Source organism: Vibrio sp. Vb1729 (genome assembly GCF_033338655.1).
GTDB lineage: Bacteria > Pseudomonadota > Gammaproteobacteria > Enterobacterales > Vibrionaceae > Vibrio > Vibrio alginolyticus.
Genome location: NZ_JAWOTB010000033.1, coordinates 10,441 through 125,783 on the forward strand (window position 1 = coordinate 10,441; position 115,343 = coordinate 125,783).

At 45.0% G+C, this 115,343-nt stretch carries 92 protein-coding genes and 2 tRNA genes (1 of these 94 running past the window's edge); 57 read left to right on the top strand and 37 right to left on the bottom strand.

From position 1 onward, the window contains the following. Nucleotides 1-628: 628 nt before the first annotated feature. The 9 genes from R7E29_RS14765 to luxS all read left to right on the top strand — a co-directional run bounded on the left by R7E29_RS14765 (nt 629) and on the right by luxS (nt 11,181). Nucleotides 629-886 carry an oxaloacetate decarboxylase subunit gamma gene (locus tag R7E29_RS14765; protein WP_005379932.1) on the top strand — a complete coding sequence of 86 codons (258 nt, stop codon included), beginning with the start codon at nt 629-631 and terminating at the stop codon, nt 884-886. 31 nt (nt 887-917) lie between these two features. Beyond that, nucleotides 918-2,702: a sodium-extruding oxaloacetate decarboxylase subunit alpha gene (gene oadA, locus R7E29_RS14770; protein WP_017635927.1), complete on the top strand. Its 1,785-nt coding sequence runs from the start codon at nt 918-920 to the stop codon at nt 2,700-2,702. A 9-nt stretch (nt 2,703-2,711) separates the two neighbouring features. Then, nucleotides 2,712-3,842 (top strand): sodium ion-translocating decarboxylase subunit beta, encoded by a 1,131-nt coding sequence (locus tag R7E29_RS14775; protein WP_054576335.1) that lies wholly within the window; start codon nt 2,712-2,714, stop codon nt 3,840-3,842. Between the two features lie 123 nt (nt 3,843-3,965). Beyond that, nucleotides 3,966-4,916 carry an NADP-dependent oxidoreductase gene (locus R7E29_RS14780; protein WP_005385434.1) on the top strand — a complete coding sequence of 317 codons (951 nt, stop codon included), beginning with the start codon at nt 3,966-3,968 and terminating at the stop codon, nt 4,914-4,916. Beyond that, nucleotides 4,910-5,371: a YqaA family protein gene (locus R7E29_RS14785; protein WP_005379938.1), complete on the top strand. Its 462-nt coding sequence runs from the start codon at nt 4,910-4,912 to the stop codon at nt 5,369-5,371. Before R7E29_RS14780 ends, R7E29_RS14785 begins: the two co-directional genes overlap by 7 nt. Nucleotides 5,372-5,380: 9 nt before the next feature. Beyond that, on the top strand, nt 5,381-8,224 hold the full coding sequence (locus R7E29_RS14790; RefSeq protein WP_017635925.1) for a M16 family metallopeptidase: 2,844 nt from the start codon (nt 5,381-5,383) through the stop codon (nt 8,222-8,224). A 156-nt stretch (nt 8,225-8,380) separates the two neighbouring features. Then, complete coding sequence (gene gshA, locus R7E29_RS14795; protein WP_054576334.1) at nt 8,381-9,949, top strand: glutamate--cysteine ligase; 1,569 nt, start codon at nt 8,381-8,383, stop codon at nt 9,947-9,949. Between the two features lie 23 nt (nt 9,950-9,972). Next, on the top strand, nt 9,973-10,578 hold the full coding sequence (locus R7E29_RS14800; protein ID WP_005379943.1) for a hypothetical protein: 606 nt from the start codon (nt 9,973-9,975) through the stop codon (nt 10,576-10,578). Nucleotides 10,579-10,662: 84 nt separating this feature from the next. Then, entirely contained in the window at nt 10,663-11,181 is a 519-nt protein-coding gene (luxS, locus tag R7E29_RS14805) for an S-ribosylhomocysteine lyase (protein WP_005379945.1), read from the top strand. A 67-nt stretch (nt 11,182-11,248) separates the two neighbouring features. Here the strand turns inward: luxS and R7E29_RS14810 are convergent, their stop codons facing one another. Together R7E29_RS14810 and R7E29_RS14815 are read right to left on the bottom strand one after the other, a co-directional pair. Beyond that, a complete protein-coding gene (locus R7E29_RS14810; protein ID WP_005379948.1) occupies nt 11,249-12,529 on the bottom strand; it encodes an HlyC/CorC family transporter in 1,281 nt (426 codons plus the stop codon). Between the two features lie 124 nt (nt 12,530-12,653). Next, entirely contained in the window at nt 12,654-13,448 is a 795-nt protein-coding gene (locus R7E29_RS14815) for an inner membrane protein YpjD (protein WP_005379950.1), read from the bottom strand. Nucleotides 13,449-13,672: 224 nt separating this feature from the next. On the opposite strand from R7E29_RS14815, the gene ffh reads away from it, so the two are divergent. The 5 genes from ffh to rplS all read left to right on the top strand — a co-directional run bounded on the left by ffh (nt 13,673) and on the right by rplS (nt 17,275). Continuing rightward, the gene (ffh, locus tag R7E29_RS14820) at nt 13,673-15,055 is read left to right on the top strand and encodes a signal recognition particle protein (RefSeq protein ID WP_005385423.1); all 1,383 of its coding nucleotides are present in this window, start codon (nt 13,673-13,675) and stop codon (nt 15,053-15,055) included. A 209-nt stretch (nt 15,056-15,264) separates the two neighbouring features. Beyond that, the gene (rpsP, locus tag R7E29_RS14825) at nt 15,265-15,513 is read left to right on the top strand and encodes a 30S ribosomal protein S16 (RefSeq protein WP_005379962.1); all 249 of its coding nucleotides are present in this window, start codon (nt 15,265-15,267) and stop codon (nt 15,511-15,513) included. 29 nt (nt 15,514-15,542) lie between these two features. Then, nucleotides 15,543-16,091, top strand: a complete 549-nt coding sequence (gene rimM / locus R7E29_RS14830) for a ribosome maturation factor RimM (protein WP_005379964.1) — start codon at nt 15,543-15,545, stop codon at nt 16,089-16,091. A gap of 27 nt (nt 16,092-16,118) precedes the next feature. Further along, nucleotides 16,119-16,880 (top strand): tRNA (guanosine(37)-N1)-methyltransferase TrmD, encoded by a 762-nt coding sequence (trmD, locus tag R7E29_RS14835; RefSeq protein ID WP_017635923.1) that lies wholly within the window; start codon nt 16,119-16,121, stop codon nt 16,878-16,880. Nucleotides 16,881-16,921: 41 nt separating this feature from the next. Beyond that, a complete protein-coding gene (rplS, locus tag R7E29_RS14840) occupies nt 16,922-17,275 on the top strand; it encodes a 50S ribosomal protein L19 (protein WP_005379971.1) in 354 nt (117 codons plus the stop codon). Between the two features lie 312 nt (nt 17,276-17,587). Here rplS and yacG read toward each other — a convergent pair whose 3' ends face one another. From yacG to nadC, 8 genes are all read right to left on the bottom strand, one after another. After that, entirely contained in the window at nt 17,588-17,782 is a 195-nt protein-coding gene (yacG, locus tag R7E29_RS14845; protein ID WP_017635922.1) for a DNA gyrase inhibitor YacG, read from the bottom strand. A gap of 158 nt (nt 17,783-17,940) precedes the next feature. Next, a complete protein-coding gene (zapD, locus tag R7E29_RS14850) occupies nt 17,941-18,681 on the bottom strand; it encodes a cell division protein ZapD (protein WP_054576333.1) in 741 nt (246 codons plus the stop codon). Between the two features lie 27 nt (nt 18,682-18,708). Further along, nucleotides 18,709-19,323, bottom strand: coding sequence for a dephospho-CoA kinase (coaE, locus tag R7E29_RS14855; protein WP_054576332.1), 615 nt, complete (start codon nt 19,321-19,323; stop codon nt 18,709-18,711). After that, nucleotides 19,324-20,193, bottom strand: a complete 870-nt coding sequence (locus R7E29_RS14860) for a prepilin peptidase (protein ID WP_054576331.1) — start codon at nt 20,191-20,193, stop codon at nt 19,324-19,326. It abuts the gene before it with no gap. Between the two features lie 64 nt (nt 20,194-20,257). Continuing rightward, nucleotides 20,258-21,481 carry a type II secretion system F family protein gene (locus tag R7E29_RS14865; RefSeq protein ID WP_017635918.1) on the bottom strand — a complete coding sequence of 408 codons (1,224 nt, stop codon included), beginning with the start codon at nt 21,479-21,481 and terminating at the stop codon, nt 20,258-20,260. Between the two features lie 23 nt (nt 21,482-21,504). Beyond that, the gene (gene pilB / locus R7E29_RS14870; protein ID WP_054576330.1) at nt 21,505-23,190 is read right to left on the bottom strand and encodes a type IV-A pilus assembly ATPase PilB; all 1,686 of its coding nucleotides are present in this window, start codon (nt 23,188-23,190) and stop codon (nt 21,505-21,507) included. Between the two features lie 5 nt (nt 23,191-23,195). After that, a complete protein-coding gene (locus R7E29_RS14875) occupies nt 23,196-23,654 on the bottom strand; it encodes a pilin (protein WP_047008977.1) in 459 nt (152 codons plus the stop codon). Between the two features lie 261 nt (nt 23,655-23,915). Next, a complete protein-coding gene (gene nadC, locus R7E29_RS14880; RefSeq protein ID WP_054576329.1) occupies nt 23,916-24,803 on the bottom strand; it encodes a carboxylating nicotinate-nucleotide diphosphorylase in 888 nt (295 codons plus the stop codon). Between the two features lie 92 nt (nt 24,804-24,895). Between nadC and ampD the strand changes: the two genes are divergently transcribed. The 5 genes from ampD to lpdA all read left to right on the top strand — a co-directional run bounded on the left by ampD (nt 24,896) and on the right by lpdA (nt 32,930). Further along, nucleotides 24,896-25,447, top strand: a complete 552-nt coding sequence (gene ampD, locus R7E29_RS14885) for a 1,6-anhydro-N-acetylmuramyl-L-alanine amidase AmpD (RefSeq protein WP_042521337.1) — start codon at nt 24,896-24,898, stop codon at nt 25,445-25,447. 405 nt (nt 25,448-25,852) lie between these two features. After that, a complete protein-coding gene (gene pdhR, locus R7E29_RS14890) occupies nt 25,853-26,620 on the top strand; it encodes a pyruvate dehydrogenase complex transcriptional repressor PdhR (RefSeq protein WP_005379989.1) in 768 nt (255 codons plus the stop codon). A 48-nt stretch (nt 26,621-26,668) separates the two neighbouring features. Beyond that, nucleotides 26,669-29,332: a pyruvate dehydrogenase (acetyl-transferring), homodimeric type gene (aceE, locus tag R7E29_RS14895; protein ID WP_005386612.1), complete on the top strand. Its 2,664-nt coding sequence runs from the start codon at nt 26,669-26,671 to the stop codon at nt 29,330-29,332. 19 nt (nt 29,333-29,351) lie between these two features. Next, nucleotides 29,352-31,235, top strand: a complete 1,884-nt coding sequence (aceF, locus tag R7E29_RS14900) for a pyruvate dehydrogenase complex dihydrolipoyllysine-residue acetyltransferase (RefSeq protein ID WP_054576328.1) — start codon at nt 29,352-29,354, stop codon at nt 31,233-31,235. A 267-nt stretch (nt 31,236-31,502) separates the two neighbouring features. Further along, the gene (lpdA, locus tag R7E29_RS14905; RefSeq protein ID WP_005379993.1) at nt 31,503-32,930 is read left to right on the top strand and encodes a dihydrolipoyl dehydrogenase; all 1,428 of its coding nucleotides are present in this window, start codon (nt 31,503-31,505) and stop codon (nt 32,928-32,930) included. 145 nt (nt 32,931-33,075) lie between these two features. On the opposite strand, the gene opaR is transcribed toward lpdA, so the two are convergent. Further along, complete coding sequence (opaR, locus tag R7E29_RS14910; protein ID WP_005379994.1) at nt 33,076-33,690, bottom strand: transcriptional regulator OpaR; 615 nt, start codon at nt 33,688-33,690, stop codon at nt 33,076-33,078. A 319-nt stretch (nt 33,691-34,009) separates the two neighbouring features. Between opaR and hpt the strand changes: the two genes are divergently transcribed. Continuing rightward, a complete protein-coding gene (hpt, locus tag R7E29_RS14915; RefSeq protein ID WP_005379995.1) occupies nt 34,010-34,540 on the top strand; it encodes a hypoxanthine phosphoribosyltransferase in 531 nt (176 codons plus the stop codon). Between the two features lie 76 nt (nt 34,541-34,616). On the opposite strand, the gene can is transcribed toward hpt, so the two are convergent. Further along, entirely contained in the window at nt 34,617-35,285 is a 669-nt protein-coding gene (gene can, locus R7E29_RS14920; RefSeq protein WP_005379996.1) for a carbonate dehydratase, read from the bottom strand. 281 nt (nt 35,286-35,566) lie between these two features. Here can and R7E29_RS14925 point away from each other — a divergent pair, with 281 nt between their 5' ends. From R7E29_RS14925 to R7E29_RS14940, 4 genes are all read left to right on the top strand, one after another. Then, entirely contained in the window at nt 35,567-37,237 is a 1,671-nt protein-coding gene (locus tag R7E29_RS14925) for a SulP family inorganic anion transporter (protein ID WP_005379997.1), read from the top strand. A gap of 250 nt (nt 37,238-37,487) precedes the next feature. Further along, nucleotides 37,488-38,405, top strand: coding sequence for an ABC transporter ATP-binding protein (locus tag R7E29_RS14930; RefSeq protein WP_005380000.1), 918 nt, complete (start codon nt 37,488-37,490; stop codon nt 38,403-38,405). Beyond that, a complete protein-coding gene (locus tag R7E29_RS14935; protein WP_005380002.1) occupies nt 38,406-39,176 on the top strand; it encodes an ABC transporter permease in 771 nt (256 codons plus the stop codon). Between the two features lie 127 nt (nt 39,177-39,303). After that, complete coding sequence (locus R7E29_RS14940) at nt 39,304-40,233, top strand: Kdo(2)-lipid IV(A) acyltransferase (RefSeq protein WP_054576327.1); 930 nt, start codon at nt 39,304-39,306, stop codon at nt 40,231-40,233. Between the two features lie 53 nt (nt 40,234-40,286). Here the strand turns inward: R7E29_RS14940 and panC are convergent, their stop codons facing one another. The 7 genes from panC to sfsA form a co-directional block, all read right to left on the bottom strand. After that, nucleotides 40,287-41,192 (bottom strand): pantoate--beta-alanine ligase, encoded by a 906-nt coding sequence (gene panC / locus R7E29_RS14945; protein WP_005380005.1) that lies wholly within the window; start codon nt 41,190-41,192, stop codon nt 40,287-40,289. A gap of 11 nt (nt 41,193-41,203) precedes the next feature. Next, nucleotides 41,204-41,998, bottom strand: coding sequence for a 3-methyl-2-oxobutanoate hydroxymethyltransferase (gene panB / locus R7E29_RS14950; protein ID WP_005386592.1), 795 nt, complete (start codon nt 41,996-41,998; stop codon nt 41,204-41,206). A 24-nt stretch (nt 41,999-42,022) separates the two neighbouring features. Beyond that, on the bottom strand, nt 42,023-42,508 hold the full coding sequence (gene folK / locus R7E29_RS14955) for a 2-amino-4-hydroxy-6-hydroxymethyldihydropteridine diphosphokinase (RefSeq protein ID WP_017635910.1): 486 nt from the start codon (nt 42,506-42,508) through the stop codon (nt 42,023-42,025). Continuing rightward, complete coding sequence (gene pcnB, locus R7E29_RS14960; protein ID WP_005386589.1) at nt 42,505-43,872, bottom strand: polynucleotide adenylyltransferase PcnB; 1,368 nt, start codon at nt 43,870-43,872, stop codon at nt 42,505-42,507. The genes folK and pcnB overlap by 4 nt, the downstream gene beginning before the upstream one ends. A gap of 102 nt (nt 43,873-43,974) precedes the next feature. Then, nucleotides 43,975-44,838, bottom strand: coding sequence for a tRNA glutamyl-Q(34) synthetase GluQRS (gene gluQRS / locus R7E29_RS14965; RefSeq protein ID WP_054576325.1), 864 nt, complete (start codon nt 44,836-44,838; stop codon nt 43,975-43,977). A gap of 95 nt (nt 44,839-44,933) precedes the next feature. Further along, nucleotides 44,934-45,380 carry an RNA polymerase-binding protein DksA gene (dksA, locus tag R7E29_RS14970; protein ID WP_005386584.1) on the bottom strand — a complete coding sequence of 149 codons (447 nt, stop codon included), beginning with the start codon at nt 45,378-45,380 and terminating at the stop codon, nt 44,934-44,936. 136 nt (nt 45,381-45,516) lie between these two features. Further along, nucleotides 45,517-46,233, bottom strand: coding sequence for a DNA/RNA nuclease SfsA (gene sfsA, locus R7E29_RS14975; protein ID WP_017635909.1), 717 nt, complete (start codon nt 46,231-46,233; stop codon nt 45,517-45,519). Nucleotides 46,234-46,299: 66 nt separating this feature from the next. On the opposite strand from sfsA, the gene hrpB reads away from it, so the two are divergent. From hrpB to R7E29_RS15025, 10 genes are all read left to right on the top strand, one after another. After that, nucleotides 46,300-48,768, top strand: coding sequence for an ATP-dependent helicase HrpB (gene hrpB / locus R7E29_RS14980; protein ID WP_054576324.1), 2,469 nt, complete (start codon nt 46,300-46,302; stop codon nt 48,766-48,768). Further along, the gene (gene mrcB / locus R7E29_RS14985) at nt 48,761-51,133 is read left to right on the top strand and encodes a penicillin-binding protein 1B (RefSeq protein WP_005380020.1); all 2,373 of its coding nucleotides are present in this window, start codon (nt 48,761-48,763) and stop codon (nt 51,131-51,133) included. The genes hrpB and mrcB overlap by 8 nt, the downstream gene beginning before the upstream one ends. 122 nt (nt 51,134-51,255) lie before the next feature. After that, on the top strand, nt 51,256-53,586 hold the full coding sequence (locus R7E29_RS14990) for a patatin-like phospholipase family protein (protein ID WP_033905586.1): 2,331 nt from the start codon (nt 51,256-51,258) through the stop codon (nt 53,584-53,586). A 268-nt stretch (nt 53,587-53,854) separates the two neighbouring features. Further along, the gene (acnB, locus tag R7E29_RS14995) at nt 53,855-56,452 is read left to right on the top strand and encodes a bifunctional aconitate hydratase 2/2-methylisocitrate dehydratase (protein ID WP_086047030.1); all 2,598 of its coding nucleotides are present in this window, start codon (nt 53,855-53,857) and stop codon (nt 56,450-56,452) included. Nucleotides 56,453-56,551: 99 nt separating this feature from the next. Continuing rightward, nucleotides 56,552-56,920 (top strand): YacL family protein, encoded by a 369-nt coding sequence (locus R7E29_RS15000; RefSeq protein ID WP_017635908.1) that lies wholly within the window; start codon nt 56,552-56,554, stop codon nt 56,918-56,920. Nucleotides 56,921-57,108: 188 nt separating this feature from the next. Then, on the top strand, nt 57,109-57,447 hold the full coding sequence (locus tag R7E29_RS15005) for a P-II family nitrogen regulator (RefSeq protein WP_005386570.1): 339 nt from the start codon (nt 57,109-57,111) through the stop codon (nt 57,445-57,447). 27 nt (nt 57,448-57,474) lie between these two features. After that, a complete protein-coding gene (locus tag R7E29_RS15010; RefSeq protein ID WP_005386568.1) occupies nt 57,475-58,704 on the top strand; it encodes an ammonium transporter in 1,230 nt (409 codons plus the stop codon). A gap of 152 nt (nt 58,705-58,856) precedes the next feature. Further along, nucleotides 58,857-59,870, top strand: coding sequence for a Fe(3+) ABC transporter substrate-binding protein (locus R7E29_RS15015; RefSeq protein ID WP_005386566.1), 1,014 nt, complete (start codon nt 58,857-58,859; stop codon nt 59,868-59,870). Between the two features lie 99 nt (nt 59,871-59,969). After that, a complete protein-coding gene (locus R7E29_RS15020; protein WP_054576323.1) occupies nt 59,970-61,595 on the top strand; it encodes an ABC transporter permease in 1,626 nt (541 codons plus the stop codon). Continuing rightward, the gene (locus R7E29_RS15025; RefSeq protein ID WP_005380055.1) at nt 61,595-62,626 is read left to right on the top strand and encodes an ABC transporter ATP-binding protein; all 1,032 of its coding nucleotides are present in this window, start codon (nt 61,595-61,597) and stop codon (nt 62,624-62,626) included. The genes R7E29_RS15020 and R7E29_RS15025 overlap by 1 nt, the downstream gene beginning before the upstream one ends. A gap of 157 nt (nt 62,627-62,783) precedes the next feature. On the opposite strand, the gene R7E29_RS15030 is transcribed toward R7E29_RS15025, so the two are convergent. From R7E29_RS15030 to hemL, 14 genes are all read right to left on the bottom strand, one after another. Next, nucleotides 62,784-64,196: a phosphoglucomutase/phosphomannomutase family protein gene (locus R7E29_RS15030; protein ID WP_054576322.1), complete on the bottom strand. Its 1,413-nt coding sequence runs from the start codon at nt 64,194-64,196 to the stop codon at nt 62,784-62,786. Nucleotides 64,197-64,302: 106 nt separating this feature from the next. Continuing rightward, a complete protein-coding gene (locus R7E29_RS15035; protein WP_054576321.1) occupies nt 64,303-66,711 on the bottom strand; it encodes a GH36-type glycosyl hydrolase domain-containing protein in 2,409 nt (802 codons plus the stop codon). A gap of 84 nt (nt 66,712-66,795) precedes the next feature. Beyond that, on the bottom strand, nt 66,796-68,715 hold the full coding sequence (locus R7E29_RS15040; RefSeq protein ID WP_005380048.1) for a beta-N-acetylhexosaminidase: 1,920 nt from the start codon (nt 68,713-68,715) through the stop codon (nt 66,796-66,798). Nucleotides 68,716-68,723: 8 nt separating this feature from the next. Then, complete coding sequence (locus tag R7E29_RS15045) at nt 68,724-69,614, bottom strand: N-acetylglucosamine kinase (RefSeq protein ID WP_054576320.1); 891 nt, start codon at nt 69,612-69,614, stop codon at nt 68,724-68,726. A gap of 2 nt (nt 69,615-69,616) precedes the next feature. Further along, complete coding sequence (locus R7E29_RS15050) at nt 69,617-71,356, bottom strand: glycoside hydrolase family 9 protein (RefSeq protein WP_054576319.1); 1,740 nt, start codon at nt 71,354-71,356, stop codon at nt 69,617-69,619. A gap of 63 nt (nt 71,357-71,419) precedes the next feature. Further along, nucleotides 71,420-72,415: an ABC transporter ATP-binding protein gene (locus tag R7E29_RS15055; RefSeq protein ID WP_005380041.1), complete on the bottom strand. Its 996-nt coding sequence runs from the start codon at nt 72,413-72,415 to the stop codon at nt 71,420-71,422. Between the two features lie 47 nt (nt 72,416-72,462). Further along, entirely contained in the window at nt 72,463-73,446 is a 984-nt protein-coding gene (locus R7E29_RS15060; RefSeq protein ID WP_005380040.1) for an ABC transporter ATP-binding protein, read from the bottom strand. Between the two features lie 2 nt (nt 73,447-73,448). Continuing rightward, the gene (locus R7E29_RS15065; protein WP_025768199.1) at nt 73,449-74,474 is read right to left on the bottom strand and encodes an ABC transporter permease; all 1,026 of its coding nucleotides are present in this window, start codon (nt 74,472-74,474) and stop codon (nt 73,449-73,451) included. A gap of 2 nt (nt 74,475-74,476) precedes the next feature. Further along, a complete protein-coding gene (locus tag R7E29_RS15070; protein WP_005380038.1) occupies nt 74,477-75,463 on the bottom strand; it encodes an ABC transporter permease in 987 nt (328 codons plus the stop codon). Nucleotides 75,464-75,633: 170 nt separating this feature from the next. Then, nucleotides 75,634-77,316 carry an ABC transporter substrate-binding protein gene (locus R7E29_RS15075; protein ID WP_005380037.1) on the bottom strand — a complete coding sequence of 561 codons (1,683 nt, stop codon included), beginning with the start codon at nt 77,314-77,316 and terminating at the stop codon, nt 75,634-75,636. Nucleotides 77,317-78,096: 780 nt separating this feature from the next. Next, nucleotides 78,097-81,483: a response regulator gene (locus R7E29_RS15080; RefSeq protein WP_005380036.1), complete on the bottom strand. Its 3,387-nt coding sequence runs from the start codon at nt 81,481-81,483 to the stop codon at nt 78,097-78,099. A gap of 226 nt (nt 81,484-81,709) precedes the next feature. Continuing rightward, nucleotides 81,710-82,735: a 16S rRNA (guanine(1207)-N(2))-methyltransferase RsmC gene (rsmC, locus tag R7E29_RS15085; protein WP_033905578.1), complete on the bottom strand. Its 1,026-nt coding sequence runs from the start codon at nt 82,733-82,735 to the stop codon at nt 81,710-81,712. A 76-nt stretch (nt 82,736-82,811) separates the two neighbouring features. Then, nucleotides 82,812-83,897 carry an AI-2E family transporter gene (locus tag R7E29_RS15090; protein WP_031779035.1) on the bottom strand — a complete coding sequence of 362 codons (1,086 nt, stop codon included), beginning with the start codon at nt 83,895-83,897 and terminating at the stop codon, nt 82,812-82,814. 345 nt (nt 83,898-84,242) lie between these two features. After that, nucleotides 84,243-85,538 carry a glutamate-1-semialdehyde 2,1-aminomutase gene (gene hemL / locus R7E29_RS15095; protein ID WP_054576317.1) on the bottom strand — a complete coding sequence of 432 codons (1,296 nt, stop codon included), beginning with the start codon at nt 85,536-85,538 and terminating at the stop codon, nt 84,243-84,245. 246 nt (nt 85,539-85,784) lie between these two features. Between hemL and erpA the strand changes: the two genes are divergently transcribed. The 3 genes from erpA (at nt 85,785) to vmeK (ending at nt 90,461) form a co-directional block, all read left to right on the top strand. Next, nucleotides 85,785-86,126 carry an iron-sulfur cluster insertion protein ErpA gene (gene erpA, locus R7E29_RS15100; protein WP_005380031.1) on the top strand — a complete coding sequence of 114 codons (342 nt, stop codon included), beginning with the start codon at nt 85,785-85,787 and terminating at the stop codon, nt 86,124-86,126. A 105-nt stretch (nt 86,127-86,231) separates the two neighbouring features. Then, nucleotides 86,232-87,347 carry an efflux RND transporter periplasmic adaptor subunit gene (locus R7E29_RS15105; protein WP_005380030.1) on the top strand — a complete coding sequence of 372 codons (1,116 nt, stop codon included), beginning with the start codon at nt 86,232-86,234 and terminating at the stop codon, nt 87,345-87,347. Between the two features lie 9 nt (nt 87,348-87,356). Continuing rightward, a complete protein-coding gene (gene vmeK / locus R7E29_RS15110; protein ID WP_054576316.1) occupies nt 87,357-90,461 on the top strand; it encodes a multidrug efflux RND transporter permease subunit VmeK in 3,105 nt (1,034 codons plus the stop codon). A 64-nt stretch (nt 90,462-90,525) separates the two neighbouring features. On the opposite strand, the gene R7E29_RS15115 is transcribed toward vmeK, so the two are convergent. Then, a complete protein-coding gene (locus tag R7E29_RS15115; RefSeq protein WP_005386530.1) occupies nt 90,526-91,818 on the bottom strand; it encodes a peptidoglycan DD-metalloendopeptidase family protein in 1,293 nt (430 codons plus the stop codon). A gap of 130 nt (nt 91,819-91,948) precedes the next feature. Between R7E29_RS15115 and tyrS the strand changes: the two genes are divergently transcribed. Further along, entirely contained in the window at nt 91,949-93,136 is a 1,188-nt protein-coding gene (gene tyrS, locus R7E29_RS15120) for a tyrosine--tRNA ligase (protein WP_017820416.1), read from the top strand. Nucleotides 93,137-93,554: 418 nt separating this feature from the next. After that, entirely contained in the window at nt 93,555-94,400 is an 846-nt protein-coding gene (locus R7E29_RS15125) for a magnesium transporter (RefSeq protein WP_213906510.1), read from the top strand. Here R7E29_RS15125 and dacB read toward each other — a convergent pair. Beyond that, nucleotides 94,379-95,800: a serine-type D-Ala-D-Ala carboxypeptidase gene (gene dacB, locus R7E29_RS15130; protein ID WP_005380063.1), complete on the bottom strand. Its 1,422-nt coding sequence runs from the start codon at nt 95,798-95,800 to the stop codon at nt 94,379-94,381. The genes R7E29_RS15125 and dacB overlap by 22 nt on opposite strands. Nucleotides 95,801-95,986: 186 nt before the next feature. Further along, nucleotides 95,987-97,009 carry a porin gene (locus R7E29_RS15135; protein ID WP_005380064.1) on the bottom strand — a complete coding sequence of 341 codons (1,023 nt, stop codon included), beginning with the start codon at nt 97,007-97,009 and terminating at the stop codon, nt 95,987-95,989. 545 nt (nt 97,010-97,554) lie between these two features. On the opposite strand from R7E29_RS15135, the gene greA reads away from it, so the two are divergent. After that, on the top strand, nt 97,555-98,028 hold the full coding sequence (gene greA, locus R7E29_RS15140; RefSeq protein WP_005380065.1) for a transcription elongation factor GreA: 474 nt from the start codon (nt 97,555-97,557) through the stop codon (nt 98,026-98,028). A gap of 84 nt (nt 98,029-98,112) precedes the next feature. Here the strand turns inward: greA and yhbY are convergent, their stop codons facing one another. Then, nucleotides 98,113-98,409 (bottom strand): ribosome assembly RNA-binding protein YhbY, encoded by a 297-nt coding sequence (gene yhbY / locus R7E29_RS15145; protein WP_005380066.1) that lies wholly within the window; start codon nt 98,407-98,409, stop codon nt 98,113-98,115. 138 nt (nt 98,410-98,547) lie between these two features. On the opposite strand from yhbY, the gene rlmE reads away from it, so the two are divergent. The 17 genes from rlmE to R7E29_RS15230 form a co-directional block, all read left to right on the top strand. Beyond that, nucleotides 98,548-99,177 carry a 23S rRNA (uridine(2552)-2'-O)-methyltransferase RlmE gene (gene rlmE, locus R7E29_RS15150; protein WP_005388985.1) on the top strand — a complete coding sequence of 210 codons (630 nt, stop codon included), beginning with the start codon at nt 98,548-98,550 and terminating at the stop codon, nt 99,175-99,177. Between the two features lie 108 nt (nt 99,178-99,285). After that, on the top strand, nt 99,286-101,259 hold the full coding sequence (gene ftsH, locus R7E29_RS15155) for an ATP-dependent zinc metalloprotease FtsH (protein WP_017635895.1): 1,974 nt from the start codon (nt 99,286-99,288) through the stop codon (nt 101,257-101,259). 52 nt (nt 101,260-101,311) lie between these two features. Continuing rightward, nucleotides 101,312-102,142 (top strand): dihydropteroate synthase, encoded by an 831-nt coding sequence (gene folP / locus R7E29_RS15160; protein WP_017820419.1) that lies wholly within the window; start codon nt 101,312-101,314, stop codon nt 102,140-102,142. Between the two features lie 19 nt (nt 102,143-102,161). Continuing rightward, nucleotides 102,162-103,502 (top strand): phosphoglucosamine mutase, encoded by a 1,341-nt coding sequence (gene glmM / locus R7E29_RS15165; protein WP_005388992.1) that lies wholly within the window; start codon nt 102,162-102,164, stop codon nt 103,500-103,502. A gap of 220 nt (nt 103,503-103,722) precedes the next feature. Beyond that, nucleotides 103,723-104,061 (top strand): preprotein translocase subunit SecG, encoded by a 339-nt coding sequence (gene secG / locus R7E29_RS15170; RefSeq protein WP_005380080.1) that lies wholly within the window; start codon nt 103,723-103,725, stop codon nt 104,059-104,061. A gap of 16 nt (nt 104,062-104,077) precedes the next feature. Next, a tRNA-Leu gene (locus tag R7E29_RS15175) sits at nt 104,078-104,161 on the top strand. 56 nt (nt 104,162-104,217) lie between these two features. Further along, nucleotides 104,218-104,294 (top strand) — tRNA-Met (locus R7E29_RS15180). A gap of 225 nt (nt 104,295-104,519) precedes the next feature. Next, nucleotides 104,520-104,975, top strand: coding sequence for a ribosome maturation factor RimP (rimP, locus tag R7E29_RS15185; RefSeq protein WP_005386424.1), 456 nt, complete (start codon nt 104,520-104,522; stop codon nt 104,973-104,975). 36 nt (nt 104,976-105,011) lie between these two features. Beyond that, entirely contained in the window at nt 105,012-106,499 is a 1,488-nt protein-coding gene (gene nusA / locus R7E29_RS15190) for a transcription termination factor NusA (protein WP_005380084.1), read from the top strand. A gap of 22 nt (nt 106,500-106,521) precedes the next feature. Continuing rightward, complete coding sequence (infB, locus tag R7E29_RS15195) at nt 106,522-109,233, top strand: translation initiation factor IF-2 (protein WP_005380086.1); 2,712 nt, start codon at nt 106,522-106,524, stop codon at nt 109,231-109,233. 114 nt (nt 109,234-109,347) lie between these two features. Continuing rightward, complete coding sequence (rbfA, locus tag R7E29_RS15200) at nt 109,348-109,743, top strand: 30S ribosome-binding factor RbfA (protein ID WP_005380087.1); 396 nt, start codon at nt 109,348-109,350, stop codon at nt 109,741-109,743. Continuing rightward, nucleotides 109,743-110,696, top strand: a complete 954-nt coding sequence (truB, locus tag R7E29_RS15205; RefSeq protein ID WP_005380088.1) for a tRNA pseudouridine(55) synthase TruB — start codon at nt 109,743-109,745, stop codon at nt 110,694-110,696. Before rbfA ends, truB begins: the two co-directional genes overlap by 1 nt. Before the next feature lie 141 nt (nt 110,697-110,837). Then, complete coding sequence (gene rpsO / locus R7E29_RS15210; RefSeq protein WP_005380094.1) at nt 110,838-111,107, top strand: 30S ribosomal protein S15; 270 nt, start codon at nt 110,838-110,840, stop codon at nt 111,105-111,107. Between the two features lie 292 nt (nt 111,108-111,399). Continuing rightward, nucleotides 111,400-113,535 (top strand): polyribonucleotide nucleotidyltransferase, encoded by a 2,136-nt coding sequence (gene pnp, locus R7E29_RS15215; protein ID WP_054576315.1) that lies wholly within the window; start codon nt 111,400-111,402, stop codon nt 113,533-113,535. Between the two features lie 178 nt (nt 113,536-113,713). Beyond that, entirely contained in the window at nt 113,714-114,634 is a 921-nt protein-coding gene (nlpI, locus tag R7E29_RS15220) for a lipoprotein NlpI (protein WP_005380101.1), read from the top strand. A gap of 99 nt (nt 114,635-114,733) precedes the next feature. Then, nucleotides 114,734-115,156, top strand: a complete 423-nt coding sequence (locus R7E29_RS15225) for a MarR family winged helix-turn-helix transcriptional regulator (protein WP_005380103.1) — start codon at nt 114,734-114,736, stop codon at nt 115,154-115,156. A gap of 124 nt (nt 115,157-115,280) precedes the next feature. After that, nucleotides 115,281-115,343, top strand: the start of a protein-coding gene (locus R7E29_RS15230; RefSeq protein ID WP_054576314.1) for an MATE family efflux transporter. It continues 1,284 nt past the right edge of the window; only the first 63 of its 1,347 coding nucleotides appear in the window; its start codon is at nt 115,281-115,283; its stop codon lies off the right edge, out of view.

Sequence of the window (115,343 nt, forward strand, 5' to 3'; positions counted from 1 at the left end):
GTCCTTAGCTCAGCTGGATAGAGTACCTGGCTACGAACCAGGCGGTCGGAGGTTCGAATCCTCCAGGACGCGCCACTCATTGAAACAGCCTCGCAATTGCGAGGCTTTTTTGTATCTAGACATCTGGAATATGGCGTAGGATCACTAGAGCCTATGTTCCTCTTTTTTAAAAGCGAATATGTGCGTATCTAAGCAATTTGCTATCAAGCTTCTGTCGCATCGTGTGAAATCATCCTGATTATCCCTCCTATACACTGACTTCCATTTTTCATTTCAATTACTCTCATGTAGTCACTTTGTTTGTTATTTGTTTATTTATTGTTAATCTTGTTCATCTTTTTGTTTTTGTTGGTTTTTACTGCGTGAGTCCCGATTTGATTTTGAAATCTAAATCGCAGTTTTTATTTATGTCCTCCTTTACTCTGTTCGTAAGGTGATAGCGATTTGAAGTGATTATTTTGTCATGAACTGTGATCTGGGTAGTGAATAAATAATCATTTATCAGGATTACTACAAACCTTCCTTAAACAAAATTGACAAAATTTAACCAATCGAGATAATCCATGGGTCGGGATTTGACACTATTAAAGTCCTGCACGTTGTCAGGATGACAAAGAAAGGAAGCAACATGACTAATATAGGAAGCCTGCTAGTAGATGCGGCCACCCTGATGCTAACGGGGATGGCGGTCGTATTTATTTTCCTCACTATTCTTGTTTATCTCGTTCGGTTAATGTCGAAATTGGTACCAGAAGAAGTACCAGAGCCGATCGCAGCACCAAAAACAAACACTAATATTCAATCAACCTCTTCAGCTGTTAGTCCACAAGTAGTGGCGGCGATCTCGGCTGCGATTCATAAACATCGCGCCTCATTCGCGAAGTAGCCGAACTAGGATTAAAAAGGAGTTTAAGAGCATGTCTAAACCACTAGCTATTACTGATGTGGTCCTTCGTGATGCCCATCAATCACTATTTGCTACGCGTATGCGTATTGAGGATATGCTGCCTATCGCAGCTGAGTTGGATAAGGTTGGTTACTGGTCTCTAGAGACTTGGGGCGGTGCAACATTTGATTCTTGTATTCGATTCTTAGGAGAAGACCCTTGGGAGCGTTTACGTGAACTAAAAAAAGCGATGCCTAATACACCAATGCAAATGCTACTGCGTGGTCAAAACCTTTTAGGATACCGCCATTATGCCGACGACGTAGTAGAGAAGTTTGTTGAACGCGCGCATGCTAACGGCATGGATGTATTCCGTATTTTTGATGCAATGAATGACGTGCGAAACTTCCAGAAAGCCGTTAAAGCAACGGTTGATGTTGGTGCGCATGCTCAAGGTACGTTGTCTTACACTACGAGCCCAGTGCATAACGCAGACACTTGGGTTGACTTGGCAAAACGCCTAGAGGATTTAGGTTGTCACTCGCTGTGTATTAAAGATATGTCTGGCTTACTTAAGCCTTATGAAGCGGAAGAGCTTATCACGCGTATCAAAGCGTCTTGTGATGTGCCATTGGCACTTCATTGTCATGCAACAACGGGGCTGTCTACAGCAACAGCGGTAAAAGCAGTAGAAGCCGGTATTGATATTCTCGATACTGCGATTTCTTCAATGAGTTGTACTTACGGTCATACACCGACTGAAACGGTAGTCGCTATGCTAGAAGGCACCGAGCGAGATACCAATTTGAAACTCGAGCAACTGGAATCTATCGCCGCATATTTCCGTGAGGTACGTAAGAAGTATGCGAAGTGGGAAGGCCAGTTAAAAGGAGTCGATTCACGCATCCTGATTGCTCAAGTGCCTGGTGGTATGCTGACCAATATGGAAGGCCAGTTGAAAGAGCAGGGTGCTGCGGATCGCATTGATGAAGTATTAGAAGAGATCCCTCGTGTACGTGAAGATCTTGGTTTCATTCCATTGGTGACTCCAACTTCACAGATCGTCGGTACGCAAGCGGTGATTAACGTTCTTACTGGCGAGCGCTATAAGAGTATTACCAAGGAAACCGCTGGCCTATTGAAAGGTGAGTACGGTCAAGCGCCAGCCGAGTTAAATGCAGAACTGCAAGCGAAAGTGCTTGATGGTAAAGAGCCAATTACCTGTCGTCCTGCCGATTTACTTGAGCCTGAAATGGAGACGCTTACGGTTGATCTGATGGAGAAAGCGAAATCAGAAGGCATTAAGCTAGCAAGTGAGCGTGTTGATGACGTACTCACTTATGCACTTTTCCCTCAAGTTGGGCTTAAGTTCCTTAAGAATCGTGAAAACCCAGAAGCATTTGAGCCTGCACCAACGCTAGAAGCTGAGAAGCCTGCTGTACCTGTAGCTCAACCAGCAACTGGTGGTGTAGAAACTTATAGTGTACGTGTTGACGGGCAGGTGTATGAGGTGGAAGTTGGCCCTCAAGGTGAACTGACATCTGTTGCTCCTTCTAATGCACTGGCAAAATCGGCTACACCTAGCGCACCTTCTAATGCTTCAGCAGAAGCGGTACCTGCTCCTCTTGCAGGTAACATCTTCAAAGTGAATGTTCAGCCTGGTGCTGAGGTAGCTGAAGGCGATGTATTGCTCATCCTTGAAGCGATGAAAATGGAAACTGAAGTACGAGCGGCGCGTGGTGGTGTGGTTCAAGAGCTGAACGTTAAAGAAGGCGATGCTGTCACAGTAGGTGCGCCTCTGTTGAGCCTGGCGTAAGGGAGTATCATGGACGGATTGTTAACCCTTTGGGCAGAAACAGGGATCGCTAACTTCGAGTTCGGCCAAATCTGTATGATGCTGGTTGGTTGTAACTTGCTGTTTTTGGCAATTAAAAAAGGATTTGAACCTTTACTGTTATTGCCGATTGGTTTCGGTGCTATTTTGGCGAATATTCCAAATGCTGGCTTTACTGAGCCTGGTGGCTTGCTCTACTACGTTTACTACATTGGGATTGAATCGGGTGTGTTCCCGCTATTGATCTTCATGGGTGTGGGCGCGATGACTGACTTTGGTGCTTTGATCGCAAACCCAAAAACGTTGTGGTTAGGTGCGGCTGCGCAGTTTGGTATTTTTGCAACACTGTTTGGCGCTATTTTGCTCAACTATGTACCTGGCATGGAGTTCTCCATGGCAGATGCTTCGTCTATCGCGATCATCGGTGGTGCTGATGGGCCAACAGCGATTTTCTTAGCGAGTAAGCTCTCTCCAGATCTGCTAGGTGCGATTGCAGTCGCGGCATACAGCTATATGGCATTGGTGCCGATCATCCAGCCACCAATCATGAAAGCACTGACAACCAAGGAAGAGCGTCAAATCAAGATGGCTCAGCTTCGTCATGTTGGTAAATGGGAGAAAGTCATCTTCCCGCTTGCTGTATTACTGATGACGATTCTGTTCTTACCTTCAGCTACGCCATTGGTTGGTATGTTCTGTTTGGGTAACTTGATGCGTGAAGCTGGTGTGGTCGATCGTTTATCGAAAACTGCTCAAAATGAATTGATCAACATAGTGACTATCTTTTTAGGTCTTGGTGTTGGTTCTAAGCTGCAAGCTGAGCAGTTCTTGAACCTAGAAACGTTAGGTATCTTGGGGTTAGGCGCAGTTGCATTTAGTATCGGTACTGGTGCGGGCGTCCTGATGGCGAAACTGCTTAACAAGTTCTCGAAAGAAGACATCAACCCACTTATTGGTGCGGCTGGCGTTTCTGCGGTACCAATGGCCGCGCGAGTCGTAAACAAAGTTGGTTTACAAGCTAACCCGCAAAACTTTTTGTTAATGCATGCGATGGGACCAAACGTTGCTGGTGTGCTGGGTTCAGCCGTTGCGGCTGGTATATTGTTAGCACTTGTTGGTTAGACATTATTGAAAATGGAATGATCAACCAATTTACAAAATCACGATTAACTTAGGTTAACAAAATGGTTTATAGTCAAAGGGATGCTTTCGCATCCCTTTTTGTTTTCTTGCAGGGAATGGTTTATGGAACACAAACAGATCGTTATCACTGAGTTTGGTGATGCCAACGTACTCGCGATTCAACATGCTTCTACACCATCACCACAGCCTGGTGAAGTCTTAGTAAAAGTCGCTTTTTCAGGCGTAAATCCTATTGATGTCAAAACTCGAGCTGGGCTCGGTTGGGCAGCAGCGCAGAATAAGGATAATTTACCTTGGGTGCCAGGTTACGACATCTCAGGAAAAGTGATGTCTTGTGGAGAGGGGGCATCACGTTTTAATGAAGGTGATGAGGTGGCTGGATTTATTGGTTTCCCAGTTCGAGGCGGTGGTTACAGTCAATACATATGTGTTCCAGAAACTGAGTTAAGTCATGTTCCTAGCTCCGTAACTTTGGAGGCAGCTGCTGCATTACCGTTGGCGGGACAAACTGCGGCACAAGCTCTCAGTAAGGCTAATGTGACGGAAAACGATCGCGTACTTATCCTCGCTGGAGCCGGTGGTGTTGGACACCTCGCGGTACAAATTGCGATCGCGACGAAAGCGGAAGTCTTTACAACCTGCAGTGAACGAAATTTAGACTACCTTGCGACGCTCGGTGCTCATGCAGTGAACTATCAATTTGCACCAGTGTCAGAACGTGTTGAAGATGTTGATGTTTTGATTGATTTAGTAGGCGGAGATGCTGCGTTAGATGCGCTTAAATGCCTGAAAGATAATGCGAGAGTCATCACCGTTCCAACCATAACTGCTGAGCTGATTTGTGAAAAAGCCAAACTCCTAGGCTTTGAGGCTAGTGGCATGTTGGTTGAACCAGACCCTGCGCAGTTAGATACCTTGTTGTACATGGTCGGCGTTGGCTTACTGAAGACTGAAATTCAACAGGTTTATCCTATGAGTGATGTCATTGGTGCTCACCAGCAGGTCGAATCAGGAAGAACCAGAGGCAAGGTGTTGCTTGATATGACATGCTAGAAGCATTTAACACGAGTTTTGAAAGTTTAGCGCTTTGGTTTTCAGATTCAGCATTATGGGTGCTTTTCATGACCGGTTTTCTCAGTGCCACGTTGTTGCCTGGTGGTTCTGAAGCGGGCTTAGTTGCCACTCTCTCATTAAATCAATACTCCGTTTCTTCAATTGTTATGGTCGCTACTATCGGTAATACGCTTGGTGGCTTAACAAATTATTGGCTTGGCTTGTGGATTCCCAACAAAGCACAAGAGGAAAAGCACGGTCATACCGCATTAAAGTGGCTCTCTAAGTATGGCTATTGGGGGTTATTTTTTAGCTGGTTACCTGTAATAGGAGACCCGCTGTGTTTAGCCGCAGGGTGGCTAAGAATGAAGTTTCTGCCTTGCGTGATTTTAATATTTTTAGGAAAGGCTGCTAGGTATAGCTTACTTGCGGCCATCTATCTCGGATTATTTTAAGGAAAGTACATGAAGATGTTTTGGGTTGGCGCGTGTTCACTGTTGGTGATCACGGGCTGTGCATCAAATACGCCAGTTTCATCACTGCCGAAAGGGGTAACTTTCGTTGAGTCATCGAAAGCTGAAGAAGGCAAAGTTAAGATTCCATACCAAAAGTATAAACTCGATAATGGTTTAACGGTGATCTTAGCTCCTGAAGATTCTGACCCATTGGTCCATGTGGATGTGACTTACCATGTTGGTTCAGCTCGTGAAGAAGTGGGTAAGTCTGGTTTTGCGCATTTCTTTGAGCACATGATGTTCCAAGGTTCAGAGAACGTTGGTGACCAAGAGCACTTCAAAATCATCACGGAGGCTGGCGGCACATTAAATGGTACTACAAACCGCGATCGTACTAACTACTTTGAAACTGTCCCTGCTAACCAGCTCGAGAAAATGCTGTGGTTAGAGTCTGACCGTATGGGCTTTTTGTTGGATGCGGTTTCTCAACGCAAATTTGAAATTCAGCGTTCGACTGTAAAAAATGAGCGAGCTCAGCGTTACGATAATCGTCCTTATGGCTTAATTTGGGAGCGCATGTCCGAAGCGCTATATCCTGAAGGTCATCCGTATTCGTGGCAAACCATTGGTTATGTTGAAGATCTTGATCGTGTTGATGTGAACGACCTCAAAGCGTTTTTCTTGCGTTGGTATGGCCCAAACAATGCGACTATCACGATCGGTGGTGACTTAGACGTTGAACAAACTCTAGAGTGGGTAAATAAGTACTTCGGTTCGATTCCTCGTGGTCCTGAGGTTGAAAATGCGCCGAAACAACCTGCAAAACTGCAAGAAGATAAATACATCACTCTAGAAGATCGTATTCAACAACCTATGGTGATGATCGCGTGGCCAACAACCTACAATGGCGAAGAAAGCCAAGCGTCTCTCGATACATTATCAGAAGTATTGGGTGGCGGTACCAACAGCGTGCTCTATCAAGACCTAGTGAAGACTCAAAAAGCGGTCGATGCTGGTTCATTCCATGATTGTGCTGAACTGGCGTGTAACTTTTACGTTTACGCAATGGGTGATTCTGGAGACAAAGGCGACCTATCAAAACTGTACGACGAGCTTTTACAATCACTAAATCAGTTTGCGGAAAAAGGCGTGACAGAGGATCGCCTTGAGCAGTTGAAGGGTAAAGCGGAAGCGGATGCTATTTTTGCGCTAGAAAGCGTTAAAGGTAAAGTGACTCAGTTGGCTTCCAACGAGACATTTTTCGGCGATCCTGATCGTCTTGAGCAACAGCTTGAGCAAATCCGTGCAGTTACGCCGACTTCGGTAGAAAAAGCGTATACGGACTTTATTCAAGGTAAGAACAAAGTGACCCTAAGCGTGGTCCCAAAAGGAAAAACAGACCTTGTCGTAAAACCTGCGACCTTTGTGACGCCAAAGCGTACGCTGCCAGAATATGAGAAGATTTCCGATGACCAATTGGCGTATCGTCGTGCGACCGATAACTTCGATCGCTCAGTGCAACCGCCAGTAGGAGAACCAGTGAAAGCGACGATGCCAGAGCTGTACGAGTTACATTTCAAGAATGGCTCAGAGCTGCTTGGTGCAGTTAGCGATGAAACGCCGACGGTGATGATGCAATTTAGTCTACCTGCCGGGACACGTTTTGTTGAAAAGGGTAAAGAAGGTCTTGCCCAATTGACCGCTGCGATGTTGCAAGAAGGCACAACGAAACGCAGTGTCGAAGAGATTCAAGCTGAGCTTGATAAACTGGGTAGTGTTATCTCTGTTAATGCCACAGGTTATACAACAAACATCAGTGTTTCTGCTCTAGAAAAGAACTTAGAGCCGACGTTAAAAATTGTCGAAGAGATGTTGCTGTCTCCTGCATTTAATCAAGATGATTTCGAGCGTGTAAAAATGCAAGCGCTAGAAGGCCTGGTATATGAGCACCAAAATCCAAGTTGGATGGCGTCACAAGCGAGTCGCCAGGTGCTCTATGGGGATTCGGTTTTTGCTCGACCAAAAGACGGCACGCAAGCAGGTGTCAGTGCATTAACGTTGGATGATGTCCGTGAATTCTACTCGAAGCATTACACGCCACAAAGTGCGCAAATCGTCGTTGTTGGTGACATCAATAAACAGGAAATTGAGCAGCAACTGACGTTCTGGAAAAACTGGCAAGATGAAGCTGCGCCATTGTATGCACCGCAAAGCATTGCTGCATTAGGTGAGCAAAAGATCCATCTTGTTGATAAACCAGGAGCGCCGCAAAGTGTGGTCATGATGGTTCGTCAAGGTATGCCTTACGACGCAACGGGCGATTTTTACCTAAGCCAACTGACAAACTTCAACTTAGCTGGGAACTTCAATAGCCGCATTAACCAAAATCTACGTGAAGACAAGGGTTACACATACGGTGCTTACGGCTATTTCTCTGGTAATCCAGAAACAGGCTCGGTGGTTTTCACCGCGCAAGTACGAGCGGATGCAACGGTTGCTTCGATCATTGAGATGGAAAATGAGCTAAATGAATACTCGCAGTCAGGTATTACTGATGAAGAGATGAAATTTATGCGTCAAGCGGTCGGTCAAAAAGATGCACTGAAATATGAAACGCCAACACAAAAAGCGGAGCTCATCAGTGATATTCTTAAGTACAACCTCGATCATGATTACTTGCAGCAAAGAAACGCTATCGTAGAAAAAGTTGATAAGCAGACGTTGAATGCGCTGGCTCAGAAATGGTTTGATCCAAATGACTATCAAATTATCGTCGTTGGTGATGCTAAATCGTTGCGTCCTCAATTAGAAAAGTTGGGGAAAGACGTAGAAGAGCTTGAAATCATTCGATAGAGTACACATTTAATAGCGGAGAAACGTTTCTCCGCTATTCATCTAGATAAGCAACTTTTCGTGGGTTATTTATCTAGATGCATTAACTATCAATAACTTAGCTTACACTTGTGTTATGTAACAAGTGTCCTGCTCCCAATATAAGCGAACCTCATTTTGACTGATTTTGCTGCGCGACTAAAAAAAGTTGCATCAAACCCCGAAGTATTTAAGCAGTTTGGACGCGGTGTTGAGCGAGAAACTTTGCGCTATCGTCAGGATGGACATCTAGCTACAACTCCTCATCCTGAAGGGTTAGGCTCTGCGTTCACAAATCAATGGATCACAACGGATTTTTCGGAATCATTGTTAGAGTTCATTACGCCTGTGTCACATGCAATTCCAGAACTGATGGCACAGCTGAAAGATATCCATCATTTCACTCAAACCAAAATGGGTGAAGAGAAAATGTGGCCACTATCAATGCCTTGCTACGTAGGCTCAGAGGATGATATTCAGTTAGCCCAGTATGGCTCTTCGAATGCAGCGAAAATGAAAACGCTGTACCGAGAAGGCCTAAAGCGTCGCTATGGCAGCCTGATGCAAATTATTTCAGGTGTCCATTTTAACTTCTCGTTTCCTGAAACATTTTGGGATGCGCTCTATGGCGAGCAAGATGAACAAGCCCGCCAAGATGCTAAGTCTGATGCGTACTTTGCGTTGATCCGTAATTACTACCGCTTTGGCTGGATGATTCCCTACTTCTTTGGTGCATCACCAGCGTTATGTGGCTCTTTTATTCAAGGTCGTGAAACCGATCTGCCATTCGAGAAGATTGGCGGGACATTATATTTGCCGAAGTCGACGTCTTTGCGTTTGAGCGATCTTGGCTATACCAATAGTGCTCAAAGTGTGCTGAAAATTGGTTTTAACAGCATTGACCAATACCTCGATGGTTTGAGTGATGCGATTCGCCACCCATCAGAAGAGTTTGCGAAAATTGGGGTAAAAGTGGATGGTGAATACCGCCAGCTTAATTCCAATATCTTACAAATTGAGAATGAACTGTACGCTCCGATTCGTCCAAAACGTGTATCGAAAAGTGGTGAGAAGCCTTCAGATGCGTTACGACGCGGTGGTGTCGAATACATTGAAGTTCGTTCTCTAGATGTTAACCCATTCAGCGCAGTGGGCTTAAATGAAGAGCAAGTACGATTCTTGGATCTCTTCCTTACCTGGGCGGCCTTGTCAGACTCAGACCCTATGGATAACTGTGAATTAGAGTGTTGGCGCGATAACTGGAATAAAGTCATTGTTTCTGGCCGTGAAAAAGGTCTAATGCTGCAAATTGGTTGTCAAGGTGAACGTCTATCTCTACAAGATTGGGCACACCGAGTTTTCGTCGAGTTACGTCAAATAGCACAGCAAATGGATATGACCGCTGGTGGCAGTGCATACCAAGATGTGTGTAATCAACTCGAGACATGGATTGATAACCCAGAACTAACGATCTCTGGTCAACTATTAGAGCTAACGAAAGAGCTGGGTGGGCTAGGTAAAGTTGGTTGTACTCTTGGTATGAAGTACCGTGATGAAAACCTAGCTCACGGTTATCAGTACTACTCACAAGATACGATGGAAACGGAAGTAGCGTCGTCCGTGGAAAAACAAAAGCAAGCAGAGCAGAGTGACACGCTTTCTTTTGATGATTTTTTGGAAGATTACTTTGCTTACCTGAAGCAGTAATGACTAACTAAGGATTGGTGCGGTTGAACATTAAGTCGTCAGTAGTAGCGGTACTTGGAAGCGTGTTACTTGCAGGTTGTGCTACGGCACCGCCAAAGCAGCAGAATAACTTATGCGAGATATTCCGAGAGAAATCCGGTTGGTACGATGATGCCAAAGATATGGAAGATGAATGGGGGACCCCTATTCATGTCGCTATGGCCATCATTAAACAAGAAAGCAGCTTTCGGCACGATGCAAAACCACCTAAAGATTATTTGCTAGGGTTTATTCCTTGGGGACGAGTCAGCAGTGCGTATGGTTACGCTCAAGCTCAAGACCCTGCTTGGGAAGACTTCCAAGATGCCACAGGTCAGGGTGGCTCTCGTACCAACTTCGATGATTCTATGATGTTTGTCGGTTGGTATACTCATGAAACACGGCGTCAGCTAGGGATTTCATTATGGGATCCCTATAACCAGTATCTGGCTTATCATGAAGGGCGAGGTGGGTATAAGCGAGGTACTTATAATCGAAAGCCTAGTTTAATCAAAGTCGCTCGACGTGTTGAACAAACAGCGAAAACTTATGGCTGGCAGCTGAAGCAATGTCGTCAGGAATTAGAAGACAACAGCAGCTGGTTCTTTTAGCCCACAGTCAGTTCATGTGCTGTAGGGATGAATGACATTTATCCATTACCGAAAGGTACTGGAGTTACAATCAGGAGAGATGTAATGCCTTTACTCGATAGTTTTACCGTGGACCACACTCGTATGAATGCACCCGCTGTACGAGTGGCGAAAACCATGCAGACCCCAAAAGGGGATACGATTACTGTTTTCGACTTACGCTTTACTGCGCCAAACAAAGACATTCTTTCTGAAAAAGGTATTCACACCCTAGAGCACCTTTATGCAGGCTTTATGCGTAATCACCTAAACGATGATTCTGTTGAGATCATCGATATTTCGCCTATGGGTTGCCGCACAGGTTTTTACATGAGCCTGATTGGCACACCATCAGAGCAGCAAGTCGCAGATGCTTGGATTGCAGCAATGGAAGATGTGCTGAAGGTAGAAAGTCAGAATAAGATCCCTGAACTTAACGAATACCAATGCGGCACGGCAGCAATGCACTCTTTAAAAGAAGCACAACAGATCGCAAAGAACATTTTGGATGCTGGTGTTTCGGTGAACAAAAATGATGAACTTGCTTTGCCTGAGTCGATGTTAAAAGAGTTGCGCATCGACTAGGTGCTCATTAAGAAGCATATTGCCCAATAAGTAAAAAAGCCTGACATGAGTCAGGCTTTTCTTTTGGTTATTTGGATGTCGATTTTTTCTTCTTCGGATAAACACGAACGAGCTTGATTCGGTTCTCTTCAATCTCAACAAGTTCCATTGGGTGACCCGCTACTCTCACGCTTAAATGGCTCTCTGGAATATCTTCCAGGTGCTCCAAAATAAGACCGTTTAACGTTCTTGGGCCATCCGTTGGTAAATCCCATTTCAGGCCTTTGTTAATATCTCGAATATTGGTGCTGCCTTCAATAAGAAAGCTTCCGTCACCTTGAGGACTGATTTCATCAGAGAGGCTTGGAGAAATTGACGTCGTGAACTCACCAATGATCTCTTCCAGAATATCTTCAAGAGTGATTAGACCGATGATATCACCGTACTCATCCACGATCAGACCGATACGTTGCTTGTTGCGTTGGAATTTCAACATTTGCACGTTCAGTGGTGTGCCTTCTGGGATGTAATAGACCTCATCAGCAGCACGTAATAGCGTTTCTTTGTTGAATTCGTTCTTTTCCAACATCAGACGATAAGCTTCACGCAAGCGCAGCATACCAACCACTTCATCAATTTGGTCACGATAGAAAACTATGCGCCCATGTGGTGAGTGTGTTAGCTGGCGAACAATGGATTTCCAGTCGTCGTTAATATCAATACCGGTAATTTCATTGCGTGGGACCATAATGTCGTTCACGGTGACGTGCTCAAGATCTAAAATAGACACTAGCATGTCTTGGTGTCGGCGAGGGATCAAACCGCCAGCTTCATTTACCACCGTACGCAGCTCATCGGAGCTAAGATGATCTTCTGCTGAGTGATCCGCTCTTACACCAAGTAAGCGGATAAAGCCATTCGTAATAAAGTTAACAAGCATCACTAAAGGCGACAGTAACTTCATCAGTATGGTCAATAATATACTGCTCGCGTAGGACACACGTTCAGGGTAAAGCGCTGCAATTGTTTTAGGGGTAACCTCGGCAAAAACCAATACAACCATAGTTAGTGCACCGGTTGCGATAGCGACACCTAAATCACCATACAAACGCATACCAATAATGGTCGCGATAGCAGACGCGAGAATATTAACGAGGTTGTTGCCGATAAGAATAAGACCAATCAAACGATCTGGACGGTCTAATAGTCTTTCGACTCGCTTAGCACCCTTATGCCCGTTTTTGGCTAAGTGTTTTAAGCGATAACGATTCAGAGACATCATCCCTGTTTCTGAACCGGAAAAGTAACCTGATATGACGATAAGACACGCGAGTAGCGCAAACAAGATACCCGTAGAGATGTCGTCCAAAACGTTGCTGTTCCTTGTAAGTATTGGGTTATATAACGGTTGAGTAAGTCCGTTAAGTCAAAGAGTTAAGGCGTACTGTATTTTATCTAGCCTAAAATATAAAGGATAGGAGCCCTAGAGCTCCTTAATTCAAGATGATTTCTTTTACAAAGCGACTGCCAAAATATGCCAGAGTCAACAGTGTTGCTCCTGCAACAGCGAACCATGTGACTTTTCTACCACGCCAGCCTTTTTGATAGTGACCCCAAAGTAGTATTGAGTACACCACCCAAGCGATGAAAGAAAGAATGCCCTTATGTGCCTTACCTTGGGCAAACATATCCTGCACAAAGACAAAGCCAGTAATGAGCGTGGCAGTTAACAATAAGTTACCGATCAAAATAATTTTGAAGAGTTGACGCTCCACCATTAATAGAGGCGGCAGGTTTGGGTTAATCGCCAAAGATTTTTTTGCTTTCAGTTTGTGATCCAGCCAAGCCAACTGAAGCGCATAGAGTGCCCCGATAGTTAAAGTCGCGTATGAGAAGAGCGCAAATGAAATATGAATGAGTAGCTTAGGGTCATTCTCTAGGTGCTTTATAAACGTGCTTGGCAAAAATGTGGCAGCAGATAAATTGATGGCAGCAAAGCTATAAACGACAGGCAATAAAAACCACAGTCGGTTTTTCAACATAGCAAGGCTCATGACCAGAGAAATAATAAAACTGATCAAAGAAGCCACGTTGAGAATACTCAGGTTTTGACCTGAACCATCAAAGATCAGATCACTCAAAATCCACGCATGAAAAACAAGCGCACAGGCAGCACTAGCAAACACTGTTTTTGCTTTGATTCCTGACTGTTGTGAGAGTCCGGGTATGATGGTCGCAATCGCCAAGACATAAAGTATGGCGGCCGCGATGGCTATTAAGCTATCCATGAATCCTAAATATTATTGTGCACGATGGAGAAATTATACCTTGCATTACACTTTGGGGCTACGTTATATCCGACATCAATCGTGAGAGATGAGATATTGAAATTAATAAGTTACCGCACCATATATAAATAGAGACAAGAATAGGACAGCGGTACGGGTATGACTCAGACCTTGGCTAATGTATACTCACACTAATTAATCGCCATTTTAGCGAAGAGACAAAGATGTTTGAGAATTTAACGGATCGATTATCCAAAACGCTGAAAAATATCAGTGGTAAAGGTCGTCTGACCGAAGACAACATTAAAGAAACCCTACGTGAAGTCCGAATGGCTCTACTTGAAGCTGACGTTGCGCTTCCGGTCGTTCGTGAATTTGTGAACCGCGTTAAAGAAAAAGCGGTGGGCGTAGAAGTTTCTAAATCTCTGACTCCAGGTCAGGAATTTATCAAGATCGTTCAAACAGAACTTGAAGCCGTAATGGGTGAGTCGAATGAGGCGCTAAACCTTGCTGCTCAACCACCTGCTGTGCTTCTTATGGCTGGTCTACAAGGTGCGGGTAAAACCACATCGGTAGGTAAGTTATCTAAGCTTCTAAAAGAACGTGACAAGAAGAAAGTCTTGGTTGTGTCTGCCGACGTTTACCGTCCTGCGGCAATCAAGCAGCTTGAAACACTGGCATCAGACATCGGTGTTGACTTCTTCCCATCATCACCAGACCAAAAGCCTATTGATATCGCCAATGCAGCGATTGACCATGCGAAGAAAAAATTCTACGACGTATTGATTGTCGATACCGCAGGTCGTTTGGCAATTGATGAAGAGATGATGGGGGAGATCAAAGATCTTCACGCAGCTATCAACCCAGTAGAAACGCTATTTGTTGTTGACGCCATGACGGGTCAAGACGCAGCAAATACAGCAAAAGCCTTTGGCGATGCGCTACCTCTTACCGGTGTAGTTCTAACTAAGGTTGATGGTGATGCTCGTGGTGGTGCGGCACTTTCAGTACGCCATGTCACGGGCAAACCAATCAAATTCTTGGGTGTCGGTGAAAAAACTGACGCGCTAGAACCGTTCCACCCAGATCGTGTTGCTTCACGTATTCTTGGCATGGGTGACGTTCTGTCTTTGATTGAAGACCTACAACGCAACGTTGACCAAGAAAAGGCAGAAAAGTTAGCGAAGAAGTTCAAAGAGAAGAAAGGTTTCGACCTTGAAGATTTCCGTGAACAGCTAGGCCAGATGCAAAACATGGGCGGCATGATGGGGATGATGGATAAGCTTCCAGGAATGTCCCAGCTACCAGACAATGTGAAAGACAAAGTCGATGACAAGATGTTCAAACAGATGGAAGCGATCATCAGCTCCATGACAATGAAAGAACGTCAACGCCCAGAAATTATCAAGGGCTCGCGCAAGAAGCGTATCGCGGCTGGTTCTGGTGTGCAGGTTCAAGATGTAAACCGCTTACTAAAACAGTTCACCCAAATGCAGAAAATGATGAAAAAGATGCAAAAAGGTGGCATGAAAGGCATGATGCGCAACATGCAAGGCATGATGGGCGGCATGGGTGGCGGCGGTGGCTTCAACCCATTTGGTCGTTAATTAATCGATCACGCATAGATTCAGGGTGTTAGGTTCGTCACAAACTTTAAATTCAATTTATGTTGGTGAAAAAGTAACTAAACTCCTTGCATTGCTCCGGGAGAAGAGTAAAATTCCGGAGCTTTATTTTGGCACGAGACCCCAAACTGTTTAATTTCTTGAATGGTTTTTGGGGTTAATTTTATTTTTGAGAAAGCAAAGAGGACGACATGGTAACCATTCGTTTGGCACGTCACGGCGCTAAAAAGCGTCCATTTTATCAAATCGTAGTAGCGGACAGCCGCAACGCTGCAACTGGCCGTTTCATCGAGAAAGTTGGTTTCTTCAACCCAACTGCTAAAGGTCAAGAAGAAGGTCTACGTCTAGACCTAGACCGCGTTAACCACTGGGTTGGTCAAGGCGCGTCAGTATCTGACCGTGTTGCTAAGCTAGTTAAAGACGCTCAAAAAGCGGCTTAATTTTTTACTTGAAAAGTAGAAACTAGTTTATGTCGATGAAAGGTAAAGAAACAATGAGCAACGAAAAGATTGTTGTAGGCAAGTTTGGTGCTACTTACGGCATTCGTGGTTGGCTTAAGGTTTTTTCCTACACAGACAATGCTGAAAGCATTTTCGATTACAGCCCTTGGTACATTAACCAAAAGGGCAAGTGGGTTGAGTACAAAGTAGAAAGCTGGAAGCGCCATAACAAAGGTATGGTGGCTAAGCTGGAAGGCATGGATGTTCGTGAAGACGCGCATCTAATGACGAACTTTGAAATTGCTATTGACCCTGCGGTACTTCCTGAATTGTCAGAAGATGAGTTCTACTGGCGCGAATTGTTTGGGATGCAAGTTGTAACTACTAAAGGTTACGATCTAGGTGTTGTTACTGACATGCTAGAAACTGGCTCAAACGATGTTCTGGTTGTTAAAGCAAATCTTAAAGATGCTTTCGGGCAGAAGGAACGATTAATCCCGTTCCTTGAAGAGCAAGTGATCATTAATGTTGATCGCGAAGCTCAACGGATCGAAGTTGACTGGGATCCTGGATTCTAATCTCCAAAATTACAGAGCGAGATAAACATGTGGGTTGGCGTTATTAGCCTTTTTCCAGAAATGTTCCGTTCTGTTACTGATTTTGGAGTAACAGGTCAAGCGGTTAAAAAAGGTCTTTTGTCGATTGAAACTTGGAATCCTAGAGATTTCACTCACGACAAACATCGCACAGTCGATGACCGACCTTACGGTGGTGGCCCTGGTATGTTAATGATGGTTCAGCCTTTGCGCGATGCCATTCATACCGCGAAAGCAGCCTCACCGGGCAAGACGAAAGTCATCTACCTTTCTCCTCAAGGTCGCAAGCTCGACCAGAAAGGAGTGGAAGAACTGGCAACGAATGAGAACTTGCTTCTGATTTGTGGTCGTTATGAAGGGGTAGATGAGCGCATCATTCAATCTGAAGTCGACGAAGAATGGTCGATTGGTGATTTTGTGATGACGGGTGGTGAGATACCAGCCATGACGTTAATCGACGCTGTCTCTCGGTTTGTTCCGGGTGTACTAGGGGATTTCGCGTCAGCAGAAGAAGACTCTTTTGCAAATGGCTTGTTAGATTGCCCTCACTATACGCGTCCAGAAGTATTGGATGACAAAGAGGTACCAGCGGTACTGATGTCAGGCAATCACAAGGATATTCGTCAATGGCGACTCAAGCAGTCGTTGGGCCGTACTTGGCTAAGAAGACCAGAGCTCCTGGAAAACCTAGCTCTGACTGACGAACAGGAACAATTACTTGCTGAGTTTGTTAATGAGCATAAAGCCATTAAAGAACATAACGCAAAGTAACCTAATTTATTTAGTATCAGTTTATTCTAGGAATTTAAAAAATGAGTAACATCATCAAAGCTCTTGAAGAAGAGCAAATGAAATCAGACCTACCTAAATTTGCACCAGGTGACACTGTTGTAGTTCAAGTTAAGGTAAAAGAAGGTGACCGTGAGCGTCTACAGGCTTTCGAAGGCGTTGTAATCGCAATCCGTAACCGTGGTCTACACTCTGCTTTCACTGTACGTAAGATCTCTAACGGTGAAGGTGTTGAGCGTACGTTCCAAACACACTCTCCAATCGTTGATAGCATCGAAGTTAAACGCCGTGGTGCAGTACGTCGTGCCAAGTTGTACTACCTACGTGAGCGTTCTGGTAAGTCTGCTCGTATCAAAGAGAAACTTGCTAAGAAGTAATGCTATAACTAGCGTTCTCATCTTAAACGGAGTCCTTTTAGGGCTCCGTTTTTTTATTTGTGTAATTAGCTTGCTCGTTTCTTTTCTCCCGACCTGCACTGTCGATGCTCATGCACTGACGTACACTCCACGCCTCTACCTTGCTGTGAATAGATTCCTGATGCCGCTATGGCTCCTCGGAATGACAGGAAATGATGGTCAAAGATTATATAGCACTGAGGTTAAAATTCGTCATTCTGGACAGCGACGAAGGAGCGTGATTCAGATTCCCCAAGAAGGAACCTAGGGTATTCCTTTACCCTAGGTCTTAATTTAATACTGGTCTTCAGACCAGCCATCACTGTCGGACATATCGGGTGCGCCTGGGATGGTGTTTTCTTCATCTGCCCATTCACCAAAATCAATCATTTGGCATTGTTTACTGCAGAAAGGGCGATGAGGACTTTGTTCTCCCCATTCTACGTCGGCGCCACATTGTGGGCATTGAACGATGGTAACTTTAGACATAGTTGAGCGTCCCATTACTAATTGGTGTTAAAGGGTAGTATACCTAAACGAATTAAAGATGGCTTATTCAACGCGCTATTGCTGCTACGAAATTTTATCAAATATAAGCGCAATAAAGCGTTGAATTTTAGATTATGGAGGCGAGGCGTAGTGTCGTCTTAGCTGCAAACAGCAAGTTCAAATTCAATATCTTGTGTGCATGCTTGACCGTTTTCAAACGACATGAACTTGATCGCAAAGCGGTTTTTATGGCCTGAAATCATAGGATACACGCCATATTCCATTGGGATGTGAAGTCTTAGAATGTTGGCTTCATCAGCGTCACTTTGGAAGAAACCTGCACGACCGATTTGAGCTTTGAAATGTCCGGTCTCTCTAGTGAGCTTTAACCATAACGAAAGCGCATCAGATAAGGGCTTTAAGCTTGCTTGCCACTGTTGTGCATCACGCTTTTTACGTTCAATAGGTAGATGAAGCCAGTAGTGTAATGCTGGCAGATCAAAACAGCATGAACCACCCGGTAGATTAAAGCGTTGACGGATAGAGCTTAGGAAGCGATCTTCTTTTAATGCTTGGCCAAAACGTTCAGCACCCATTAGTTGGCTATGAACGACATCTATCTCTTGTAGCAAGGTATTTAATGCGTCTTGATCGACACCATTAACATTGAGCCAATGGCGGTACGACAGCCGTTGCTTCTCAAGATCTTTAGCCAGTTCACTTTTCAGTTGGATCTGTTCGAAGATTTCAACCATATCGAATAACGCACGAAAAAACAGTTGGTACTGGTGATTTTCGCTAAACCCAGAGGCCAAGTGAGCCTGACGCAGCAGAGACTCCACTCTTAGATAAATACGAGTTTTCTCATTTAACGGATGTTCAAATTTGTGCGTGGTCATCGACATAAGCCTTTGTGAGTTTCGTTCCTATTTTCGCAGATTTTTCTTACACATGGCTAGGTACTTTTCGTGCAAATCTGTGATTTGAAGCAAAAGATCTGGGTCACTTGGATTATTCTTAACCACATCGTCTGCAAGCGTGAGTCTTTGCTCTCTTGATGCTTGAGAGGCAAGGATAGCGCGAGCTTGTTCTTCATTCACATTGTCTCGTTTCATCGTGCGAGATATCTGTGTATTCGGTTCTACATCGACGACAAGAACTCGATCACACAAACTGTCTAGCTTGTTTTCTACGAGCAACGGCACCACAAGTAACGCATACTCTGAGGTGACTTGCTGCAAATCTTCGATCATCTTTTCACGAATTATCGGGTGCAACAGTGCGTTGAGCCATGCTTTTTCATCTGAGTTTGAAAAGATTTTCTCTCTCAGCTTTGCGCGATCTAAAGTTTGGTCTTCACGAACGATATCGTAACCAAAATGTTCAATAATCGCGTTTAGGCCGGGAGTGCCTGGCTCGACAACTTCTCTTGCTACAATGTCGGCATCGACGATATCGATTTTAAATTGTTGTTTGAACAGATTCGCGACGGTTGTTTTACCGCTAGCGATACCACCTGTTAAACCAATAACCAAAGCCATTTACACTCCTAGAACTGAAGTAAAGTACCAGTTTAAAATCTGGTCGCCCCAAATTAAGCTTATCCAACCAGCAATTGCTAAGTAAGGACCGAAAGGAAAAGCTTTTTCAATTCCCTGTTTTTGCAAGCGTAGTTGAATGATGCCAAATACGATGCCAACCACAGAAGAAAGTAGAATGATCATCGGCAGTGACTGCCAGCCCAGCCAAGCCCCTAGTGCTGCGAGTAGTTTAAAATCACCATATCCCATTCCCTCTTTACCAGTAAGTAGCTTAAAGCCCCAGTAAACGGACCAGAGACATAGGTAACCAGCAATAGCACCAATGACAGAATCTTGTAGAGTAACAGGACTTATTTCGACTAATGCTAAGGCAATGCCAGCCCAAGTTAATGGTAATGTTAATTGGTCAGGTAACAACATCGTATCGAGATCGATAAATGTTGCTGCGATTAAGATAAAAGTGAAAAAGAGTAGGGCAACGGTAAAGTAACTAAAACCAAAGTGGTAAGCGACAAAGCCTGAGCAGAACGCAGTGAGCAGTTCAATCAGTGGATAGCGTGCGCTAATGGCTGTCTGACAGTTGTGGCATTTGCCTTTTAAAAGTAGCCAGCTAATCACAGGGATGTTGTCTCGAATACGTATCGGCGTTGCGCACTTCTGACAGGAGGAGCGTGGGACGCTCAAGGTCAGCACTTCTTTAGGAGGTTCTATTTTGTATTCAGGAAATGACTCGGCACATTCGCGTCGCCATTCTAGTTCCATGATTTTAGGTAGTCGATAAATAACCACATTGAGGAAGCTACCCACGATCAGACCGAAGATGGTGGCAAACAGAACGAATAGCCAAGGGTAGTACTGGAATACTTCCATATTTGTCTCTTGAGCGATGAGTGAAATCAGCAAGATGCTGTTTTAAAGGAGTTAACAGCTCATTCTAGCCCAATACACTCATTAAGTTAAAGATTGGCAAGTACATTGCTGTCACTAATCCGCCAACAACGATACCTAAAAATACGATAATTAGTGGCTCTAGAATTTTACTAAGGTTGTCGACGGTGTTGTCGACTTCAAACTCGTAGATCGTTGCAACTTTATTGAGCATATCGTCAAGTCGACCAGACTCTTCACCGATCATGACCATTTGTAACACTAATTCAGGGAACACATTACAGTTACGCATGGCAACATACATTGGCATACCTGCGGCGGTATCACGGTAAACTTCTTCTATGGCGAGTTGATAGTGTAAGTTTCCTGAGGTTTTTGATGTGGTTTTTAAACTGGTTAGAATTGGAATACCCGCTGTAAAGCTTGTGGCGAGTGTTCGACTAAATTTGGCGATAGCGGCTTTTGATAATACAGGCCCAAGGACCGGAAATTTAAGCACAGAGCGGTTGAGCATTAAGCGAAAAGAATCTGAACGCTTAGAGAGGATTCTCGCCGAAATGAATAAACTAATGGAGCCTAGTGCGATAAACGGACTCCAGTTTTGTGTCCAGGCGGAAAGATCTAATACTTGCCTGGTAAACCACGGTAAGTCAGCACCAAAACCAACAAACATTTTTTCAAACTCGGGAATGACTTTGGTGAGCATGATAAACGACACGCCTAACGCTACTAGAACTACCATGGCTGGGTAGATCAGTGCTTTGATCACTTTCGCACGGAGTTGTTCATTTTTTTCTCGGTAGGTGGCTAAGCGCTCGAACACTTCTGCTAAGTTACCGGATTGCTCACCTGTGGCGATAAGATCGGTATAGAGTGGGTCAAAGTGTTCACTTGCAGTGCGCATGGCTTTTGACATGGGCGTCCCCGCTTCAACGGCGCGTGTCACGCTCATCAAAATGGATTTCATCTCTGCTTTTTTATGATTTTCTGAGACCAATTTTAAAGCCTGAACTAAGGGTACACCGGTTATCAACATCGTCGAAATCTGACGGGTAAACACCGTGATGTCTCTGCCTTTCACGCGATGGCTGAGTTTAGTGAGAAACGAAATACTGCTTTTCTTTAACTTCTTGATCTTGATGTGCTGTGCGTCTAGACGCTCGCGTACTTCAATTTCCGTCATCGCGAGGGTTTGTCCAGACGTCTTTTTGCCTGAACTGTTGATGCCTTTCCAGCGGAAGTTTTTAAGTTGTGGTGTAGTGCTTTTCATGGAGGTGACTGCTGATTAAAGGATTAAAAATAAAGTACGCGCTGTAGTTCACTAAAACTTGTGATCCCTTGTTTGAGTTTTTCTATGCCCGACATTTGTAACGTGCTCATACCATTTGCGATGGCGAGCTTTTCTAGTTCATGTACCGAGGCACCTTTAATAAGCGCTTCGGAAAGAAATTCATCAAAGCGCATCACTTCATAAATCCCCGTTCGGCCGGAATAACCATGGGTACACTCATTGCATCCATCGGGATTGGCTTTAAAAATGTTGTCGCTTGCTTGAATTCCAAGATGTTGTAGCTGAACGGTAAGCTCTTGTGATTGTTTACAGTGCGAGCACAGTTTACGGGCTAAGCGCTGGGCAATAATCAAACTAAGAGATGAGGCCAAGTTAAAGCTTTCTACGCCCATGTTTGATAAACGAATAACCGTTTCAGCCGCAGAATTGGTATGTAAGGTTGAAAGTACTAAGTGACCAGTTTGCGAGGCTTTGATCGCGATTTCTGCAGTGTCTAAGTCACGAATCTCACCGACCATTACCACATCGGGGTCTTGACGTAAGAAAGAGCGTAGTGCTTCGGCAAAACCAAAACCAATCTTAGGCTGGACTTGAACTTGGTTAATGCCCGATAAGTTAATTTCTACTGGGTCTTCTGCCGTAGAAATGTTGATTTCTGGTTTATTGAGGATACTCAGCCCGGTGTACAAAGAAACGGTTTTTCCGCTCCCGGTTGGACCTGTCATCAGAATCATGCCTTGTGGGCGACGCAGCGCATCCAAGTACAATTGTTTTTGTTGTTCGCTATAACCAAGCTTGTCGATATCCAATGACGCAGAGCTGCTGTCGAGCAGTCGTAGTACAATTTTCTCTCCAAATAGAGTAGGCAGCGTGGATACACGCATATCAATTGCGGTGTCTTGATTCAACTTGAGCTTAATACGCCCATCTTGTGGTAAGCGCCTTTCGGCAATATCAAGCTTAGAGAGGATTTTGATACGAGCGGATAAGCGGCGACTCAAGTGGCTTGGTGGCTGCTGTGTTTCAATTAAGATGCCATCACAGCGCAGGCGCACGCGGTACATCTTTTCATAAGGCTCAAAGTGGATATCGGATGCGCCTTTGCGCACAGCGTCCAATAGAATTTGGTTGATGTAACGGCTAACAGGAGACTCATCTTGGCTCAAGTCTTCAATGTTGTCGATTTCATCTGCGCCCACGTCAACCAGATTGGCTAACTCTTCTTGGTTGATCTCTTTTAACCCGGACTTCTCATGACTCAATGAACGACCATACAAGCGTCGAATTGCCGCGCTGAGTTGACTAAATTCCCCCAAGACCAATTCAACCTGTAAACCAGTGGCAAAGCGAAAATCATCTTCTGCTTGTTGGTTGGTGGGGTCGGCAACGGCGAGTAATAACGTTGAAGACGTACGCTGGAGTGGGAGTGCGTTATGCCGCGTGATTAATTCCCTAAGGCCAAGTTGCTGACAAAGCGAAGCATACTCGTACTGAGATAACTCGGGCTGATTTAAACCAAAGAGAGAACTTAAGTGCTCAGCGAGTTCGCTTGATGTAAATAATCCAGAACTGAGTAAAGCCTCTGGCATCGAAATGCCAGAAGCTTTGACTTGCTCTATTAACGATTCTTCTTGGGAAAACGTCAGTAACCCTTTTTGGCGAAGAATGGTTGAGAGGTTGGTTAGCATCTATACTATCGACAGTTTTTTGGTAACAAATCGTCTGTAACAGGGCTAGCTGAGGAGCCTTGACATGTCCAAGTACCATCAGAAGCACGAACCAACTCAAAGTTTTTGCTAGTGATAAGGTTACTTACGCCTGAGGCATTGAACGTGAACTTGATAGTGCCACCAGCTGAACTAGCAGTTGAAAATGCGATAACACCTGAAGGGATTGTGCTCGGTACACCTAGATCTGCTTCTGTTTGGTTAGCTGTTGAACCATCCGGAAAAGCACCATTTTCTACAGCGTAAGCTTCAACGTTAGTTTTTACACCAGTTAATGTAGCTAATGCGGATGCGACTTCTGATTTCGCTACATATTTTTGATATTGAGGAATTGCAATCGCTGCTAAAACACCGATAACTGCTACCACGATCATCAATTCGATCAGAGTAAAACCCTGTTGTTTTTTTTGTTTACTGTTTTTCATTTTAACCCTTTCCTAAAAATTAATAATGCTCTTGCATTGGCGAAAGATTATGGAGAGTTAAGGTGGGTTGAAAATGGGGAAGGGATGGGCTCTCGAGTGAGATAAAACTCTTTGGTGAAAAGTTGCATATCGCATGCAGAGTTTTGCGAGTAGTACTATTTTTTTAGTGGATAAAAAGAAAGGGCCAATTGGCCCTTTTAAATGATGAATTACTCACAAATCACTGAGTTAGTTGAAGTAATTTCAGATTTGTTGCTTTTATTATTTGAAGCGCATCGAAAGATCCATCGCTTTTAAATGCTTAGTCAACGCGCCTACCGAAATGTAATCGACACCGGTTTCTGCGTATTCTGCGATGGTCTCTAGCGTAATGTTGCCGGAGTTCTCTAAAGCGGCACGACCTGCGTTAATCGCTACGGCTTCACGCATCATTTCTTTTGTGAAGTTATCGAGCATGATGATGTCGGCACCAGCCTCTATCGCTTGTTTCAACTCTTCTAAGCTTTCCGTTTCTACTTCTACCGGTTTGCCTGGGTTAAGCTCTTTCGCTTTTTGGATGGCTTGAGTGATGCCACCACAAGCAATAATGTGGTTTTCTTTAATGAGGTAAGCGTCGAACACGCCGATGCGATGGTTAAAGCCACCACCACACGTCACGGCGTATTTTAGTGCGCTACGCAGACCAGGAATGGTTTTGCGTGTGTCTAGTAGACGACACTCAGTATGCGCGATTTTTTCAGCGTACTCTGCGGTAACTGTTGCGCAGCCAGACAACGTTTGGATGAAGTTCATTGCGTTACGCTCACCAGTCAACAAGTCACGAGCAGGGCCTGTCAGCGTGCAAAGGGTTTGGTTAGGTTCGACTTTATCGCCGTCCTTTACGTGCCATTCAATACTGACCTTGCCACCGAGCTGCTTAAAAACTTCATCTGCCCATGCTTGACCACAGAACACACCATACTCACGAGTAATAATCGTTGCGGTATTGACCGCATCGGCAGGGATCAAAGATGCAGTAATGTCATTATCTGCGTCGACACTGCCACCTAGATCTTCTTTTAAGGTATCAGCGACAGAGCGAGTGATCTCTAAAGGGAGTTGTTGTTTAAGGTATTCTAGGCGTTCTTGAATGTTGTGTGTGTTCTTCATCGCAAATCTTGTCTTGAAAGGGAGATGGCAACGAATGATACTCTCCGGTGTCAATAATTTCAGCAGTTAATTTGCAAAGTAGAGAGGTTGATATGCGCCCAATTATCGAGAATGGCTGGCTGACACAGGCAAAGCATGTTCCGTCACCATTTTTTGATGCCCGCTCTGATATAAACGACATCTCTCTGCTGGTGGTACACAACATCAGTTTGCCTCCTGGGCAGTTTGGTGGACCATATATAGAGGACTTCTTCACTGGCAAGCTAGACCCAAATGAACATCCATTTTTTGAAGTTATTCACAAAATGGGCGTTTCTGCACATTGCTTGATTAAAAGAAACGGCGAGGTTGTTCAATTTGTTTCTTTTCTTGATAGAGCATGGCATGCCGGTCAATCCAGTTTCGCGGGCAGGGAGCGTTGTAATGACTATTCCATTGGTATCGAGCTTGAAGGGACAGAATTTACTGCCTACACAGAAGCGCAATATCAATCACTTGCAGAGATCACTGAGGTGATTATGCAGTCTTATCCTCAAATCACCCCGCCACGAATTACCGGTCATCAATATATTGCGCCCTTGAGAAAAAGCGATCCTGGTCTAAGCTTTGATTGGGTGAAATATAGACTGCTTATACAGCGTTGATTTGTAGCGAAAGTGTAAATTCAAAAAAGCGAAATAAATAAGGCATACGATCAGGTATGCCTTTTTTTGATACCAGAAATATTAATGATTGTTAAAAGTTAACTACATTTTTAAGCTCGCATATGCCGTTTTGGTGAATAAATAGACTGATAATTTTGTCATTTTCTGTATTTCTTTTCCAAAACTGCTAGCACGTCGACTTCCCATTTGTATGCTTTATGTAATTGGTCATACCAATTCTATTGCTGTTTTAACAGTCGATTGTTATCAGAGTGTTGGAAGTAAGCTCGTTCTATGATTTAGGTCAATTTTCGGCTGGACAGTGGCGTTTTAATTATGTTAATTTCTGCACCAACTTAAAATTGGTATTACCAATTACCTGCAAGAGTAGAAGAACAATAAATTATGGCTTATCAAAGGATTCGTCAGCCAAAACTCTCTGATGTTATAGAACAAGAGTTAGAAAGGTTGATAGTGGAAGGAACATTGTCTCCGGGGCAACAACTGCCTCCAGAGCGTGAACTGGCAAAACAGTTCGATGTGTCTCGTCCTTCAGTCCGAGAAGCCATTCAACGCTTGGAAGCGAAGCGTTTGTTGACTCGTCGCCAAGGTGGCGGAACATTCGTAAGTGAGAATATCTGGAAGAGCTTTTCAGATCCCTTGTTGAATTTGTTGTCTAGTCATTCTGAAACCCAGCTTGATGTGCTTGAGTCTCGTCATGCGATGGAAGGAATTTCAGCCTACTTTGCAGCTTTACGTGGTACCGAAGAAGATTTTGCGCGTATTCAAGGTTGCCTTGAGCGCATTAGCCAAGAGCAAGCAAACAACGATATCGAAGCTGAATCTGCGGAAGTAATGCAATTTTTGATCGCTTTGACAGAAGCCGCGCACAACGTGGTTTTGTTGCACATTGTTCGAAGCTTAGCACCTTTGCTTGAGCAAAATATTCTACAAAATTTTAAATTACTACGTCGCCGCCCAGAAGCGGTCGAGAAAGTCAGTAAACACCGAGCCAATATCGTGGATGCGATTGTTTCTGGTCAGCCTGAAAAGGCGCGAGAAATGTCCCACTCGCACTTGGCTTACATCGAAGAAACATTGTTGGATTTGACTCGAGAAGAGTCTCGACGAGAGCGTTCTCTACGTCGAATTCAGCAGGGTAATGACTCGTAAGAGCGTTACTTAAATAAGTAGATCCAACCAACAGAAGGATAGATCGCCATGTCTGATATGAAGCATGACGTAGATGCACTGGAAACTCAAGAATGGCTACAAGCGCTTGAGTCAGTTGTACGTGAAGAAGGTCTAGAGCGTGCTCAATTCCTATTAGAGCAAGTTCTAGATAAAGCACGTCTAGACGGTGTTGATATGCCAACAGGTATCACAACTAACTACATCAACACGATTCCTGCAGACCAAGAACCAGCATACCCAGGTGACACAACACTTGAGCGTCGTATTCGCTCAATTATTCGTTGGAACGCTATCATGATCGTTCTACGTGCATCTAAGAAAGACCTAGAGCTAGGCGGCCACATGGCGTCTTTCCAGTCTTCTGCTGCGTTCTACGAGACATGTTTCAACCACTTCTTCCGTGCACCAAACGAGAAGGATGGTGGCGACCTAGTTTACTACCAAGGTCACATTTCACCAGGTATCTACTCACGTGCATTCGTTGAAGGTCGTCTAACTGAAGAGCAGCTAGACAACTTCCGTCAAGAAGTAGACGGCAAAGGTATTCCTTCATACCCGCACCCTAAACTGATGCCTGAATTCTGGCAGTTCCCGACAGTATCGATGGGCCTAGGTCCAATCGCTTCTATCTACCAAGCTCGTTTCCTTAAGTACCTAGAAGGCCGTGGTCTTAAAGATACTTCAGAACAGCGCGTTTACGCGTTCCTAGGTGACGGTGAGATGGATGAGCCAGAATCACGTGGTGCTATCTCTTTCGCTGCGCGTGAGAAACTAGACAACCTATGCTTCCTAATCAACTGTAACCTACAGCGTCTAGATGGCCCTGTAATGGGTAACGGTAAGATCATTCAAGAACTTGAAGGTCTGTTCAAAGGTGCTGGTTGGAACGTAGTGAAGGTAATCTGGGGTAACAACTGGGATTCACTACTAGCTAAAGATACGACTGGTAAGCTTCTACAGCTTATGAATGAAACGATCGACGGCGACTACCAAACATTCAAATCAAAAGATGGCGCGTACGTACGTGAGCACTTCTTTGGTAAGTACCCAGAGACAGCTGCACTTGTTGCTGACATGACTGATGACGAAATCTTCGCACTTAAGCGTGGTGGTCACGAGTCTTCTAAGCTATACGCGGCATACAAAAACGCGGCAGAAACTAAAGGTCGTCCAACAGTAATCCTAGCTAAGACTGTTAAAGGTTACGGCATGGGTGAAGCGGCTGAAGGTAAGAACATCGCGCACCAAGTTAAGAAGATGGATATGACTCACGTACTACACCTACGTGATCGTCTAGGCCTTCAAGACATCCTAACTGACGAAGCAGTGAAAGAACTTCCGTACCTGAAACTTGAAGAAGGTTCAAAAGAGTACGAATACCTACACGCTCGTCGTAAAGCGCTACACGGCTACACGCCACAGCGTCTACCAAAATTCACTCAAGAATTCATCGTTCCTGAGCTAGAAGAATTCAAGCCACTACTAGAAGAACAGAAGCGTGATATCTCTTCTACTATGGCATTCGTACGTGCGCTAAACGTTCTACTTAAGAACAAGAACATTGGTAAGAACATCGTTCCTATCATTGCTGACGAAGCACGTACATTCGGTATGGAAGGTCTGTTCCGTCAAATCGGTATCTACAACCCGCACGGCCAAACTTACACACCAGAAGACCGTGGCGTTGTTTCTTACTACAAAGAAGCGACTTCAGGTCAGGTTCTACAAGAAGGTATCAACGAGCTAGGTGCTATGTCTTCATGGGTTGCTGCTGCGACTTCATACTCGACAAACGACCTACCAATGATCCCGTTCTACATCTACTACTCAATGTTCGGCTTCCAACGTGTTGGCGACATGGCGTGGATGGCTGGTGACCAACAAGCACGTGGTTTCCTACTAGGTGCAACTGCGGGTCGTACAACGTTGAACGGTGAAGGTCTACAGCACGAAGACGGCCACTCGCACATTTTGGCGGGTACGGTTCCTAACTGTATTTCTTACGACCCAACATTCGCGTACGAAGTAGCAGTAATCATGCAAGACGGTATCCGTCGCATGTACGGTCCAGAACAAGAAAACGTGTTCTACTACCTAACGCTAATGAACGAAAACTACGCAATGCCAGCAATGCCAGAAGGCGCTGAAGAAGGCATCCGTAAAGGTATCTACAAGCTAGAAACTTACACGGGCGACAAAGCGAAAGTTCAGCTAATGAGCTCTGGTACTATCATGAATGAAGTACGTAAAGCAGCTCAAATCCTAAGCGAAGATTACGGTGTTGCTTCTGATGTTTACTCTGTAACGTCATTCAACGAACTAACTCGCGATGGCCAAGATGCAGAGCGTTTCAACATGCTTCACCCAGAAGCGGAAGCGAAAGTACCTTACATCCAAACAGTAATGGGTACTGAACCTGCTATCGCAGCAACTGACTACATGAAGAACTACGCAGAGCAGGTTCGTGCATACATTCCTGCTGAGTCTTTCAAAGTTCTTGGTACTGATGGCTTCGGTCGTTCAGACAGCCGTGAAAACCTACGTCGTCACTTCGAAGTGAACGCAGGTTACGTAGTAGTAGCAGCGCTAACTGAACTAGCGAAACGTGGCGAAGTTGAGAAATCTGTAGTTGCAGAAGCAATTAAGAAATTCGACATCGACACAGAGAAAACAAACCCGCTATACGCTTAATTAAGAAGGTAGATAAGAAATGGCAATCGAAATTAATGTACCAGACATCGGTGCGGATGAGGTTGAAGTTACTGAGATTCTTGTAAGCGTTGGCGACAAGGTTGAAGAAGAGCAGTCTCTGATCACAGTTGAAGGCGATAAAGCTTCTATGGAAGTTCCTGCTTCTCAAGCGGGTATCGTTAAAGAAATCAAAGTTGCAGAAGGCGACAAGGTTTCTACTGGTTCTCTAATCATGATTTTCGAAGCCGAGGGTGCAGCTGACGCTGCACCTGCTCCTGCGGCAGAAGCAGCTCCAGCAGCAGCTCCAGCTCCAGCAGCAGCGGCAGAACTAAAAGAAGTTCACGTACCAGACATCGGTGGTGATGAAGTAGAAGTTACTGAAATCATGGTTGCCGTTGGCGACAGCATCGAAGAAGAGCAATCTCTTCTAACTGTTGAAGGCGACAAAGCTTCTATGGAAGTTCCAGCGCCATTCGCAGGTACTCTAAAAGAGATCAAAGTTGCAGCAGGCGATAAAGTATCGACTGGCTCACTTATCATGGTGTTCGAAACAGCAGGTTCAGGCGCTCCAGCAGCTGCTGAAGCTCCTGCGGCAGCAGCTCCAGCAGCGTCTGCGGCAAAAGAAGTGAACGTTCCAGATATCGGCGGCGACGAAGTTGAAGTTACTGAGATCATGGTTGCTGTTGGCGACACAGTGGAAGAAGAGCAATCTCTAATCACTGTTGAAGGTGACAAAGCTTCTATGGAAGTTCCTGCACCATTCGCTGGCACAGTTAAAGAAATCAAGATTGCAGCTGGCGACAAAGTGTCTACTGGCTCACTAATCATGGTATTCGAAGTGGCGGGTGCAGCACCTGCTCCTGCAGCAGCTCCAGCTCAAGCGGCAGCACCTGCAGCTCCGGCTCCTAAAGCAGAAGCTCCAGCGGCAGCAGCTCCAGCAGCGACTGGCGATTTCAAAGAAAACGATGAGTACGCTCACGCGTCTCCAGTTGTTCGTCGTCTAGCGCGTGAATTTGGCGTTAATCTTTCTAAGGTTAAAGGTTCTGGTCGTAAGAGCCGTATCCTAAAAGAAGACGTTCAAGCTTACGTGAAAGATGCACTTAAGCGTCTTGAGTCTGGCGCAGGTGCAGCAGCATCTGGCAAAGGCGACGGCGCGGCTCTTGGTCTACTACCATGGCCAAAAGTGGACTTCAGCAAGTTTGGTGAGACAGAAGTTCAACCGCTATCTCGCATTAAGAAGATCTCTGGCGCAAACCTACACCGTAACTGGGTAATGATCCCGCACGTTACACAGTGGGATAACGCAGACATCACGGCTCTTGAAGCATTCCGTAAAGAGCAAAACGCGATTGAAGCGAAGAAAGACACTGGCATGAAGATCACACCACTTGTGTTCATCATGAAAGCGGTAGCTAAAGCGCTTGAAGCGTTCCCAGCGTTCAACTCTTCTCTATCAGAAGACGGTGAGAGCCTAATTCTGAAGAAATACGTGAATGTTGGTATCGCGGTAGATACACCAAACGGTCTAGTTGTTCCTGTATTTAAAGACGTGAACAAGAAAGGCATCTACGAGCTATCTGAAGAGCTAATGGCGGTTTCTAAGAAAGCACGTGCTGGTAAGCTAACTGCGGCTGACATGCAAGGTGGCTGTTTCACTATCTCTAGCCTAGGCGGTATCGGCGGTACAGCGTTTACTCCAATCGTAAACGCACCAGAAGTTGGTATCCTAGGTGTGTCTAAGTCAGAAATGAAACCGGTATGGAACGGTAAAGAGTTCGAACCGCGTCTACAACTTCCACTGTCTCTATCATACGACCACCGTGTGATCGATGGTGCTGAAGGTGCGCGCTTCATCACTTACCTAAACTCATGTCTATCTGACATTCGTCGTCTAGTTCTGTAATAGAAATTAGATGAATGAGAGGCGGCAACTTAGCCGCCTCTGCTAATCATAATTACCGACAATTTGGTTATCAGCCTTGCTTCGTTCAGGGTTTTCACAATCGAATTGTTGTCTAGCTCACAGGCTAAATTGATTTACTTTTCACACCATTAACATCTCTGTAAACTGTTAGCGGTCTGAAAATAACTGTTTAAAACAAATCTCTCTTAAACATAAAAAATCGATACCCACTCAGCCTGTTAGGGATAATGACTACAAGAGGTCAAAATGAGCAAAGAAATTAAAGCCCAAGTTGTTGTACTTGGTTCTGGTCCTGCTGGTTACTCCGCTGCATTCCGTTGTGCGGACTTAGGTCTTGAAACTGTACTAGTTGAACGTTACAGCACGCTTGGCGGTGTATGTCTGAACGTGGGTTGTATCCCATCTAAAGCACTGCTTCACGTTTCTAAAGTAATTGAAGAAGCGAAAGCGATGGCTGACCACGGCGTTGTGTTCGGTGAGCCTCAAACAGACATCAGCAAAATCCGCATCTGGAAAGAAAAAGTTGTTAACCAACTAACTGGCGGCCTAAGCGGTATGGCTAAGATGCGTAACGTAACAGTAGTTAACGGTTACGGTAAGTTCACTGGCCCTAACTCTATCCTTGTAGAAGGCGAAGGTGAGCCAACAGTTGTTAACTTTGACAACGCAATCGTTGCGGCTGGTTCTCGTCCAATCAAACTGCCATTTATCCCGCATGAAGACCCACGTATTTGGGACTCTACTGACGCTCTTGAACTAAAAGAAGTGCCAGAAAAACTGCTTATCATGGGCGGTGGTATCATCGGTCTAGAAATGGGTACGGTTTACCACTCTCTAGGTTCTAAAGTTGAAGTTGTTGAAATGTTTGACCAGGTAATTCCTGCAGCAGACAAAGATATCGTGAAAGTATTTACTAAGCGTATCAAAGACAAGTTCAAGCTAATGCTAGAAACGAAAGTAACAGCAGTTGAAGCAAAAGAAGACGGTATCTACGTTTCAATGGAAGGCAAGAAAGCGCCAGCTGAAGCTGAGCGTTACGATGCGGTTCTAGTTGCTATCGGTCGTGTACCAAATGGTAAGCTAATCGACGGTGAAAAAGCGGGTCTAGAAATTGACGAGCGCGGCTTCATCAACGTTGATAAGCAAATGCGTACTAACGTTCCTCACATCTTCGCGATCGGTGATATCGTTGGTCAACCAATGCTTGCTCACAAAGGTGTGCATGAAGGTCACGTAGCTGCTGAAGTTATCTCTGGTAAGAAGCACTACTTCGACCCTAAAGTTATCCCTTCAATTGCGTACACTGAGCCAGAAGTGGCTTGGGTTGGTAAGACTGAAAAAGAAGCGAAAGAAGAAGGCATCAAGTACGAAGTAGCAACATTCCCATGGGCAGCATCAGGTCGTGCAATCGCATCTGACTGTGCAGACGGTATGACTAAGCTAATCTTCGACAAAGAAACTCACCGCGTAATCGGTGGTGCTATCGTTGGTACTAACGGTGGTGAACTACTTGGTGAAATCGGCCTTGCAATTGAGATGGGCTGTGATGCAGAAGATATCGCTCTGACTATCCACGCTCACCCAACTCTACACGAGTCTGTAGGTCTGGCTGCTGAAGTATTTGAAGGTTCAATCACTGACCTGCCAAACAAAAAAGCAGTTAAGAAGAAGTAAGCTTTTTCTGACTGAATGATAGAAGCCGCTGCATTGCAGCGGTTTTTTTATGCTTGTTATATAGAAATATAAATGTGTGCTTAGCTGACAGCAGACAATAAAAAGCCCACCAAACGGTGGGCTGACATATATTACGAGCTAAGCTTTAGTGTTCACGGTTGTAAATGCAAAGCATATCTAAGTATGAATTCACTAGATGTTTCAGCTCCGCTTCACCTTTAGCGCGGTTCGCTTGGACAAACAGTGAGTAACAAATACCGTGGAACAGGTTTGCCAAGTGTTCTGAATCGTGCTGGTCACACACTTCGCCACGTTCAATTGCTTTAATGAACATGTTTTGTACCAGCAACTGGTTAGTACGGTTAGTTGAAACAAACAATGGCCATACTTCGTCACGTGTTGAAGCACTCCACTCGAACCATACTTTTAGCCAGTGACAATCTTGGCTGACAAGCTCGATCATCGCATTAGTAATATTGGCGATGTTTTCACGTGCATGTAAGTCTAGGTCTATGTTATCCGATAGGAAGTTTGAGAACTGACGTACGACGTGATTGAGAACTTCATCCACCAAGTCTTCGCGTGTAGGGAAGTAGTTAAAAACAGTCGCTACAGAAACTTGAGCAATTTCTGCGATATCTGCGTGACCACCACGACCGATGCCGCGGCGCGCAAATACTTCCAATGCGATTTCCATTAACTGTTGCTTACGCTTAATTGGAGAAAGCCTAGTTCTAGGTCTCTTTGCAATTGAGTCCATATCCATTTTCCTTGCCATTTGAGTTGATATTGGGGGTAACCCCCTAATTGATTATTTTAATAGTTGCTTAAAGCAGTGATGAGTGTAATGGTGCATATGCACAAGGTCAACATCTGTAGAACAATTTATATACAGTAATGTCATTATTATTGATAAATTTAGCTATGAACTTTATAAAACTAAGACCTTCTTCCAAGATTTTTTGGCAACAGGATGCGACTTTCAACCCAATGAACGTGGTGATACACTACACGCCGTAAGATTAGGTGATCGTTTGCGTGCGACTTACCTCAACCCACAAATTTAGATTGAGCACAGTATGAAACATACAATAGAAGTCATGATTTCTGAGCAAGAAGTTCAGGAGCGAGTTCGTGAATTAGGCAAACAAATTACAGAGCGTTATCAAGGTAGTGAAGATCTTGTGTTGGTAGGCTTATTGCGTGGCTCATTTGTATTTATGGCAGACTTGGCACGTGCTATCGAACTGACTCACCAAGTTGATTTTATGACTGCGTCAAGCTACGGCAATACGATGGAAAGCTCACGTGACGTTCGTATCTTGAAAGATTTGGATGATGACATCAAAGGTAAAGACATTCTGCTTGTTGAAGACATCATTGACACTGGTAACACACTAAATAAAATCCGTGAGATTCTTTCGCTACGTGAGCCGAAGTCTATCGCTATTTGTACGCTCCTAGATAAGCCATCTCGTCGTGAAGTGAATGTTCCTGTGGATTGGATTGGTTTCGAAATTCCAGATGAATTTGTCGTTGGGGTGGGTATTGATTACGCGCAGAAATACCGCCACTTACCATACATCGGTAAAGTTGTACCTCAAGAATAATCATTGAGTTCAGCATTAAAAATATAAAAAACGCCCATCTAAGATGGGCGTTTTTCGTTCAACTTTTAGATATGACTTAGCGACAAAGGAGCTTGTTGTCTGTATTTAGAATCGTCGAAAGAGCTTTCTGGTAAGACGCTTCTACGGTTTCCTTAGAGTTAGAACGAATGCCTAAGTACTCTAAGCGACCATCTTCAATTCCGTATACCACACCATGAATTTCAACATCTTGTCCACGCTCCCAAGCGTTTTGCAGGATGGTTGAGTTACCCAAGTTGTACACTTGCTCTGCAACATTAAGCTCGCCTAGTTTATCCGCTCGATCTTGTTGCGGCATTTGATCTAGGTAAGTGCGGTGTTTGAAATAGATATCTCTGATATGTAACAGCCAATTATTAATAAGACCTAGCTTAGGGTTATCAATGGCTGCATTTACGCCACCACATCCATAGTGTCCACAGACAATGATGTGTTTAACCTTAAGAACGTCTACGGCGTACTGGACGACGGATAGACAGTTGAGATCAGTATGGATAACTTGGTTTGCAACATTCCGATGAACAAAGAGTTCACCTGAGTATAGTCCGGTTAGTCGCTCGGCAGGGACGCGGCTATCAGAGCAGCCAATCCAAAGAAAATCAGGCTTTTGCCCCTCAGCGAGTTTTGCGAAGTATTCAGGTCGATCAGATTTGATCTCTTGAGACCATTTCGAATTGTTTTCAAATAACTGTTTTATTTCCGGCATTTTGCAAACTACTTCCCTTAAAAGACAAAATCGCTGCCGCTGTTTGTGTGCACATGCAAGCGATCAGTGTTGTAACTATACACAATGTTACAATTTCGATCTCGTTAAATATTCGTCAGATAGGACTCATCTGACTAGTTTTCATTAAGAAAAAAGTAAAATCTGGTGAAACTATTTGTGGTGTGAATTTAGCCTTAATCTATTTATGGTTTAAATTTTCGCCTAGCTCGTTAAAGTAGTGATATTTTACTTTTTAAAATTGAATGCAGGGAAAATCAGCAGTGTTCGGTAGTCGTTTTGAAGATATCAATTTCAAAGGGGATGTATTTGGCGGGGTAACCACGGCGATTATCTCTCTCCCTCTGGCGTTAGCGTTTGGTGTTGCATCCGGAGCCGGTGCTGAGGCCGGCCTTTGGGGGGCAATAATGGTCGGTTTGTTTGCCTCGTTATTTGGTGGTTCTAATACGTTAATATCAGAACCGACAGGGCCAATGACGGTAATCATGACCGCAGTATTAACCAGTATGATGGCGAAATACCCAGAAACGGGCATGGCTATGACTTTCACGGTTGTCATGATGGCTGGCGCGTTCCAAATCCTATTGGGGACGTTAAAACTGGGTAAATACGTTACCTTAATGCCTTATAGCGTTATTTCCGGGTTTATGTCTGGCATTGGTGTGATTCTTATCATTCTGCAGTTATCGCCTTTGATGGGGCATGCTGCGCCTTCAGGGGGAGTACTCGGAACGTTATCTGCTTTGCCGGAGACCATTTCTAACCTTAAGTTCAGTGAGTTGTTTTTGGGACTACTGACTTTGGGGATTCTTTTTTTCTTCCCTAAGCAATATCGTAAATACGTTCCTGCACAGCTCGTGGCATTGGTCGCGGTGACTTTATTGTCTGTGATTCTCTTTGATACAGAAGATATTCGTCGTATCGGTGAAATTCCTGCTGGGTTACCTTCTCTCGTCGCCCCTTATATTGACACAGATATGTTTGTCGAGATGGTCATTGATGCATTAGTGCTCGGCACATTAGGTTGTATTGATACTTTGTTAACGGCGGTTATCGGTGACTCATTAACTCGTAAAGAACACGACTCAGATAAAGAGCTGCGAGGTCAAGGGTTAGCTAACATGATCTCAGGCTTGTTTGGTGCGCTGCCGGGGGCGGGGGCTACCATGGGGACGGTAACGAATATCCAAGTTGGGGCTCGTTCGCCATTATCTGGTGTGATTCGTGCACTAATGTTGGCGTTGGTTGTACTGGTTGCTGGCGGATTAACAGAGCCAATCCCGATGGCTGTGTTAGCAGGCATTGCGGTGTATGTTGGCTTTAACATCCTAGACTGGAGCTTTATTCAGAGGGCACATAAGGTAAGCTTTTCCGGAATGGCGGTGATGTATGGCGTTATGTTGCTTACAGTATTCGTTGATCTTATCGTTGCGGTGGGTTTAGGCGTCTTTATCTCGAACATTATCATCATCGAGCGTTTGAGCCGAGAGCAGGCGCGACAAGTAAAAGCGATCAGCGACGCGGATGAAGATGATGTGCCGCTGACTGACAGCGAGCGTGGTTTGTTGGATCGTGCTAATGGTAAAGTGCTGTTCTTTTATCTTTCCGGTCCGATGATCTTTAGTGTTTCTAAAGCCATTTCACGTCAGCACTCTAGTATTTCGGACTATGACGTGATGATTCTCGATCTTACGGATGTACCAATGATTGATGTGACCGTCGGTTTGGCGTTAGAGAATGCGATTAAGGATGCTCTCGATGCCAATTGTGCCGTGTATTTATTATGCCCGAATGAGCGAACACGAGAACAGCTAGAGAAATTCCATGTGATTGACCTTGTGCCTGATGAAAATATGTACCAATTCCGTTACGAAGCATTGAATGCGGCGGTGGCACATGTTGAGGCAGACCAGTATCAGCGCATAACGGCGTAATCATTCTGACAGTTAAAAACGCAACAGTGTCCTGTTGCGTTTTTTTATGCTCTATTTTGTCTTACTCAGAGATAACCTTTACGAGGTAAGGGTTATATTTCCAATATTATCGAAAGGTTTATTTGTAATCATCGTTATTCAACGATAAACTGATGGACCTCCAATACGATACCCAAGGCGATTTTGTAGTAAACCGCTGCTAAATATGAGTCGGTATTAGTAATCACAAACAAACGGCAATCAAGACCTTATGTACGCATTAGAAATTGAACAACTGCGCAAGACGTATGCAGGTGGCTTTGAGGCGTTAAAAGGTATAAGTCTCCAAGTGAAAAAGGGTGACTTCTACGCGCTTCTGGGTCCCAATGGTGCAGGAAAATCGACCACGATTGGCATCATTTCCTCCTTAGTGAATAAAACCTCCGGAACGACGAAAGTTTTCGGTTATGACATTGATACCGACCTCGAATTGGCCAAGCAGAATTTAGGCTTGGTGCCACAAGAGTTCAACTTCAACCAGTTTGAAACCGTTGAGCAAATTGTGATGCAGCAAGCTGGCTATTACGGTGTGTCTAAAGTGTTAGCCAAAGAAAGAGCAGAAAAATACCTGAAAAAATTGGATTTATGGGAAAAACGCCAAGAGCGTGCTCGTAACCTATCCGGTGGGATGAAGCGTCGTTTAATGATCGCAAGAGCTTTGATGCACGAGCCGCAATTACTCATTTTAGATGAACCAACGGCTGGAGTGGATATTGAACTACGCCGCTCAATGTGGGGGTTTCTGAAAGAGATCAACCAAGAGCAAGGAATTACGATTATTTTAACGACACACTACCTAGAAGAAGCGGAGATGCTGTGTCGAAATATCGGCATTATTAATCGTGGTGAGCTGATTGAAAATACCACCATGAAGGCGTTACTAGGTAAGCTAAGCGTCGAGACATTTATCTTGGATATTGAGTCAGAAGTCGAGGTGCCTGAGCTTGAAGGTGTTAATCGACAAAGTATTGTTGATGGCTCTTTAGAGATAGAACTAGATAAAAGCCAAGGATTGAATTCGGTATTCAGTCAGTTAACAGAGCATGGCATTAAAGTTCTCTCAATGCGTAACAAAGCCAACCGACTTGAAGAGTTGTTTGTCAGCATTGTAAGAGAGGGGAGTAATTAAATGTACGGTTTATATTGGACGGCATTTCGCAGCTTGCTGAGCAAAGAAGTCACTCGTTTTACACGTATTTGGGTGCAAACCTTAGTGCCGCCAGCCATTACGATGACGTTGTACTTCATCATTTTCGGCAATCTTATTGGCTCTCGAATTGGTGAGATGAGCGGCTTTAGTTACATGGAGTACATTGTTCCAGGTTTGATCATGATGTCGGTGATCACCAACTCATACTCGAATGTTGCGTCTTCATTCTTTAGTGCAAAGCTACAGAAGAATATTGAAGAACTGCTGGTGGCACCGGTACCAAACTATGTGATTATTGCTGGCTATGTGATGGGCGGCGTGACTCGAGGTTTGTTGGTCGGTGCAATTGTTACTTGTGTGTCACTTTTGTTCGTTGATTTGCAAGTGGAGCACTGGGGCATTATTGTCGCGACTGTCTTCATGACGTCGGTGGTATTTGCTCTCGGTGGCTTGATCAATGCGGTTTACGCAAAAACATTTGATGATATTTCGATCATCCCTACGTTTGTATTGACTCCTCTAACTTACTTGGGAGGTGTCTTTTATTCGATTAGTCTTCTGCCTGAATTTTGGCAAGGCGTTTCTAAGATCAACCCAATCGTCTACATGGTGAATGCGTTCCGTTACGGCTTTTTAGGTGTCTCGGATGTAGGCATTATCACTTCATTTAGTGTACTTGCAGTGTTTGTTGTTGCACTGTATGCCATTGCGCATTATCTAGTAACCAAAGGGATTGGGCTAAGAAGCTAAGCCATTCTCATAAAGCAAAGAGCGGCGATTCACGCTGCTCTTTCGCATGCATAACAATACATACCCATACAATTTTTCGGTTTTTATCATGGTAGGTTTCAATCATTTGTAATTAATGAGTGATCCTATGAATATTGTCCCGCCGCCGCCTTTCTCCTATCAGTTACTTAAGCCCAAATATTGGTCTGTATGGCTGGCATTTGGATCTTTAGCGATTCTTGTTAATGTACTGCCATACGTAGTATTGCGAATCTTAGGTAGAAGCATCGGCTGTATTGCGATGCATGTAATGAAGCGCCGATACAAGATCGCTCTGCGTAATCTCCAGCTGTGTTTCCCTGATTTTACGGATTGGCAATGTAAGGACGTAGTACGAAAAAACTTTCAATATACTGGAATGGCGATCATCGAAACCGGTATCGCTTGGTTTTGGCCAGATTGGCGGATACGTCGGATAACCTCTATTGTTGGAAAAGATCGTTTACTCGCTGAGGAAAAGAATGGACGTGGTGTGTTGGTGGTGTGCAGTCACCATTTAAACTTGGAGATAACCGCTCGTATTTTTAGCCAGTTTGCCCAAGGTTATGGCGTTTATCGCCCAAATTCGAATCCTGCTTATGAGTTTATTCAACATCGAGGTCGAACTCGTTTTGGACATCAAATGATTGATCGAAAAGACGTGAAATCAATGCTCAAAGTTCTGAAAAAGGGTCATCGACTTTGGTATTTGCCCGACCATGATTATGGCGTTAGCCATTCTGTTTTTGCGCCGTTTTTTGCTGTTGAACAAGCGGCGAGTACCGTTGGGTCTAGTGTTCTCATTGATGCAACAAAGTGCGCGGTTATATCTGGCGTTACAGTGAGTAAAAATCACCATTACACGCTGTACATTGGAAAAGACATTAGCGAGCGTTTCGAGAGACGTAATGCGGTTAAAGCGGCAAGCATCTTGAACCAAGAGCTTGAGAAAATGATAAAACGTGATATTCCAGCGTGGATGTGGCTGCACAAGCGGTTTAAAACTCGCCCTGAAGGGTTAGATTGCGTCTATACGTAGAGTATAAAAAAGGTCGACTAAGAGTCGACCTTTTTACTTTTATGACTCAGAGCTTACTCTGCGCTCTCTGAGTTTGTATTGTTAGATTCAGCTTCTTCCTTCGCTTCGACAACCATATCTACCGTTTGGTTATCGATAAGACGAGCTTTGCCTAGGAACGCAGACATCAGAATGACAGCTTGTGTCGTTTCTGGTGTGATCACTTGTAATGTACGAGCATCACGAATGAAGATCTCATCAGGGTGCAGACCTGCAGCTCGAAGTTGGTCGCTTGCATCTTCGATGATCGATGCGTAGTCATCGCGGCCACCGCGAATGGCACTGCTGATCCAACGCATTGTACGAGCAAGTACAGGCGCACGTTGACGCTCGTCCAGCGTAAGCAAGCCATTGCGTGAACTCATTGCTAAACCGTCCATTTCACGTACGGTTGGTACACCGATGATTTCAATGTCCATTGCTAGGTCATCAACCATCTTGCGGATAACAGCAAGTTGTTGGAAGTCCTTCTCGCCGAAGCACGCGACATCCGGTTGTACGATGTTAAACAGCTTATTCACTATCGTCGTCACGCCACGGAAATGACCTGGTCGAGACGCGCCTTCGAGAATTGTTGATAGGCCAGGGACATCGACGAAGGTTTGCTTATCCAGACCTTCAGGGTAGATAACTTCTGGTGTTGGCGTAAATACCACATCGACCCCTTCAGAGGTTAACTTGCTTAAGTCTTCCTCTAGCGTGCGTGGGTAATTATTTAAATCGTCTGCACGATCAAACTGCATCGGATTAACAAAGATGCTTACGACAACGATATCAGCGTATTCGCGTGCTTTACGCACTAAAGTTAAGTGGCCTTCGTGAAGGTTGCCCATGGTAGGGACAAACGCCACTTTACGACCTTCACGTTTAAAGGTTTTAAGGTGTTCACGAACTGCTGAGATTTCCGCAAAAGTTTGCATGCATTTATCCTCTAGGCAATGGTATGAGCGTCGTCTGGGAATACACCGTTGGCTACATCTTCAATGTATTTAGTAACGGCTTTGCGCATATCACCTGTTTCAGCAAGAAAGTTTTTGGAGAATTTCGGCATGTAGTTGGCAGAAATACCAAACATATCATGCATTACGAGAATTTGACCATCTGTTACGTTACCTGCACCAATACCGATAACAGGAACGTCAAGCACTTGCGTAATACGTTCAGCAAGCTCAGCTGGTACGCATTCTAGTAAGACGATTTGAGCGCCTGCTTCTTGCAGCGCTAATGCGTCTTTTACCATGCGGTCTGCTTTTTCTTGATCGCGACCTTGGATTTTGTAACCACCAAAAATATTAACAGCTTGAGGAGTTAAACCAAGATGAGCACAAACTGGAACTGATCGTTCAGTGAGCATTTTCACCGTGTCGACAAGCCAGTCACCACCTTCAATTTTTACCATATTGGCACCAGCACGCATCAGTTTAGCCGCATTTTCGCAAGCTTGCTCTGGCGTGGTGTAGCTCATGAATGGCATGTCTGCCATCAACAAACAATTTGGGCTACCAGCACGTACGCAACGAGTATGGTAAGCGATATCATCGACCGTTACTGGCAGAGTATCGTTGTGACCTTGCAAAACCATACCTAGAGAATCACCAACAAGAAGTACTGGCATTTCTTGGCTTTCAAACAGTTGGGCAAAGCTCGCATCATAAGCGGTTGAAGTAGCAAATTTACGACCTTCTTGCTTCCACTTGATTAGGTCGTTGATGGTCATTTTTTTCATGGTTTTATCCTTACTAGGAGTTGGCTATGACTGCCAGATACTGAGGCCGTTTCTATCTACTTGTTCCAGTAGTTCAGAGACCTCGGTCCCATCAGGGAGTTGTAAACTTGGTGCAATTTCCGCAAGAGGGTAGAGTACGAATTCACGCTCTTTCATTCCATAATGAGGAACGATCAGCCTCTCGGAATTAATCACCTCATTGCCATAAAGCACAATGTCGAGGTCCAAGGTTCTTGGTCCCCAGCGTTCGTCTTTACGGACACGCCCTTGTTCTTGCTCTATAGCTTGTGTGCAATTGAGCAATTCAATAGGCGTCAAACTGGTGTTAATAGACACAACCGCATTGATGTAATCCGGTTGGTTTTGTGGCCCCATTGGCGTGCTGCTGTATAGCGAAGAAGCTTGAACAAACTCTGATTTAGGCAGCGTTTTTAATGCTTCAATCGCTTGCTTCGCTTGGCTGACAGGATCCGCCAAGTTACTGCCTACCGCAATGTACGCTGTAATCATGATTTGGGCTTACTCTTTTTCTTGCGATAAGTTTTACGGCGGCGCTGGCCTGTTTTCGGTGATTGACCGTCTAAGTCGGCAGCCATTGCTTGACGCATTTCTCGGCCTGCATTTTGAAAAGTTTCCCACCACTTGGCAAGCTTCTGAGTGTCACCACCTTCAATTTCACCGCGCATTTCAAGAAAATCAAAGCCAGCTCTAAATTTATTGAGCTCCATAAGACGGAATGCACGTTTACCGTTACGTCGTGGAAGACGAAGCTGTAACTGCCAAATCTCGCGAATGGTTGCGGTGTGGCGTCTTGGAATGGCAATTGTGCGAACTTGCTCGTCAAGAATGATGTTGCTCGCTTCCATAATGGCGTCGTAATGGCCTAAGTTGCGCTCTTCCATCAGTTCATCGGCTTTCGCACACAGTGGGTACCACAGCATTGCAGCAAACATAAATGCTGGATTGATGCGTTTCCCATCTTCGATGCGCATGTCGGTAGAATCTAGGACAAGATCCAACATCTGCTCAGTGTGAGAGGAGTAATCTTCTGTAAAGTGCGCTGCAATCGTCGGGAATAGTTGCTGGAATAGGTTGTACTCACGCAGTAGGTGGTAGGTTTCTAAGCCATGACCGGATTGCAATAATTTGAGTGACTCTTCAAAAAGACGCGCTGACGGAATGTCACCGAGCAACGGTGCCATGTGTTCGATTGGCGCTGCGGTGTCTTCTTCAATATCAAAGTCTAGTTTTACCGCGAAACGAACCGCACGCAGCATGCGCACAGGGTCTTCACGGTAGCGTGTTTCTGGATCACCAATCAGTCGAATTAGGCGATCTTCTAAATCTTCAATACCACGTGCGTAGTCGTGAATCGAGTAATCTGCGATGTTGTAGTACATCGAGTTAATCGTGAAATCACGGCGCTCAGCATCTTCATCGATGGTGCCGTAGACGTTGTCACGCAGCAGCATACCCTCTTTTGATTGCTGAGAAATGCTCTTATTCTTTTGCTCTTGGTGGTGACCACGGAATGTCGCAACCTCAATGATGTCTCGGCCAAACATAATATGAGCCAAGCGGAAGCGGCGACCAATCAAACGGCAGTTACGAAATAGCTGTTTGATCTGTTCCGGCGTTGCGTTGGTCGCAATGTCAAAATCTTTTGGTTTTTGTCCAAGCAGTAAGTCTCGAACCCCGCCACCCACAAGAAAAGCATCGAAACCAGCACCATTTAGGCGGTACAGTACCTTCAGCGCATTATCACTGATCTGCTTACGCGAAATGTTGTGCTCTTCACGAGTTATTACATTGAGAGCGAGCTCTGGAATTGTGGCAGGTTCGCTTGGTGTATAGTCGTTTGTATTCATGTGCATCTGGCAATAACTGGGTTTAATCCAATCTTGCTTTGGTTAGTTTTATACGCCTCTAGGGCCTAATTTGCGGCTAATGATAGCCTACACAATGCCATTTGAGAATCACGGTGTGATCTCGATCTCTGCTGGAAGCTGTTCCAACCGCCAGTTTTCGCAGCCCCAACGAAGAATATCTTCTATGTTGGTCGCCCTTACGGTTTCAGGTATCTCGAAACCTAAAAATGTCATGGCGCGCAATAGAGTAGGTTTTGGTGTATCTATATCAATAGCCGTCGCGTGATTTTGTTTCGACAATTTATTGCCGTTGTTGTCCATCGCCAATGGTAAATGCAAGTAGCTAACTTCAGGCTGACCAAGTATTTGGTACAGGCTAATTTGACGCCCTGTCGGCTCGATTAAGTCTGCACCTCGCACGACTTCTGTGACGCCTTGGTCGATGTCGTCCAATACTACCGCAAGATTATAAGCAAATAATCCATCTCGACGTTTAATAATGAAATCTTCATTAACGAGTTGCTCTGGAATAGTAATGGTTCCCCGCTTTTGGTCGAGGAAATGAGCGACAGGCTTGGTCATTTTTAGGCGAATCGCGCCGTCTTTCAAGTTTTTATCGCGGCAAGTGCCAGGATAAAAACCGCCATGCTCTTTAATTTGCTTACGAGTACATTGGCAATAATAGGCTTCTCCATTTTCGAGCCATTTGTTTATTTGAGCTTGGTAAAGGTCGTGACGTTCGCTCTGGTATACTACTTTCCCATCCCAATGCAGCTGATAGGCCTTGAGTGCCTCTAGGATAAGTTGCGCTGCACCTGGCATTTCTCTTGGTGGGTCTAAGTCCTCAATACGTACTAACCAAGCTCCGTTTTGTGCTTTCGCTTGAAAATAACTGCCAAGAGCGGCAATCAGTGAACCAAAATGCAGTGGACCAGAAGGAGATGGGGCGAATCGACCTACATAGCGTGTCATGCGTGTATCTCGAATTTAGTAAACAAATAGGGTGCGAAGGTAGCCAAAACAAAAAGGGAGCCTGAGCTCCCTTCAACAATCATAATGCTGGGTGATTAACCTTGCATTTGCTTCTCTTTGATTTCTGCAAGTGTTTTACAGTCAATACAAAGGTCAGCGGTTGGACGTGCTTCAAGACGGCGAACGCCAATCTCTACGCCACAAGACTCACAGAAGCCAAAATCGTCTTCTTTGATTTTATCCAAAGTCTTTTCAATCTTCTTGATCAAACGGCGTTCGCGGTCACGGTTACGCAGTTCTAGGCTGAACTCTTCCTCTTGAGAGGCGCGGTCAACTGGATCTGGGAAGTTTGCTGCTTCGTCCTGCATGTGGTGAACAGTACGATCCACTTCAGCTCTTAGCTGGTCGCGCCAAGCTGTTAAGATTTTCGTAAAGTGTTCAACCTGCTCTGGTGACATGTACTCTTCACCAGGTTTTTCCTGATATGGCTCCACGCCGGCAATGGCTAGGATGCCTATCGTTTTCTTCTTTGATTCTGGCATACAGCATCTCCTACTTACACCTAGTCAACTGCTACGCAGTCAATTTAAGGCGGGTATCTATAGCAAAAAGAGGCGGTGCAAGCAAATACTGAATCGCAAAGTTATCGTCAATGTGAAGACGACATCATTTTTTCTCTTAATTGATAAAATCAATAGCGGAAATCAGCTTCATTCCAGTATCGCTCAGTTCAGCTTTGTAGCAGAGAACTTCCACTCCAGCGTCTTGTGCTTGTTTGAGTAATAGTGAATATTTCGCGTCTATATGGTGCGCCGCGGATACTTTTTCAATACCTGAATGTAAAACAGTGAATAAAAGTATGGCTCTACTTCCATTTTGTGCCATTTCTGTGAGCTCTCTCAGGTGTTTTTGTCCCCGAGTCGTGACCGCATCTGGGAAGTATCCTTGTCCAGTAGAGTCGGTCTCATCAAGAAGAGTGACGCTTTTCACTTCTATATAGCACTTTGGCTTGTCGTCTGCGCTGAGCAAGATATCAATTCGGCTATTTTCATTGCCGTATTTCACCTCAGTTTGAAGTGTGTCATAACCACAAAGCTCTGAAATGACATTATTTTCAATAGCCTCTACGGCTAATTGATTGGCGCGCGCGGTATTGATACAAATACGGTGGCCTTGTTCGGTTTCACTCAACTCCCAACTATTGGGGTATTTTCGTTTCGGGTTGTCGGAAGTAGAAAACCAAACCTTGTTTCCGGGCGTAGCACAACCCGTCATTGCACCTGTATTTGCGCAGTGGATTGTACGGATTTCACCAGTATCGAGCTCGATATCGGCAAGAAAGCGTTTATAACGTTTGAGTAGAGTGGCGGACTCTAAAGCGGGTGTGAAATGCATTTGCTTATTTAGACAAAAAATTTTTTATGTACAATGTTGCCACCATTACACCATAAGGTATTTTCTTTGTCACAATTGCCGATTGAAGCCGTGATGCCTGAGTTGCTGACGGCGGTCAAAAATCAACATCAAGTGATCTTAAAAGCGGCGCCTGGTGCCGGTAAGTCGACTTACTTCCCTTTGCAGTTACTCTTAAATCATTCGGTTGCTGGAAAAATCATCATGCTTGAGCCAAGACGACTCGCGGCGCGTAACATTGCCCGTTATCTTGCTGAGCAATTGGGAGAACAAGTTGGTCAACGCGTGGGTTATCGAGTTCGTGGCGAGGCAAAGGTAAGTTCTGCAACGCAGCTGGAGATCGTGACCGAAGGGATCATGACCAGGATGATCCAAACTGACCCTGAACTGGATGGGGTTGATCTACTGATCTTTGATGAGTTTCATGAACGCAGCATTCATGCCGATACCGCTTTGGCATTCAGTTTAGAAGTTCAAGAGGCATTGCGAGACGATCTCAAGCTGGTGGTAATGTCGGCAACGCTTGACCAACAAGCATTACAATCGTTGTTGCCGGAAGCCAGTTACATTGAATCTGAAGGGCGCAGCTTTGATGTGGCAATGCGCTACCAGCCGTTAGGTGTGAACGAGCATTTACCTACGAGTATGGCAAAAACAATAGAAAGTCTTATGAACAAAGAGTCCGGATCTTTGTTGGCTTTCCTGCCGGGTGTTGGTGCCATAAAACAAGTTGAAGAGCGGTTGTCTCATTTAGCGGATGATATCGACATATGCCCACTTTATGGTCAACTGAGTTTTGCAGATCAACAAAAAGCGATTACGCCAGCAGAACAAGGTAAGCGTAAAGTCGTTCTAGCGACCAACATTGCAGAAACTTCACTAACGATTGAAGGCATTCGCCTCGTGGTTGATTCTGGGTTAGAGCGTATTGCCCGCTTTGATTTGAAAAACGGTTTAACACGCTTAGAGCAAACACGCATTGCACAGTCTTCAGCGATTCAGCGTGCAGGACGAGCGGGACGAATAGAAGAGGGCATTTGTGTTCGTCTTTATTCTGAAAGCCAGTTCAAGCAGCAACCGCTGGTTCCCCTACCCGAAATTTTGCATTCCGATTTGGCTAGTTTAGTTATGGAGCTTGCCTTTTGGGGAACGGGTGATATCCACGATCTAAAGTGGCTTGATGTTCCCGCTAATGCGTCATTGGAACAAGCGAAGCAGCTATTGGTGTCATTGGGACTACTGACGGAAAAAGGGCAATTAACGTCCGAAGGAAAACAGGCGCATGAACTAGGCGTTGAGCCTCGTGCGGCTGCGATGCTAATTAAAGCGCTATCTTACAGTGATAAGATGTTAAATGCTGCTTTGGCGGCGGTCGCACTGATTGAAGAGCCAGAGAGAAATGTTACCAATATCGCTCATAGCTTGCATCGTTGGCTTGTTGGTACTCATCCAAAAAAGTCGATGTTGTTCAAGCGTGCTCAATCTCTGGCGTACAAATTGGATACGGTATTTGACCTGAAAGGCGTGGATGAAGATGCATTACCGCTGGTGTTAAGTTTGGCATTTCCAGATCGCATTGCGCAGCAGCGCACAAATCAATTTGGGCGATTTACTTTGGCTAATGGTCATGGTGCAGAATGTCATCAGGAAGACATGCTAGGTGGCTGTGAGTATTTGGTTGCCGTTGACTTAATGCGTTCTCATTCTAATTCAAGTCAAATTCATTCGGCATGTGAATTGGATGTCAATATATTGCGAACGACCTTTGATACGCTATTTTCGTCTGAAGAAGTAGTGGACTGGGATGAAAAAAGAGGCCGTCTAATAGCTGAGCGACAAACAAAACTCGGTCTGCTGGTCGTTGAACGCGAGCCGTTGCCAAGCCCGGGCAAAGAAAAAATGACACAAGCTTTACTCACGTATGTCCGCCGCCAGGGCTTACAGAGTCTAAACTGGACACCGGCAGCGGAGAGCTTGTTGGCTCGGATTCGTTGTGCGGTGGAATGGTTACCTGAGCAGTCATGGCCAGTGTTTGATGAAGCCAGTTTGCTGGATTCATTAGAGGAGTGGTTAGAACCATACATGACGTCTGTCAGCTCGGTTAAAGACCTGAGCAAGATAAACTTGGTCGAAGCGCTTAATGCTCTATTAGGTTGGCCACTCAATCAACAACTGGATGAATGGTTACCTGAGCATTACCAACTACCCACAGGTTCAAAGAAGCGTATCCGTTACCAATATGGCCACGAGCCGATATTATCGGTGCGTATGCAAGAAGTATTTGGGGAGAGTGGTTCCCCAACGGTAGCTCTTGGCCGCAAGCGTTTGGTGCTTGAACTGCTTTCACCGGCACAACGTCCATTGCAAGTAACGTCGGACTTGGCGGCTTTCTGGAACGGAAGCTACAAAGACGTTCAAAAAGAGATGAAAGGGCGCTACCCAAAACACGTTTGGCCAGATGATCCTGCCAATCATGTAGCAACAACGAAAACAAAAAGACAATTGAATAATGACTGACAGCAAGAAGCCTAGCGCGAAAAAAGCGCCAGCGAAGAAAAGTACAACCAATAAAGGAACCGCAAAACAGACTCGACGTACGCCGAGTAAAAAGCCGACTAACGAGAAACGTTCGTGGTTGAAAGTTCTGTGGTCGTTTAGCTGGAAAGCTGGCGTTGCACTTGCCGCTGTTTTGCTGTTTGTTGGGATTTACTTAGATAGTGTGGTGAAAGAACGCTTTGAAGGTCAGCTGTTTGAGCTGCCAACGGTGGTTTATGCCCGTATCTTGAATCTAAGCCCTGGTGAGAATATCACCATCCAAGAACTGCGCAACGAGCTAGATGTGTTGAATTACCGTAAAGTGAGTCAACCTCGTTACCCAGGCGAATATTCCTCTTCTTCCACTCGGATTGAATTGATTCGTCGTCCATTCGAGTTTGCCGATGGTCCCGAGCCGGATCGTCACATTATGCTGCATTTCTCTGATTCCGGCTTGCAACGTATTCAGTCTTTAGAATCTCGAGGAGACCTTGGTTACTTGCGCCTAGAACCGAAGATGTTGGGCATGCTGGAGAAAGACCGTGATGAACAGCGCCTTTTCTTACGTCGTGATCAGTTCCCTGAAATTTTGGTGGATGCACTGCTTGCGACCGAAGACCGGGATTTTTATCAACATGACGGGGTGTCACCGCTCGCGATTGCACGTGCATTGGTTGCGAACATTAAGGCGGGTCGTACTGTTCAAGGTGGTAGTACGCTGACTCAGCAATTGGCAAAAAACCTGTTTTTGACTCGTGATAAAACACTGTGGCGTAAAGTTCGAGAAGCGTATATCGCGCTAATTTTGGATTACCGTTACAGCAAAGATCGTATCTTAGAAGCCTACCTAAACGAAGTGTACCTAGGTCAAAGTGGAGGTGAAGCGATCCACGGGTTTGGCTTGGCGTCGCGTTATTATTTTGGGCAGCCAATTCAGGAGTTGCGAATCGATCAATTGGCGATGTTAGTTGGGATGGTAAAAGGACCGTCTTACTACAACCCAATTCGTTACCCTGAGAGAACGAAAGAGCGTCGTGATCTCGTTCTGCGCCTGTTAATGCAGCAAAACATGTTGACTTCAGAGCAGTATGAACAAGCTGTAAGTCGTCCACTCGATACGCAAAGCAAGCCACGTATTGCGAGCCGTCAGCCAGCTTATTTCCAACAATTGAGCATTGAATTAAAAGAAAAAGTTGGGGAGCGATTTAAAGCAGAGACCGGACTGCGCGTGTTTACGTCTCTGGACCCAGTATCGCAAAGCAAAATGGAACAAGCTATCGCGAAAAAGATCCCAGAACTAGCTAAACGGGGTGGTAAAGAGTTAGAAGCCGCTGCTGTGGCCGTTGATCGCCATAGTGGTGAAATCCGTGCGATGGTTGGTGGTAAACGTGTCGGTTATGAAGGCTTTAACCGCGCGCTCAATGCCAGTCGTCCAATTGGTTCTTTAGTGAAACCAGCGATTTACTTAACGGCTCTAGAACAACCGGATAAATACAACCTAGGCACGACGCTACACGACACGCCGTTAAGTCTGAAGAGCAGTAAAGGTAACGTGTGGACGCCGCGCAACTACGATAGAAAATATCGTGGTGATGTGCCACTTTACATTGCTTTAGCGAAATCACTTAACGTACCAACCGTGCGCTTAGGTATGGCACTTGGCATTCCTGAAGTCTCCAATACTTTAGAGCGTTTGGGCGTGAACAAAGACGAAATTCGCCCAGTGCCTTCGATGTTTTTGGGTTCGTTTTCTTTGACGCCATTCGAAGTCGCACAGATGTATCAGACTCTGACGAATTCAGGTAAGCGTGCAAAACTGACCGCTCTGCGCTCAGTCATGGATATGGAAGGTAATGTGCTGTATCAATCCTTGCCTCGTTCATCAAGAGCCGTGGATGAACAAGCTGCATGGCTAACGACCTACGCGATGAAACAAGGGGTTGCTCAAGGCACTGGCCGCTTCTTACAAAGCCAGTTTGGTTGGGCTGCATTGGCAGGAAAAACGGGTACCAGTAATGACAACCGCGATAGTTGGTTTGTCGGTGTTGATGGTCGTGAGGTGACGACAATTTGGCTAGGCCGCGACGATAATAAACCCGTGAATCTAACGGGGTCGAGTGGTGCATTACGAGTGTACGCAGAGTACTTGAAGCAGCGTATTCCTGAGCGCTTAGAGCTCCCATGGCCAAGAGAAATCACCACATTAGGGTTCAAGCCTACATCTGATGGAGGTTTAGAAATGAACTGCCGTAGTGATTACAAACTGCCGGTTTGGGATAAAACCGGTCAGATAAAGCAACAGTGTGAGAAGAAATCAAACTGGTTAAATAGCATATTTGATTGGTAGCATCGCCAAATCAACAACATTAGCTTGTTTATCTGATTAATTCTTAGTACATATTAGGGCGTGTTAGTACAGTACTGCTAGCACGCCCTACTTGATCAGATATTCAATAAAGGAAGAAGTGAATGTTCAAAAAGCTGTTATCAAGCCCATCGGTTCGCAACTTTGCGCTTTGGGTTAGTACCTTTTTGATGATCACTCCTTCTGTTTCCCTCGCAAACTCTCTAACAAAAACGGATGACTTGGAACCTCGACCAAAGGTGGCGGTTGTGCTCGCTGGTGGCGGAGCGAAAGGGGCGGCACACATTGGGGTTTTAAAAGCATTGGAAGAAATGCAGATCCCTGTCGATATTGTGACCGGTACCAGTATGGGCGCCTATGTGGGTGGGCTCTATGCCACGGGGATGAGTGCTGATGAAATTGAGAGTTTTATCTACACCGTCGATTGGGGCAGCGGTTATCGAGATCGTGTTGACCGTAGCCAACGTCGAGTTCGTGACAAAGAGTATGAAGACCGCTATCAAATTAATACCGACCTCGGCTTAAGGTTCGGTGAGGTACGAGCACCAACGGGTGTGGTGCAAGGCCAGAACATGTTGCGAGTATTGCGTGAGACTACAGGGAACTTAGGGCGATTCGATTCTTTTGATGAGCTTGCCATTCCTTATCGTTCTGTTGCGACTGATATTCTTGCCCTAGAAGAAGTCGTACTGGGTAATGGTTACCTTGTGGATGCCATGATGGCTAGCATGTCTGTACCAGGAGCACTTCCTCCCTATAAGCTCAATGGTCATATGCTTGTCGATGGCGGCGTCGTCAATAACATGCCTGTCGATGTGGCTCGCGCCATGGGGGCTGATGTCGTTATTGCCGTCGATATTAGCACCGACTACAAAACCGAAGATGAATTTACGGGGCTGTTTACTGTCGCGGACCAACTCTCTAACTATCTCGTTCGTCGTAGTACACAACAGCAAGTGGACGAGCTTGAACCTCAAGATATCTATATTCGTCCCAATGTGGGCACCATGGAAACCGTCGAGTTCGACAAAATGCCTTGGGCTTTTCAAGCTGGGTACGATATTACCAAGCAATTAAAAGACAAGCTGAAAGAGTTACGCTTGTCCAACGCGGACTATCAAAAATACATCGACCGCAAACAAGAAGTTCGTAAAACTTTGATTTATGGCGATCAGCGTGTGGTTGATGACATTGTGATTGTAAATAACACGCACTACAGCGATGTGTTGTTGACGAATCGTATTGAATTAGAAACCGGACGTCGTATTTCAACGGCCGAAATTGAGAAAGCCGTTGAAAACCTCTACGCGTTAGATCGGTTCGAGCTCATCACTTATCACTTTGAAGAGGTTGATGGTGAGACATTGTTGGTTTTTGATGTTAACGAGAAGTCGTGGGGGCCTAATTATCTCAACTTCCGATTTTTTCTTGAAGATGACTTCGATACAGATAGCCAGTACGGCATAGGGATATCAACCAACTTTACCAACTTGAACTCTCATGGCGCGGAGTTGGCGTTCAACGTAGAAATGGGCACGGATAAGCTGATTGAAGCTGAGTTGTATTCCCCTGTTTTATCTAGCCAAGAACTTTTTGTATCGGGGCGTATTTCCTATGGCAGTGAGAGCCGAAACTTACCTTTAACAGAGCCTCAAGCACCAGATTTAGAGTCAGTAAATGACTTTTTTCCGGTCACTTACGATGATTTTACAACAGAGTTAGCGATAGGTATCCAACCCACATTGTGGCAAGAACTTCGATTTGGCGCTCGCTACTCAACCGGAGATATTGAGCTTTCTACTTTGGCTTCTGCTGGTAAATTGGATTTTGAACGTCGTGGCCTGTTTGCCAATTATCGCCTAGATACACTTGATGATTTCGCATTTCCGACTCGTGGGCTTTTAGTCGATCTCGAATATTTAGTGTCTCATGATCAAAGTCCTCAAGGCGTTAGCCTTTTAGAAACTGACAAAATTATTGAAGATACCGTTTATGAAATCTCTGCACGATTTAAAGGTGCAGTGAGTCATCAGCGTCATACTTTAGTCGGACATGCTGAATATAGTTTTGTAGAGAGTAAAAACTCATCTTTACCGCTTGATCCCAGAGAGTTGGGCGGCTTCTTAAGCCTATCGGGAATCCCAAGAAATAGCCTGATCGGACAGAACTTATTTTTCAGCAGTTTGGTGTACCGATATAAGTGGTTTGATAATGATTTCGGATTGTTTGAAGCTCCAGTCTACCTGGGCGCATCGGTCGAATATGGCGGTGTTTGGTCTGATAATGATCTGAAACTAAACGAAGCGCCGCTTTACAATGCTGGCTCCATCTTCTTTGGTGTTGACTCACCAATAGGACCAATAATGTTGGCATACGGTCGTACCGAGCAAGATTTGGATGCTGTGTATTTGATCGTAGGAACATCGTTTAATTAATCGGGTATGAGAAAGCAAAAACTTGGCATATTTGGTCAAAATTAGCAGAACTTTAGTCGTAAGTTGCTATGTTGGTCAAAATGATAAGATTTTAATTTAAGGTTAAATTTGCTATTATTTTGCCCACAGTTTGGCCTCTACGGCGCTGTTTCTCAATCATAATTGAATGAAAACAAGGGCAATGGAGAGCCAAGTTTCCAAGGATGTTCACTCCTTTACTTTAACAATAGTAATAATAGAGGAGGAACCGCAATGAGAGGAAAAAGTCGTGCTTGAAGCCTACCGTAAACACGTCGAAGAGCGTGCTGCTGAAGGAGTTGTTCCTAAACCGCTAGACGCAGAACAAGTTGCTGGACTTGTAGAACTTCTGAAAAATCCCCCGCAAGGTGAAGAAAAAGTCATTCTTGACCTACTTGAAAACCGTATCCCTCCAGGTGTTGATGAAGCTGCTTATGTAAAAGCGGGTTTCCTAACAGCAGTAGCAAAAGGTGAAGTTAAATCACCATTAGTGAGTCGTGAAAAAGCGGCTGAACTGCTAGGCACTATGCAAGGTGGTTACAACATCGAACCGCTAGTTGAGCTATTGGATGATGAAGCACTGGCAGAGATCGCAGTAAAAGCGCTGTCTCATACGCTGCTGATGTTTGATGCTTTCTATGACGTAGAAGAGAAAGCGAAAGCAGGCAATGCGCATGCACAGAAAGTACTTCAATCATGGGCTGATGCTGAGTGGTTCCTTTCTAAGCCTAAGCTTGAAGAAAAAGTCACTCTAACCGTATTTAAAGTAACAGGTGAAACGAACACGGATGACCTTTCACCTGCACCTGACGCTTGGTCTCGCCCTGATATCCCAGTACACGCACTGGCGATGCTTAAAAACGAGCGTGAAGGAATAAACCCTGATCGACCGGGTACTATTGGCCCGATCAAGCAAATTGAAGAGTTAAAAGACAAAGGCCATCAATTGGTTTACGTTGGTGATGTTGTTGGTACTGGCTCTTCACGTAAATCTGCAACCAACTCAGTGCTTTGGTTTATGGGTGATGATATCCCTTACGTTCCAAACAAACGAGCTGGTGGGTATGTGCTTGGTGGCAAAATTGCCCCTATCTTCTTTAACACAATGGAAGATGCTGGCGCACTACCAATCGAAGTTGACGTAACTAAGCTCAACATGGGCGATGTTATCGATGTTTACCCATATGAAGGTAAAGTTTGCAACCACGAAACTGGTGAGGTTCTAGCTGAGTTCTCGCTAAAAACAGAAGTACTGATTGATGAAGTTCGTGCTGGTGGTCGTATCCCATTGATCATCGGTCGTGGTTTGACAGACAAAGCGCGTCAATCGCTAGGTCTTGAGCCTTCGGACGTATTCCGCAAACCAGGTGAAATCGCAGATTCTGGCAAGGGTTACACGCTTGCACAGAAAATGGTTGGTAAAGCATGTGGCGTAGAAGGCATCCGTCCTGGAACCTACTGTGAGCCGAAAATGACGACAGTAGGTTCGCAAGATACTACTGGCCCTATGACTCGTGATGAACTTAAAGACTTGGCGTGTCTCGGCTTCTCTGCTGATCTTGTCATGCAGTCTTTCTGTCACACATCGGCTTATCCAAAACCAGTAGACGTTAACACTCACCATACACTTCCGGACTTTATTATGAACCGCGGTGGTGTATCTCTTCGTCCTGGTGACGGTATTATCCACTCATGGCTAAACCGTATGCTACTACCGGATACTGTCGGTACGGGTGGTGACTCACATACTCGTTTCCCTCTGGGTATTTCATTCCCAGCCGGCTCGGGCTTGGTTGCCTTTGCAGCTGCGACAGGCGTTATGCCGCTAGACATGCCAGAGTCAATCTTGGTTCGTTTTAAAGGTGAGATGCAACCGGGTATTACACTGCGTGATCTTGTTCATGCCATCCCTTACTACGCGATTCAGCAAGGTCTACTAACGGTAGAAAAAGCGGGCAAGATCAACGAATTTTCTGGCCGTATCCTTGAGATTGAAGGCTTAGAAACGCTAACGGTTGAGCAAGCATTTGAGCTTTCTGATGCATCTGCAGAGCGTTCGGCGGCAGGTTGTACTGTGAAATTGTCTCAAGAGTCGATCGAAGAGTACTTAAACTCTAACATCGTGATGCTGAAGTGGATGATCTCTGAAGGCTACGGTGATCGCCGTACTATCGAGCGCCGCATTACAGCAATGCAAGAGTGGCTAGCAAACCCTGAGCTGATGCAAGCAGATAAAGACGCTGAATACGCACATGTGATTGAAATCGATATGGCTGAAATCAATGAGCCAGTACTATGTGCACCGAATGACCCAGATGACGCTCGTTTGTTGTCTGAAGTACAAGGCACAGCGATTGATGAAGTGTTCATCGGTTCTTGTATGACGAACATCGGTCACTTCCGCGCAGCAGGTAAATTGCTTGATAAGTTCAATGGCCAGTTAGCAACGCGCCTTTGGGTAGCGCCACCAACAAAGATGGATAAAGACCAACTGATTGAAGAAGGCTACTACGGTATCTTCGGACGTGCAGGGGTTCGTATTGAAACGCCAGGGTGTTCACTTTGTATGGGTAACCAAGCACGTGTTGCAGATAAATCAACAGTAATGTCGACTTCAACGCGTAACTTCCCGAACCGTCTGGGTACTGGGGCGAATGTTTACCTATCGTCAGCTGAGCTAGCTGCAGTAGGTGCAATTCTAGGTAAGATTCCAACCAAAGAAGAATACCTAGAATACGCGAAGCAAATCGACGCTACGGCAACGGATACATACCGCTACTTGAACTTCCATAAAATGGATCAATACACCAAGAAAGCGGACGAAGTGATCTTCCAAGAACCGGCATAATCAGAAATGCACAATTCAAAAGCACCTCATATGAGGTGCTTTTTTTATGGGAGCAATTCGCTATACTCGCACCAAATTGATACGAAATAGGCAATCTCGGTGGAATTTGAATTCATTCGTAACACGTTGATGGGCGAGTACTACGTAAAATGTAGCATGGGACATGAGATTGTAGGGCGCTGGTTGCAAGAAGAAATTGGCAAAGATCCGATGAAGATTGCACAGGTTGAAAAGCTAATTGAGCGGTCATTTTCAGCGCCTTCTCAGGAGCATAACCTAACAGGCACGGAAATTAGCTTGATGATTCAGGGCGACGAAGTTCTTGTACAAGAAAACGCATTAGCCCATGAATATGATGTCGAGATGGAAAGTGAGTTCGACTTCTACAATGCAGAAAGTACAGCAAGTTGTGGGATAGAGGATTTCATGGCACTTATCGAACAGTGGAAAGACTTTTTGAACATTTAATGCACAGTTTTGGGTAACTTCTCTGCCGTTGCTTTAAATTTGTGAAAAGGGCGCACCGATATGGTGCGCTCTTTTTGTTTATAGATATGTAAATTGAGGTTAGTTTTTATTATTCAATAACTTAAAAACTTGGCACGTAGATTGGATTATAAGAAGTGTTTCAGGATGAAAGCTTCGGAGATAACTCAATGAAAATAATCAATGCCATTATTAAGCCGTTTAAATTAGACGATGTACGAGAAGCATTGGCTGATGTCGGTATCGAAGGGATGACAGTATCAGAAGTTAAAGGGTTCGGTCGTCAAAAAGGTCACACGGAATTGTATCGCGGTGCAGAGTATCAAGTCGATTTTCTACCAAAGGTGAAAATTGAAATCGCGACTCACGCAGACAATGTAGATCGCGTTGTTGAAGCAATTACAAAAGCTGCGCAAACCGGAAAAATCGGCGACGGTAAAATTTTTGTTTACGATCTGAACCAAGCGGTGCGTATCCGAACTGGCGAAATGGACGCAGAAGCACTTTAAGAATTCAAAGGATTGGAGATACTTATTATGGAATTAACAACAACAGTAACCGAGTTACGTTACGCACTTGACACCTTTTTCTTCCTCATTTCCGGTGCGTTGGTAATGTGGATGGCAGCAGGCTTTGCGATGCTAGAGGCTGGCCTTGTGCGCTCTAAAAACACAACAGAAATTCTTACGAAGAACATCTGTTTGTACGCCATCGCATGTACGATGTTTCTGATTGTCGGTTATAACATCATGTATGTCGATAATGGAGAAGGAGGCTGGTTACCTTCATTTGGTACGTTAATTGGTACTCAAGGTGAAGGGGCCGACCACTCTTTAGAGTCTGACTTCTTCTTCCAAGTTGTCTTCGTTGCAACTGCCATGTCCGTCGTTTCTGGTGCGGTAGCTGAGCGCATGAAGCTTTGGTCTTTCTTGATTTTCTCAGCGATTTTAACTGCGTTTATCTATCCAATGGAAGGTTACTGGACATGGGGTGGAGGCTTCCTAGCAGAAGCTGGATTTAGTGACTTTGCGGGTTCTGGTATCGTACATATGGCAGGTGCTTCTGCTGCTCTTGCTGGTGTGTTACTGCTTGGCGCGCGTAAGGGTAAGTACGGTAAAAATGGTGAAATTTATCCGATTCCAGGTTCTAACATGCCTTTGGCAACGTTGGGTACTTTTATCCTTTGGTTTGGCTGGTTTGGATTTAACGGTGGCTCTCAGTTGATGGTTTCAGATTTTGAGAATGCTACAGCGGTAGGTCAGATCTTTCTAAACACTAACGCAGCAGCGGCTGCCGGTGCAATTGCGGCGCTATTCGTTTGTAAAACTACTTGGGGTAAAGCCGATTTAACGATGATTCTCAATGGCGCGCTAGCTGGCTTGGTTGCCATCACTGCAGACCCTCTATCGCCATCACCACTGTACGCGGTTGCGATTGGTGCGGTGTCGGGTGCACTAGTTGTATTCAGTATCATTGCTCTAGATAAACTTAAAATTGACGATCCAGTAGGTGCTATCTCAGTTCACGGTGTGTGTGGTTTCTTCGGCCTAATGGTAGTGCCACTGAGCAACGGTGATGCAACGTTTGGTGCACAGCTTTTAGGTGCCGTAGTTATCTTTGCTTGGGTATTTGGTGCCAGCCTAGTTGTGTGGGCAATCTTGAAAGCAACCGTTGGGATTCGCGTTACAGAAGATGAAGAAATGGAAGGTATGGACATGCATGATTGTGGTGTTGGTGCTTACCCAGAGTTTGTTACGGTGAAATAATCATTAGCTTGTAATAAATGGTTACACACTTAACACAATAAAACCTGCTCCGATGAGCAGGTTTTTTAATATTCGTCATTGTCTTCTTATTGAACATACATATAATAACGCAACTGATAAACGTTATCATTAGCATGGTAAAGGATTAAACAATGAAAAAACTGCTAACTCTTTCAGCACTAACTTGCGCTACTCTAGCTCCAACAGCAATGGCTGCTGAAGAAGTGAACGTCTACTCTTACCGTCAACCTTTCCTAGTTGAACCTATGTTCAATGAGTTCACTAAAGAAACTGGTATCAAAGTAAACGTAAAATTTGCTAAAAAAGGCTTAGCAGAAAAGCTAGCTCAAGAAGGTGAGTACAGCCCTGCTGACGTTATTCTTACGACAGACATCAGCCGTCTAGCTGAACTGACAAACAAAGGTTTAGTTCAGAAAGTCGATAGCAAAATCATTGAAGAAAACGTACCTGCTCAATACCAAGATAAAGAGAATGAGTGGTTTGCTCTAACTCTACGTTCTCGTAGCGTTTATTCATCACGTGATCGCGTAGGTAAACTAGGCGCAGATTTCAACTACGCAGACTTAGCTAAGCCAGAGTTCAAAGGTAAAATTTGTACTCGTAGCGGTAAGCACCCGTACAACGTTTCTCTAGTTTCAGCAATGATTGCTCACAATGGCGAAGCAGAAACCAAAGAGTGGTTGGAAGGCGTGAAAGCAAACCTTGCTCGCAAACCACAAGGCAACGATCGTGCACAAGTTAAAGCGATCAAAGAAGGCCTATGTGATGTTTCTCTGGGTAACAGCTACTACCTAGGTAAAATGGTTAACGACAAAGAGCAAAAGGCTTGGGCTGATGCAGTTTACATCAACTTCCCTAACCAAGAGACTACAGGCACTCACGTGAATATCTCTGGTATGGCGATGGCGAAGTACTCTCCAAACAAAGACAATGCTGTGAAGCTAATGGAATTCCTAACGGGTGACAAAGCGCAGCAAATGTACGCAGAAGTTAACTATGAGTACCCAGTTAAAGAAGGCGTGAAGCGTTCTGAGCTTGTGGAATCTTGGGGTGACTTTAAAGCAGACAAGCTTTCTCTAGACGATATTGCAGCCAACCACGAAGCGGCAATTAAGCTATTAGACGAAGTGAAATTTGACCTTTAATTCCTTGTGGGGGTATAACAGTCCCCCCATTTGATTAAAGGATATGAGATGTATTTGCAACAGCATTTGTATTTCATACAGCCTTGCAGTAATTAGGCGATGAAAGATAAACACTCTTTATGGAAAACCAGTAGTGGGGTAATAACTCTGCTACTGGTTTTGCCGATCTTAGCGATCTTCTACACCGCGATTGGTGAAACGGATGATTTGTTTGCTCATTTAATGGCAACAGTCATGCCGACTTATATTTTTAACACGGTTGCGCTAACTGTTGGCGTAATGGTGCTGTCCTTAATTCTTGGTATTCCAAGCGCTTGGATAATGGCCATGTGTAAACTGCCGACCGAAAAATGGTTGCAGTGGGCATTGGTGCTACCTCTTGCAATGCCAGGTTATATCATTGGTTATATTTTTACTGATTGGTTTGATTTTGCAGGCCCGATTCAGATCTTTTTGCGTGATGTAACCGGATGGGGACCTGGCGAGTATTGGTTCCCTGACATTCGTACGTTGCCTGGTGCGACCTTTGTGTTGGCTTTGGTGTTGTATCCTTACGTGTATTTATTGTGCCGGGCTGCGTTTATGGAGCAAAATGTCTCTTTATTGCAAAGCGCGCGTTTGCTCAAGTGCTCTCCATGGGAAAGCTTTTGGCGCATCTCGTTGCCGTTAGTAAGACCCTCTATCGCAGTGGGTTTATCATTGGTCGCAATGGAGACCATCGGTGACTTTGGTACGGTAAGTTACTTCGCGGTGAATACGTTAACCACAGCGGTCTACGATACTTGGTTGGGGTACTCTAATCTTAATGCGGCAGCCAAGATCTCTGCCATGATGCTTGTCATCGTGGTATTGCTTCTTAGTGCAGAACGATACAGCCGCCGTAAACAAAAGCTTTTTCAAAGCCAATTTAACAGTCACGAAGATTTTCGTTACGAGTTGACGGGCTGGAAAAAGTGGACCGCACTAGTTTGGTGCTGGGGCTTGGTTTCGGTCGCGTTTATTTTGCCGCTACTACAGCTGATTGATTATGCGATCACTTATTTTGCGCAGAGTTGGACCTCAGAGTTTCGTGAATACGCATGGAACAGCTTAGTTGTGTCTGTTATTGCTGCGATTATTGGTGTTGCTGTCGCACTGATCGTTAACTTTACCCATCGAGTCAGTGGTAAACGAGAAAGCTTGGCATTTATGCGTCTTTCTTCTATGGGCTATGCAGTACCAGGAACGGTACTAGCCATCGGTGTGATGGTCGCTGTGCTGTTTATGGATCATCGTGTCAACGACGTTGCTAAAGCCATGGAGTGGGGAAGACCGGGACTTATTTTTTCTGGCTCCATGTTCGCCCTGGTTTTTGCCATGGTTGTGCGCTTTTCAGCGGTGGCGATTGGTAGTATCGAAAGTAATTTAAATAAAATTTCTCCGTCATTAGATATGGCATCGCGCACTATGGGTTGTAAGCCCAATGTCATGCTGTGGCGCGTGCACTTTCCGCTGGTTAAGCGCGGTGCACTGATTGCGGCTTTATTAGTGTTTATCGAGTCGATGAAAGAGCTTAATGCGGCTTTGTTACTTCGTCCGTTTAACTTTGAAACACTAGCCACATACGTTTATAACTTCGCCTCGGATGAGCATTTAGAATTGGCCGCTTTGCCAGCGGTTCTGTTGGTTCTTGTTGGGTTGATCCCGCTTGTTGTTGTTAACCGTTCACTGGAGCAAAATCACTGATGAGCTGTGCATTATCAATTAAAAACCTAACGTGCCAATATGATGATCAAACCGTACTCGAATCATTGTCTCTTGAGGTAGAACAAGGGCAGATTGTCTGTTTGCTAGGAGCCAGTGGCTGTGGGAAAACAACACTATTAAAGGCCGTTGCGGGATTATTGCCGTTAACGTCAGGCGAAATGAGTCTAAATTGCGTCACAATTGATGATGGGGAAAACTGGTTGCCGCCAGAACAGCGTAACATAGGGATGATTTTCCAAGATTACGCACTTTTTCCTCACTTGACGGTGGAGCAAAACATTGCCTTTGGCTTAAAGCAGTGCTCGACAAAAGAGAAAAATGCCAAAGTTCAAGAAATGTTAGAACTCGTGCACCTTCAAGGTTATGGCGATCGTTATCCTCATCAATTGTCTGGTGGACAGCAGCAGCGTGTTGCGATTGCTCGCTCATTAGCTTACAGCCCAGACTTATTGTTACTTGATGAACCGTTTTCTAATATTGATACGCAAGTTCGCCATGAGTTGATAAGTGAGATCCGTAAGATTTTTAAGGCCCAAGGTGTGACTGCCATTTTTGTTACGCATAGCCGTGAAGAGGCTTTTGCTTTCGCCGATAAAATGGCAGTGATGAACAATGGAGTCATCGAGCAATATGGCACAGCATCTGAGCTTTACTACCAGCCTTCAAGTAAATTTGTCGCTGATTTCTTAGGTGGTGGCAGTTACCTTGCTGCTAAACGGGTTTCGAATTCAGAATATGAAACCCACTTGGGCGTGGTTGAAGCCACGGCTCAACAAGATATTCCAGTACAGGCGGAGTGCTCTTTACTGCTAAGACCGCAGCATGTGCAAATTCAATCCGATGAAGATAGTTCGGTAACCGTATTGGAACAGCATTTTATGGGTGATCACTGCCGTTATGTGATTAACGCGAATGGTGACCGTTTGTTAGCTACAGCTTCGCAAGCATTAAATATAGGTGAGTCCGTCGCGGTGAAAATTGAAACGCAAGGCGTCCTGGCATTTGCTTAACGCTCCTGAGTATCTTTGCTATCTCGTTTACGACTTTCCAACATACAATAAAAAAGCCCGGCAGTGGAGCCGGGCAAGTGCTCTTCTCCTGTTGATGAGCGCCTTTTCAGACAGCGTTGACTCTCATCATAGTGCTCGAAGCGGGCACAAGGTTCAGTTATAAAGACAAGAAGTCTTTAAACTGTTGAAGAACACGTTCCGCAGTGTCCTTATCTTGCATCTCTGCAAAAATTCGTAGCAGTGGCTCAGTGCCAGAGAAGCGAGCGATGATCCAACCGCCGTTTTTGAAGTAGACTTTCGCACCATCTTCATAGCTGACTTTTTCGATTTCAAACTCAAACTCAGGCAACTGCTTTTCAACATAAATCTTGTTGAACAGTACGCCTTTTTGCGCTGGTTTGAACTTGCAATCGCCTTCTGCCATGTAGGCATAGCCGTACTTGCCGTAGATTTCATCCAGCAACTCAGACAGCTTCTTGCCGGTTACTGAAATCATTTCTACCAATAGGCTTGATGCGAATACGCCGTCTTTACCTTTGATGTGGCCGCGAATGGTTAGGCCACCAGAGCTTTCCCCGCCAATCAGTGAGTCATCCGCTTCCATTTGGGAGCTGATGTGCTTAAAGCCTACAGGAACCTCAAAGCATTTCTCGCCATGATCTTCGGCGACTTTATCGAGAAGGTGGGTGGTTGCGATGTTACGTACCACGGAGCCTTTCCAGCCTTTGTATTCAAGTAGGTAGTAGTAAAGCAGCAGTAGCACTTCATTTGGATGAATGAAGTTACCTTTTTCGTCGATAATACCAAGACGGTCCGCATCGCCATCAGTACCGATGCCGATATCGTAACCTTGCTCTTTCACTAGGTGCATCAAACGGTAGAGTGTTGCAGCGCTTGGCGAAGGCATTAACCCACCGAAGTCTGGGTTTTTGCCATCGTTAATCACATCAACGTCACAGCGGCCGTTGATTAATACGGTTTGCAGTGCGTTTTTCGCGACACCAAACATTGGGTCGATCAAAACACGTAAATTCGCCTTCTTGATCGCTCCGATGTCGATAAAGTCGATGATTGAGTCAACGAATTCGTTCATTGGATTGATGATTTCAATCAGCTTATCTTCAACCGCTTGTTCAAAATCGACGCTTTTTACATCTTGTGTTGTGAGCGTAGCGATTTGTGACTCGATCTTTTCCGTGATGATTTCATCTGCGTCACGACCGCCTTCAACGAAGACTTTAATGCCGTTGTAATCGGCAGGGTTGTGTGATGCGGTAATACATGCCGAGTATGCGCAGCCCATTTCTTTCGCTTTAAACATTACGATAGGTGTTGGGACAAATTTGTCGATAAAGCTAACCATAATGCCGTTTGCTGCCAGAACTTCAGCGAACCAACGACCTGCTTTATCGGAAAGAAAACGACGGTCATAGCCAATCACAAAACCGCGATCAGCAACCGATTCGTTATTCGTGATGTTTGCAACTGCTTGGGCAACCAAGCGTACGTTATCTTTGGTGAACTCCTCACCAATAAATGCACGCCAACCGCCTGTACCAAATTTGATCATGATTCGAACCTCAATAAGGGCGGCAATACACCGCGCCTTAAAATTTTGCTAGCGAACCCAATGCACAAGCTAAAGAGCAAAAGTGCATTGGGGCATTTTTAAGCGATTAACCTAGTGTTACGATCACTTCGTTCACGGAGCCTTCCGCTTGAACTGGTACTGATGCGCCAGTGATAGCTTCGCCGTTCAGAGTGATAGATTTCACGCCTTTGCTGACTGAATCAGGGTTAACAACTTTGATGTTGTAAGTCGCGCCTAGCCACTGACGAGTGACTTCAAATCCAGGCCAGTTAGTTGGAATACATGGATCGATAGTGAGACCATCAAAACCTGTGCGCACACCAAGGATAAAGTTGGTCACTGCGAAGTAAGCCCAACCAGATGTGCCAGTTAGCCATGGGTGGTTTGCACGACCGTGATCTTGGTGGTCTCGACCCATAATGAACTGCACGTAGGAGTACGGTTCTGCGATACGTTTTTCGATGATGTCGTTTTGGTTGTATGGGTTGAGTGCATCGTAGAACTTCATCGCACGGTCACCGCGCCCCAATTTTGCTTCAGCAACCCAAGCCCATGGGTTTGGATGTGAGAAGATCGCACCGTTTTCTTTTACGCCTTGGTAAACACGCGTTACAAAGCCGATATCATCATTTGGTGTTGCGAATGATGGTGAGTTCAGATGTAGGCCGTATTCAGAGAATAGATTCTCGTCGACTGCGTCCATTGCCTTTTCACCGCGCTCTTGAGATACCGCACCAGACAGCACCGCAAGAGAGTTTGACTCAAGGTGCACACGACCTTCTTTTTGTTGCGCTGTACCAATCTTGTCGCCGTTTTTCGTTAGACCACGGATATACCAGCCGCCTTCTTCGTCCCAAAGGTGTGTTTCACACGCTTCACGCACGTTTGCTGCCATCTCGGTGTATTTCTCAACGTCAGCTTCTTTGCCTAGGTATTTTGCAAGGTCGATGAACTCTTGTAGCGCCCAGAAGTGTAGGAAAGACACCATTGAAGACTCGCCGCCACCTAGGTTTAGACAGTCGTTCCAGTCGGCACGTAGACCTTTACAGATGCCCGTTTGACCCACGTATTCAGCTGAGAAGTCTAGCGCAGCTTTCATGTGGTCATACACGGTTGCATCACCGCCATCCGCGTAAGGAATCACTTCGTCGAAGAAGCTGTGCTCACCGGTTTCCATCACGTATTTACAGATGGTTGGTACTAGCCATAGGTGATCATCAGAGCAAGTGTCTTCAATACCGTGGATCTTATCTTCATCGGACGGAGTAGGAACAACCGTTGGAGACTTAGATGGTTTAACATCTGCTTTTTCAGGATCGAACCAATCAGGATCGAATAGGTGTAGGCCGTAACCCGCTTTTACTTGACCACGCAGTAGATCAACGATGCGCTTACGAGTCATTTTCGGGTTCGCGTGAGGAACGGAAATTGCGTCTTGCGCCGTATCGCGGTAACCAAGACCAGTACGACCACCCACTTCGATGAACGAAGCAAAGCGAGACCAAACCACACATGTTTCTGCTTGGTATAGCGTCCAAGCATTGATCATGGTGTCTAGGCCTTCGTTTGGCGATTTCACTTGGAACTTGCCACAACGCTCATCCCAGTGTGCTTTGATGCCAGCAAATGCATTGTCGACTTCTGCAAGGTCTTGGTACTTAGCACGTAGACGCTCACCGTTGCCTTTACCGATACCTAGAATGTAAGCAAAGCGAACTTCTTCTCCTGGTTGGATAGTAAATTGCTTATGCAGAGAGCCACAGTGGTTGTAACACGTTTGTGCGGTGTTAAAACACTTACCTTGTTCTACTGCTAGTGGGTTTGCTTCGTCGCGGTATAGACCTAGGAAGCTATCACGTTGACCGTCGTATGAATCTGGATCAAACGTTGACGCTAGGTAGTAGAAGCCTTCGAAATCGTTAGTGTTGTAGTACAGGTCGTATTCAATCACGCCTTCGTTGTATGACGTACCAGCAGAGTAGAGAGACATCTGGTGGTTTTGGTTATCTGATTGAATGTGGCTGAACGAGAACTCAACAAATGAGAATGCACTGATCGTACGCGGTTTGTCAGAGGTGTTCTTGATGACCACATCCCAAATTTCTGCATCTTCGCCTTTTGGTACAAAGAGCGTTTTGGTTGCGCTAATGCCGCTGTATTCACACTTGAATTTAGAGTACGACAAACCATGACGAACTTCGTAGTTCGCTTCGTCTAGGCTTTTGGCAACTGGTTGCCAAGAGATTGACCAGTAATCTCCCGTCTCATCATCACGTAGGTAAACGTAGTGTCCTGGGCGATCGAATGTCGCATTTGGACGGAACTTAGTAACACGGTTGTATTCTGGAGAGTTGTAGAACGAGTAGCCACCCGCGTTGTGCGAGATAACCGTACAGAACTTCTCAGTACCTAGGTAGTTGGTCCATGGTGCTGGTACGTCAGGGCGAGTGATGACGTATTCGCGATTCTCGTTATCGAAATAGCCGTATTTCATTTGTGTCTTTCCTTTTTACGAAGCTGCATCAGCAGCCAAAATTTAAAAACTCTTCAAGCGTGATGTTTCGACATCAGTTTTGTATTACTTCCACGGTTTACGGTAATTCACTCCCTGCAAATCAAGCAGAGGTAGATGGCCTTTCAAGCGTGATAAATAGTCGGTCCAATCTCGGTGTTGTTTGTCTGTCCAACATGCTTCTGCCATTGCAGTTAAACGAGGGAAGATCATGTAGTCCATGCGAGGTTGGTTATTGATAATTTCGCACCATAATGCTGTTTGAATGCCCCAAATGCGCTTACGTATTGGGTCGTCGGCAGGCACTTCAGCGAGCGGCTCGTAGTTGTAAGCTTTTTCTAGTGGCAGTGGGTTTGCCCAGTCCACGCCCGGTTCTTCAGGTGCGTAGTCTTGGGTCATATCTAGGTAAGTGGTTTGTGCTGGTTGCAGCACCACATCAAAGCCTTGGCGAGCACAGTTCAAGGCCGCTTCTTCGCTTAGCCATGAGTAGATCACCGTATCTTTACTGACTTTGTCGCCGTGTTGAGCTTCTTCCCAGCCCAGCATGCGTTTGCCCAATTTACGAAGTTTGTCTTCGGCATAACGTAAGAAGTGTCCTTGCAAATCTTTGTAGTCGCTGTAACCCAGTTGTTCCATTAGTGCTTGGCATGCTGGGCTTTTTGACCATACGCCGTTAGGTACTTCGTCGGCACCAATATGAACGTAAGGCGCAGGAAAAAGCGCAGAGACTTCTTCTAGCACTTTGTCGATAAATTCATAACTCCCCGGCAGAGCAGGGTTAATGACGTTGTCGTTGTAATGCTGAATACTGCGGTATTCGGTGGTATCTTCCGCTTCTACCAATAGGTGTGGTAACGACTTGATGGCGGCTCGGCAATGACCAGGTACATCAATTTCAGGAATGATGGTGATGCCGCGTTGCGATGCAAATTCGATAACGTCTTTGATGTCTTCTTGTGTGTAGAAGCCGCCGTAACGTTCATCAAAGTGCGTGTACTGTGGTTCATTGATCTCATCCAATCCGCGCCAAGCACCAATATCGGTCAGTTGAGGCAGTGATTTGATTTCAATTCGCCAACCCTCATCGTCGGTAAGATGCCAATGGAACGTATTGAACTTGTAATGAGCCAGTTGGTTGATCAAGCGTTTGACTTGCTTAACGGAGTGAAAATGACGAGCACAATCGAGCATCATACCGCGGTAACGAAAACGTGGCCTGTCCTTGATTGAACAGCAAACTACTTCCATTGAGTTAGGTTGATCGCCAACTTTGATTAGTTGTAATAACGTTGCACAAGCATGGGTAAAACCAGACGAAGATCCTGCTTCAATTTTGATTGACTCTTCGGCTACTTTCAGTTTGTAAGCGCCTTCATCCAAGGTTGGGTTGCCTTTGAAGATGATCTGACTGCCATTGTCTGATGCGAACTCAAATTGGTGAATGCGCTTAAGCTCATCAAGTAGCCATTCTTTAGCTGAATTGGCCAGGCTTGAATAAACCGCGACGCCAGCATGATGATCAAAGCTAAAATAGTGATCGCTGACCTCAATATGGTTTGGTTTTGGCAGCAAGGGCTGTGCATGGGTTAAACTTGCCGGAATCTCACTGCGTTCACGGTATGGTGAAGCTAATACGATAGGCGTGACATCCACTTGTGCGCGCTGTGGGTTTCCATCAACGACAAAGTTGATCATCGCTTCGTTAAAGCCATCCGAGTAATAACGGAATGGGTTCGAACCAATACTGAATTCACAGTAATAGTGATGGTTGGCAGCCAGTACCACCCCTTCTGGCTTAAGTGTGCAAAAACTACCAATTTGAGTCAGTTGACCATTTGAAACGCTGTCTGGAAGAATGTAACGATCGAAAGCGAAAGTTAAGCTCCAGCTGTTTAGGTCTTGGTCGCTCAAGTTATGAAAGGTGAGGCCAAAGCGGCAGTTTTGTTTCTGCTCAGAAAGGACTACGAGATCAACACGATATTCCATATCTACTCCTACGCCGCACTGAGCGAGTAAAGGTTATGTTCTGGTTTGCCAGCAAACATAATTGCGCCTTCAATCGCGTCAAACTGTGGCTCAACAATCCATTGCTGAACTGGTGGTGAAAGCCAACGTACAATGCGTTCAGCTATGCTGCCCATTAGACAAATACGTGTTGCGCCGCGCTTGTTTAATGCCACGAGAAACATTTCTATATCCGCTGCGGTTTGCTTCAGCATTTCAATGGCCAGTGCATCGCCTTGTTCCGCATGTTGGAAAATAGCCGGAGAAAACTGCCCATAATCACGAGGAAGCGCCTGTTTTGACCACGCCACCACGTTGTCGACCTCATTTTTGAAATGCGTCATAACATGTTGTGCTAGGGGCGTTTTTTCTCTGATGCCATCTTCAGCTAACAAAACTTGCTGAACTAGGCGTAGCCCCATCACTGCGCCGCCACCTTGATCCGAAATAGGGAACTCACGACCACCGACAACGTGTTGCTCCAATCCTTTAAGGTAGATGCCACAAGAACCGGTTCCCGCAATCATGATTGCGCCATCTTCGCCATTGTGCGCACCAACGCACGCACCGTAAGCATCGGTATTCAGAGTTATACTGGCAAATGGATGAGGAAGAGACATGAAGGCTTGCCAAGATGCTTTGTGCTCTGCGCCAGCAAGGGCTAAGCCGACGTGCATCGACGCGAAATCTTGTTGTGTCAGACCGCCTTGCTCGGTAGCCGAAGTGATGGATTCAAGAATCGAAGCCATTGCTATTTCAGCACCTAGCATGATGTTGGCACTGCCGCTTTTGGCCTCGCCAAGAAAATTACCTTGTGAATCTTTAATCCTGGCTCGACATGACGTGCCGCCACCATCGATACCGACAAAATACATTCCCATGATTATTCTTCCTTCATATTTTTAGAGGTCGCCAACTGAGAAACATGCTGAGCTTGACTCATTATCGCGAGTAAGTACCAAGCGCCATGCGGGATCCATTGTTCGCCCCAGCGCCAGTTTTGTAACACGTCTTCTTTTTGTGCTGGTGGGTTAAATGCAATGTCTTCCTCGTCTTCAAAGCCGCCAGTGATTCCGTTACACACGCCACCTTTTGCGTTGAAGAAACCATATTGAGGGAGGTAATCAGGGTTGTTACGACCATGGCCATCTAGCATGCACATGTCGTATGGGTTTAAGCCTACAATCCAGTTCAATGCATCTTGAGCAAACACAGAAAGTTGTTGCTGTACTTCTTGCGACGCTATATGCGGTTGAGCAAGGTACGCCATGGTCGCGAGTGAGCCCAGTCGAGCATTCTCGCCTTGCCACCAATAGCCAGATTCATTGTTGTGTGCGACAAAAAATGCCTCGCGTTTTGACTCATTTACGCCTTTGACATATTGGCGAGGGTAACCGAATGGGTTGATCACTTTATTCGATATTGTGATCTCAAACTCACACGCTAGGTTGACGATACGTTTTACCGATTCCGCTCGTGCTGAGTCGTCTTCAATTGATAGATATTCGCATAGGGCAATAACTGGTAGACCAGCTTCGGCTGCGTGAAAATATGGACGGCTGCCGTCTTGGTTTGCTGACCAAAAGTGTTGAATCTGTTCGTCGCTCATTTGGCGTGCAACTAAACGTTGCGCCCACAAACGGCTCTCTTCCAAGTAGCGAGTTTCTTTGGTTGCTTTAAACAGTTCTACACAAGCCAGTAGCGCACAGTATTCGTCGATAATGTTTTCTTCCCCATCATTGAGGTACTGCGTATTGTGCTCTTTTAAGTGCCAGTAACCATTTTCGGCAGCGTTGCGGTATTTTTGTTGATCGTATTCACCGTGAACACTTAAACGCGACGCTGCCGCTAGCGCTGCAATGGCGACACCGCCACCTTGTCGAAAGCCTGCTTGATAGTCGTCAAATTTGTGACCAAGTTGAGTTTCGTACGCGCAAATCTCGCGTTGCGCAGTATCTTTGCTCCACTTGTCAAAGACCGTCATGTAGAAAAAGCCTTTTTCGTTTTGCATACGCACAAGAAAGTCTGCACCGAACAGGGCTTCTTCAATCAGACGTGTACGTGTGAAAGCTGCAATGTCTTTGCTTCCTTCAAGCAACGAAACCCCTTTTAGGATGTTCCAAACCACCATTGGGGTTTGTTGAGGATTCAAATAATTCGCGTATGAAAGGTGACTTAAATACTTGCTAACGTCTCCTGATGCGTCGTACCAGCCGCCGTGTACATCAACCTTTTTATTGGAGTTTAGTACTGGAAGTTGTCGATCTTGTTGATCGAAGATCCCGCCGCAACGTTGCGATTTGAAGTAGTGGATCACATCTGACAAAGTTTGATCCAACAGAATGTGTTCGCCAACGATGAAAGAGGAAGAGCGCGTATCTTCTACTTGCAAGAAATAGTCACCTGATGTTGTGAAAGAGGAAAAGTCGATGAGGTAGAAATAGCCCTGATGCCAGTTCGCCACTTTACCTTGTTCTTCAACCGCAAAAGTTGCCACGGTTTGCTCGCTAGTGGCACAAATCAATTGAGCAGTGTAAGAAGACAAGTGTGGTTGTTCGGTCTGGATAATGGCTTTCTTTGGGCCCAGACGTTCATAACCAATGTGGTTAGTCAGTAGCAGCATTCAATGTCTCCAGGAAACGATAAAAACAGGAATGGGCCAGGCTGAACCTGACCCTCGTTATGATTAATCTTCAAATAAGTAACAGCGGACAAAGTGGTTGTCGGACAGTTGAGTGACGCCCGGTAGTCGTTCGCGACATTTGTCGGTAGCGTGTACACAACGTCCAGCAAATGGACAGCCGACAGATTCTGGTGTCCAAAGTGGGATTTCCCCTTTGTTGCCTTTCAGTTTCTCGTGAATAGACTTCGATGGATCTGGAACCGCAGATACCAACAGTTGCGTATATGGGTGTTGAGGGTCGTGAATGATTTCTTCAGTATCGCCCCATTCAACCATGTGACCTACGTACATGACCGCGAGATCTTCAGCAATGTAACGCGCTGTTGCGATGTCGTGAGTGATGTAGAGCAGAGACATTTGTTTCTCGAACTTCATCTCTTCCATCAAGTTCAAAACGCCAGCGCGGATCGATACATCGAGCATGGATGTTGGCTCATCCGCCAAGACTACTTCAGCTCCAACCGCGATGTTACGAGCCAGGTTGACACGCTGACGCTGACCGCCAGATAGCTGGTGCGGGAACTTTTGCGCCGTTTCTTTTGGTGGAATAAGACCAACTTGTTCAAGTAGGTCGTACACACGCTCTTCCAGTTCTTTCTTGTTGCCCGGTGCTACTTTCTTATGAATCAGCAGCGGGCGCGCAATATGGTGGAAGATATTGTGCGTTGGGTTTAGCGAGCCAAACGGGTCTTGCCACACCATTTGTACACCTTCACGGTAGGTCATTAAATCGTGACGAGAGGTGATGTCTTGGATATCACGACCTTTGTATTCAATGATGCCATCGGTTGGTGCGTACATTTTTGCAATCATTTTGGCAGTAGTAGACTTACCTGAACCAGATTCACCTACCACTGACAAGCCGCGGCTCTTGTACATTTTGAAAGAGACGTCGTTGATTGCGCGCATCTTAGATTGTTTGATTGAGTTACTGTTTAAAGGGAAGTCCTTAACGACATTTTTACCCTCAATCAGCAGTTCGCCGAATTGTTTGCTCATAATTCTCTCCAGTGTAATTTTTGTTCTTAGCTAGCGTTTTTTTGTTGTTAAACCTTAGCTTGAGCAATGGTGTCGCCGTACAAATGGCAATTTGAGAGGCGACCTGGTTCAATTTGACGTAATTGGGTTGGTACACGTGTACATGCTTCATGTACGCGATCGCAACGAGCTTGGAAGCGGCAGCCCCGTGGTACTTCTAGCAAGTTCAACGGGTTACCTGGAATGCCAGTCAATTTGGTCTTTGGTCCAGTTAGTGGAGGGAAAGAGCTACCCAAACCTTTGGTGTAAGGGTGGTAAGGACTTTCCAGAATTTGCTTAGAAGGCGCGACTTCAATCAACTCACCTGAGTACATGATGCCGATACGATCCGAGAACTCGACCATCAATGACAAGTCATGTGTGATGAACAGAATTGAGAAACCAAACTCTTCTTTAAGCGCGTAAATTTTTTGTAGAATTTCACGTTGAACCACTACATCCAATGCGGTAGTCGGTTCGTCCATGATGATCATTTTTGGGTTCAGAGCCAAAGCGATTGCGATTACTAGACGTTGACGCATACCACCAGAGAACTGGTGCGGGTAATCACTCAATCGGCTAGGGTGGATATCAACGATTTCCAGCAGACCTTCAGCGCGTGTTTTTGCTTGAGCGCGAGTCATATTGGTATGACGCATGATGACGTCACAGAACTGCTCTTCCATGGTTAGAACAGGGTTCAAAGCGTTCATCGCACTCTGGAATACCATCGACATTTCACTCCAGCGAAACGCTTGCATGCGATCATCGCTGTACTGAAGGATATCTTCACCGTTGAAGATAACCTCACCACCTGTGATAAACGCTGGTGGCTTATGAAGGCGCATTAGTGAGAAGGCAACAGTGGATTTGCCACAGCCAGATTCACCAGCCAGACCGAATACTTCACCTGGTGCAATGTCGAAGCTCACGTTGTTACAGGCGCGGACATCGCCCGCGTCTGTGATGTAGTCTACGCATAGGTTACGGATGGAAATTAGTGGTGCAGTCATGATTATTTATCTCCGCTCCATAGTGCATTTTGTGGTGCCAGTTCAGGCTCACGCTCTTTCTTGTCTTTTGCTGCTAGTTTTTTCCAGCGTTTCATGCCTTTGTGAGAACGAAGTTGAGGGTTCGCAATTTCGTCAACGGCAAAGTTCAACAGAGCAAGACCAGTAACCAGTAGTGTTAGGGCAATACAAGGTGCTAGTACTTCCCACCATGCGCCAATCAGCATGGCTGATGAGGTTTGCACGTTGTAAAGCATGATGCCCCAACTGATCGTGTTGGCATCACCCAAACCTAGGAACGAAATGACCGCTTCAGTGTTGATCGCCAGCATTACTGAGCCAATGAAGCTCGCACCGACAATTGGGATAAGGTTTGGTAAAATCTCAACGAAGATGATGCGGAATGAAGACTCTCCCAATACTTCGGCAGCTTTAACGAACTCTTTCTCGCGTAGTGCCATAGTTTGAGAGCGGACAACACGTGCACCCCATGCCCAAGAAGTACCAGCGATAATCAAGGCAATGGTGAGTGGGCCTGCTTCACCGATAAAGGCCGCCAACACGAATAGCAATGGATACTGCGGGATTACTAACATGATGTTCATCGCGGCACTCAATACGTCATCCACTTTGCCGCCGAAGTAACCTGCCGATATACCAATGACTGTTGCTAAGAAGCACACGATGATGCCAGCGCCAAAGCCTACACCCAGTGATACTCGTGCACCGTAAGCCACTTGCGACCAGATATCGCGACCCATTCGGCTAGTACCTAATACGTGGTCGGCCTTTTTAGACATAATCAGCGTACGACGATCGTCTGCTAGGTTTTTAGCGACCCAACCATCAGGATTGTTTTGTGCCTGTTTTACAACAAAGCTTGGGTATTCGTGCGGGTTACCGGTTCGCTTGTCTGGCGCATGCTTTGTAAGTAAAGGAGCGGCAATCGCAACGAACACGAACAGCGTAACAATGCCAAGACCAATGCGAGCGAATGCGTTACCTAAAATAAGTTTGAATAGTTCTTTCATGATTATTTGCCTCCCGTACGTAGGCGAGGGTCTAGAATCATGTACAGCATGTCAGCCATTAAGTTGAAGCACAGCATGAACATCGTCATGATAATTAACTGACCTTGAAGTACTTGGTAGTCACGAGCGTGAATTGCGTTCAATAGAACAGTACCTAGGCCTGGGTAGTTGAAAATCATCTCGATGATTAATTGACCTCCAATGGCCATACCTAAAGACATAGACAGTGCGGTAACACTTGGAAGTAGTGCGTTACGTGCGGCGTAATTAAAGACGACGCGGTTTTCACTCAGCCCTTTACCTTTAGCCATCGTGATATAGTCTTCGGCGAGAAGGTTGATCATGTTGTTACGCATGTTAACTAGGAAGCCACCAATTTGAACGATGGTTGCACAGAATAGAGGTAATACAGCGTGGTAACCCACGTTCTTGATGAACTCCCAGCTTGTCCAATCAGGAATAGTACCTGGCGTGTAAGCATAGCCAGATGGGAACCATTTCAGGCCAATCGCAAAGGTAAACAGCGCTAACATTGCGATAACCATTTGTGGAATAGCTTGAATGATCAATGTACCAGGCGTTACGAATGCATCGTACTTACTACCGCGCTTCCAGGCGGCAAAAATACCAAGGACAGAAGCGATGGAGAAAGAAAGTACAACCGCAGTACCAGCTAGAAATAGTGACCAGCCAAATGCACTACCTAGTAAAGAATTAACTGAAAGTGGGTAGAACTGGATTGAGGTGCCCAATTCCCAACTTAGAATGTTTTTAATGTACGAGAAGTACTGAATGTAAATTGGCCCATCAACGAAACCGAGCAGTTCTTTCATTGCTGCGATTCGTTCTGGAGTCACCTGTACTGAAGCATTAGCAAACATCATGGTAACTGGGTCACCAGGCATTGCTCGCGGAATAATAAAGTTTAACGTCGCTGCAACTAAGAGCGCGACAAGATAGAACGACAAACGTCTTAAAAAATAACCCATAACTCACACCTTACTCACCCAGATTTTTTCCCTGTTTCTGGTTTCAGGTCGCTCCTAGCGAAATTTAGAGCGAAAAATCCCCTGACGACGAGCGCCACATATTGGTTTCGTTAACAAGGGATTTTTATAGGCGGCACACGGGATGTATGCCGCTTGAAATGAACTTCTACTTATTTAACTGGTTTTAGGTCCAGTACGTGAAGTAGACGCTCTGGGATACCTGCCCAAATGTTTGGACGGCCCTTAGGGTTTTCTTCGTTCCACCAACCAGTGAAGCGAGTTGTGTTGTATTGGTACATGTACGCGCCAGATAGCACAGGAATAGTTACTTGGTCCTGAGCAATGATCTTCTGAATGCCATGAGCGATCTCTAGCTGTTCTTGCTTATCTGCTGTCTTGTAGAAGCTGTTAAGAAGACCGTCTAGCTTATCGTTCTTGTAGAAGTGCATTGCAAAGCGAGGCATGCCGTCACCAGCTTGTAGCTTCGAGTTGTAGCCACTATCCCAGTACAAGTGTGGATCTGCACCGTGGAAGTAGTTGGTGTAAGCAACGTCGTAAGTACCTTCTAGCATTGCTTGGTTGTATACCGAGAAGTCTGGTGTACGAGCACGAGCTTTAATGCCCACTTCTGCTAGTTGCTCAACGGCTAGTTGTACTGTGTTGTTGAAGTCAGTCCAACCGTTTGGTGATTGAATTAGGAGCTCGAAAGACTTGCCAGATGGTGTATCCACAAAGCCATCTTTGTTTACATCTTTGAAGCCAGCTTTAGCTAGAAGCTTTTTCGCACCTTCCGCGTTGTATGTGTTGTAGCCCTTGTACTTGTTGTGCGTCTCTTCATCAGACCAAGCTTCGAATGCGTAGCCAAGGCCAGATGCGAAGTCGTTCACTGTACCGCCGCCGTAGAAAGCGATATCAATGATAGTTTGACGGTCTAGCGCCATAGAGAACGCACGACGGAAGTCAACGTTAGTTAGTGCTTCGTTTTTCGCAGCGTCTGGGTTTTTGAAGTTCACTACAAATGCTTGAGTACCCGCTGGTGGGTACCAGTAGTGGTGATTCGGACTTGCTGCAGCGTACGTACGGTCGATGTCTGGTACGAATGAAGACGTCCAGTCCATTTCGCCGTTAACGATTTTGCCCAAGAATTGGTCGTTGTTCGCGATTTGTGGCACACGCAGACAATCTACATCTAGGTTGTCAGCATCCCAATAATTCGGGTTCTCACACTGGATATATAGCTGCGGTGTGAAAGTGTCGATTTCGGTAAATGGACCACTGCCTACTGGATTTTCGTTTGTGAATGTTGCTGGATCTTTTACTTTGCTCCATACGTGCTTAGGTACGACGGGTACTTTCGCAATTTCGTAAGGAACGTTTGAGTTTGCTTCGCTTAGACGGAATTTAACTTGGTAGTCGTTAACTTTTTCTACGCCAGTCACCCAAGAGTTGATACCAGATTGGTCTAGCTCTGGCTTCTCTTTAACTAGGTTGAAAGAGTAAACAACATCATCAGCGGTAAACGCTTTGCCATCAGACCATTTTACGCCCTTACGGATATCGAAGGTTACGCTCATCAGGTCATCAGCCATGGTAAAGTTTTCTGCTAGACGAAATACAGGCGTGTTACCGTGCATTTCGTTAAAAACAACGAGCGGCTCGTAAATAAAGTCGGTTGTTGTGTGCAGGTTAGTTGCACCCAAGAAAGGGTTAAAGTTACGAACGAAAGTTGTAAACTCTTTAGGGTGGATAGTCAGTTCACTGCGTTCAGCCGCAGTAGCTACCGATGCAAAACCTGTAGTAGCCGTTGCAATAATTGCTGTTGCTAGTGCTGTTTTTTTAATATTGGCAAGCATAGCTGTTCCTTACTATTTGCTTTCATTTCACTAAATGGAATTGAATGTCATCAATTGATAAACACTCTCTAAGACCTACCTCTTGTACATGCCTTACTCATTACAACATTGAGTTTCGCCAAGAGTGGCCTGTAGGCCTTAGGCAGGAGTAAGAAAACACCTTATCCATAAAATAATCAAACTTGATTCCCGTTAAAAACGTTAAAATCTCTGAGCTCTCCGTTATAAACGTTATTTTGGCTAATTTTAACCAGCATTGGGCCAAAAAATAAACGTTGATATGCGTCGCAGTTTATATCCTTGTTAATAATGAATGTTGGTGATTACTAATCTGTTGGTCCTTTTTAAATATACGTTTCTTGCTTGGTTTCTAGGTTCGGAGATCTCGCTCACATGCAGAAATGGTGTTAATTAATCAGCTAAAAATTAATCTGCCGTTCTGTTGTGATTAAGTTCGCAATCTCTATCAATAGTTCGTCAAAATCCGCTTGTTATCTGAAAAATGGCCTTTTTTATCGACAGTTTTCTTCCGTTTGTTGTCCTTTTTTTATTGTATGAATGAAGTTTTTCGGTTGCTCGAACTTACCTAGTTAAGACAAGTTAAATGGATAAGGTCGTACGTTTTGAAGACCAACAATAGATAGCGTTGTCTAACCAAATGTTCGTTATTGGAAATATGTTAACGGGGTAGGAAGAGGCGGTCTCTTTTATCTCTAGGAAGGGAATACTCGAATAACAAAAAAGCCCAGCATGCACGCTGGGCTAGTTTTTTGATAAATATTAGCTGGTCAATAGTCGCTGTAGTTTATCTCGTTGTGCTTCTATGTATGCTCTCTCGGGGCTCTGTTCTTTGCAGTGTTCGAGAATGAACTCTATCGAGCTTAGCACCGTTCTCCAACGTGGTGTTTTGGGTAATGTTTCTATACGCATGTATTTATCTAAAGTGCGTGTTTGCAAAGTACTACGGTCTAGATAAACGCGCCACAAGCCACTTTGCTCTGCAAATGCGAACTTACTTTCACCCGTTACAGATTCCCAATACTCTAAAGCATGTGTCATTGCGTCTACTAGAACTTCTCGCATAAGTTCTTGCTTGTCTTTTTTATTACCGAGCGCTTTGTCTGCAAGGCGCGTAAATTCTCCGCCAAGCTCTTTTAGCTTTTGTAATTGGTCTTTGTCACCATCAAATGCATAACTTGAAAGCACTTCTACGGCGGTTTCTAGATTATGTATGCGAGCGGCACTGGCTCCACCGCCGACATTAAAGATGTACATGATATCTAACCCTGAACCTTCAGGGAGCTTAAGAATGTCTGCTTCGATGTTCTGACGAATATCTTCAATATAGATATCAATCTTGCCACAGTAATGAGGTTGTTTGACGGTTAGATATTTAGGGGCAATCAGCTCATCAGCAGATGAGCGCTTTAGCTGTTCTAAGCTGCGCTTGAATAGCTTACAAGCAGCTTCGTTAGCAAAGCGAATACGCTTGTCTTCACGTAGACAGATGATAGCTTCAGGAGCCGATTCTAGCTGTTCCAACAGACGACCTTGAGTCTCAAGTAAGCTTGCTTCAACGACTGCTCGCTGTCTAAGTTCAGACTCTAGCACTTTGTTTTCCATATGGCGCATTTCTGCTTTACTTGCCGTTAAATGCGCTTGGATACGTGCCGCCAACTCTTGTTTATTAAATGGTTTCGATAAATAGTCGTTGGCTCCTGCTTCAAAACCTCTTACACGATCTTCTGTTTGACTGAGTGCGGTGAGCATAATGATTGGCAACTCGGCATGATCATAGGTTTCACGTAGTTCACTACAAACTTGGTAGCCGCTCATGCCTGGCATCATGATATCCAATAACAGAAGTTCCGGCTTCTCTTGCTCGACGAGCGCTAACGTTTCTGGCCCATCGGAGACGGTACGCACACGATAGCCCTCTAAACGTAAAAAGCTTTCAAGCACGCGTAAGTTTACTGGTTCATCGTCAGCAACATACAGTAACGGGCCGTCTGGGTTCTCTGGAAGTGATAAGTCTTCGCTGTTCTCTACATTAACTTCAGGAATTTGGAAGTGCCCGTGCGCAGCTAGAGTCTGGGTTGCTTGGATTTCTTCTTCACTGGCGAGCGGTAAAGTGAAACTGAAGGTAGTTCCGACCATTGGTTGGCTACTGACGTATAACGAGCCTCCCATTAATTCGATCAATTGCCGGCTAATGGAGAGCCCAAGCCCTGCACCTTGACGATAACGGCTCGCGTCTTGCCCTGCTTGGATAAGTGGTTCAAAAATATGCTCAAGTTGTTCTGCGGGAATTCCTTGTCCAGTATCCACGACTTGTACGCGTACATGATCATCTACCACATTAGCGGAGATAACAATTTTACCTTCTGAGGTGTATTTAATCGCATTGCCAATCAGGTTATATAGCACTTGTTCAAGGCGTTGCGGGTCAGCTGACACTGCTTTTAAATCCGCTGGGACTTGGTTGATGATGCGGATGGTTTTACTTCCAAGTAAATGGCTAGAAAGCTCTAAAACCAATCGTGTTGCACTGCCCAAACTCACTGCTGATTTCTGGATATCCATGCTTCCATAACGCATTTTATGATAATCCAACAAGTCATCGACTAGATTAGCGAGACGCTGACCACTTTTAATGATGATATCAAGCTGATATTTCTGGCTAGCGGGGATCGCGCCATTGGCGCCGGACGCTAAGGTTTCAGCAATCCCGACCATGCCGTGTAACGGTGTACGAAGTTCATGAGAAGTCGTGGCTAAGAATTCATCTTTTAATTTATCGGCCAATTGCAGTTCTTCATTCTGTTTTTGAATGATCTGTATGTTGCTTTCTAGTTCTTCATTTTGCTTCTTAATGGTTTGAATCTTCTCTCGAATAGAGCGTTGCATTCGTTCAAAGCTTAACGCAAGCCGACCAATTTCATCTTTACGAACAGTATTAAAAGACGTGTCATCAAGATCACCTGCAGAGACCTTTTCGGCAACCCAAGTCAATTTCAGCAACGGAGAAGTGATAAAGTTTGATAAATAGTGAGAAGCGATCACCACAAGGATAATGGCGATCAACATAGCGATAACGAATAGTTTTTCGAGTTGATGGATACGAGCGAAAGCTTCGTTTTCTGGTAACTGTACGACGAGCGCCCAAATCACACCACGAGTTTCAATCGGTGCATAAGCCGCGATGATCTCTTCACCTAAACCGTTTGTGTAAGTGCCGACACCAAATGCACCAGAGAGTGCTTTATCGATCACTTCTAAACTGTTCTTAATATCGTCTTGTTTCGTGTTAATTGTGCGAGGTTGGTGATCATTTCCAACCAGCAAGGTGTTAATTGATGACTCTCGGTTGGCGTCTGCGGCTAACTTAGTGATGCCATTATTTGGCAAGCGGAACATGGCATAGCTGTGTAGATAACCTTGCTGAACAATTGGTGCACCTAGCCAAGCGACTGATTTCCCCCCTTCCAGCTCGAAGTCAGACACAATCACAGGAGTGTAGTCTTCGTTTACTTTTCGACGTTCAGTCACATCATCGGCGAGACGCTTGAAAGTTTTGCCAAGTGCCGAGTCTTTGTAGGGGCCTGATAACAAGTTCGTTCCGTAGTTATCGTCTTTGTTGATCGAGTAGGTGACGTTACCATTGATGTCGACCAGCAAAATGTCATTAAAATCAGAGCGCTTGAGGAGCTCTAAGTAGGCCCAATGATAGCGTTTATGTAAAAGCCGGTAACGTTCACTTCCTACATAGTTGGATGACTCGGGTAACGTTGAGGTTTTGATTTGGTCTCCGCTGCCCTCGATGTAGCGCTGTTGGGCGTTTTTACGAGACTCTTCAATATCATTGCCTAAACGACTAAAAGCATTGACGAGACCGTAGAATCGGCCACCACTGGCGTAAGCCAACTCTGAGCGCACAAAGCCCATGACTTCGGTTTCTCGTGCCTCAAAGTAGTCGATGATTTGCTGCTGTTTTGTATCTCGAACAGACAGTAAGTGCGAGGTGCTTTGTTCTTGCAGATCTTTACTGTGGGACTGCAAGAAAAAGATCGCAGTAATGGTAAGAGGTGTGATACTGAGCACCAGAAATGCGGTCATCAGTGTACTCTGAAGGCGCTTAAATTTCTGTTTTTTGTAGAATTTAAACATGGATAAGATTACAACTCATAATGGGCAGTTCTAAAACATACTTCGCTGCCGAGGTTCTCGTTAAAAACGGATAAGATGTTCAACTAGATAGAATTAACAAAATTAACGAGTTTTTTTTCTTTGACAAGAAAGTTAGTTGTAAAGCGTGCAGGGTGACGCAGTTTTTCTTATGAGTGTTGAATTTATGAGAAAAAATCGCGCAGGTTTGTGCCCGCGCGGGGGGAAGTTATGATTTTTTCGCGTAGTAGATAGAAAATTTATTGGTCTTATTTAGCGTCTCGCAATTATTAAACGCCCGCTCGATAATTGGTGGGTATTTTAAGAAACTATTCGCGACAATCACCATTTCGCCGTCTTTGGTTAAATATTGTGGTGCCTGACCCAACAAGGTTTCCGCTGCGTTGTAATTTGTGTCTAGACCACTGTGGAATGGCGGGTTGCTGACGATAAAGCGGTAGTCTTTTGCGGTATCCGAGTATATATCTGATGCAAATACGCGTCCGGATAAACCATTCGCTTCTAATGTGGCTTGGCTAGAAGTGATCGCATAAGCATTAATGTCACACATCTCAATCGCGATCTCTGGATTCGCTTTCGCCATAAACGCACCGAGTACACCTGCACCACAACCAAAGTCGAGCACTTTGCCCGACAGCTTAGGTAAGGCTTCAAGCAGCAATCGGCTACCTAAGTCGAACTCGCCATGGCTGAATACGCCAGGTAGGCTCTTAACCGCTAGCGACTGCTCACCGAGTGTAACAGTGTAAGACTTAAACCAATCTGCTTGGTTGAAAGGTTTTGGTTCATTGAGGCAATTACCCCAGTAAAATGAGCAGCGACGAGCAGAGTCGTACTTGTTCACAGGGCCGTATTCTTGGAACATCTTCTCGATGCTCTTGATGCCGGAGCGGTTTTCACCAACGATGACGATTTCGGTGTTAATGCCCAGTTTCGCCATCAACATCGCCAGCAAGTATTCTGCTTCGGCTTTTGCTTTTGGCCAGTATAAAAGGACCATGTCTGCTTTTGTTTCAACATCAAACACAGAGCCAAAATGACTTTTCACTTTGTCAGAGGTTTGAATTTGGCGGTAGTAGCTATAGTTGGAAGTAAACACTTCAACAGACTCACAATGAGCCACTAACTCAAGAGGAAATAGGTCTTCAACTTCACCAGCGACTAAAACGTGTTTTCCGTTGAAGTATTCAAGTTGGCGCTGAGCTATTTGGCTAGGAGCGATATAAGCAGACATAAATTTGGTTCATCAGAAATAATTTGGGGCAGATTTTCGCACAATCCGCCCCAAGCTTGAAGTGATTAAGCGGTGACTAGCTGTTGTCTTGTTGGTTAAGGAAGTCTTTGAATTCTTCCTCGTAGATATTAAACAGTACCATGGTCACGGCAAAAATAAGTGGGCCGTAGATAAGACCAATCAAACCAAACAGATGCAGACCACCCAGTAATGAGAAGAAAATCATAAGGGTATTCATGCCGGCGCTGCCTTGCATTAGCAACGGACGTAATAGGTTATCTATAGAGCCAACGATAACTACACTCCACACCGTCAAGAAGATAGCCCAAGTCATATCGCCTGTTAAGAACAAGTACGCTGCTGCAGGAATCCAGATTAGCGCGGTTCCTACCACTGGAATGAATGATGCAAAGCCCATCATTGTTCCCCAAAATAACCCAGGGAAACCGGCGAGCCACATACCGATACCGCCAGCCAAACCTTGAGCAATCGCTGTCATGAATGAGCCCATTACGGCTGATTTAGAAACTTGCTCTATCTCTGTCAATATGCGGTCTTCTTGGCTACGTGAGAGTGGCAGGATATGACGAATCGCAGAGATAATTTTGTCGTGGTCACGAAGCAGAAAAAACAGCACAAACAGCATTAGGAAGAAGTTCATTAGGAAGTTGGTTGCGTCTCCTAAAATCTTTGCGCTGATAGCGACTAAGTTAGAGCCAAACGATGTGGCAAATTGCCCAATTTTCTCAGCGATGGCTTTGGGCTCGATTTTATCAAAAGGTAAGTACTCATTAACAATCGCTAAGCCTTTGATAACGAAAGGATGTTGGAATATATCTTGGATACCACCATTGGTAACCCAATTATATGTATTTTGTGAGAAAACAGAGCCTTGCTGAACAATGGCGGCAAACACAAATAAAAGCGGGATAACAATAATAAACGTCAAGACGACACATGACAGCAGTGCCGCCATATTGGGGTGCTTGGGAATTTTCTGCTCAAACCATTCGTGTATCGGAAACATGAGCAAAGAAATGATAAAAGCCATCACAATGGAATTGATATATGGCTCAACCAATAAGTAGCAAGCAAAAGCAGCGGCGAGTAAAGCAACCATTAGTACTCGGTGACTCGACGTTATTTTTACATTATTTGGCATGGTATTAGTCCAACTTACAGGTGACGTTTACGGTTTATGCCTTCAATGATGGCGTGTAACCTTTATTACTTTGCACTCTTAACTCTTTCAAGCTTATGACAATGCCGAATTAGAGCAGGGCGATGTACCTTGCTATAATGACTACAAATCAGTCGGTTATCAATCAAGAGATGAGCTATGGGTTGTTGCAACGGTGATAAAAAGTGTCAAACCGAGAAAAAAGCTAAGCGAATACCGTGGTTTGGCATTGTCGTTGGGGTATTAGCGATATTGGTTATTTTGAATTGGCAATAAAAAAGGACCGTTACGGTCCTTTTCTAAATGCGTTATCGCCGTTTTTAGCGATTATTTCGCTTCTTCTGCAAGAACAGCAAAACAGCGGTCAGCAGCTTCTAGTGTGGCATCAATCTCTTTTGAACCATGAGCGAGTGAAGTAAAGCTCGCTTCAAACGCAGATGGCGCAAGGTAGACACCGTGTTTTAGCATTAAGTGGAAGAAACGCTTGAAGCGTTCTATATCGCACTTCGTTACGTCTTCGTAGCAAGTTACTTTTTCTTGGTCAGTGAAGAAGAAGCCGAACATACCGCCCACTTGGTTAACAACTAGCGGAATACCGTGTTTTTCTGCTAGAGACTTAAAACCTTCAGCAAGTTGTTTCGTTTTAGAAGCTAGGCGCTTTTCGTTGCCTTCTTCTTTTAGAAGGTTCAAACATGCGTAGCCTGCTGCCATTGCGACAGGGTTACCGGAAAGGGTACCAGCTTGGTAAACTGGGCCTGTAGGTGCAACGTATTGCATCACTTCTTTACGGCCACCGAAAGCACCTACTGGCATACCGCCACCAATCACTTTACCCAGTGTCGTTAGGTCGGGTTTGATGTTGTAGTGTGCTTGCGCGCCGCCTAGAGCAACACGGAAGCCTGTCATTACTTCATCAAAAATTAGTAGCGCGCCTTCTTGATCACAGATTTCACGTAGCCCTTCGTGGAAGCCTTCCACTGGTGGAATACAGTTCATGTTGCCTGCTACTGGCTCAACGATGATACAAGCAATTTCGCCTTTGTTAGCAGCAAATAGCTCGCGTACAGAATCTAGGTCGTTGAATGTTGCTGTTAGCGTGTGCTTAGCAAAATCTGCAGGAACGCCAGGAGAGCTTGGCTGACCTAGAGTTAGTGCACCAGAACCTGCTTTTACTAGCAAGCTGTCAGCGTGGCCGTGGTAACAACCTTCAAATTTCATGATCTTGTCGCGACCGGTGAAGCCACGTGCAAGGCGAATCGCGCTCATCGTAGCTTCAGTACCAGAACTTACCATGCGGATTTGCTCCATTGATGGAACAAGCTCAGAAACTAATTCTGCCATCGCGATTTCAAGTTCTGTTGGCGCACCGAAGCTAAGACCGCGTTGCGCTGCATCAATTACTGCTTCGCGGATAACCGCGTGGTTGTGACCAAGAATCATTGGACCCCAAGAGCCAACGTAATCAATATACGCTTTACCATCGGCATCAAAAATCAGTGGACCGTCTGCTCGTTCGATAAATAGCGGAGAGCCGCCAACGCCGTTGAATGCACGAACTGGTGAATTGACACCGCCAGGGATGGTTTGCTGAGCTTTTTGATACAGCTCTGATGATTTGGTCATGGGGTTATCCTCTTTTGATTGCTCGGACCAAGTGGAGCGCATTGTACCTAGCTATAATCAAGTTAGAAACGTTTTGCTTAATTTATGTGTTGTTTCGCAGTGTAATCTTATATATCCGCATCTGTTATAAAGAATCGGCGGCGAATACTTGAACGAGTTTGTCAGGTATTGGATAATCGTCTCAATTAGCACAAATTTGACGTCTTGCTTCAGGCTTGACGCATTACACGAGTGAGAGAGGTCTTCGTGAGCGAAGTAAACGTACCATTATCTTTTTCTGACGCAGCAGCATCTCGCGTTAAAGCATTGATTGCTGAAGAAGAAAACCCAGCATTGAAACTGCGCGTATACATTACTGGCGGCGGCTGCAGCGGCTTCCAATACGGCTTTACTTTTGATGAAAATGTAAACGAAGGCGATACGACAATCGTAAACAGTGGTGTAACACTGGTTGTAGACCCTATGAGTCTGCAATATCTCGTTGGCGGTATTGTTGACTACACAGAAGGGTTGGAAGGAGCGCGCTTCTTCGTAAATAATCCAAATGCAACGACAACATGTGGTTGTGGTGCATCGTTCAGTGTGTAATTAACACCTAACAGGCAGCTAATGGCTGCCTGTGCTTTATGTAGAAGGATGTCACGTAAAGCGCACGCTCGCAGATATGCAGAGAAATAATAAAAAGGACTTTATATGTCTGGACTTTCTTTTGGGCGCCGAATTGTCGAGCGCCCTTGGCTAGTATCTCTTATCCTCGTCTTACTTCTTGTTGCATGGCTAACCATCGGCCAACTCAAAGCACAAGATGATCATCCTAACTCTTCAACATCCACGAACACAACACCACTTGCAAAGGTGATGTTTGATACTTTTCTTGCCGAACCTACCAGTAAAACCATTGAATTGTATGGACGAACAGCGCCCAATCGTCAAGCGCGTCTTGGCGCCGAAGTTGCCGGTAAAATAGTCAGTCTTAACATAAAGAAAGGCCAAGCGGTCAAACAGGGACAAGTGATCGCAAACATCGATAAGCGCGACCTTGGCATTCAACTTAAACGGGCCCAGGCGATGCTGTTGGTTAAAGAGAAAGAGTTTAATGCAGCTAAATCGCTAAAAAGTCGCGGACTGCAAGGTGAGGTTGCATTTGCGACAGCGCAAGCAGCGTTGGTAGATGCACGTGCGAATTTGAGTAACGTGCAAACGGCTTTAAGAAATACTGAGGTTAAAGCGCCATTTGATGGCATCGTAGATCATCACTTTGTTGAGTTAGGTGATTTTGTCGGGATTGGCGATCCTATTGCGACGGTCATTGATTTGGATACTTTAGTGATTGAAGCCGATGTCAGTGAACGGCATATACAATATCTTAAGGAAGGCCTAGAAGCCGACGTAAGAACCATTAACCAACAGCATCATCAAGGTCGTGTGCGCTACATTGGACGTGTTTCTTCTGCTTCTACTAATACGTTTCCAATTGAAATCGAAATTGATAATCAAGACGCAAGAATTCCTGCTGGTATGAGCGCAGAAGTACAGCTGCCTTTGAGTGAAGTGTTGGCAGTAAAGATTACGGCTGCCATGTTAGCACTAGATGAAGAAGGTAACTTAGGTGTCAAGACACTGCGTAATGAGCATGTTGAGTTTGTTCCAATTCAACTCGTTAAGGCCGAGGATGATGGTGTGTGGCTCTCTGGGTTAGGAGAGCGTGTAGACATTATCGTGCTGGGACAAGGTTTTGTGCGAGATGGTGATCAAGTACTGGCCAATAAAGTTGATGACGTAGTTATTGAAGCGGCTAATGAGCAGTAAGGAGCACCTATGTACACTCTGATTGATGCTGCGTTATCTCGCGCTCGCACTATGCTGACATTGTTGGTGATGATATTAATTGCAGGTGTCATTACTTACGTCACAATCCCCAAGGAATCGAGCCCTGATATTACCATTCCTATTATCTACGTTTCTGTTGGGCATCAAGGCATTTCTCCTGTCGATGCCGAGCGTTTATTAGTTCGGCCAATAGAGCAAGAGTTGCGCTCTATTGAAGGCGTAAAAGAGATGACCTCTGTGGCATCAGAAGGTCATGCTTCGGTGACGCTGGAATTTAGTGTCGGAGTGGATCTTGATAAAGCGATGGCAGATGTGCGTGATGCGGTTGATCTTGCGAAGCCAAAGTTACCAGAGGACAGTGATGAGCCAACGGTAAACGAAGTCACGTTTGCATCTGAAGAGCCTGTTTTGACCGTTGTGCTCTATGGCACCGTACCAGAGCGAACCATTGTTCAGATTGCCAGAACGTTACGTGATCGTTTGGAAAGTTTCCGTCAGATTCTTGAGGTTGAAATCGCAGGAGATCGCGAAGACATCGTGGAGATAGTTGTCGATCCGCTATTGATGGAAAGCTACGGTCTCGATCAAGCGGATATCTATAATTTAATTGCCTTGAATAACCGAGTTGTGGCTGCGGGGTTTGTCGATACTGGGTATGGACGCTTTTCGGTAAAAGTCCCATCGGTTTTTGATTCACTGAAAGATGTGCTTGAACTACCTATCAAGGTGAATGGAAAAGAGGTGATCACTTTTGGCGATGTGGCGACAGTACGGCGTGCATTTCGCGATCCTGAAAGTTTTGCTCGTTTAGATGGCGAATCTGCCATCGTTTTGGACGTAAAAAAACGGGCAGGGGAAAACATCATTGAAACGGTTGAGCTGGTAAAAGAAGTACTGGCTCAGGGACAGAAGCGCGCCGAGTGGCCCGACAATTTGCAAGTTAAATACACTTGGGATCAATCCGACGATGTCAAATTGATGCTCAGTGATCTACAAAACAATATCTTATCCGCAATTATCCTCGTAGTTATCGTCATTATTGCCATATTGGGGGTTAGGACCGCGCTTCTCGTGGGGATTTCTATTCCAGGATCGTTCTTGACTGGGTTGTTGGTGTTATCGGTATTTGGGCTGACGGTCAATATCGTCGTACTGTTTGCTTTAATTATGGCAGTAGGCATGTTGGTGGATGGTGCCATTGTGGTGACAGAGTTTGCAGATCGGCGCATGCAAGAAGGAACGCCACGTAAAGAAGCCTATCGAGATGCCGCAAAGCGAATGGCCTGGCCTATTACCGCATCCACAGCAACCACATTGGCTGCGTTTGCTCCGTTACTTTTCTGGCCAGACATCACTGGTGAGTTCATGAAGTACTTACCACTTACTTTAATTGCTACTTTGGCCGCTTCTCTGATGATGGCTTTATTGTTCGTTCCTGTCATCGGTGGGATCATTGGCAAGCCTCAAGTAGTCAATCAGAAAGCTCAGCGAGAAATGGTTGAGCTGCATAACGGCAACTTTGAAAAAGCGACAGGCATTACCAAGCTTTATTACCAGACTCTGTCGGTAGCGATTCGTCATCCATGGAAGGTCTTACTCAGCGCGATACTGCTAGCGGCAGGTGTCGGCTTCACTTACAACAAAGCTGGCTTGGGTGCAGAGTTTTTCCCTGAGGTGGACCCTGCCTTTTTTACCGTTAAAGTTCGTTCTTATGGTGACCTGTCTATTCACGAAAAAGATGTTGTTATGCGCGAAATCGAGAAGGTGATGCTCGGTCATGACGAGTTTGAAAGTGTCTACACGCGCACAGGATCGAGCGATAATGGGGACGAGATTGGCCAGATTCAAATAACGCCTGTGGATTGGCAGTATCGACGCAAAGTGAAAACCATTATTGAGGAACTAAAAGAGACGACAGACCGCTTTTATGGTGTTGAACTTGAGTATAAATTCCCGGACGCAGGACCGCCTGTCGAGCATGATCTCGTGATTGAAGTGTCATCACGAAATTTGAGTGTTAGTGCGTTAGATGAAGCAGCCAAAAAAGTACGACATTGGGCTGATGGTAATCCTGCACTGACCAACTTGAGTGATACCACTAATAAGGAAGGGATTGATTGGCAAATTGATATCCAGCGAGATGACGCCTCTCGCTTTGCAGCGGATGCTACTTTAGTCGGGAATACCGTCCAGTTTGTTACGAACGGCTTGAAAATAGGCGATTATTTGCCCGATGATGCGGATGAAGAAGTCGATATTTTGGTGCGCTATCCGCAAGATAAGCGCGACATAGGTCGATTTGATCAACTGAGAGTGAAAACGGCAGCTGGTCTGGTACCGATTACGAATTTTGCTCAAATCAAACCAGATCATAAGCAAGACACTATTCGTCGGGTCGACAGTCATCGAGTTATCAATATTAAAGCGGATATGGTGGAAGGTTACAATTTGGCGCTTGAGTTACCTAAGATTGCCGCTGGAATGGAACAGCTCGACTTACCGGAAGGCATTGAATATAAGATTCGGGGTCAAAATGAAGAGCAGGAAAACTCATCAGCATTCTTGCAAAATGCTTTTATTGTCGCGCTTGGTGTGATGGCTTTGATTTTAATTACGCAGTTTAATAGCTTTTATCAAGCTTTCTTAATCCTTAGTGCAGTGCTGTTTTCTACCGTTGGTGTCTTCGCCGGGTTACTTATTTTCCAAAAGCCATTTGGCATCATTATGTCGGGAATTGGAGTGATTGCGTTGGCTGGTATCGTGGTAAACAACAATATTGTTTTAATCGATACTTATAATCAGATGCGTAAACGTGGCTTAGAAAAATCTGAGGCTATTTTGCGTACGGGTGTGCAGCGTTTAAGACCCGTTTTACTTACGACGGTGACCACCATATTAGGCTTATTGCCAATGGTGTTAGAAATGAACATCGACTTAGTTAATCAGAAAGTGGAGTTTGGCGCACCAAGCACTCAATGGTGGTCTCAGCTTGCGACCGCTGTCGCGGGTGGTTTGGCGTTTGCGACTTTGCTAACGTTAGTTCTGACACCGTGTTTGCTTATGCTCGGGAGAGAGCATCACTCCGAACAGTAAGCTTTATCGTGATGATATCGACAAAACAAAAAGGGCAGCTTCGCTGCCCTTTTCAATACCTGGCTTACTTCATTGCTAGCAGTTTGCTGTAGCGTTCAAGCTTGTCCATGCTAATTTTCGCGTTTGCCATGAAAGTTTGTCTCGCTTTGCCTGTCAGGGATTTAGATTGTGGCAAATTCACCGTGCGCGGGTTTTTATGGACACCATTCACAAGGAACTCATAGTGCAGGTGAGGGCCAGTTACACGGCCAGTTCCGCCAAGCGTACCAATGGTTTGGCCTTGCTTAACGCGTTGACCAGCTCGTACAGTACGTTTGGTTAAGTGCAGGTACTTGGTAATGTAAGTATTGCTATGTTTAATGAAAACGTAGTTACCATTAAATTTGTTGTAAGACGATTTTTGAACAACGCCATCACCAGCCGCCCAAATCGGGGTGCCCACTGGTGCCGCATAGTCCGTGCCTCTATGAGGACGAACGCGTCCCGTCACTGGATGTAAGCGGCGTGGGTTGAAATTAGACGAAACTCGACGGAAGTCCAACGGCGCGCGTAAGAATGCTTTTTTCATTGCACGCCCATTTTCGTCGTAATACTTGCCACTTTTCTGATCCAATATTGCGGTAAAGGTATCGCCTTGGTTTTTAAAGATCGCAGCAATGATTTTTCCACGGCCGATTACTTCACCTTCTACCACTTCCTCTTGGTAAAGTACTCGGAAGCTGTCGTTTTTACGAATATCTAAAGCAAAGTCGATGTCCCAACCAAATATGCCAGCCAGTTCCATGATTTGGTTACCATTTAATCCAGAAGATATTCCTGCATTCCAAAAGTTTGATTTGATGGTGGCTTCAGCGTAGTTGTACTGGAAGTCGACTTCTTTTTTATCAACTTCAGAAACGTACTTGCCGTCTTTTAATGTGATACGAAAAGTCTCGAACGCGCTTAGTGTTCTTCTTAGCTGCACCAAGTCGTTATTTTCGTCAAAACCAAATTGCAATCGGTCACCAGGTCGAAGCCGAGTTAACTGTTTTTCCACTTCTTTGTCTGATGACACCAGTTCATGTAATAGACGAGCAGAAAGCCCTACGCGACTAAATAAGATGGCAGCACTCTCGCCATTTTTTACTTTGTATGTTTCCCAGCGCAGCACGGCAGGAACCGCAGGCGATGAACTATTTAGTGCACTGAGTTCGAGGGAAACTGGCACAGGATAATGTTGACCAACTTTTAATCGGCTCTGCTGCGGGTCTAGGTCTTGCGGATCAGGTAAAAAGAAGAGCGCGAAGATAATCAGCGCACTAAAAAAACCGATCAATACTTTGTGCAAGAGTGGAAGTCGGACAAAAATCGAATGCATGAGGTACTTGATTGCTAAATTAAACGGAAAAAGTGACAACTACCTAGTCTAACGTGTTTCAAAATGCATCGCTATTCAAGTAATATGTTCAGCTATTATATTTTTGCCAAATCTGTGGGAGTGAACAAGAATGGCGAGCATTGAAGCTGCACTAGCCGAGATTAAGCGCGGTGTTGAAGAGCTGATTCCAGAAGAAGAGCTAATCGCAAAACTAAAAGAAGACCGTCCTCTACGTATTAAATTGGGCGCTGATCCAACAGCACCTGACATTCACCTAGGCCATACGGTTATTTTCAATAAGCTTCGCTTGTTCCAAGAACTAGGTCATGAAGTGACGTTCCTAATCGGTGACTTCACTGCAATGGTTGGTGACCCAACAGGTAAAAACACAACTCGTCCGCCGCTAAGTCGCGAAGACGTATTGCGTAACGCTGAAACGTACAAAGAGCAAGTGTTCAAAATTCTCGATCCTGCAAAGACTAAAATTCAGTTTAACTCTGAGTGGCTGTCTGAACTGGGCGCAGAAGGTATGATTCGCCTTGCGGCAAACCAAACCGTTGCTCGTATGCTAGAGCGTGACGACTTTAAAAAGCGTTACGCGGGTGGTCAGCCAATTGCTATTCATGAGTTCATGTACCCACTTCTACAAGGCTGGGACTCAGTAGCAATGGAAACGGATGTTGAATTAGGTGGTACAGACCAGAAGTTCAACCTTCTAATGGGTCGTGAACTGCAAAAGTCTCACGGTCAAAAACCTCAGGTTGTACTGATGATGCCGCTTCTAGTGGGCCTTGATGGCGAGAAGAAGATGTCTAAGTCAGCAAACAACTACATCGGTATCAGCGAAGCGCCAAGCGAAATGTTTGGTAAAATCATGTCTATTTCTGATGACCTAATGTGGAGCTACTACGAGCTGCTCTCTTTCCGTCCTCTGGAAGAGATTGCTCAATTCAAAGCTGATGTAGAAGCGGGCAAAAACCCTCGTGACATCAAAGTATTGCTAGCAAAAGAAATTATTGCTCGTTTCCACAGTGAAGCCGATGCCGATGCAGCAGAGCAAGAATTCGTAAACCGTTTTGCGAAGAACCAAATTCCTGATGAAATGCCAGAGTTTGACTTTGACGCAGGTCGCCCAGTGAGTAATCTGTTGAAAGAAGCAGGCTTATGTCCATCATCGTCAGATGCGATGCGCATGGTCAAGCAGGGCGCTGTGAAGATTGATGGTGAAAAAATTGCGGACAGCAAATTTGCTCCAGAAGCGGGTACTTACGTGTTCCAAGTAGGCAAACGTAAATTTGCTCGTATTACTATTCAGTAATTCATAATGACTGCAAATGAAAGCGTCCGAAGGGCGCTTTTTTTGTATGAAAATTTAGCAAAAACGGCAAAGTAAAACTTCCATACCTGATGAACTTTGCTACTATACTTGCGCTGCCAATAATGGCAGCGCTATCGGAGATTTACATGAACAATACCGACCATCCTCCCAGTCGTTGGGTGAGTAAGATTAAGGGAGCGAAATAACCCGCTTCGGTATTGGCGATCTCCGCCTTACCTAAGTGGTGAGGCATCTTTTCTAATTTTCTTCTCGTTATTTCCTTCATACATTCTGAATAGACAGTGCATTCGCATTGGTTTTCTCTGTGCATCTTAATTGTTGTCTGACTTTTAGCGTGCAAGAGTGGCTTTTCATGCTTTGTCGATGGTCGTTACCAATGCCAATCGGGAGATTCGCCATGACGGTAATGAACAACACTTTTATTGAAACAACACCAAACTTTTCTGAAGTAGAAATTGGTGCAGCTCGCAATGCATTCTTGCAGTACGAGCAAGAGCAACAAGTCTATTTGCTTACGGTTATGCCGATTGATGAGGCTGTAGGTATTTTACAGCATTGCTCTGTCGGCTATGTGAATAGTCTTATTGCTCAACTTGAGCAAGCAGGTCATGACAAACGCGCACGTCATTATGCTCACCAACTGGGTCTGCATATGTCTGAAGTTGATACACCCGATGGTTATTTATCAACTAGTGTTTTAGGGCATGTAAAACAGCGTATTGGATGGATCATTGCGCTGGCTCTTTTAGGGATAGTGTCAGGCTTGATCATCGCTCAGTATGAGGACACCCTTAGTCAGCTTGTTTTACTTGCAGTGTACATGCCAGTGATTGCAGCTGCTGGTGGTAACACAGGAACACAAGCAGCAACTTTGGTGATTCGTGCTCTTGCTACTGGAGAGTTAAAAAAACGCCAATGGTTAGAAGTTTTGTGGAAAGAGAGCCGAGTCGCTCTATTTATTGCGCTAGCGATCGCTATCGTGATGATTGGACGCATTATGTTATTTAGTGCAGGACAATCAACAGGAGGCTTTGAACTAACCGATATCGCACTGGCAATAGCAGTTGCGCTGTTCATTCAAGTCACCATTTCTACAACATTGGGCGGGCTGTTGCCAATTATTGCACGAGCTTGCAAGTTGGACCCAGCCGTATTGGTGAGTCCAGTTCTTGCGTCTATCGTCGATATTTCAGGAATGTGGATTTACTTTAACGTGGTGAACTATTTCTTAGGTATTGCCTGACTAAAGTTCACAATGTCATTGTAAAAAAGCTGCTCAAAATGTGTAATCGGGGCGATGACAGGTGTGTTGTCGTCCCGTTTTTCTGGGAAGTAGTCTGAAACAAACTGAACAAAAATGGTGTTAGGTTGACCATTTTTGTCCAAGCCATATCCAGCCATATTGTAAGTCCCGTAGATAGAGCCACTTTTCGCGATCAGCTGTCCTTTAATTGGAAGTTTTCGCATACTTTGTCGGTACTTTAATGTGCCGGATTCACCTGATTTCGGCATGATGGCAATCAATTTGAGTTCGTTTTCATGCTTCCAAATATAGCGCAGCATTTCAGCCATCTTGGTCGCGGAGATCCGGTTATTTCGCGAAAGTCCTGAGCCGTCTTCTAGGCGCGCATTACGAATATCAATACCAGTGTTGGCGAAAATGATCTGCTTGATCGCTTCTGTACCGTTAGTAAAACTGCCTGGCTGAACGAAAAATTTAGCACCAAGTGTTTTGGTTAATGTGTCGGCAATCAAGTTGTCAGAGTTTTTGAGCATATCTTCGAGAATGTCTGGTAAGGCTTTTGATTGATGCATTGCGATGAGTTTTCGCTGCTTTTCTGGCGCCGTACCGACCCTAATCTGTCCTGATACCCCAATGTTGAGCTCCTTGAGCAAAGCCGCCAACCTTTGACTGGTGTAACGCTCAGGGTCTTGAACCGCAAATTTCAGTGGCAATGGTTTGTCTCTTTCAACCAAGCACCCTGTTAGCTTGTAGTTGTTATCGGGATTTGCAACTAAACCTAAGTCACAATGACGACTTTTCTTAATGGTTTTAGAAACTGTTTCTACGGTACTTGTGACACGAATAGGTTGATGCTCTGGTACGTAGACCCGCGTTCCACCATCTTTTTGTGTATAGATAGAGGCTTGTACACAGTTGTTATTGAGTGTGATGGTCGATGCCGGAGCGCTGTAGCAAACTCCCAAGATATCCCATGGCCAGCCCACCGCACGGTTATAACCAGTGAATGCGCTGTTATCGAGCCATAGGTCACCGTTAATCCGTTTTAAGCCATTTTTCTTAGCTAGAGTGAGGAGTGATTTTAAGTCGTTGGTTTGGAGTGTTGGGTCGCCGACAAAGTAAATCACTGCATCTGAGTTCGACGTTTCCAGCTTGGTTCGAAACCGGAAATTATCACCCAGTTCTAGCTTTGCGGCTAATGCGGTGACGATTTTTAATGTACTCGCTGGTGGGAACAGTTGTTCGGTAGGATGAACACCGTCAAGCTCAGCATTTTCACTGAGTTTTTCCGCAACTAAACTGATGCGGGCGCCTTCAGGCAGCACTTCTTGATGAGGGTACGCTTGTGAAAAAGCAGAAAGTAATGAAGAGAATATGAGCAAGGGCCAACGTAAACGCATAATGATACTTTCTAAGGTGAGTTATGTGATTGAGTATACGCAAGTCCTTTCAATATGCTAGGTAACTAAAGAAATGCTTCAAATGTCTTCATGAATGAGACACGAGAGAAAGGCGCGCTGCTTAAAATTAAGTATAAAAAATGCCCGCTTAAAGCGGGCATTCGATATTCTAGTCAAAGACCGGAATTAGAAGTCGTAACGTAGACCTAGAGCTAGCTCGTCTTCAGCATCGATCTTAGTTGCAACTGTTTTGCTCGTGTCAGTTGAACCAAACTTGTCACCTGCATCAATCAGGTTGAAGTTGTAAGAAATGTAACCACGGAAGTTAGGCTTGAAGTAGTAAGAAGCATCAACAGCGAAGTTGTTTGCAGAAGTTTCGTTGTTAGTTTCTGCATTGTTGTATGATGTTGTAAATACTGTTTGGCCTAGAGTGTAAGCACCCGCTAGCTCGTAACCAGTGTAATCAACTGTGTTACTGTTGTTTGAATCTTCCATTTTCTCGCCGTCAGTGAATACACCAGCGAAGTAAAGATCAGACATTGTGTAAGATGCAGCTAGCATGTACTCGTTAGCTTTGTCTTGATCTGCGTAACCAGCACCTAGCTCAAGACCAGTGTCAGCTAGAGCGTAGATTGCAGATAGAGAGTAACCGTCTTGTTTGTTGTCGTAGTACTCACCAGTGTTTTTGTTTTCCATACGATCAGCGAAGCGGTAGCTTGCTTTTACGCTTAGGTTTTCAAACTGGCCTTTGTAAGCCATCATGTTGTCTGTACGGTCTGATACAGCTAGTTTGTCTGCTGCAGAGTTACCGTGGTAAGCCATGATATCTGTGAAGTCAGTGATAACGCCTAGTGCACCTTCAGTTTTACCGTATGCGAACTCACCGTAAGCACCGCCAAGACCAGCGTAAGCAAGACGAGTTTCTAGATCGCTCTTGTCGTCGCCGTCTACAGTACCGTTTTGAGCAGTCTCAAATTCACCTTCCCAGAAACCAACACCGTATAGGTTGTCATTGATTTCTTGTTTACCAAGGAAGTTTAGACGGATGCGAGATTTGTCTTGAGCGTCGCCATCTTTCATAGATAGACGTGCTTCAGCACGGCCGCCCATTTCTAGAGAAGTACCGTCTTGGTTGTAAAGTTCAGCTGCGTTTACGCCAGTTGCCATAGCTGCTGCAGATACAGAAAGAGCAATTAGAGTCTTTTTCATCTTATTTGTCCTAGTTAGCTGTCCATAATCATTGTTGTATGGGGGAGAGGTGATCTCTCACAAGTTGTTGGTCCAAAATTGGCTAATTGAGCGATATAGTTCGCACTTGTAAGCCATTGATCTAACAACTCGCTGGACATGTTTTACTGCTAAAGTTTCCGTATGAGTTAGTAAAATGATATAAATCCCACTGATGAACACTGTTCAATTGTGCGTTGTTTTTATTTAAATTACTGTTTTTGATTGAAATTATTGGCAATGACATTGGCCTGACATTGATTAGTTTTTATCTTTTTTGAGGTTTTTGGTGTAATGAACAGTGTTGTTTTTCAATAAATTGAGAAGGTGATTCGCCCTAGAACCGCTCTAAAAGTGAGTTATATCATTATGCCGAAAAGGCATAGTCTTGCTGTCTTTCGAATTAAGATGATTTCGTCCGGGAGTTTGTTTACACTAAACGAAATACATCTTTAAGCGCACTACCCAGTCCTATGACAGGGTGGGCTTTTTTTGTCCAAAGACCCATTTGGGCTTGAGGTTATAAAATGGAAAAAGTTCCAATGACACTACGTGGCGAGCAAAAGCTACGTGCAGAACTCGATCGTCTACTTAAACTACGTCCTCAGATCTCAGAGGCAATTGCTGAAGCTCGTGAGCTAGGTGATTTAAAAGAGAATGCTGAATATCACGCCGCTCGTGAAGAGCAGGGCATTTGTGAAGCACAAATCCGTGACATTGAATACAAACTGTCAGTTGCTCAAGTTATTGATGTAACGAAGATGGAGAACACGGGTAAAGTTATTTTTGGTTCAACCGTAACCTTGATTGATATCGACACCGAAGAAGAAAAAACGTACCAAATCGTTGGTGATGACGAAGCCGATATCAAAGCAGGTCGCATTTCAGTGAGCTCACCTATTGCTCGTGGCCTGATTGGTAAGATGGAAGGCGATGAAGTTGCTATTCAAACTCCGGGTGGCGCGAAAGACTTCGAAATTGACCGAGTAGAATATATCTAAGTCGTTTGGAGTAGCATTACTACTCTGATAAAACGCAAAAAGGTCGCCTCAGGCGACCTTTTTTCTTCAGCAACGTAAGTAGAGTTACTTACGAGGGATTTCGATTTTACGCTCTTCAGACTGGCGATATAGCACAAGCACTTTACCAATAGTCTGAACTTTTTCAGCGCCCGTCTCACGTACGATAGCGTCGATGATTAGCTGTTTTGTTTCACGATCTTCCGAAGCAACTTTTACTTTGATAAGTTCGTGATGGTTAAGAGCGATTTCAATTTCTGCTAGCACGGCTTCTGTAAGTCCATTTGCGCCCATTAGCACAACAGGTTTTAAACTGTGAGCTAGGCCTTTAAGGTGCTGCTTTTGTTTGGTGCTTAGGTTCATTACGCGGCCAATTTTCTTTAAAATAAGGGTTGAAAAAAGCTATTTTAACGCCATCTATTGCTGAAGACTATAATTTATTGAGTAATAGGTAGCGCCTATTAAAACAATAGCTCCAATTTGTGCCTTGTTGGGATTAAAATGAGTAAACAAAAACATTCGGCTAGTTCTGGTCGTTGGTTGAAAGAACACTTTGATGATAAATACGCGAATGAAGCCCGAAAAAAAGGCTACCGCTCACGTGCTTATTTCAAGATCGATGAGATTCAAACGAAAGATAAATTGTTAAAGCCTGGAATGACAGTCGTCGACTTGGGGGCTGCGCCGGGCGGATGGTCTCAATATGCTGCTAAGATAGTAGGGGACAGTGGTCAGATCATCGCGTGTGACTTGCTTCCTATGGACCCGATTGCTGGCGTTAGCTTTTTACAAGGCGACTTTCGTGATGATGCAGTATTGGAAGCTTTGCTAGAAAGGATCCAACCTTCCATGGTAGACGTAGTAATGTCTGATATGGCGCCTAACATCGCGGGAAACAATTCTGTTGATCAACCTCGCGCTATGTATTTAGTTGAATTAGCTTTAGATATGTGTCGACAAGTTCTAGCGCCTAATGGTAGCTTTGTCGTAAAGGTTTTCCAAGGGGAAGGCTTCGATCAGTATGTGAAAGAAGTCCGAGACATGTTTAAAGCCGTAAAAATTAGAAAACCAGACTCATCGCGAGCTCGCTCTCGAGAGGTCTTCGTCGTAGCCACTGGTTACAAAGGTTAACCATTTTGCTCTCTTGAGAGCGTGTTAACACTATAGCTACAGTTAATGAACTGTAGTACCCTACCTTTAATTACAATTAGTTATCGAGAGGCTTACACCTTGAGTGACATGGCAAAAAATTTAATTCTGTGGCTTGTTATCGCCGTCGTATTGATGTCGGTATTCCAGAGCTTTGGCCCTGGAGAAAGCAATGGCAGAACCGTGGATTACACCACGTTTGTACAGGAAGTTGGCCAAGGCCAGATTCAAGAAGCAACTTTTAAAGACGGTGAAATTAGCTTTGTTCGTCGTGGCGGCGGTGCCAAAATGGTCACTTACATGCCAGTGTATGACCAAAAGCTTCTAGATGACCTAATTAACCAAAACGTGAAAGTACAAGGCACGCCTCCAGAAGAGCAAAGCTTGCTTGGTACTATCTTCATCTCTTGGTTCCCAATGATCTTACTAATTGGTGTATGGATTTTCTTCATGCGTCAAATGCAAGGCGGCGGTGGTAAAGGCGCCATGTCTTTTGGTAAGAGCAAAGCTCGAATGATGAGCGAAGAACAAATCAAGACAACTTTTGCTGACGTTGCTGGTTGTGACGAAGCAAAAGAAGACGTGAAAGAGCTGGTGGACTACCTACGCGATCCAAGCCGCTTCCAAAAACTGGGCGGTAAGATTCCAACGGGTGTTCTAATGGTTGGTCCTCCTGGTACGGGTAAAACGCTTCTAGCGAAAGCCATTGCCGGTGAGGCGAAAGTACCATTCTTTACTATCTCTGGTTCTGATTTCGTAGAAATGTTCGTTGGTGTTGGTGCATCTCGTGTGCGTGACATGTTTGAACAAGCAAAGAAAGCTGCACCTTGTATCATCTTTATCGATGAGATCGATGCGGTAGGTCGTCAACGTGGCGCAGGTGTTGGTGGTGGTCATGATGAACGTGAACAAACACTAAACCAAATGCTCGTTGAGATGGATGGTTTCGAAGGTAACGAAGGTATTATCGTTATCGCTGCGACTAACCGTCCGGACGTGCTAGACCCTGCGCTACTGCGTCCTGGTCGTTTTGACCGTCAAGTGGTAGTTGGTCTTCCAGATGTACGTGGCCGTGAACAGATCCTAAAAGTTCACATGCGTAAGGTCCCTCTAGCGGGTGATGTAGAGCCTTCTCTCATCGCACGTGGTACTCCAGGCTTCTCTGGTGCTGACCTAGCAAACTTAGTTAACGAAGCAGCCCTGTTTGCTGCGCGCGGTAACAAGCGCAACGTTTCTATGGTTGAGTTTGAACTGGCGAAAGACAAAATCATGATGGGTGCTGAGCGCCGTTCAATGGTGATGTCTGAGGAAGTGAAAGAGTCAACCGCATACCACGAAGCGGGTCACGCGATTGTTGGTCGCTTGGTTCCTGAACACGATCCAGTGTACAAAGTGTCTATCATTCCACGTGGTCGTGCGTTGGGTGTAACAATGTACCTTCCAGAGCAGGACCGCGTGAGTATGTCTCGCCAACACCTAGAATCAATGATTTCTAGCTTGTACGGTGGTCGTTTAGCAGAAGAACTTATCTACGGTGCTGACAAAGTATCAACCGGTGCTTCTAATGATATCGAGCGCGCAACAGATATTGCTCGTAAGATGGTTACTCAATGGGGTTTCTCTGAAAAGCTTGGCCCTCTGCTGTATGCAGAAGATGAAGGCGAAGTGTTCTTAGGGCGTAGTGTAACTCAGACTAAACATGTGTCTGACGATACAGCGAAGTTGATTGATGACGAAGTTCGTCAGATCATTGACCGCAACTACGATCGTGCGAAGAAGATTCTTCAAGAGAACATGGATATCATGCATGCGATGAAAGATGCGCTGATGAAGTATGAAACCATTGATGCTCGCCAGATTGATGACTTAATGGAGCGCAAAGCTGAAATTCGTGAGCCTGCGGGCTGGAGTGATAACTCAGCAAGCAAACCAGAAGACAGCGACAAGCCTCAAGCAAAGCAAGAAGTTAAAGAAGAAGCAACGGAGACTGCGAAAGATGCAGAACAGCCTAGCTCTTCTGAAACAACTTCTAACGAAGCGCCTGAAAAGAAAGACTCTGAATAAAGAGTATCGATAATATTAAACCCCGAGTTATCTCGGGGTTTTTGTGTTTATGATGATGATTACAGCAAATAACAAATCTTTGGACCTTTCGCGTCCACATGTCATGGCCATTCTAAATGTGACACCGGATTCCTTTTCGGATGGCGGTAAATACAACTCAATTGAACTTGCTCTTGCTCAAGTTGATAAAATGATAAAGGCTGGTGTAAGTATTGTTGATGTTGGTGGTGAATCAACAAGACCTGGTGCACCGGATGTGTCTTTGGAAGAAGAGCTTAGGCGTGTTGTCCCAGTAATCAAAGCCATTCGTGAAAAATATGATGTATGGATTTCCGTTGACACCAGTAAAGCAGAAGTGATGCGTCAAGCAATTGATGCTGGGGCTGATTTGATCAATGACATCCGCTCGCTGCAAGAGCCAGGTGCTCTGGAAGTCGCAGCAGAAGCAAACCTTCCAATTTGTCTGATGCATATGAAAGGTCAGCCTAGGACCATGCAAGTTGACCCTCATTATGATGATTTAATGGGGGACGTGTCGGCTTTTCTAGAAGAACGTATCGCGGCGTGTGAAGCAGCAGGGATTGATAAATCTCAACTGATTCTCGATCCTGGGTTTGGCTTTGGCAAAACAATCGAACACAATTATCATATGCTTGCTCATCTTGAAAAGTTTCATGAATTCGGCCTGCCTATTTTGGCTGGCATGTCTCGTAAATCCATGATCTTCAAACTGTTAGACAAGCCAGCGGCAGAGTGTACGAACGCAAGTGTCGTTTGTGCTACGATTGCCGCGATGAAAGGCGCGCAGATCATTCGCGTGCATGACTTTGAAGAGACAATCGAAGCGATGAAAGTTGTTGAGATGACGAAAAACAATATTTAAAAATAATAAAGGAAAGTTTATGTCGAATGAAAGACGTTACTTTGGTACTGACGGTGTGCGCGGTAAAGTAGGACAATACCCAATCACTCCAGACTTCGTACTTAAGCTTGGCTGGGCTGCTGGTCGTGTACTAGCGAAACAAGGCACAAAGAAAGTTATCATAGGTAAAGATACACGTATTTCAGGTTATATGCTTGAATCTGCACTAGAGGCTGGCCTTGCAGCTGCGGGACTTAAAGCAACATTTACTGGTCCCATGCCAACTCCAGCTGTGGCATATTTAACTCAGACTTTCCGTGCCGAGGCTGGTATTGTGATTTCTGCATCACATAACCCATATTACGACAACGGCATTAAATTCTTTTCTTCTGAGGGTACTAAGCTACCTGACGATATCGAATTGGCGATCGAAGCTGAGTTAGATAAAGAAATTGAATGTGTGGAGTCTGCTGAGCTTGGTAAAGCAACCCGCCTAAATGATGCAGCTGGTCGTTACATCGAATTCTGTAAGAGTACTTTCCCATCTGAGTTGAGCCTTGCGAACTTTAAGATCGTAGTAGACTGTGCGCACGGTGCAACGTACCACATCGCTCCAAATGTTTTCAAAGAACTTGGGGCAGAAGTTATCGCTATGGGCGTAGAGCCTAACGGCATCAACATTAATGAAAAAGTGGGCGCAACAGACGTACGAGCTCTTCAACAGCGTGTTGTTGAAGAGCAAGCGCATCTTGGTCTCGCATTTGATGGTGATGGTGACCGCATCATTATGGTCGACCACCTAGGTAACAAAGTTGATGGTGACCAAATTGCTTATATCATCGCTCGTGATGCACTTCGTCGTGGTGAGCTAAAGGGTGGTGTTGTTGGTACACTAATGACTAACTTGGGTATGGAAAATGGTTTAAAGCAGCTAGGCATTCCGTTTGTACGTGCTGCTGTTGGTGACCGTTATGTCATGGAGCAACTGCTAGAAAAAGGTTGGAAAATTGGTGCTGAAAACTCAGGCCATGTGATCTTATTAGATAAAGTCACAACCGGCGATGCGATTGTTGCTGCACTTCAAGTACTTGCTTCTGTAATTGGCAGCGATATGTCTTTATATGAACTATCGCAAGGAATGACATTATATCCTCAGGTTTTAGAAAATGTCCGTTTCTCAGGAGAAAGTAACCCTCTTGAAGCTACAGCTGTATTAAACGCTGTCGCTGAAGTAGAGGCGACACTTGGTGATAAAGGGCGTGTACTGCTGCGTAAGTCTGGCACTGAGCCTTTGATCCGCGTTATGGTGGAAGGCGAAGATGGTGAACTAGTTCAACACTCAGCATTGAAAATCGCTGAGGCTGTTAAAGCAAGTTGTTAATCATTGCGTTAAAGCATGTCTTGAATGAAAAGGGCATCTTTTGCCCTTTTTTTGAGCGCTTAACGCATTGGCATTGATTTTTTACTAATTTTCCCTTGTCAGCGTTACTGGCTTTCGCTAGTATTGCTCCGCCTCCCGTTAGGAGGTCGCTAGCCTTGTTCATTATGATTTGTTCTTTTGAACGGCGCTGGCTCAACAATTTGGAACATAGGTGGAAAAAATGTTTTCAGTTCTACTTGTGATTTACCTGTTGGCAGCGCTTGGTGTGATTGGCCTTGTGTTGATTCAACAAGGTAAAGGCGCAGATATGGGAGCCTCGTTCGGTGCTGGTGCTTCAAACACAGTGTTTGGTGCTGGCGGCTCAGGTAATTTCTTAACCCGAACAACTGCTATTTTAGCAACCGTATTCTTTATCGTTAGCTTGTTACTTGGTCGTATGTCTACGCACCAGACTGAATCACAATGGGTAGACCCAACGTTAGGTCAACCAGTTGTCGAACAAGTTAAGGATGCAGCGAGTGAAGTTCCTGCCCCTGCGGGTGATGAAATTCCTCAATAAGCTGTAAGGTTTTGATGCCGAGATGGTGAAATTGGTAGACACGCTAGCATGAGGTGCTAGTGCCTTAGGTGTGAGGGTTCGAGTCCCTCTCTCGGCACCATGTATTTACAAACTTGTAAATCACTTGTTTGCGAGTATAATGCTCAGCAAGTCGGACGCGGGGTGGAGCAGCTTGGTAGCTCGTCGGGCTCATAACCCGAAGGTCGTCGGTTCAAATCCGGCCCCCGCAACCAATCTCTTTCTTTAAAAGGAAATCGTAGATTGGCAAGTTTGCGTAGTGCTAACCACACTACGAGTTAAGAAAAGCAATTGTTGGCTATTCTTAACGTATCAGGGTCCAGCAGCATAAAACCCCGACTATCGGGGTTTTTTGTTATCTGAGCTTTTTGAAATAGCTCAGATACTGCTTGGTTTTTTGATTGGGCTCTGAGCCCTTTTTTTGTTTCTGGAGTGGTTAAATGACTGGTTTAGAAAGACAACTTACTGAAATGCTTGACGCGCCAGTAGCGGCATCAGGTTATGAGTTAGTTGGATTAGAATTCATTCGTGCAGGCGCGCACTCAACGTTACGTATCTACATTGACCATGAAAATGGTATTAACGTAGACGACTGTGCAGAAGTTAGCCACCAAGTTAGTGCAGTTTTAGACGTTGAAGATCCAATTTCTGTTGCTTACAGCCTAGAAGTGTCTTCTCCAGGTTTAGAAAGACCACTTTTTAAAGCAGCACATTACGAGCAATTTATTGGTCACGAGGTCAGCATCGTATTGAAAATGGCTGTAGCAAACCGTCGTAAGTGGAAAGGTATTATCCACGGTGTTGATGGCGAAACAGTGACAATTACTGTAGACGGTCAGCAAGAAGAGTTTGCTCTAAGTAACATTTCCAAAGCTAACCTGATCCCTAAATTTTAGTTCCCTAAAAAAGTTTAAGCTTAGAGGCTAAATACAATGAGTAAAGAAATTTTAGCGGTAGCAGAAGCGGTATCGAACGAAAAAGCGGTACCTCGTGAGCGTATCTTTGAGGCTCTTGAGATTGCTCTAGCAACTTCTACAAAGAAAAAATACGAAATCGAAATCGACGTACGTGTTGCCATTGACCGTAAAACCGGTGAATTTGTAACTTACCGCCGTTGGTTAGTTGTTGATGACGTTGAGAACCCTACAAAAGAGATCTCACTAGAAGCAGCGCAATACGAAGATGATTCAATCGAGCTTGGCGACTACGTAGAAGACGAAATCGAATCAGTAACGTTTGACCGTATTACGACTCAAACTGCTAAGCAAGTTATCGTACAAAAAGTTCGTGAAGCTGAGCGCGCACAAATCGTTGAACAGTTCATCGACAATGAAGGTGATCTAATCACTGGTGTCGTGAAAAAAGTAAACCGTGACACAATCGTGCTTGATCTTGGTAATAACGCTGAAGCGGTAATCCTGCGTGATGACCAACTTCCTCGTGAAAACTTCCGTCCAGGCGACCGCGTACGTGGCCTTCTTTACAAAGTCGCGCCTGAAGCACGTGGTTTCCAATTGTTCATCACTCGTTCTAAGCCAGAAATGTTGGCAGAACTGTTCCGTGTTGAAGTGCCTGAAATCGCAGAAGATATTATCGAGTTGAAAGGCGCAGCACGTGATCCTGGTTCTCGCGCTAAGATCGCTGTCAAAACAAATGACAAACGTATCGACCCTGTAGGTGCGTGTGTTGGTATGCGTGGTGCACGTGTACAAGCTGTTTCTGGCGAACTTGGTGGTGAGCGTATCGATATCGTTCTTTGGGATGATAACCCAGCTCAATTCGTTATCAACGCAATGGCGCCAGCTGATGTTGCTTCTATCATCGTTGATGAGGATGCACACTCAATGGACATCGCAGTTGAAGCTGACAACCTAGCGCAAGCTATTGGTCGTAACGGTCAAAACGTGCGTCTAGCATCTCAACTAACAGGTTGGGAACTGAATGTTATGACAGTTGCTGATCTTCAGAAGAAACACGCTGAAGAATCACAAGCATCTATTGAAAACTTCATGAAGTACCTAGATATTGAAGAAGACTTCGCTCAACTTCTTGTTGAAGAAGGTTTCTCAACGCTAGAAGAAATCGCATACGTGCCAGTTAACGAGCTACTAGAAATCGATGGTTTGAATGAAGAACTAATCGAAGAGCTTCGTGGACGTGCAAAAGATGCACTAACGACGATCGCACTAGCACAAGAAGAGTCTTTTGAAGGTCTAGAACCAGCTGAGGACCTACTTGCACTTGAAGGTCTTGAGCGTGAGATGGCATTTAAATTGGCAGCGAAAGGTGTAGCGACACTGGAAGATCTTGCTGACCAAGGTATTGACGATTTAGAAGGTATCGAAGGCCTGACCGAAGAACGTGCAGGTGAGCTAATTATGGCCGCACGTAACATCTGTTGGTTCGGCGAAGAAGCATAATTTTCGGCAAGGAGGAAGCGGCATGACACAATTAACAGTTAAAGCACTGAGTGATGAGATTGGTACGCCAGTCGACCGCTTGATTGAACAACTTGCTGACGCTGGCATTAAAAAGGCGAGCTCTGACAATGTTACTGATGAAGAGAAGCAGAAGCTTCTCTCTCATTTAAAGAAAGAACACGGTGATAAATCAGGTGATTCAGAGCCGACTCGCCTTACGCTTCAGCGTAAAACTCGTAGTACACTTAGTGTGAACGCGGGTGGTGGTAAGAGTAAGAATGTTCAGGTTGAGGTGCGCAAAAAACGTACATACGTGAAGCGCAGCACAATTGAAGATGAAGCGAAACGTGAAGCTGAAGAAGCAGCACAACGTGAAGCAGAAGAAGCAGCAAAACGTGCAGCAGAAGAAGCTGCAAAACGTGAAGCTGAAGAAGCTGCAAAACGTGAAGCTGAAGAAGCTGCAAAACGTGAAGCGGAAGAAAAAGCGAAACGTGAAGCTGAAGAAAAAGCGAAGCGAGACGTAGATACGAATGCACAACGTAATGCTGAAGAAAAAGCAAAGCGTGATGCTGAAGAGAAAATTAAGCAAGAAGCAGCGCGAAAAGAGGCCGACGAGCTTAAACGTCGTCAGGAAGAAGAAGCTAAGCGTAAGGCTGAAGAGGAAAGTCAGCGCAAGCTTGAAGAAGCTCGCGAATTGGCTGAAAAGAATAAAGAGCGTTGGTCTGCTGCAGAAGAGAAAAAGGGTGATATGGAAGATACAGATTACCATGTAACGACTTCACAATACGCACGTGAAGCCGAAGATGAAGCAGATCGCAAAGTAGAAGGCGGTCGTCGTAAGAAGAAAAAAGCAGCTTCGGGTAAAGACGACCAAGCTCGCGGTGGCCGTAACAACCAACGTGGCGGTAGAGGTCGTAAGGGCAAACTTGCTAAGCCGACTTCAATGCAGCACGGGTTTGATAAGTCAGCAACGGTTGCTAAGCAAGACGTTGTAATTGGCGAAACGATCGTTCTATCAGAACTCGCTAACAAGATGTCGGTTAAAGCGACAGAAGTTATCAAAGTAATGATGAAGATGGGCGCTATGGCGACTATCAACCAAGTGATCGACCAAGAAACAGCACAACTTGTTGCTGAAGAAATGGGCCATAAAGTAGTTCTTCGTAAAGAGAACGAACTGGAAGAAGCGGTACTATCTGACCGTGACACTAACGCGGAAGCAGTTCCACGTGCTCCAGTTGTTACTATCATGGGTCACGTTGACCACGGTAAAACGTCAACACTTGACTACATCCGTCGCACACACGTTGCTTCTGGCGAAGCGGGTGGTATTACTCAGCACATTGGTGCGTACCACGTTGAAACAGACAACGGCATGATCACGTTCCTTGATACTCCTGGACACGCAGCGTTTACTGCAATGCGTGCTCGTGGTGCTCAAGCAACAGATATCGTTGTTCTTGTAGTTGCAGCAGACGATGGCGTAATGCCACAAACAGTAGAAGCGATTCAGCACGCGAAAGCGGCAGGCGTTCCTCTAATTGTTGCTGTGAACAAGATCGATAAAGAAGACGCGAACCCAGATAACGTTAAGAACGAGCTTGCTCAATACGACGTTATTCCTGAAGAGTGGGGCGGTGAGAACATGTTCGTTCACATCTCTGCTAAACAGGGTACAAACATCGATGGTCTTCTAGAAGCAATCCTTCTTCAGTCTGAAGTTCTTGAACTTACAGCTGTAGCTGAAGGCATGGCATCTGGTGTTGTTGTTGAATCTCGCCTAGATAAAGGTCGTGGTCCAGTTGCAACAGTACTTGTTCAATCAGGTACACTAAACAAAGGCGACATCGTTCTTTGTGGTCAAGAATACGGCCGTGTTCGTGCAATGCGTGATGAGCTAGGTAAAGAAATTACTTCGGCTGGCCCATCTATCCCTGTAGAGATCCTAGGTCTTTCAGGTGTACCATCTTCAGGTGATGAAGCAACAGTAGTTCGTGACGAGCGTAAAGCGCGTGAAGTAGCTAACTACCGTGCTGGTAAGTTCCGTGAAGTGAAACTTGCTCGTCAGCAGAAATCTAAACTAGAGAACATGTTCTCTAACATGACTGCTGGTGAAGTTGCTGAACTTAACGTTGTACTTAAAGCAGACGTTCAAGGTTCTGTAGAAGCAATCGCAGACTCACTAGTTAAGCTATCTACTGACGAAGTTAAAGTGAACATCGTTGGTTCTGGTGTTGGTGGTATTACTGAAACTGACGTAGTACTAGCGGAAGCTTCAAACGCAATCATCCTTGGCTTTAACGTTCGAGCAGATGCTTCTGCTCGTCGTGCTGTTGAAGCCGCAGCTGTTGACTTACGTTACTACTCAATCATTTACCAATTGATTGACGAAGTGAAACAAGCAATGGGCGGTATGCTTGCTCCAGAATTCAAGCAAGAGATCATTGGTCTTGCTGAAGTTCGTGACGTGTTTAAGTCACCGAAACTGGGCGCTATCGCTGGTTGTATGGTTACAGAAGGTGTGATCAAGCGTAACAACCCAATCCGTGTACTACGTGATAACGTTGTTATTTACGAAGGTGAACTAGAGTCACTACGTCGTTTCAAAGATGACGTTCAAGAAGTTAAGAATGGCTACGAATGTGGTATCGGCGTTAAGAACTACAATGATGTTCGCGTTGGTGACCAAATCGAAGTCTTCGAAATCGTTGAAATTAAACGTACTCTAGACTAATTGACTAAAATTACTAATATTGTCTTTGAAAGATAAGTAGTAATTGGTTGTTGAATACACCATGGGGGGCTGGCTTTGACCAACCCCCCATTCTTTCTATATAAGAGTAAAGATATGTCAAAAGAATTTAGCCGCACGCAGCGCGTTGCACAGCAGCTGCAAAAAGAACTAGCGATGATCCTTCAACGTGAAGTTCGTGACTCTCGCCTTGGCATGGTGACGATCTCAGACGTAGAAGTCTCTCGTGACCTAGCTTACGCAAAAGTATTTGTGACCTTCCTGTGTGTGGGTGAGCAAACACCAGAATCATGTCTAGCAGCGCTACGTGAGCACGAAGTGCACATTCGCATGATGTTAGGTAAGCGTATTCGTCTACGTTTAACGCCAGAAATCCGCTTCCACTATGACAATACGCTTGTTGAAGGTATGCGTATGTCTAACCTAGTGTCTGAAGTCGTTAGTTCAGACAAACAAAAGCAAAAAGATTCTGGTCGTGAGGACGAAGAATAATGGCTCGTCGTCGTAAAGGTCGTCCAATTAATGGCGTTATACTGTTGGACAAACCAACAGGTATCTCTTCCAATGATGCACTGCAAAAAGTAAAGCGAATCTACTTTGCTGAGAAAGCAGGCCACACTGGAGCCTTGGACCCATTAGCGACAGGCATGCTGCCAATTTGCTTGGGTGAAGCGACAAAATTTTCTCAGTTTCTTCTTGATTCTGATAAACGCTACCGTGTGATCGCAAAGCTGGGTGAACGTACCAATACGTCTGACTCGGATGGTGAAGTTGTAGAGACTCGTCCAGTCGATGTTACGTTAGACAAGCTAGAGGCGTGCATCGATCAGTTCCGTGGTGAATCTGATCAAGTGCCTTCCATGTTCTCTGCGTTGAAGTATCAAGGTAAACCCTTGTATGAATACGCTCGTAAAGGCATCGAAGTTCCGCGTGAATCTCGTAAGATCACGGTATATGAGATTGTTCTTCACCGTTTTGAAGGCGATGAAGTAGAGATGGAAGTGCACTGCTCTAAAGGTACCTATATTCGTACTATCGTTGATGATCTGGGCGAAATGTTAGGTTGTGGTGCGCACGTAACTATGCTTCGTCGTACTGGTGTTGCTAAATACCCTTACGAGAATATGGTAACACTCGAGCAACTAAATGAGTTGCTAGAGCAAGCTCACCGCGAGGAACGAGCACCTCGAGAGCTACTGGACCCACTGCTTTTGCCAATGGATACAGCGGTAGAAGACTTACCAGAAGTCAACTTGGTGCCTGAACTGGCGAATATGGTCCAACATGGGCAGCCCGTTCAAGTATTTGGTGCTCCGACTGAGGGCTCACTTCGCCTTACTATGGGTGAAGAACGCTTGTTTATTGGCGTTGGCGAAATGAACGAAGATGGCAAAATCGCTCCTAAGCGATTGGTCGTGTTCCGAGATGACGTTGCATCCAAGTAAATGATTGAAAATACCGACCTGAGTGTCGGTATTTTTATATTGCACGAGATAGGAAATTTCCCTATAATCCGCGCTTCGCGTAGCGGCTGAATCAGAGATTGGCTGCTACAACTTTAAACCTACTCTTATTAGGAGAGAATTATGTCTCTGAATGCAGAAACTAAAGCAGCAATCGTTGCAGAATACGCACAAGGCGAAGGCGACACTGGTTCACCAGAAGTTCAAGTAGCTCTACTTACAGCTTCTATCAACCACCTACAAGGTCACTTCAAAGCGCACAAAGGCGATCACCACAGCCGTCGTGGTCTTCTACGCATGGTTTCTCGTCGTCGTAAGCTTCTAGATTACCTAAAAGGTAAAAACCTAGCTCGCTACCAAGACCTAATCAAACGTCTAGGCCTACGTCGCTAATCAGCGACTGCATAGCAGTTTGTCTAAAAAGGGGCTTTATGCCCCTTTTTTGTTGCCTAAATTTAGCCAAATTAGACTTATGCCGTTATAATACTGGCGGCTAAACCTTGTAAGAGGTTTTCTCAAAAGCTCATAGCATTACAGTCAACCACGTCGACCAAAAGGTCGCGACTATTCAAAAGGAATTTCCGAGTTTCTTTTTACTAGTCGCGATTCGTAATGCCTTGAGTGTCAATTAACACATCTAAGATTTCTTTAAGCACTAAAGGAAGATTAGAAACAAGGAATAACAATGTTCGAAAAACCAGTTGTTAAAACGTTCCAGTACGGTAACCACACAGTTACTTTAGAAACTGGCGTTATTGCACGTCAAGCTACAGCAGCAGTTATGGTCACAATGGATGATACGTCTGTATTCGTATCTGTTGTAGGTAAAAAAGAAGCCGTTGCAGGTCAAGACTTCTTCCCACTAACGGTTAACTACCAAGAGCGTACTTACGCTGCGGGTAAAATCCCAGGCGGCTTCTTCAAACGTGAAGGTCGTCCTTCTGAAGGCGAAACGCTAACAGCTCGTCTAATCGACCGTCCAATCCGTCCGCTATTCCCAGACGCGTTTAAAAACGAAGTTCAGGTTATCGCGACAGTAATGTCTGTAAACCCAGATGTTCAGCCAGATATCGTTACAATGATCGGTACTTCTGCTGCTCTTGCTATCTCTGGCATTCCATTCAACGGCCCTATCGGTGCGGCGCGTGTTGGTCATATCGATGGTCAGCTTGTACTTAACCCTAGCCAAACTGAACTAGAAACTTCTAAGCTTGACCTTGTTGTTGCAGGTACAGAGTCAGCAGTACTGATGGTTGAGTCAGAAGCGGACAACCTAACTGAAGAAGAAATGCTAGCGGCGGTTGTTTATGGTCATGACCAACAACAAGTTGCTATTAAAGCTATCAACGAATTCAAAGTAGAAGTTGCAACTCCTGCTTGGGATTGGGTTGCTCCTGAAGAGAACACAGCGCTTAAAAATAAGATTGCTGATCTAGCAGAAGCTAAACTTGTTGAGGCCTACCAAATTACTGAGAAAATGGCTCGTTACGACCGCATCCATGAGATCGCTGCGGAAGTAAATGAAGTTCTTCTTGCTGAAGATCCTGAAGCAGATACAAAAGAAATCCACACTATCTTCCATGATCTAGAGAAGACAGTAGTACGTAGCCGTATTATTGCAGGTAACCCTCGTATCGATGGCCGTGAAAAAGACATGGTTCGTGCACTAGATGTACGTACTGGTGTTCTTCCTCGTACTCACGGTAGCGCGCTATTCACTCGTGGTGAAACTCAGGCGATCGTTACGGCAACGCTAGGTACTCAGCGTGATGCTCAAATCATCGATGAGCTAACTGGTGAGCGTAAAGATCACTTCCTACTGCACTACAACTTCCCTCCATACTGTGTAGGTGAAACTGGTTTTGTAGGTTCTCCTAAGCGTCGTGAAATCGGCCACGGTAAACTGGCGAAGCGTGGTATTGCTGCAGTAATGCCTTCTGTTGATGAGTTCCCATACACAGTACGTGTTGTATCGGAAATCACTGAATCTAACGGTTCATCTTCAATGGCTTCAGTATGTGGTACTTCTCTTGCACTTATGGACGCAGGTGTGCCAATCAAAGCATCTGTTGCTGGTATCGCAATGGGTCTTGTTAAAGAAGGTGACGATTTCGTTGTACTTTCTGACATCCTTGGCGATGAAGACCACCTAGGTGACATGGACTTTAAAGTAGCAGGTACTAACACTGGTATCACTGCACTTCAAATGGACATCAAGATCGAAGGCATCACTAAAGAAATCATGCAAATTGCGCTTAACCAAGCTCAAGGCGCACGTAAGCACATCCTATCTGTAATGGATGAAGCAATCTCTGGTGCTCGTGAAGACATCTCTGAATTTGCTCCGCGTATTCACACGATGAAGATCAGCGCTGAGAAGATCAAAGACGTTATCGGTAAAGGTGGTGCAGTTATCCGTGCTCTAACTGAAGAGACTGGTACAACTATCGAAATCGAAGACGACGGTACTATCAAGATTGCGGCAACTGAAGGCACTGCTGCGAAAGAAGCTATCCGCCGTATCGAAGAGATCACTGCTGAAGTGGAAGTGGGCCGTATCTACACAGGTAAAGTTGCACGTCTAGCTGACTTCGGTGCATTCGTAACGGTTCTTCCAGGCAAAGATGGTCTTGTACACATTTCTCAAATCGCAGAAAAACGCGTAGAGAAAGTGTCTGACTACCTAGCTGAAGGTCAAGAAGTTCAAGTTAAAGTTCTTGAAATCGACCGCCAAGGCCGTGTACGTCTAAGCATGAAAGAAGCGGTAGAAAAGCCAGCTGAAGAAGCTGCTGCTGAAGCACCGGCTGCTAAAGACGAGTAAGACAAAATGAGACTTTCAGCCTTTTATTAGATTAAGGGCCTGAAAGCATGTTATAAAAGGGGAGCATTTTCGCTCCCCTTTTTTGGTTTGTTTCGATGTATTAACCTCAAACGAGGTTATCGCCTATATTGCATTAAGAGAAACAAATCTTGAGCGGTCCAAACAGGAGTATCAATTAGTGAAATGGTTTCAAACCGCAATTTTATGTGTTGCTATCGCGCTGACCGGTTGTGCAAATACTTCTCAACAATCAGCACAAAAGTGGTTATATCCACCGATGGCGGTGCCACTTCAGCCTAGTGTTCAACAAGAAGTACAAATCGCGCGTCTCTCGCAGTTGCTACAACGTCCCGACCTTAGTGATGAAGTGCGCGCTAAAATGCATTATGAGCGCGGTAGCTACTACGATAGCGTTGGTTTGCGTGATCTTGCCCGTTTGGACTTTAACCAGTCTTTGCAGTTGAATCCTGCTCAGCCGGACATCTTCAATCTTTTGGGAGTATACTTTACCCAAGTAGGAGAGTTTGATGCGGCATATGAAGCGTTTGACTCGACCATAGAGTTGGCTCCTGATAATACCTATGCTGAGCGCAACCGTGCGATTGCACTGTATTATGGTGGCCGAATCGATCTCGCTTTAGAAGATATGACCAAGCACTATCAAGAAATGCCAACGGATCCTTTTCGTTCATTATGGCTGTACATCATCGAAGCTGAGCAAAATCCAGAGCAAGCAAAAGCCAATCTTCAACAGCGTTATTTACGAGATCGTAGTGAAGAGTGGGGATGGGTTCTTGTTGCTATCATGCTACGAGACGTCTCGGACGAAGACGCGCTTAAAGCAATTATGGATGGAACGAGAGAGAACTATCGCCTAGCTGAACGATTGACGGAAACGTATTTCTACCTTGGAAAGCGTAATCAGCTTGAAGGTGATATCGCAAGTGCCATCTCACTTTATAAGCTCGCGATTTCGTTCAACGTTTACGATTATGTTGAGCATCGCTATTCTTTCTTGGAATTGGCGCAAATTTACGATCAATTACAGCAAGATAGATTGGCCAAGTTAAAGGCTGCCAAGAAGCTGGAAATTGAATGATTTAGAGCCGCTCGATGAGAGCGGCTTTTTTTATGATTGAACTTGATGAGTGACTCATTTAAAATAGTTAGTCTTGCTAACTAAGTGGTGGTGGCTTTTATGGCATTAGAAGAAAGCTTGATTGATTTAGAGCGTTTTTGCGCCAAAGCTTGGCGTGTCTATGCCAAAGAAGATCCATTATCACATCTAAGCTTTAATGAGTTCGATTATTTACGTGTGATTCAGGTTTACCCTGAGGGTGTGCGAATAACCGATCTTGCAGAAGAGCTGCAAGTGACTAAGCCTTCCGCATCGACAATGGTTGTGCGTTTGGAAAAAAAGGGTTTGGTGAAACGCATCGCATGTAATGAGGATGCTCGTGCTAAGCGTGTGTTGCTTACGGAAGAAGTCGCAGAAAAAATGTCTTTGGAGCAGGTAGTGTACAAAGATATCTCTGACCAAATGATGCAACAATTAAATCAGCAAGAAGCTGAACAGTTACAAGCTTTATTGAATAAAGCATTGAGTAATAAGTCATTTTAAACTAAAGCAAAGGCCTCAGCTGTATGGTTTAGTTTTTGTTGTTTCATCTTTCTTTTATTTAATTTAACCATTTAGTTAGTCTTGCTAATTAAATGGTTAGCTTTGCTAACTACTGGTGACAGTCATGCAAAACTCAATTTATAGACAGTTTTGGAAATATACGATTCCAACCGTCGCAGCAATGCTC

Coding starts and splice junctions, on each gene's coding strand:
- R7E29_RS14785 (WP_005379938.1), top strand. CDS start 4,910: ATGCTAGAAGCATTTAACACGAGTTTTGAAAGTTTAGCGCTTTGGTTT.
- opaR (WP_005379994.1), bottom strand. CDS start 33,690: ATGGACTCAATTGCAAAGAGACCTAGAACTAGGCTTTCTCCAATTAAG.
- R7E29_RS15115 (WP_005386530.1), bottom strand. CDS start 91,818: ATGCATTCGATTTTTGTCCGACTTCCACTCTTGCACAAAGTATTGATC.
- R7E29_RS14935 (WP_005380002.1), top strand. CDS start 38,406: ATGTACGGTTTATATTGGACGGCATTTCGCAGCTTGCTGAGCAAAGAA.
- pcnB (WP_005386589.1), bottom strand. CDS start 43,872: ATGCACATGAATACAAACGACTATACACCAAGCGAACCTGCCACAATT.
- R7E29_RS15020 (WP_054576323.1), top strand. CDS start 59,970: ATGAAAGATAAACACTCTTTATGGAAAACCAGTAGTGGGGTAATAACT.
- tyrS (WP_017820416.1), top strand. CDS start 91,949: ATGGCGAGCATTGAAGCTGCACTAGCCGAGATTAAGCGCGGTGTTGAA.
- R7E29_RS14815 (WP_005379950.1), bottom strand. CDS start 13,448: ATGGATAGCTTAATAGCCATCGCGGCCGCCATACTTTATGTCTTGGCG.
- R7E29_RS15035 (WP_054576321.1), bottom strand. CDS start 66,711: ATGAAATACGGCTATTTCGATAACGAGAATCGCGAATACGTCATCACT.
- R7E29_RS15045 (WP_054576320.1), bottom strand. CDS start 69,614: ATGGGAATGTATTTTGTCGGTATCGATGGTGGCGGCACGTCATGTCGA.
- R7E29_RS15105 (WP_005380030.1), top strand. CDS start 86,232: ATGTCTGGACTTTCTTTTGGGCGCCGAATTGTCGAGCGCCCTTGGCTA.
- rsmC (WP_033905578.1), bottom strand. CDS start 82,735: ATGTCTGCTTATATCGCTCCTAGCCAAATAGCTCAGCGCCAACTTGAA.
- yhbY (WP_005380066.1), bottom strand. CDS start 98,409: ATGAACCTAAGCACCAAACAAAAGCAGCACCTTAAAGGCCTAGCTCAC.
- R7E29_RS15005 (WP_005386570.1), top strand. CDS start 57,109: ATGAAAATAATCAATGCCATTATTAAGCCGTTTAAATTAGACGATGTA.
- pnp (WP_054576315.1), top strand. CDS start 111,400: ATGTTCGAAAAACCAGTTGTTAAAACGTTCCAGTACGGTAACCACACA.
- luxS (WP_005379945.1), top strand. CDS start 10,663: ATGCCTTTACTCGATAGTTTTACCGTGGACCACACTCGTATGAATGCA.
- nadC (WP_054576329.1), bottom strand. CDS start 24,803: ATGAAGAACACACACAACATTCAAGAACGCCTAGAATACCTTAAACAA.
- secG (WP_005380080.1), top strand. CDS start 103,723: ATGTTTTCAGTTCTACTTGTGATTTACCTGTTGGCAGCGCTTGGTGTG.
- vmeK (WP_054576316.1), top strand. CDS start 87,357: ATGTACACTCTGATTGATGCTGCGTTATCTCGCGCTCGCACTATGCTG.
- R7E29_RS15040 (WP_005380048.1), bottom strand. CDS start 68,715: ATGGAATATCGTGTTGATCTCGTAGTCCTTTCTGAGCAGAAACAAAAC.
- R7E29_RS15225 (WP_005380103.1), top strand. CDS start 114,734: ATGGCATTAGAAGAAAGCTTGATTGATTTAGAGCGTTTTTGCGCCAAA.
- yacG (WP_017635922.1), bottom strand. CDS start 17,782: ATGTCTAAAGTTACCATCGTTCAATGCCCACAATGTGGCGCCGACGTA.
- R7E29_RS15135 (WP_005380064.1), bottom strand. CDS start 97,009: ATGAAAAAGACTCTAATTGCTCTTTCTGTATCTGCAGCAGCTATGGCA.
- R7E29_RS15050 (WP_054576319.1), bottom strand. CDS start 71,356: ATGCTGCTACTGACTAACCACATTGGTTATGAACGTCTGGGCCCAAAG.
- lpdA (WP_005379993.1), top strand. CDS start 31,503: ATGAGCAAAGAAATTAAAGCCCAAGTTGTTGTACTTGGTTCTGGTCCT.
- ftsH (WP_017635895.1), top strand. CDS start 99,286: ATGGCAAAAAATTTAATTCTGTGGCTTGTTATCGCCGTCGTATTGATG.
- greA (WP_005380065.1), top strand. CDS start 97,555: ATGGAAAAAGTTCCAATGACACTACGTGGCGAGCAAAAGCTACGTGCA.
- R7E29_RS15025 (WP_005380055.1), top strand. CDS start 61,595: ATGAGCTGTGCATTATCAATTAAAAACCTAACGTGCCAATATGATGAT.
- infB (WP_005380086.1), top strand. CDS start 106,522: ATGACACAATTAACAGTTAAAGCACTGAGTGATGAGATTGGTACGCCA.
- R7E29_RS14790 (WP_017635925.1), top strand. CDS start 5,381: ATGAAGATGTTTTGGGTTGGCGCGTGTTCACTGTTGGTGATCACGGGC.
- R7E29_RS15090 (WP_031779035.1), bottom strand. CDS start 83,897: ATGCCAAATAATGTAAAAATAACGTCGAGTCACCGAGTACTAATGGTT.
- R7E29_RS15055 (WP_005380041.1), bottom strand. CDS start 72,415: ATGAGCAAACAATTCGGCGAACTGCTGATTGAGGGTAAAAATGTCGTT.
- aceF (WP_054576328.1), top strand. CDS start 29,352: ATGGCAATCGAAATTAATGTACCAGACATCGGTGCGGATGAGGTTGAA.
- truB (WP_005380088.1), top strand. CDS start 109,743: ATGGCTCGTCGTCGTAAAGGTCGTCCAATTAATGGCGTTATACTGTTG.
- rimM (WP_005379964.1), top strand. CDS start 15,543: ATGTCGATGAAAGGTAAAGAAACAATGAGCAACGAAAAGATTGTTGTA.
- ampD (WP_042521337.1), top strand. CDS start 24,896: ATGCGCCCAATTATCGAGAATGGCTGGCTGACACAGGCAAAGCATGTT.
- R7E29_RS15060 (WP_005380040.1), bottom strand. CDS start 73,446: ATGACTGCACCACTAATTTCCATCCGTAACCTATGCGTAGACTACATC.
- rimP (WP_005386424.1), top strand. CDS start 104,520: ATGACTGGTTTAGAAAGACAACTTACTGAAATGCTTGACGCGCCAGTA.
- R7E29_RS14775 (WP_054576335.1), top strand. CDS start 2,712: ATGGACGGATTGTTAACCCTTTGGGCAGAAACAGGGATCGCTAACTTC.
- R7E29_RS14990 (WP_033905586.1), top strand. CDS start 51,256: ATGTTCAAAAAGCTGTTATCAAGCCCATCGGTTCGCAACTTTGCGCTT.
- R7E29_RS15080 (WP_005380036.1), bottom strand. CDS start 81,483: ATGTTTAAATTCTACAAAAAACAGAAATTTAAGCGCCTTCAGAGTACA.
- coaE (WP_054576332.1), bottom strand. CDS start 19,323: ATGGCTTTGGTTATTGGTTTAACAGGTGGTATCGCTAGCGGTAAAACA.
- R7E29_RS14875 (WP_047008977.1), bottom strand. CDS start 23,654: ATGAAAAACAGTAAACAAAAAAAACAACAGGGTTTTACTCTGATCGAA.
- R7E29_RS14780 (WP_005385434.1), top strand. CDS start 3,966: ATGGAACACAAACAGATCGTTATCACTGAGTTTGGTGATGCCAACGTA.
- panB (WP_005386592.1), bottom strand. CDS start 41,998: ATGAAAAAAATGACCATCAACGACCTAATCAAGTGGAAGCAAGAAGGT.
- dacB (WP_005380063.1), bottom strand. CDS start 95,800: ATGCGTTTACGTTGGCCCTTGCTCATATTCTCTTCATTACTTTCTGCT.
- mrcB (WP_005380020.1), top strand. CDS start 48,761: ATGACTGACAGCAAGAAGCCTAGCGCGAAAAAAGCGCCAGCGAAGAAA.
- R7E29_RS14860 (WP_054576331.1), bottom strand. CDS start 20,193: ATGGAAGTATTCCAGTACTACCCTTGGCTATTCGTTCTGTTTGCCACC.
- R7E29_RS15125 (WP_213906510.1), top strand. CDS start 93,555: ATGACGGTAATGAACAACACTTTTATTGAAACAACACCAAACTTTTCT.
- folP (WP_017820419.1), top strand. CDS start 101,312: ATGATGATTACAGCAAATAACAAATCTTTGGACCTTTCGCGTCCACAT.
- R7E29_RS15070 (WP_005380038.1), bottom strand. CDS start 75,463: ATGGGTTATTTTTTAAGACGTTTGTCGTTCTATCTTGTCGCGCTCTTA.
- pdhR (WP_005379989.1), top strand. CDS start 25,853: ATGGCTTATCAAAGGATTCGTCAGCCAAAACTCTCTGATGTTATAGAA.
- R7E29_RS14930 (WP_005380000.1), top strand. CDS start 37,488: ATGTACGCATTAGAAATTGAACAACTGCGCAAGACGTATGCAGGTGGC.
- glmM (WP_005388992.1), top strand. CDS start 102,162: ATGTCGAATGAAAGACGTTACTTTGGTACTGACGGTGTGCGCGGTAAA.
- rpsO (WP_005380094.1), top strand. CDS start 110,838: ATGTCTCTGAATGCAGAAACTAAAGCAGCAATCGTTGCAGAATACGCA.
- gluQRS (WP_054576325.1), bottom strand. CDS start 44,838: ATGACACGCTATGTAGGTCGATTCGCCCCATCTCCTTCTGGTCCACTG.
- dksA (WP_005386584.1), bottom strand. CDS start 45,380: ATGCCAGAATCAAAGAAGAAAACGATAGGCATCCTAGCCATTGCCGGC.
- rpsP (WP_005379962.1), top strand. CDS start 15,265: ATGGTAACCATTCGTTTGGCACGTCACGGCGCTAAAAAGCGTCCATTT.
- rplS (WP_005379971.1), top strand. CDS start 16,922: ATGAGTAACATCATCAAAGCTCTTGAAGAAGAGCAAATGAAATCAGAC.
- oadA (WP_017635927.1), top strand. CDS start 918: ATGTCTAAACCACTAGCTATTACTGATGTGGTCCTTCGTGATGCCCAT.
- aceE (WP_005386612.1), top strand. CDS start 26,669: ATGTCTGATATGAAGCATGACGTAGATGCACTGGAAACTCAAGAATGG.
- R7E29_RS15075 (WP_005380037.1), bottom strand. CDS start 77,316: ATGCTTGCCAATATTAAAAAAACAGCACTAGCAACAGCAATTATTGCA.
- hemL (WP_054576317.1), bottom strand. CDS start 85,538: ATGACCAAATCATCAGAGCTGTATCAAAAAGCTCAGCAAACCATCCCT.
- sfsA (WP_017635909.1), bottom strand. CDS start 46,233: ATGCATTTCACACCCGCTTTAGAGTCCGCCACTCTACTCAAACGTTAT.
- ffh (WP_005385423.1), top strand. CDS start 13,673: ATGTTTGAGAATTTAACGGATCGATTATCCAAAACGCTGAAAAATATC.
- trmD (WP_017635923.1), top strand. CDS start 16,119: ATGTGGGTTGGCGTTATTAGCCTTTTTCCAGAAATGTTCCGTTCTGTT.
- R7E29_RS14865 (WP_017635918.1), bottom strand. CDS start 21,481: ATGAAAAGCACTACACCACAACTTAAAAACTTCCGCTGGAAAGGCATC.
- R7E29_RS14940 (WP_054576327.1), top strand. CDS start 39,304: ATGAATATTGTCCCGCCGCCGCCTTTCTCCTATCAGTTACTTAAGCCC.
- panC (WP_005380005.1), bottom strand. CDS start 41,192: ATGCAAACTTTTGCGGAAATCTCAGCAGTTCGTGAACACCTTAAAACC.
- pilB (WP_054576330.1), bottom strand. CDS start 23,190: ATGCTAACCAACCTCTCAACCATTCTTCGCCAAAAAGGGTTACTGACG.
- R7E29_RS15065 (WP_025768199.1), bottom strand. CDS start 74,474: ATGAAAGAACTATTCAAACTTATTTTAGGTAACGCATTCGCTCGCATT.
- hpt (WP_005379995.1), top strand. CDS start 34,010: ATGAAACATACAATAGAAGTCATGATTTCTGAGCAAGAAGTTCAGGAG.
- folK (WP_017635910.1), bottom strand. CDS start 42,508: ATGATTACAGCGTACATTGCGGTAGGCAGTAACTTGGCGGATCCTGTC.
- rlmE (WP_005388985.1), top strand. CDS start 98,548: ATGAGTAAACAAAAACATTCGGCTAGTTCTGGTCGTTGGTTGAAAGAA.
- nusA (WP_005380084.1), top strand. CDS start 105,012: ATGAGTAAAGAAATTTTAGCGGTAGCAGAAGCGGTATCGAACGAAAAA.
- zapD (WP_054576333.1), bottom strand. CDS start 18,681: ATGACCACGCACAAATTTGAACATCCGTTAAATGAGAAAACTCGTATT.
- R7E29_RS15010 (WP_005386568.1), top strand. CDS start 57,475: ATGGAATTAACAACAACAGTAACCGAGTTACGTTACGCACTTGACACC.
- R7E29_RS15030 (WP_054576322.1), bottom strand. CDS start 64,196: ATGATCAAATTTGGTACAGGCGGTTGGCGTGCATTTATTGGTGAGGAG.
- R7E29_RS14765 (WP_005379932.1), top strand. CDS start 629: ATGACTAATATAGGAAGCCTGCTAGTAGATGCGGCCACCCTGATGCTA.
- can (WP_005379996.1), bottom strand. CDS start 35,285: ATGCCGGAAATAAAACAGTTATTTGAAAACAATTCGAAATGGTCTCAA.
- rbfA (WP_005380087.1), top strand. CDS start 109,348: ATGTCAAAAGAATTTAGCCGCACGCAGCGCGTTGCACAGCAGCTGCAA.
- R7E29_RS15015 (WP_005386566.1), top strand. CDS start 58,857: ATGAAAAAACTGCTAACTCTTTCAGCACTAACTTGCGCTACTCTAGCT.